The organism is Catenulispora sp. MAP12-49 (assembly GCF_041262705.1).
Lineage (GTDB): Bacteria > Actinomycetota > Actinomycetes > Streptomycetales > Catenulisporaceae > Catenulispora.
Window position 1 is genome coordinate 1 of record NZ_JBGCCP010000003.1, and the last position, 111,427, is coordinate 111,427.

General features: G+C 71.3%; 108 protein-coding genes and 1 pseudogene (1 of these 109 cut by a window edge). 53 read left to right on the forward strand and 56 right to left on the reverse strand.

All coding sequences use genetic code 11. The annotated features are described in order from the left end of the window. The first annotated feature begins 175 nt into the window (after positions 1–175). Complete coding sequence (locus tag ABIA35_RS07165; RefSeq protein WP_370357416.1) at positions 176–970, forward strand: ABC transporter ATP-binding protein; 795 nt, start codon at positions 176–178, stop codon at positions 968–970. 14 nt (positions 971–984) lie between these two features. Continuing rightward, positions 985–3,543: an FtsX-like permease family protein gene (locus ABIA35_RS07170; protein ID WP_370335661.1), complete on the forward strand. Its 2,559-nt coding sequence runs from the start codon at positions 985–987 to the stop codon at positions 3,541–3,543. 129 nt (positions 3,544–3,672) lie between these two features. Here the strand turns inward: ABIA35_RS07170 and ABIA35_RS07175 are convergent, their stop codons facing one another. From ABIA35_RS07175 to ABIA35_RS07185, 3 genes are all read right to left on the reverse strand, one after another. Next, positions 3,673–5,556: a cell wall-binding repeat-containing protein gene (locus tag ABIA35_RS07175; RefSeq protein ID WP_370335659.1), complete on the reverse strand. Its 1,884-nt coding sequence runs from the start codon at positions 5,554–5,556 to the stop codon at positions 3,673–3,675. A gap of 141 nt (positions 5,557–5,697) precedes the next feature. Next, complete coding sequence (locus ABIA35_RS07180; RefSeq protein ID WP_370335657.1) at positions 5,698–6,858, reverse strand: sensor histidine kinase; 1,161 nt, start codon at positions 6,856–6,858, stop codon at positions 5,698–5,700. Continuing rightward, the gene (locus tag ABIA35_RS07185; RefSeq protein ID WP_370335655.1) at positions 6,851–7,642 is read right to left on the reverse strand and encodes a response regulator; all 792 of its coding nucleotides are present in this window, start codon (positions 7,640–7,642) and stop codon (positions 6,851–6,853) included. Before ABIA35_RS07185 ends, ABIA35_RS07180 begins: the two co-directional genes overlap by 8 nt. A 127-nt stretch (positions 7,643–7,769) precedes the next feature. On the opposite strand from ABIA35_RS07185, the gene ABIA35_RS07190 reads away from it, so the two are divergent. From ABIA35_RS07190 to ABIA35_RS07200, 3 genes are all read left to right on the forward strand, one after another. Continuing rightward, positions 7,770–8,198, forward strand: a complete 429-nt coding sequence (locus ABIA35_RS07190) for a DUF3052 domain-containing protein (protein WP_370335653.1) — start codon at positions 7,770–7,772, stop codon at positions 8,196–8,198. Positions 8,199–8,334: 136 nt separating this feature from the next. Beyond that, a complete protein-coding gene (locus tag ABIA35_RS07195; protein WP_370357417.1) occupies positions 8,335–10,479 on the forward strand; it encodes a hypothetical protein in 2,145 nt (714 codons plus the stop codon). A 24-nt stretch (positions 10,480–10,503) separates the two neighbouring features. Continuing rightward, complete coding sequence (locus tag ABIA35_RS07200; RefSeq protein WP_370335649.1) at positions 10,504–11,349, forward strand: LLM class F420-dependent oxidoreductase; 846 nt, start codon at positions 10,504–10,506, stop codon at positions 11,347–11,349. A 58-nt stretch (positions 11,350–11,407) separates the two neighbouring features. Here the strand turns inward: ABIA35_RS07200 and ABIA35_RS07205 are convergent, their stop codons facing one another. The 4 genes from ABIA35_RS07205 to ABIA35_RS07220 form a co-directional block, all read right to left on the reverse strand. Continuing rightward, a complete protein-coding gene (locus tag ABIA35_RS07205; RefSeq protein WP_370357418.1) occupies positions 11,408–11,821 on the reverse strand; it encodes a PIN domain nuclease in 414 nt (137 codons plus the stop codon). Beyond that, on the reverse strand, positions 11,812–12,033 hold the full coding sequence (locus ABIA35_RS07210; protein ID WP_370335645.1) for a ribbon-helix-helix protein, CopG family: 222 nt from the start codon (positions 12,031–12,033) through the stop codon (positions 11,812–11,814). The genes ABIA35_RS07205 and ABIA35_RS07210 overlap by 10 nt, the downstream gene beginning before the upstream one ends. Before the next feature lie 97 nt (positions 12,034–12,130). Continuing rightward, a complete protein-coding gene (locus tag ABIA35_RS07215) occupies positions 12,131–14,191 on the reverse strand; it encodes an MFS transporter (protein WP_370357419.1) in 2,061 nt (686 codons plus the stop codon). Between the two features lie 105 nt (positions 14,192–14,296). Further along, positions 14,297–14,887 carry a DUF4245 domain-containing protein gene (locus ABIA35_RS07220; protein ID WP_370335642.1) on the reverse strand — a complete coding sequence of 197 codons (591 nt, stop codon included), beginning with the start codon at positions 14,885–14,887 and terminating at the stop codon, positions 14,297–14,299. Between the two features lie 172 nt (positions 14,888–15,059). On the opposite strand from ABIA35_RS07220, the gene glpX reads away from it, so the two are divergent. Further along, positions 15,060–16,091: a class II fructose-bisphosphatase gene (gene glpX / locus ABIA35_RS07225; protein WP_370357420.1), complete on the forward strand. Its 1,032-nt coding sequence runs from the start codon at positions 15,060–15,062 to the stop codon at positions 16,089–16,091. A 145-nt stretch (positions 16,092–16,236) separates the two neighbouring features. Here the strand turns inward: glpX and ABIA35_RS07230 are convergent, their stop codons facing one another. Beyond that, a complete protein-coding gene (locus ABIA35_RS07230; RefSeq protein WP_370335638.1) occupies positions 16,237–16,488 on the reverse strand; it encodes an exodeoxyribonuclease VII small subunit in 252 nt (83 codons plus the stop codon). A 22-nt stretch (positions 16,489–16,510) separates the two neighbouring features. Here ABIA35_RS07230 and ABIA35_RS07235 point away from each other — a divergent pair, with 22 nt between their 5' ends. Then, the gene (locus ABIA35_RS07235) at positions 16,511–17,014 is read left to right on the forward strand and encodes a GNAT family N-acetyltransferase (RefSeq protein ID WP_370335636.1); all 504 of its coding nucleotides are present in this window, start codon (positions 16,511–16,513) and stop codon (positions 17,012–17,014) included. Here ABIA35_RS07235 and xseA read toward each other — a convergent pair. Further along, positions 16,989–18,251 carry an exodeoxyribonuclease VII large subunit gene (xseA, locus tag ABIA35_RS07240; protein ID WP_370357421.1) on the reverse strand — a complete coding sequence of 421 codons (1,263 nt, stop codon included), beginning with the start codon at positions 18,249–18,251 and terminating at the stop codon, positions 16,989–16,991. The two genes, ABIA35_RS07235 and xseA, sit on opposite strands and share 26 nt — an antisense overlap. Before the next feature lie 97 nt (positions 18,252–18,348). On the opposite strand from xseA, the gene ABIA35_RS07245 reads away from it, so the two are divergent. Then, positions 18,349–19,332 (forward strand): 4-hydroxy-3-methylbut-2-enyl diphosphate reductase, encoded by a 984-nt coding sequence (locus ABIA35_RS07245; protein WP_370335632.1) that lies wholly within the window; start codon positions 18,349–18,351, stop codon positions 19,330–19,332. 33 nt (positions 19,333–19,365) lie between these two features. On the opposite strand, the gene ABIA35_RS07250 is transcribed toward ABIA35_RS07245, so the two are convergent. The 3 genes from ABIA35_RS07250 to ABIA35_RS07260 all read right to left on the reverse strand — a co-directional run bounded on the left by ABIA35_RS07250 (position 19,366) and on the right by ABIA35_RS07260 (position 21,759). Next, entirely contained in the window at positions 19,366–19,935 is a 570-nt protein-coding gene (locus ABIA35_RS07250; RefSeq protein ID WP_370357422.1) for a hypothetical protein, read from the reverse strand. Positions 19,936–19,984: 49 nt separating this feature from the next. Beyond that, positions 19,985–20,563, reverse strand: coding sequence for a DUF6542 domain-containing protein (locus ABIA35_RS07255; protein ID WP_370357423.1), 579 nt, complete (start codon positions 20,561–20,563; stop codon positions 19,985–19,987). A gap of 101 nt (positions 20,564–20,664) precedes the next feature. Next, positions 20,665–21,759 carry a DNA recombination protein RmuC gene (locus ABIA35_RS07260; RefSeq protein ID WP_370335626.1) on the reverse strand — a complete coding sequence of 365 codons (1,095 nt, stop codon included), beginning with the start codon at positions 21,757–21,759 and terminating at the stop codon, positions 20,665–20,667. Positions 21,760–21,912: 153 nt separating this feature from the next. Between ABIA35_RS07260 and ychF the strand changes: the two genes are divergently transcribed. Then, positions 21,913–22,986, forward strand: a complete 1,074-nt coding sequence (gene ychF / locus ABIA35_RS07265; RefSeq protein ID WP_370335624.1) for a redox-regulated ATPase YchF — start codon at positions 21,913–21,915, stop codon at positions 22,984–22,986. A gap of 105 nt (positions 22,987–23,091) precedes the next feature. On the opposite strand, the gene ABIA35_RS07270 is transcribed toward ychF, so the two are convergent. The 4 genes from ABIA35_RS07270 to ABIA35_RS07285 all read right to left on the reverse strand — a co-directional run bounded on the left by ABIA35_RS07270 (position 23,092) and on the right by ABIA35_RS07285 (position 27,196). After that, positions 23,092–23,355 (reverse strand): type II toxin-antitoxin system RelE/ParE family toxin, encoded by a 264-nt coding sequence (locus ABIA35_RS07270; protein WP_370357424.1) that lies wholly within the window; start codon positions 23,353–23,355, stop codon positions 23,092–23,094. After that, complete coding sequence (locus tag ABIA35_RS07275; RefSeq protein WP_370335620.1) at positions 23,348–23,617, reverse strand: type II toxin-antitoxin system Phd/YefM family antitoxin; 270 nt, start codon at positions 23,615–23,617, stop codon at positions 23,348–23,350. The genes ABIA35_RS07270 and ABIA35_RS07275 overlap by 8 nt, the downstream gene beginning before the upstream one ends. A gap of 110 nt (positions 23,618–23,727) precedes the next feature. Continuing rightward, complete coding sequence (locus ABIA35_RS07280; protein WP_370357425.1) at positions 23,728–25,713, reverse strand: cell wall-binding repeat-containing protein; 1,986 nt, start codon at positions 25,711–25,713, stop codon at positions 23,728–23,730. A gap of 127 nt (positions 25,714–25,840) precedes the next feature. Beyond that, positions 25,841–27,196 carry an MFS transporter gene (locus ABIA35_RS07285; RefSeq protein WP_370357426.1) on the reverse strand — a complete coding sequence of 452 codons (1,356 nt, stop codon included), beginning with the start codon at positions 27,194–27,196 and terminating at the stop codon, positions 25,841–25,843. Between the two features lie 10 nt (positions 27,197–27,206). Between ABIA35_RS07285 and ABIA35_RS07290 the strand changes: the two genes are divergently transcribed. Continuing rightward, positions 27,207–28,286, forward strand: coding sequence for an ArsR/SmtB family transcription factor (locus tag ABIA35_RS07290; protein ID WP_370357427.1), 1,080 nt, complete (start codon positions 27,207–27,209; stop codon positions 28,284–28,286). Positions 28,287–28,432: 146 nt separating this feature from the next. Further along, entirely contained in the window at positions 28,433–29,248 is an 816-nt protein-coding gene (locus ABIA35_RS07295; protein ID WP_370335612.1) for a hypothetical protein, read from the forward strand. A gap of 387 nt (positions 29,249–29,635) precedes the next feature. Here ABIA35_RS07295 and pstB read toward each other — a convergent pair whose 3' ends face one another. The 7 genes and pseudogenes from pstB to ABIA35_RS07330 all read right to left on the reverse strand — a co-directional run bounded on the left by pstB (position 29,636) and on the right by ABIA35_RS07330 (position 38,652). Then, positions 29,636–30,412, reverse strand: a complete 777-nt coding sequence (gene pstB / locus ABIA35_RS07300) for a phosphate ABC transporter ATP-binding protein PstB (RefSeq protein ID WP_370357428.1) — start codon at positions 30,410–30,412, stop codon at positions 29,636–29,638. A 12-nt stretch (positions 30,413–30,424) separates the two neighbouring features. Then, on the reverse strand, positions 30,425–31,276 hold the full coding sequence (gene pstA, locus ABIA35_RS07305; protein WP_370336460.1) for a phosphate ABC transporter permease PstA: 852 nt from the start codon (positions 31,274–31,276) through the stop codon (positions 30,425–30,427). A 297-nt stretch (positions 31,277–31,573) separates the two neighbouring features. After that, positions 31,574–32,482: pseudogene (gene pstC / locus ABIA35_RS07310) on the reverse strand (phosphate ABC transporter permease subunit PstC); the annotation flags it as partial. Positions 32,483–32,684: 202 nt separating this feature from the next. Then, positions 32,685–33,875 carry a phosphate ABC transporter substrate-binding protein PstS gene (gene pstS / locus ABIA35_RS07315; protein WP_370335608.1) on the reverse strand — a complete coding sequence of 397 codons (1,191 nt, stop codon included), beginning with the start codon at positions 33,873–33,875 and terminating at the stop codon, positions 32,685–32,687. 271 nt (positions 33,876–34,146) lie between these two features. After that, on the reverse strand, positions 34,147–35,058 hold the full coding sequence (locus ABIA35_RS07320; protein WP_370335606.1) for an NUDIX domain-containing protein: 912 nt from the start codon (positions 35,056–35,058) through the stop codon (positions 34,147–34,149). Next, positions 35,058–35,999: a CHAD domain-containing protein gene (locus tag ABIA35_RS07325; RefSeq protein ID WP_370335604.1), complete on the reverse strand. Its 942-nt coding sequence runs from the start codon at positions 35,997–35,999 to the stop codon at positions 35,058–35,060. Before ABIA35_RS07325 ends, ABIA35_RS07320 begins: the two co-directional genes overlap by 1 nt. A 175-nt stretch (positions 36,000–36,174) precedes the next feature. Further along, complete coding sequence (locus ABIA35_RS07330) at positions 36,175–38,652, reverse strand: RNA degradosome polyphosphate kinase (protein WP_370336458.1); 2,478 nt, start codon at positions 38,650–38,652, stop codon at positions 36,175–36,177. Positions 38,653–39,220: 568 nt separating this feature from the next. On the opposite strand from ABIA35_RS07330, the gene ABIA35_RS07335 reads away from it, so the two are divergent. Then, complete coding sequence (locus ABIA35_RS07335; RefSeq protein WP_370335602.1) at positions 39,221–39,937, forward strand: class F sortase; 717 nt, start codon at positions 39,221–39,223, stop codon at positions 39,935–39,937. A gap of 33 nt (positions 39,938–39,970) precedes the next feature. Here the strand turns inward: ABIA35_RS07335 and ABIA35_RS07340 are convergent, their stop codons facing one another. The 3 genes from ABIA35_RS07340 to ABIA35_RS07350 are packed head-to-tail and all read right to left on the reverse strand — an operon-like array spanning position 39,971 to position 42,101. Further along, a complete protein-coding gene (locus tag ABIA35_RS07340; RefSeq protein ID WP_370335600.1) occupies positions 39,971–40,363 on the reverse strand; it encodes a hypothetical protein in 393 nt (130 codons plus the stop codon). Positions 40,364–40,371: 8 nt separating this feature from the next. Further along, the gene (gene mshD, locus ABIA35_RS07345) at positions 40,372–41,310 is read right to left on the reverse strand and encodes a mycothiol synthase (protein ID WP_370335599.1); all 939 of its coding nucleotides are present in this window, start codon (positions 41,308–41,310) and stop codon (positions 40,372–40,374) included. Beyond that, positions 41,307–42,101: a response regulator transcription factor gene (locus ABIA35_RS07350; RefSeq protein ID WP_370335597.1), complete on the reverse strand. Its 795-nt coding sequence runs from the start codon at positions 42,099–42,101 to the stop codon at positions 41,307–41,309. Before ABIA35_RS07350 ends, mshD begins: the two co-directional genes overlap by 4 nt. A 240-nt stretch (positions 42,102–42,341) precedes the next feature. On the opposite strand from ABIA35_RS07350, the gene ABIA35_RS07355 reads away from it, so the two are divergent. From ABIA35_RS07355 to ABIA35_RS07405, 11 genes are all read left to right on the forward strand, one after another. Then, positions 42,342–43,208 (forward strand): alpha/beta hydrolase, encoded by an 867-nt coding sequence (locus ABIA35_RS07355; protein ID WP_370357429.1) that lies wholly within the window; start codon positions 42,342–42,344, stop codon positions 43,206–43,208. Then, a complete protein-coding gene (locus tag ABIA35_RS07360) occupies positions 43,205–43,456 on the forward strand; it encodes a MoaD/ThiS family protein (protein WP_370335593.1) in 252 nt (83 codons plus the stop codon). Before ABIA35_RS07355 ends, ABIA35_RS07360 begins: the two co-directional genes overlap by 4 nt. Before the next feature lie 55 nt (positions 43,457–43,511). After that, on the forward strand, positions 43,512–44,792 hold the full coding sequence (locus ABIA35_RS07365; protein WP_370357430.1) for a hypothetical protein: 1,281 nt from the start codon (positions 43,512–43,514) through the stop codon (positions 44,790–44,792). Next, a complete protein-coding gene (locus ABIA35_RS07370; protein ID WP_370357431.1) occupies positions 44,789–45,547 on the forward strand; it encodes a DUF2993 domain-containing protein in 759 nt (252 codons plus the stop codon). The genes ABIA35_RS07365 and ABIA35_RS07370 overlap by 4 nt, the downstream gene beginning before the upstream one ends. 199 nt (positions 45,548–45,746) lie before the next feature. Next, a complete protein-coding gene (locus ABIA35_RS07375; protein WP_370336456.1) occupies positions 45,747–46,331 on the forward strand; it encodes a sigma-70 family RNA polymerase sigma factor in 585 nt (194 codons plus the stop codon). Next, positions 46,328–47,038 carry a zf-HC2 domain-containing protein gene (locus ABIA35_RS07380; RefSeq protein ID WP_370357432.1) on the forward strand — a complete coding sequence of 237 codons (711 nt, stop codon included), beginning with the start codon at positions 46,328–46,330 and terminating at the stop codon, positions 47,036–47,038. Before ABIA35_RS07375 ends, ABIA35_RS07380 begins: the two co-directional genes overlap by 4 nt. Before the next feature lie 99 nt (positions 47,039–47,137). Continuing rightward, entirely contained in the window at positions 47,138–47,218 is an 81-nt protein-coding gene (locus tag ABIA35_RS07385) for an Ms5788A family Cys-rich leader peptide (RefSeq protein ID WP_344661945.1), read from the forward strand. 201 nt (positions 47,219–47,419) lie between these two features. After that, on the forward strand, positions 47,420–48,283 hold the full coding sequence (locus ABIA35_RS07390; protein ID WP_370335586.1) for a sulfurtransferase: 864 nt from the start codon (positions 47,420–47,422) through the stop codon (positions 48,281–48,283). After that, positions 48,280–48,579: a DUF1416 domain-containing protein gene (locus ABIA35_RS07395; protein WP_370335584.1), complete on the forward strand. Its 300-nt coding sequence runs from the start codon at positions 48,280–48,282 to the stop codon at positions 48,577–48,579. Before ABIA35_RS07390 ends, ABIA35_RS07395 begins: the two co-directional genes overlap by 4 nt. A 293-nt stretch (positions 48,580–48,872) precedes the next feature. Beyond that, positions 48,873–49,406, forward strand: a complete 534-nt coding sequence (locus tag ABIA35_RS07400) for an FABP family protein (RefSeq protein WP_370335582.1) — start codon at positions 48,873–48,875, stop codon at positions 49,404–49,406. A gap of 68 nt (positions 49,407–49,474) precedes the next feature. Then, positions 49,475–49,918, forward strand: coding sequence for a Fur family transcriptional regulator (locus ABIA35_RS07405; RefSeq protein ID WP_370335580.1), 444 nt, complete (start codon positions 49,475–49,477; stop codon positions 49,916–49,918). A gap of 25 nt (positions 49,919–49,943) precedes the next feature. Here the strand turns inward: ABIA35_RS07405 and ABIA35_RS07410 are convergent, their stop codons facing one another. Further along, complete coding sequence (locus tag ABIA35_RS07410) at positions 49,944–51,326, reverse strand: hypothetical protein (protein ID WP_370357433.1); 1,383 nt, start codon at positions 51,324–51,326, stop codon at positions 49,944–49,946. Positions 51,327–51,406: 80 nt separating this feature from the next. Between ABIA35_RS07410 and ABIA35_RS07415 the strand changes: the two genes are divergently transcribed. The 4 genes from ABIA35_RS07415 to ABIA35_RS07430 all read left to right on the forward strand — a co-directional run bounded on the left by ABIA35_RS07415 (position 51,407) and on the right by ABIA35_RS07430 (position 55,140). Further along, positions 51,407–52,414 (forward strand): folate-binding protein YgfZ, encoded by a 1,008-nt coding sequence (locus ABIA35_RS07415; protein ID WP_370357434.1) that lies wholly within the window; start codon positions 51,407–51,409, stop codon positions 52,412–52,414. A 155-nt stretch (positions 52,415–52,569) separates the two neighbouring features. After that, positions 52,570–53,130 (forward strand): aerial mycelium formation protein, encoded by a 561-nt coding sequence (locus tag ABIA35_RS07420; protein ID WP_370335575.1) that lies wholly within the window; start codon positions 52,570–52,572, stop codon positions 53,128–53,130. 8 nt (positions 53,131–53,138) lie between these two features. Next, entirely contained in the window at positions 53,139–54,095 is a 957-nt protein-coding gene (locus tag ABIA35_RS07425) for an asparaginase (protein ID WP_370357435.1), read from the forward strand. A gap of 64 nt (positions 54,096–54,159) precedes the next feature. Next, complete coding sequence (locus tag ABIA35_RS07430; RefSeq protein ID WP_370357436.1) at positions 54,160–55,140, forward strand: DUF5996 family protein; 981 nt, start codon at positions 54,160–54,162, stop codon at positions 55,138–55,140. Between the two features lie 49 nt (positions 55,141–55,189). Here the strand turns inward: ABIA35_RS07430 and ABIA35_RS07435 are convergent, their stop codons facing one another. Beyond that, entirely contained in the window at positions 55,190–56,551 is a 1,362-nt protein-coding gene (locus ABIA35_RS07435) for an RNA polymerase sigma factor (protein WP_370357437.1), read from the reverse strand. Between the two features lie 58 nt (positions 56,552–56,609). Beyond that, positions 56,610–57,029: a YciI family protein gene (locus ABIA35_RS07440; RefSeq protein ID WP_370335568.1), complete on the reverse strand. Its 420-nt coding sequence runs from the start codon at positions 57,027–57,029 to the stop codon at positions 56,610–56,612. A gap of 155 nt (positions 57,030–57,184) precedes the next feature. Here ABIA35_RS07440 and ABIA35_RS07445 point away from each other — a divergent pair, with 155 nt between their 5' ends. Together ABIA35_RS07445 and ABIA35_RS07450 are read left to right on the forward strand one after the other, a co-directional pair. Beyond that, on the forward strand, positions 57,185–57,541 hold the full coding sequence (locus tag ABIA35_RS07445) for a PadR family transcriptional regulator (protein ID WP_370335566.1): 357 nt from the start codon (positions 57,185–57,187) through the stop codon (positions 57,539–57,541). Beyond that, positions 57,538–58,557: a permease prefix domain 1-containing protein gene (locus ABIA35_RS07450; protein WP_370357438.1), complete on the forward strand. Its 1,020-nt coding sequence runs from the start codon at positions 57,538–57,540 to the stop codon at positions 58,555–58,557. Before ABIA35_RS07445 ends, ABIA35_RS07450 begins: the two co-directional genes overlap by 4 nt. Here ABIA35_RS07450 and ABIA35_RS07455 read toward each other — a convergent pair. Then, complete coding sequence (locus tag ABIA35_RS07455) at positions 58,513–60,060, reverse strand: MFS transporter (protein WP_370357439.1); 1,548 nt, start codon at positions 60,058–60,060, stop codon at positions 58,513–58,515. The genes ABIA35_RS07450 and ABIA35_RS07455 overlap by 45 nt on opposite strands. A gap of 88 nt (positions 60,061–60,148) precedes the next feature. Here ABIA35_RS07455 and ABIA35_RS07460 point away from each other — a divergent pair, with 88 nt between their 5' ends. Continuing rightward, the gene (locus ABIA35_RS07460) at positions 60,149–60,649 is read left to right on the forward strand and encodes a MarR family winged helix-turn-helix transcriptional regulator (protein ID WP_370335560.1); all 501 of its coding nucleotides are present in this window, start codon (positions 60,149–60,151) and stop codon (positions 60,647–60,649) included. A 616-nt stretch (positions 60,650–61,265) separates the two neighbouring features. Here the strand turns inward: ABIA35_RS07460 and ABIA35_RS07465 are convergent. The 4 genes from ABIA35_RS07465 to ABIA35_RS07480 form a co-directional block, all read right to left on the reverse strand. Beyond that, positions 61,266–62,090: an alpha/beta fold hydrolase gene (locus ABIA35_RS07465; RefSeq protein WP_370357440.1), complete on the reverse strand. Its 825-nt coding sequence runs from the start codon at positions 62,088–62,090 to the stop codon at positions 61,266–61,268. Further along, entirely contained in the window at positions 62,087–62,413 is a 327-nt protein-coding gene (locus tag ABIA35_RS07470; RefSeq protein ID WP_370335556.1) for a DUF2516 family protein, read from the reverse strand. The genes ABIA35_RS07465 and ABIA35_RS07470 overlap by 4 nt, the downstream gene beginning before the upstream one ends. Positions 62,414–62,578: 165 nt before the next feature. Next, complete coding sequence (locus tag ABIA35_RS07475; RefSeq protein ID WP_370335554.1) at positions 62,579–63,262, reverse strand: hypothetical protein; 684 nt, start codon at positions 63,260–63,262, stop codon at positions 62,579–62,581. A 17-nt stretch (positions 63,263–63,279) separates the two neighbouring features. Further along, a complete protein-coding gene (locus ABIA35_RS07480; RefSeq protein ID WP_370335552.1) occupies positions 63,280–63,750 on the reverse strand; it encodes a helix-turn-helix domain-containing protein in 471 nt (156 codons plus the stop codon). 197 nt (positions 63,751–63,947) lie between these two features. Between ABIA35_RS07480 and ABIA35_RS07485 the strand changes: the two genes are divergently transcribed. The 10 genes from ABIA35_RS07485 (at position 63,948) to ABIA35_RS07530 (ending at position 75,292) form a co-directional block, all read left to right on the forward strand. Beyond that, positions 63,948–64,775, forward strand: coding sequence for a MarR family winged helix-turn-helix transcriptional regulator (locus ABIA35_RS07485; protein WP_370335550.1), 828 nt, complete (start codon positions 63,948–63,950; stop codon positions 64,773–64,775). Positions 64,776–64,807: 32 nt separating this feature from the next. Continuing rightward, positions 64,808–65,149, forward strand: a complete 342-nt coding sequence (locus ABIA35_RS07490; RefSeq protein WP_370335549.1) for a hypothetical protein — start codon at positions 64,808–64,810, stop codon at positions 65,147–65,149. A 144-nt stretch (positions 65,150–65,293) separates the two neighbouring features. After that, positions 65,294–67,135, forward strand: a complete 1,842-nt coding sequence (locus ABIA35_RS07495) for a protease pro-enzyme activation domain-containing protein (RefSeq protein WP_370335548.1) — start codon at positions 65,294–65,296, stop codon at positions 67,133–67,135. Positions 67,136–67,183: 48 nt separating this feature from the next. Further along, entirely contained in the window at positions 67,184–67,882 is a 699-nt protein-coding gene (locus tag ABIA35_RS07500; RefSeq protein ID WP_370335547.1) for a helix-turn-helix domain-containing protein, read from the forward strand. Positions 67,883–68,582: 700 nt separating this feature from the next. Next, positions 68,583–69,866, forward strand: coding sequence for a D-inositol-3-phosphate glycosyltransferase (gene mshA / locus ABIA35_RS07505; RefSeq protein WP_370335545.1), 1,284 nt, complete (start codon positions 68,583–68,585; stop codon positions 69,864–69,866). A gap of 34 nt (positions 69,867–69,900) precedes the next feature. Beyond that, positions 69,901–70,449 carry a YbjN domain-containing protein gene (locus ABIA35_RS07510; protein ID WP_370335544.1) on the forward strand — a complete coding sequence of 183 codons (549 nt, stop codon included), beginning with the start codon at positions 69,901–69,903 and terminating at the stop codon, positions 70,447–70,449. A 60-nt stretch (positions 70,450–70,509) separates the two neighbouring features. Beyond that, entirely contained in the window at positions 70,510–71,265 is a 756-nt protein-coding gene (locus tag ABIA35_RS07515) for a phosphoglyceromutase (protein WP_370335542.1), read from the forward strand. A gap of 162 nt (positions 71,266–71,427) precedes the next feature. Further along, the gene (locus ABIA35_RS07520; protein ID WP_370335540.1) at positions 71,428–73,380 is read left to right on the forward strand and encodes a GTP-binding protein; all 1,953 of its coding nucleotides are present in this window, start codon (positions 71,428–71,430) and stop codon (positions 73,378–73,380) included. Positions 73,381–73,413: 33 nt separating this feature from the next. Continuing rightward, positions 73,414–73,947: a SigE family RNA polymerase sigma factor gene (locus tag ABIA35_RS07525; RefSeq protein ID WP_370335539.1), complete on the forward strand. Its 534-nt coding sequence runs from the start codon at positions 73,414–73,416 to the stop codon at positions 73,945–73,947. 7 nt (positions 73,948–73,954) lie between these two features. After that, complete coding sequence (locus ABIA35_RS07530) at positions 73,955–75,292, forward strand: hypothetical protein (protein ID WP_370357441.1); 1,338 nt, start codon at positions 73,955–73,957, stop codon at positions 75,290–75,292. A 90-nt stretch (positions 75,293–75,382) separates the two neighbouring features. Here the strand turns inward: ABIA35_RS07530 and phoU are convergent, their stop codons facing one another. Continuing rightward, on the reverse strand, positions 75,383–76,039 hold the full coding sequence (phoU, locus tag ABIA35_RS07535; RefSeq protein ID WP_370335537.1) for a phosphate signaling complex protein PhoU: 657 nt from the start codon (positions 76,037–76,039) through the stop codon (positions 75,383–75,385). Between the two features lie 202 nt (positions 76,040–76,241). Between phoU and ABIA35_RS07540 the strand changes: the two genes are divergently transcribed. From ABIA35_RS07540 to ABIA35_RS07550, 3 genes are all read left to right on the forward strand, one after another. Next, the gene (locus tag ABIA35_RS07540; protein WP_370335535.1) at positions 76,242–77,393 is read left to right on the forward strand and encodes a sensor histidine kinase; all 1,152 of its coding nucleotides are present in this window, start codon (positions 76,242–76,244) and stop codon (positions 77,391–77,393) included. 44 nt (positions 77,394–77,437) lie between these two features. Then, positions 77,438–78,118, forward strand: a complete 681-nt coding sequence (locus tag ABIA35_RS07545) for a response regulator transcription factor (RefSeq protein ID WP_194899711.1) — start codon at positions 77,438–77,440, stop codon at positions 78,116–78,118. 229 nt (positions 78,119–78,347) lie between these two features. Next, on the forward strand, positions 78,348–78,872 hold the full coding sequence (locus ABIA35_RS07550; RefSeq protein ID WP_370357442.1) for a hypothetical protein: 525 nt from the start codon (positions 78,348–78,350) through the stop codon (positions 78,870–78,872). 175 nt (positions 78,873–79,047) lie between these two features. On the opposite strand, the gene ABIA35_RS07555 is transcribed toward ABIA35_RS07550, so the two are convergent. The 16 genes from ABIA35_RS07555 to ABIA35_RS07630 form a co-directional block, all read right to left on the reverse strand. Then, positions 79,048–80,061 carry a hypothetical protein gene (locus ABIA35_RS07555; protein WP_370335531.1) on the reverse strand — a complete coding sequence of 338 codons (1,014 nt, stop codon included), beginning with the start codon at positions 80,059–80,061 and terminating at the stop codon, positions 79,048–79,050. A gap of 189 nt (positions 80,062–80,250) precedes the next feature. Continuing rightward, positions 80,251–81,240 carry a hypothetical protein gene (locus ABIA35_RS07560; protein ID WP_370357443.1) on the reverse strand — a complete coding sequence of 330 codons (990 nt, stop codon included), beginning with the start codon at positions 81,238–81,240 and terminating at the stop codon, positions 80,251–80,253. Next, a complete protein-coding gene (locus ABIA35_RS07565; protein ID WP_370357444.1) occupies positions 81,198–81,899 on the reverse strand; it encodes a hypothetical protein in 702 nt (233 codons plus the stop codon). The genes ABIA35_RS07560 and ABIA35_RS07565 overlap by 43 nt, the downstream gene beginning before the upstream one ends. Positions 81,900–82,003: 104 nt before the next feature. Next, complete coding sequence (locus tag ABIA35_RS07570) at positions 82,004–85,402, reverse strand: BTAD domain-containing putative transcriptional regulator (protein WP_370357445.1); 3,399 nt, start codon at positions 85,400–85,402, stop codon at positions 82,004–82,006. A 27-nt stretch (positions 85,403–85,429) separates the two neighbouring features. Continuing rightward, entirely contained in the window at positions 85,430–85,942 is a 513-nt protein-coding gene (locus ABIA35_RS07575) for a TadE/TadG family type IV pilus assembly protein (protein WP_370335524.1), read from the reverse strand. Then, positions 85,942–86,709, reverse strand: a complete 768-nt coding sequence (locus ABIA35_RS07580) for a TadE family protein (protein ID WP_370357446.1) — start codon at positions 86,707–86,709, stop codon at positions 85,942–85,944. Before ABIA35_RS07580 ends, ABIA35_RS07575 begins: the two co-directional genes overlap by 1 nt. Continuing rightward, complete coding sequence (locus ABIA35_RS07585; RefSeq protein WP_370335522.1) at positions 86,706–87,200, reverse strand: TadE/TadG family type IV pilus assembly protein; 495 nt, start codon at positions 87,198–87,200, stop codon at positions 86,706–86,708. The genes ABIA35_RS07580 and ABIA35_RS07585 overlap by 4 nt, the downstream gene beginning before the upstream one ends. A 9-nt stretch (positions 87,201–87,209) precedes the next feature. After that, positions 87,210–87,587: a hypothetical protein gene (locus ABIA35_RS07590; protein WP_370357447.1), complete on the reverse strand. Its 378-nt coding sequence runs from the start codon at positions 87,585–87,587 to the stop codon at positions 87,210–87,212. Between the two features lie 13 nt (positions 87,588–87,600). Further along, the gene (locus ABIA35_RS07595; RefSeq protein ID WP_370335518.1) at positions 87,601–88,515 is read right to left on the reverse strand and encodes a type II secretion system F family protein; all 915 of its coding nucleotides are present in this window, start codon (positions 88,513–88,515) and stop codon (positions 87,601–87,603) included. Then, positions 88,512–89,420 (reverse strand): type II secretion system F family protein, encoded by a 909-nt coding sequence (locus ABIA35_RS07600; protein WP_370357448.1) that lies wholly within the window; start codon positions 89,418–89,420, stop codon positions 88,512–88,514. Before ABIA35_RS07600 ends, ABIA35_RS07595 begins: the two co-directional genes overlap by 4 nt. 8 nt (positions 89,421–89,428) lie before the next feature. Next, the gene (locus ABIA35_RS07605; RefSeq protein WP_370357449.1) at positions 89,429–90,754 is read right to left on the reverse strand and encodes a CpaF family protein; all 1,326 of its coding nucleotides are present in this window, start codon (positions 90,752–90,754) and stop codon (positions 89,429–89,431) included. Further along, a complete protein-coding gene (locus tag ABIA35_RS07610; RefSeq protein ID WP_370357450.1) occupies positions 90,754–92,361 on the reverse strand; it encodes a hypothetical protein in 1,608 nt (535 codons plus the stop codon). The genes ABIA35_RS07605 and ABIA35_RS07610 overlap by 1 nt, the downstream gene beginning before the upstream one ends. A gap of 13 nt (positions 92,362–92,374) precedes the next feature. Next, a complete protein-coding gene (locus ABIA35_RS07615; RefSeq protein WP_370335511.1) occupies positions 92,375–93,064 on the reverse strand; it encodes a hypothetical protein in 690 nt (229 codons plus the stop codon). 295 nt (positions 93,065–93,359) lie between these two features. After that, positions 93,360–94,109 (reverse strand): response regulator transcription factor, encoded by a 750-nt coding sequence (locus ABIA35_RS07620; RefSeq protein ID WP_370335509.1) that lies wholly within the window; start codon positions 94,107–94,109, stop codon positions 93,360–93,362. 146 nt (positions 94,110–94,255) lie between these two features. Next, entirely contained in the window at positions 94,256–94,936 is a 681-nt protein-coding gene (locus tag ABIA35_RS07625) for a response regulator (RefSeq protein ID WP_370336454.1), read from the reverse strand. Positions 94,937–94,944: 8 nt separating this feature from the next. Beyond that, a complete protein-coding gene (locus ABIA35_RS07630) occupies positions 94,945–96,570 on the reverse strand; it encodes an ATP-binding protein (protein WP_370335507.1) in 1,626 nt (541 codons plus the stop codon). Positions 96,571–96,760: 190 nt separating this feature from the next. Between ABIA35_RS07630 and dctA the strand changes: the two genes are divergently transcribed. Both dctA and ABIA35_RS07640 read left to right on the forward strand, forming a co-directional pair. After that, a complete protein-coding gene (gene dctA, locus ABIA35_RS07635; RefSeq protein WP_370357451.1) occupies positions 96,761–98,095 on the forward strand; it encodes a C4-dicarboxylate transporter DctA in 1,335 nt (444 codons plus the stop codon). A gap of 172 nt (positions 98,096–98,267) precedes the next feature. Continuing rightward, entirely contained in the window at positions 98,268–98,564 is a 297-nt protein-coding gene (locus tag ABIA35_RS07640) for a WXG100 family type VII secretion target (protein ID WP_370357452.1), read from the forward strand. 106 nt (positions 98,565–98,670) lie between these two features. Here ABIA35_RS07640 and rfbC read toward each other — a convergent pair whose 3' ends face one another. Beyond that, positions 98,671–99,273: a dTDP-4-dehydrorhamnose 3,5-epimerase gene (rfbC, locus tag ABIA35_RS07645; RefSeq protein ID WP_370357453.1), complete on the reverse strand. Its 603-nt coding sequence runs from the start codon at positions 99,271–99,273 to the stop codon at positions 98,671–98,673. Between the two features lie 71 nt (positions 99,274–99,344). After that, positions 99,345–100,214: a glucose-1-phosphate thymidylyltransferase RfbA gene (rfbA, locus tag ABIA35_RS07650; protein ID WP_370357454.1), complete on the reverse strand. Its 870-nt coding sequence runs from the start codon at positions 100,212–100,214 to the stop codon at positions 99,345–99,347. 78 nt (positions 100,215–100,292) lie between these two features. On the opposite strand from rfbA, the gene rfbB reads away from it, so the two are divergent. The 3 genes from rfbB (at position 100,293) to ABIA35_RS07665 (ending at position 102,974) form a co-directional block, all read left to right on the forward strand. Continuing rightward, a complete protein-coding gene (rfbB, locus tag ABIA35_RS07655) occupies positions 100,293–101,318 on the forward strand; it encodes a dTDP-glucose 4,6-dehydratase (RefSeq protein ID WP_370335497.1) in 1,026 nt (341 codons plus the stop codon). Continuing rightward, positions 101,315–102,220, forward strand: coding sequence for a dTDP-4-dehydrorhamnose reductase (rfbD, locus tag ABIA35_RS07660; RefSeq protein WP_370357455.1), 906 nt, complete (start codon positions 101,315–101,317; stop codon positions 102,218–102,220). Before rfbB ends, rfbD begins: the two co-directional genes overlap by 4 nt. 76 nt (positions 102,221–102,296) lie before the next feature. Continuing rightward, positions 102,297–102,974, forward strand: coding sequence for an HdeD family acid-resistance protein (locus ABIA35_RS07665; protein ID WP_370335493.1), 678 nt, complete (start codon positions 102,297–102,299; stop codon positions 102,972–102,974). Here ABIA35_RS07665 and ABIA35_RS07670 read toward each other — a convergent pair. Continuing rightward, a complete protein-coding gene (locus ABIA35_RS07670) occupies positions 102,971–103,867 on the reverse strand; it encodes a glycosyltransferase (protein ID WP_370357456.1) in 897 nt (298 codons plus the stop codon). The genes ABIA35_RS07665 and ABIA35_RS07670 overlap by 4 nt on opposite strands. Before the next feature lie 77 nt (positions 103,868–103,944). Here ABIA35_RS07670 and ABIA35_RS07675 point away from each other — a divergent pair, with 77 nt between their 5' ends. The 5 genes from ABIA35_RS07675 to ABIA35_RS07695 all read left to right on the forward strand — a co-directional run bounded on the left by ABIA35_RS07675 (position 103,945) and on the right by ABIA35_RS07695 (position 108,768). Further along, complete coding sequence (locus tag ABIA35_RS07675; RefSeq protein WP_370357457.1) at positions 103,945–105,462, forward strand: hypothetical protein; 1,518 nt, start codon at positions 103,945–103,947, stop codon at positions 105,460–105,462. Between the two features lie 172 nt (positions 105,463–105,634). After that, complete coding sequence (locus ABIA35_RS07680; protein WP_370335487.1) at positions 105,635–106,096, forward strand: DUF2304 domain-containing protein; 462 nt, start codon at positions 105,635–105,637, stop codon at positions 106,094–106,096. A gap of 67 nt (positions 106,097–106,163) precedes the next feature. Then, complete coding sequence (locus tag ABIA35_RS07685) at positions 106,164–106,865, forward strand: glycosyltransferase family 2 protein (RefSeq protein ID WP_370335485.1); 702 nt, start codon at positions 106,164–106,166, stop codon at positions 106,863–106,865. A gap of 47 nt (positions 106,866–106,912) precedes the next feature. Beyond that, positions 106,913–107,839 (forward strand): glycosyltransferase family 2 protein, encoded by a 927-nt coding sequence (locus ABIA35_RS07690; protein ID WP_370357458.1) that lies wholly within the window; start codon positions 106,913–106,915, stop codon positions 107,837–107,839. 23 nt (positions 107,840–107,862) lie between these two features. Continuing rightward, positions 107,863–108,768, forward strand: a complete 906-nt coding sequence (locus tag ABIA35_RS07695) for a glycosyltransferase (RefSeq protein WP_370335482.1) — start codon at positions 107,863–107,865, stop codon at positions 108,766–108,768. On the opposite strand, the gene ABIA35_RS07700 is transcribed toward ABIA35_RS07695, so the two are convergent. Continuing rightward, on the reverse strand, positions 108,753–109,964 hold the full coding sequence (locus ABIA35_RS07700; protein WP_370357459.1) for a hypothetical protein: 1,212 nt from the start codon (positions 109,962–109,964) through the stop codon (positions 108,753–108,755). The two genes, ABIA35_RS07695 and ABIA35_RS07700, sit on opposite strands and share 16 nt — an antisense overlap. Before the next feature lie 119 nt (positions 109,965–110,083). Beyond that, on the reverse strand, positions 110,084–111,427 hold the 3' portion of the coding sequence (locus tag ABIA35_RS07705; RefSeq protein ID WP_370357460.1) for a hypothetical protein. It continues 372 nt past the right edge of the window; the window shows 1,344 of its 1,716 coding nt (coding positions 373–1,716); the start codon falls outside the window, past its right edge; it ends in the stop codon at positions 110,084–110,086.

Genomic DNA, 111,427 nt, shown 5'->3' on the forward strand with positions numbered 1-111,427 from the left:
CAGAAGTTGAGATCAGCCTGACGAACCGCCGGATGCGTGGCCCGCATGTCCGGTGGTGTGGGAGGCGGGTCGGGTGACCGACCCGCCTACCCGATCGCTGTCTCCCGGCGAAGTAGCCCAGGTGACTCCCGTCGTACGACTACACCGCAGACTCTCCGAAGGTGGAATCGACGGTATGACCACCACGAGCACCACCCCCAGCACCCTCACGGCGCCCGCCGCCCGCGCGGTGGCCGCGGTGAAGCACTACGGCGGCGGCGACGCGGCCGTCCGCGCCCTCGACGGCGTCACGGTCGCGCTGCCCGCCGGCCGCTTCACCGCCGTCATGGGCCCCTCCGGATCGGGCAAGTCGACCCTCATGCACTGCCTGGCCGGCCTGGACCGCCTGACCTCCGGCCAGGTGTACATCGGCGACGTCGAACTCGGCGCCGCGTCCGACAAGCAGCTGACCCTGCTGCGGCGGGAGAAGCTCGGCTTCGTCTTCCAGTCCTTCAACCTGCTGCCGACGCTCTCGGCGGCGGAGAACATCACGCTCCCGCTGGACCTCGCCGGCCGCGCCCCGGACCGGGACTGGCTCGACACCGTCGTCCGCACCGTCGGCCTCGGCGACCGCCTGAAGCACCGCCCGGCCGAGCTCTCCGGCGGCCAGCAGCAGCGCGTCGCGGTCGCGCGCGCCCTGGCCTCGCGCCCGGAGGTGGTGTTCGCCGACGAGCCCACCGGCAACCTCGATTCCCGGTCCGCGGCCGAGGTTCTGGGGCTGCTGCGGATCATGGTGACCGACCTCGGCCAGACCCTGGTGATGGTCACCCACGACCCTTCGGCGGCGGCCTACGCCGACGAGGTCCTGTTCCTGGCCGACGGCCGCCTCGTGGACCGGCTGGAGCTGCCCACGCGCGATGCCGTCCTGGCCCGCATGCAGCGCTTCGGCGAGGCCGGCACATCCGGCACATCCGGCACATCCGGCGAATAGGGAGGCCCACAGCCATGCTCACCATCGCCCTGCGCAACCTCACCGCCCGCCGACGCCGTCTGATCGGCACGTTCCTGGCGGTGTTCCTCGGCGTCGCCTTCCTGGCCGGCACCCTCACCCTGAACGCGACGCTGTCCCGCAACTTCGACAACCTCTTCGCGACCGCCGACAGCGGCGTGGCGGCGGTCGTCCAGTCGGACACCCTGATCTCCCAGCACGGCAGTTCCGGTTTCGGCGGCCTGCGCGCCCCGGTCCCTGCGCAGATTGCTGATTCGCTGCGCACGGTTCCCGGTGTCGCCGACGCCCAGCCCGAGATCGTGGGCTACGGCCAACTGCTCGGCGCCGACGGCAAGGCGGTCGGCGGCAACGGACCGCCGCGCACCGCCGGCAACTGGATCCCGTCCACGGCGCTGAACTCGTACCACCTGGTCTCCGGACGCGCACCGCGCGACGTGGCGGCCGGACAGCCGGTGGAAGCGGTCATCAACAAAGGCGCGGCGGATTCAGGGCATCTGAAGATCGGGGACACCACGGTCGTGCAGACGCCGCTGCCGGTGCGGGTCACGATCGTCGGGATCGCCGGATTCGGAACGCAGGGCGGGATCGGGCAGGTGACGTACGCCGGATTCACGCAGACGGTCGCGGAGAAGTACATCTCGCGCCCCGGCCAGGCATCGCAGATCCTGATCACCGGCAAGTCGGGCGTTTCGCAGGACTCTGTGGTCGCGGCGGTGTCCAAGGCGTTGCCGCCGGGCGTTACAGCGATGAGCGGCGCGGCGTACACGAAGGCGAACACCGACGCGATCGGGACGGCGTTCCTGACCTTCTTCAAGGGCTTCCTGCTGGTCTTCGCCGCCGTGGCGCTGCTGGTGGCGGCGTTCTCGATCCACAACACCTACACGATCCTCATCGCCCAGCGCACGCGCGAGAACGCCCTGCTGCGGGCCCTCGGGGCGTCGCGGGGCCAGGTTCTGCGCTCGTCGCTCGGCGAGGCGGCGGCGCTCGGGCTGGTGGCCTCGGCGGCCGGCGTCGTCGGGGGACTGGGCATCGCGCAGGCGCTGAAGGCGCTGTTCGACGCGGCCGGATTCGCTTTGCCCGCCGGGGGATTGGCGGTGACGAAGACGACGATCGCGCTGGCGCTGCTGGTCGGGGTCGGCGTGACGGCCCTGGCCGCGCTGTCGCCGGCCGTGCGTGCCTCGCGCGTCGCCCCGCTCGCGGCGCTGCGGGAGGCGTCGGTGGGGGAGACGCAGTCCGGGTTCGGACGTGTCCGGACGCCGGTCGGCGCGCTGCTGCTGGCCGGCGGGATCGGCCTGGCCGTCGCGGGCGGATCGCTGGCGCTGGTCGGAGCCGGGGCCGCGGCCACCACGGTCGGCGTGGTGATGCTCGGTCCGGTCGCGGCGCGCGCGGCGGTCCGGGTGCTCGGGCCGCTGGTCACCGGCGGCGGACGGATGGCGGGGACGACCGGTGTTCTGGCCCGGCGCAACGCCGCACGGGATCCGCGCCGGACGTCCGCGACCGCGACGGCGCTGATGGTGGGCGTCGCGGTGGTGACGCTGCTGACGGTCTTCGCCACGTCGGTGAAGACGTCGCTGAAGTCTGATGTGGACCGGTCGTTCGTCGGAGACCTCGCGGTCTCCTCGCCGTCCTTCGGCGGCGGCGGACTGAGCCCGCAGCTGGCCTCCGATCTGCAGAAGGTGCCGGGCGTCGCGGCCGCCGTGGGCATCGGGCAGGGGACGGCTTCGGTCGGCGGTGCCGCGACGAACGTGTCGTTCGCCGACACGGCGAAGCTGAGCCAGGCGGTGTCGCTGGACGTCCGGGGCGGCTCGGCGGCGGCGCTGGCCGGCGGCCGTGAGATCGGGGTCTCGGCCTCGGAGGCGAAGAAGCATCCGCTGGGCAGTTCGGTCACGGTCGTCTTCCCGGACGGCACCGCGGGCACGGTCCCGGTCGGCTTCGTCTACGGCCCGCGCGGCTCCCTGGACAGCTACCTGATCGACGCCACGGCCTGGTCCGCGCACGCGAATCAGGTCACGGACACCTCGGTGATCGTGAAGCTGGCGCCGGGGACGACGGTCGCGGCGGCGCGTCCGGCGATCACGGCCGCCGTGGTGCCCTACGGCAGCCCGGACGTGCAGGACCGGCAGCAGTACGCGGACGCGCAGGCCTCCGGGGTGGATGTGGTCCTGACCGTCTCGTACGTGCTGCTGGTGCTGGCGATCGTGATCGCGCTGGCGGGGATCGCGAACACGCTGGCGCTGTCGGTCCACGAGCGCACGCGCGAGCTCGGACTGCTGCGCGCGGTCGGCCTGACGCGGCGCCAGACCAGGGCCCTGGTCCGCTGGGAGTCGCTGCTGGTGGCACTGTTCGGCACGCTCGGCGGCGTCGGCCTCGGCACCTTCCTGGCCTGGGCCCTGGTCCGCGCGGCCGGCGGCTCCACGGCCATCGGCTTCGCGGCCTCGCCGGCGGCGCTGGCCCTGATCCTGGCCGCCGGCGCGGTGGCCGGAGTGATCGCGGCGGCCCGGCCGGCCCGGCGCGCGGCCCGCCTGGACCTGCTGGCGGCCATCGCGCAGGAGTGATCGCATCAGTGCCGGGCTGAAGCTTCGCCGGTCGGCGGGCGCGGAGGGGGCATCCGCGGACCGGCGGAAAAGCGAGTCGGCGGCACCGGAATCCGGTGCCGCCGACTATGCGCCGAAGCGCCGAAGCGCCTACAAGCTGTTCAGCACCGCGTTCGAAACCGCCGCCGGCCCGCCGAGCACCACGCCGACCTCGATCGAGCCGCCGGCCTTCTCGTCGTTGAGGAAGCCGCGGGTGGCCGGGGCCAGGGTGGTGGGCGGCGTCAGCAGCAGCGGGCCGTCCAGGGTGCCCATCGCGGCGCCGCCGGACAGGGCGTCCGCCCAGTTCTGGCCGGTGGCGACCGCGTACATGTGCGGGGTGCCGGTGGCGCCGAAGAACTGGTGCGCCACCAGGGCCGCGGTGGCGTAGCGGTCGGCGCCGACCAGGCCGTTCAGCTTCAGGTTGCCGGCCGGGACCGCGCTGCCGAGGGTCTTGGCCGCGGTGTTCGCCGCGCCGCCGACCGGGTAGACGTTCGCGCCCGCCGGGGTGCCGGCCCACTGGTGCAGGAAGGAGGCGGTGGCCGCGGGCATCTGCGTGCCGTTGGTCAGGACAAGCACGGTGTCCGGGGTCGCGCCCGCCGCGGTGCCGGCCGCGAGGGCGTCCGGGAACAGCGAGGCGGTCGCCAGCAGGACGCGCTGCACGGCCGGGTGGCCGCCGGAGTCCTTCATGTCGCCGGCCATCTGCTGGGCGATCTTCACCGAGGTGGTGTATCGGTCGTCGCCGGCCAGGCGGACCGGGTTGAAGCCCAGCTTCTGCACCGCCGTGAGCACCGCCGGGGACAGGGCCTTCTCGCCGCCCAGGAGGTAGACGGTGGAGCCGGGAGCCAGCGTCCGCTTCAGTTCGGCGGAGGTCGCCGGGTTCAGGCTCGCGGTCTCGGTCAGCAGCAGCGGTCCGCTGTCGTGGGCGGCCAGGGCCGAGCCGCCGAGGGCGTCGGCGAAGTCGTCCGAGCGGCTCAGGACGGCGCTCTTGGCCAGCGGGCGCTTGTCGGCCGGGGCGTAGAAGTCGGCCAGGCTGTTGTTCGTGGCCGGCCACAGCTTCTGGGACACCGCGATCGCCGTGCCGATGCGGTCGTTGCCGGCCCAGCGGACCGCGTGCACCTGCGACGGGTCGAGGGTCACGTGCGAGGTCGGCGACAGGTCGACCTCGTCCTCGTCGACCTGGATCGCCGGCGAGCTGCCGTACTGCCGGGTCACGTCCAGGAAGTACTGGTGGACGCGCTGGTGCTTGGCCCAGTCGGTCGACGGGACGTACGGGTCGTTCGTCGTGGCGTTGAAGTTCGGCTGGTCCGAGGTGCTGCCGGAGATGTCCACGGCGGAGATCTGGGCCTGGAGCCCCGGGTCCGCGGCGGCGTCGCCGATCGCGCTGTGGCCGCTGGCCGGGTTGCCGGACGTGCCGTACAGACCGAGCTTGAAGCCGGTCCCGTTCAACGAGTTCCCGAAGCTCTTCAGGTACGCCACCACCGCCTGCGCGGTCGCGTCCTCGTGGTAGGGCTCCATGTCGACGAAGATCGTCGTGCCCGCGCCGAAGCCGAGGGCGGTGGCCTTCTTGACCGCGTCGGCGGCGTCCGTGGCGCCCAGGGCCGTCGGGTTCGCGCCCGCGGCGGTCAGCGTCGGACCCTGCTGGCCGGCGTAGATGGCCCACATGCCCCAGCCGGTCGCGGCCTGGTGCGCGACCCAGTCGGCGCTGTAGCCGCCGTCCGCGGGCGGGTTCGGGTTCGCCGAGGACTTGCAGTCCTGGTCCGGGTGGTAGGACGCGCCCCCGATGTAGACCCCGACGCCCCGGTACGGCGAGTGGGCGTACCAGTCGTCCATCTGCGGCGAGCTCGGCGCGACGCAGGTGTCGAATCCCTTGCCGCTGAAAGCCGTGTTCGGGGTGGTGGACGCGGCGTGGGCGCTGGTCGCCCCGATGCCCACCAGGCCCAGAGACCCCAAGGATGAGGCGGCCACAGCGGACGCGGTCAGACGAATGCGGTTCATAACGATCCCCTCCGTAAGTCCCGACCACCCTAGGGGGCCCGTCGGAGGCATCGCAGGCCTACCTCAACATAAACGCCTAGATCTTCATGTCGGGAACAGATCTTCATGTCGGGAACAGATCTTCATGTCGGAAACAGAACTTCACGCCGGGACGGGCAAAAGCATCTCAAAGCGACAGCCGCCGTCGACATTGCCCACCGTGACAGCACCCGAATGCGCCTCGGCGATGCCCCGCACGATCGCCAGCCCCAGGCCCGCCCCGGCCCCGACCGGGCTCTCCGTCTCCGGCGTGCGCGCGGCCGTCCCGCGCCACGCCACGTCGAAGACCCGGTCCAGGTCCTCCTCCGGGATCCCGCCGCAGGCGTCGGTCACCGACAGCAGCACCCGCGGCTCGCCGTCCACGCCGGCCGGGGCCAGCGCGGTGGCCTCGATCCGCACCGTGCCGTCCTCCGGGGTGTGCCGGATCGCGTTCACCACCAGGTTCGACAGCGCGCGTGACAGTTCCCTGACATCGCCGCGCACCGTGGCCGGGGCCGTGACCGAGCCGGACAGCTCGATCCCGCGGGCCCGGGCCAGCGGCTGCCCCTCGGCCAGCGCGCCGTCCACCAGATCGGCCAGCGCCACCGACTCCAGGGTCAGCCGCAGCGCGCCGGCGTGGATCCGGGAGAGCTCGAACAGGTCGTCCACCATGCCGGCCAATCGGTCCGCGGCCTGCCGCATCTGCATGTGGTAGCGGGCCGGGTCGGTGGCGACGCCGTCCTCCAGGGCCTCGGCCATCGCGCGCAGGCCGGCCAGCGGGGTGCGCAGGTCGTGCGAGACCCAGGCGACCAGTTCGCGGCGGGAGCGCTCCAGCGCGCGCTCGCGTTCCCGCGACTCGGCCAGTTTCGCTTGTGTGGCGCGCAGTTCGCGGTCCAGGGCGGCCAGCTCGCCGGTCATCAGGGCCCTGCCGTGCGGGGCCGGGCCCGGCACCGGCTCCTCCTGGCCGAGGGCCTGCAAGGCGTTGCGCAGCGTGCGGCTGTCGTCGGCGACACTGCGGCCCAGCAGGGTGGCCAGCGCCAGCGTCACCGCCGCGCCGGACAGCGAGACGATCACCGAGACCCCGGCGTCGTGCGAGGACAGGAACATCGCGCGGGAGGCGATCACGATGCCGGCGACCACCGCCAGGACCCCGGTCGCGGCCGAGGCGAACAGCGAGGCCCGCAGCGACCGCCCGCGCAGGGCCCGCAGCGCCAGCCAGCCGATGAGCGAGGCGCCGACCGCGGAGCCGGCGCCCATGGCGAAGATCAGCAGCAGGTCACGCATCGGGGCCCTCCGGCGCCTCGAGCCGGTAGCCGACGCCCCAGACCGTGACGATCAGCGACGGCGCGGCCGGATCGGTCTCGATCTTCTCCCGCAGCCGCCGCACGTGCACCGTGACGGTCGACTGGTCGCCGAACGACCAGCCCCAGACCTGCCGCATCAGCTCGGCCCGGCTGAAAGCCTGGCCGGGGTTGGCCATCAGGAACGCCAGCAGGTCGAACTCGCGGCCGGTCAGGGCCAGCGGCTCCCCGGCCAGCCGGGCCTGGTGTGCGGTGAGGTCCACCTCCAGGCGGCCCAGGGCGAGGGTCTCAGGGGCCTGCGGTTCGGCCTCGCCCGCGTGGCCCCGGCCGTGTCCGCGCGAGCGGCGCAACACGCTGCCCGCGCGCAGCACCAGTTCGCGCGGGCTGAACGGCTTGGTGACGTAGTCGTCGGCGCCGACCTGCAGGCCCAGGATCCGGTCGCCCTCCTCGCCGCGCGCCGTGAGCATGATGACCGGGACCTCGCCCAGGGCCCGCACCCGCTTGTGCACCTCGTAGCCGTCGAAGCCGGGGAGCATCAGGTCCAGCACCATCAGGTCCGGCAGGTGCTCGGCCGCCGCGGCCACGGCCGAGGGGCCGTCGGCGGCGCGGCGGACGCGGTAGCCGGCGCGGGTGAGGTAGGCGGCGACGACCTCGGCGACGGTGGCGTCGTCGTCCACGACCAGGACGTCCAGGGGCGGCTCGCCGTCCTGGCGCTCAGCGGCTATGGCGATACCGGGTGCGGCATCGGTGGTGTCCGGCGTGGTCATCGGGTCGGCGTCCTCCTGGTGATCACATTGTGCCAGTCCGTCTTGTCCCGTTCCAAGGAAACACCGCGCGTGGTCCTGAGCGGGGCTTTCCAGTGCTTACGGAACTGTGACGACTAGGGTTGCGGACGTGAACTCCCCGCAGTCCTCCGGTTACTCCGGCACGCCATTGCCCAAGAAACTCGGCATCAAGGCCGGGCACTACGTGCTCTTCCACGATGCCCCCGAGGGCTTCGACCCCGAGCCGCTGCCCTATGACGTGACGCTGGAGACGGCCGAGGACGGCGGTGCCGGCCCCTACGACGTGATCGTGGCGTTCGCCAAGGATCACGCGACGCTCACGGACGGCTACGAAAAGCTCCCGTCTCTGCTCTCCAAAAGCGGGGCGCTGTGGATGTGCTGGCCGAAGAAGGCCTCGAACATCGTCACCGACGTCTCGGAGAGCGTGGTCCGCGCGGACGCGCTCGCGCTGCCGATCGGGCTGGTCGACGTGAAGATCGCGGCGATCGACGCCACGTGGTCCGGGTTGAAGCTGGTGTACCGGCTCGACCGGCGCTAGCGGCGGCCATGGCGGGGGCTGGCGGACGCGCCGGAGGCACCCGACTCACCGCTCACACCTGTCTCGCAGGTCTCAACCGGAGCACGGTTGACCGGATCCGACATATCGCGAGCGTTCCACCAGTAGGCTGATACGCATGCGGCAGCCCGTGCAGACCCTCCTTGAGCATGTGCGGCGTGGCCTGGGCGGCGCCGTCCTGCTCGGCGGGGCGGCTCCGGCGGACCTCGCGGTGATCGCGGGCCCCGTCGTCGAAGGATTGTCCCTGCTGCGGGCCGGCGGTGACGTCTCGGCCGGGCAGATCCCCAGCGAGCAGACCGCCGAGCGCGGGCTCTTGGCGTTCTCCGGCCTGGCCGATCTGATCCGGCCGCTGCTCGACGGCGAGGCGGGACTCGACCTGGAACGCGGCGCCGGCCACGTCGGGCGCGCCGCCGGCGAACTGCTCGTGCAGGCCGCGGCGGTCCAGCCGGTCATCGCGGTCATCGCCGACGCGCACCTGCTCGACAAGCCCTCGGCGACGGCCGTCGCGGTCGCGGTCCGGGCCACCCGGCGCGCGCCGGTGGCCTGGCTGATCGGGGTCGACGACGTGCGCCGGGCCCCGTTCGGCGCGCTCGGCGCGGTGGCGGTGCAGGTGCAGCGCCCGGCCGGGTCCGGCGACCTGCCGAAGGCGACCACGCGGGCGCTCCTCGTCCTGGCCGCCAGTGCGACCGGTCACATCGACGAGGTCGGCGGGGCGCTGGAGCATCTCGGCCTGCGGGTCGGCGATCTGGCCCCGGCCGTCGCCGACGGCGTCGTCGAGGCCACGACCTCCGGCTGGCGGTTCCGCGACCTCGGTGTCGCCACCTCCATATACGCCACCGCCACTCCGACCGAGCGGCAGGAGACGCACACGGCGTTCGTCGACGCGATCTCCGAGCTGCGGGAGGCCGAGAAGGGCGAGATCCTGGCCCGGCACCTCGCCGGCGCGGCGGTCGGCACCGACGGCCCGGCGGCCGAGGCGCTGGGCCGCTCCGCGGACGGCGCGCGGGCGCGCGGAGCGCTGGAGGCCGCGCGGTCCTCATACGGACGCGCGGCGAGTCTGTCCCCTGATCAGGGCGCGCGGGCCCGCTGGCTCAGCGGCGCCGCCGACACCGCGCGGCTGCTCGGCGATCTGGGAGGGGTGGGACGGGCGATCCGTGAGGCGCGCGTCCTCACCGACGACGCGACGCTGCACCACCGCCTGGACGGCATCGCGACCCGCACCTCGGTGCTGCGCACGCCGCAGACGCGGATCAAGGCCCTGCTGGAGTCCGGCAGCCACACCACCGCGATCGGCCTGATCCTGGCCGGGCGCGCCATCGACGCCGAGGCGATGCTGGCGCCGGTGGTGTCCTCCGCGCTGCTGTCCGATCCCCTGGACATGGGGCCGCTGACGGTGCCGGCGATCGCGGCCGGGGCCATGTGGACGTGTGATGGCAGAGGAGCGGCTGCGGTACTGGACCGCTCAATCGCCCTATTGCGTGCGTATGGGGCGGCCGAGCATCTCCCCGCCATGTTGGTGGCGCGGGCCGAGGTCGGTTTCCGTTCGGGACGCTGGCCGGCGGCGCGGGACGACGCGATGGAGGCGGCGGCGCTGGCGTCCCGGCTCGGGCAGGGGCCGGTCCGGGCGGTGGCGCGCGGGATGGCGCTGCGTGTCAGTTCTTTGATGGGCGCGCCCCTGGAAGACGCCACGGTGATCGAGGCCGAGTCCTCGGGGTCCGAGGCTTATGCGCTGTGGCCGCAGCACGCCGTCGGCGTCGCGCTGCTGGCCGACGGCAAGTGGGACGCGGCGGCGACGGTGCTGGGTGGGGTCGCCGAGGCGCTGGAACGGCTCGGCGTGCGGGATCCCTCGGTGCTGCCGGTGGCCGGGGATCTGGTCGAGGCACTGGTGCGGGCCGGACAGGCCGGACAGGCCGCGCGGGCGCGGGAAGTCGCGGAGCAGGCGAGGGAGGCGTCCTCGGCCTCGATGTCCATCGTGGTCCGCGCCGTCGCCGAACGCTGCCTCGGACAGGTCGGCCAGGCCAAGGGCGGCAAGGCCAAGCTGCACTTCGAGAAGGCCCTGCGGCTGCACGCCGAGACCGACGACCGTTACGAGGAGGCGCGCACGCTGCTCGCCTTCGGACGTCAGGACGGCGACCGGGCGCGGCTGGAGGCCGCGGCGGACCGTTTCGCGGCGTTGGGCGCGTGGCCTTGGCTGACGCGCGTGGAGGAGGAGCTCGCGGGAAAGCGGTCGCGCAAGAAGCTCGGGGCGCTGACGGCGAAGTAGGCGCCGATGCGATAGGACTGGCGTATGGCGAACCTCCGTTATGGGATCAAACTCAGCCAGGACGCGACGATCGACGAGTACAAGGCCGTCTGGCGCATCGCCGACGAAGCCGGCTTCGACCACTGCTGGAACATGGACCACTTCGCCAGCCTCGGGGGCGATGAGACCAAGGACATCTTCGAGGCCTGGACGGCCCTGGCCGGCATGGCGGCGCTGACGTCGCACGTGCGCATCGGCGTCTCGGTCACGGGCAACACCTACCGCCACCCCGCCGAGCTGGCGAAGATGGCGGTCACGGTCGATCACCTGTCCGGCGGCCGCCTGGAGTTCGGGATCGGCGCGGCCTGGGCCGAGAACGAGCACACGATGCTCGGCCTTCCCTTCGGCACGGCCGGGGACCGTGCGGACCGGCTGGAGGAGGCGCTGCGGATCATCACCTCCCTGTGGACCGAGACCCGCACCACCTTCGACGGCAAGCACTACCAGATCAAGGACGCGATCGCGGAGCCCAAGCCGGTCCAGAGCCCGCACCCGCCGATCTGGATCGGCGGCAGCGGCCGCAAGCGCACCCTGCGCATGGCCGCCGAGTACGCGGCGGTGTGGAACGCCGCCGGCGGCACCCCGGAAGAGGTCGCTGAGGCCTCGGCGGTCCTGGACCGGCACTGCGCCGATGTCGGCCGCGACCCGGCGAGCATCCGCCGCTCGGTGCAGATCCGGGTCGGCGACGACTTCGACGCGCTGCGGCGCACGATCGAGGGGTTCACGGCGATCGGCATCAGCGACCCGCTGCTGATCCTGCAGACCGACGATCCGGTGGCGCGCGCCGAGCAGCTCGCGGCGGAGCTGCCGCGGTTGCGGGAGATCGGGTAGCGGCGGCGGTGCCGGGCGGGGCCCACCGGCTGAGGCGGGCCCTCCATCCACGTTCGCATTAGGCGATGTGGAGCTGCTCCACAGGCTGACCGGTGATTCCAGCGATCAGATCGAAGTCCTTGTCGCAGTGCAGCACGGCGAGTCCTGCCAACTCCGCGGTAGCGGCGATCAGCAGATCCGGGATGGACGGCGCGCGATGCTTCCCATGATCGGCCAACAGAGTCAGCACCTCCAGCGCTCGGTCCTCTATGGCCGGCGTCAGGTACTCGACTGGCATCGCCGACAGGGGAGGTGTGCGCAGTCCGGTCCGCAGATCCATGCCTGACCGTGCCGAGTAGCCGACCTCCAGCCGGGTCACCGTGCTGATTCGGACCAGGCCGCGCTCGATCTTCGACGCCCACTCGTCGACGTCCGGACTTGAGCCGAGCCGCACCAGCGCGGACTTGTCGATGAGCCAGGACGTCACCGCCACGCCTGTCCCATGACGTCCGGGTCGCCGAGGTCGGCGAACAGATCCGAGAACCGGACCAGATCGGCGCTGCGGACCGGGGCCTCGGACAGCGCGGCGTCGGCAGCCAGCCGGCGGCGCACGTACTCGCTGCGCGATATCCCCAGACGTCCGGCGTGTGCGTCCAAAGCGCTCATGACCTCTTCGGGGACGTCACGGACAAGTAGGTCAGCCATGTCGAACCTCCTTGGATATCCCATGATATCCCCAGCTGGCGGCTCATCAAGCAAGGCGCTCGCGCATCACCGGAACGAGTGGACGCCCGCCGCTGCCTCACATCCCCGCCGCGGTCGCCGTCCCGGTCGTCTCGCCCGCGAGCAGCCGCCTGTCCTCCTGGTCCAGCGTGGAATCCGCGAGCTGCCGGAGCATCGTCAGCAACTCCGCGTGCTGTTCCGGCGACCAGCCGTCCAGCTGGTCCACCAGAATCGCGCGCCGGGCCGCGCACAGTGCGTCCACCGCGGCCTCCCCGCCCTCGGTCATCACGACCGTCTGGTGCGGTGGTGCGCCATCGAGCGTGACGCGGCCGGTCGCGACCAGCGCGTCCAGGTGCGGGCGGATCTCGGCCATCGAGAGGTTCAGCCGGGTCGGGACGTCCTCGACGCGTGTCGGGCCGTACTGCTTCAGGCGGAACAGGCCGTAGGCCTCCGGCACCGTGATGTCGATGCCCGACTTGGTGATCGTCTGCGCGTAGCGGTCCTTCACGTTCTGGCGGCTGGACAGCATCGTCAGCGCGCGCTCCAGCTCGTCGATCGACGTGCGCTGCGTCGGGCCGGTGGAGGCCTCGGCGGCGCCGGTGCCGCGGGTCGTGGTGCGCAGCGGGACTTCGCGCAGGAACAGTGACAGCACGAAGGCCACCATGCACAGGGGGACCGCGTAGAGGAACACGTAGTGCAGCGCGTGGGCGTAGGTGTGCAGGAAGGGCTGCGCCTCCGGCTTCGGGAACTGCTTGATGAGCTTCGGGTCCTCGATCGCCTTCTGGAACGGGAAGGCCGGATTGATCTTGCCGGCCGCCACCGCGGCCTTGATCTCGGCCGTCAGCTTGTTGGTGAAGACGGTGCCGAACAGCGAGGCCCCGAACGCGCCGCCGATGGAGCGGAAGAAGGTCACCGCGCTGGTGGCCGTGCCGAGTTCCTCGTAGTCGACGTTGTTCTGCACCGCGATGATCAGGACCTGCATCACCAGGCCCAGGCCGAGGCCGAAGACCAGCATCGCGACCGCGTTGGAGGCGGTGGAGGTGGTGTCGCTCATCCGGGACAGCAGCCAGGCGCCGACCGTCATCACCGCGGTGCCGACGACCGGGAAGATCTTGTAGCGGCCGGTCCGGCTGATCAGCTGTCCGGAGCCGATCGAGGCGACCAGGACGCCGGCCATCAGCGGCAGCAGCTGCAGACCCGAGGCGGTCGGCGTCGCGCCGTGCACGACCTGTTGGTACAGCGGCAGGAAGGTGAGGCTGCCGAACATGCACAGGCCGACCACGAACCCGATGGTGCTGCACATCGAGAACACCGAGTTCTTGAACAGGTGCAGCGGCAGCACCGGTTCCCTGGCGTGTTTCTCCGCGTAGAACCAGCCGATCAGGCACACCACGGCCAGCGCCCCGCACCCGAACACCTGCCACGAGCTCCAGGCCCAGGTGCTGCCGCCGAAGCTGGTGATCAGGATCAGTGAGCTGGCCGCCGCGGCGATGAGGAAGGTGCCCAGGTAGTCGATGACCGGCTTGCGGTGCGCGGTGTGGGTGTGCATGCCGATGGCGACCACGACCAGCGCGACCGCGCCGATCGGCAGGTTGACGTAGAACACCCAGCGCCAGCTGAGGTTGTCCACGAAGAAGCCGCCGATCAGCGGGCCGATCACGCTGGCCACGCCGAACACCGCGCCGATCATGCCCTGGTACTTGCCGCGGTCCCGGGGCGGCACGACGTCGGCGATCAGCGCCATCGCCAGCACCATCAGGCCTCCGCCGCCGACGCCCTGCAGCGCCCGGGAGGCGATCAGCTCGCCCATGTTCTGCGACAGCCCGCACAGCGCCGAGCCGATCAGGAAGACGACGATCGCGGTCTGGAAGACCCGCTTGCGCCCGAACTGGTCGCCGAGCTTGCCCCACAGCGGCGTCAGCGCGGTGGAGGCCAACAAGTAGGAGGTCACCACCCAGGAGATGTGGTTGGCGCCGCCGAGGTCGGAGACGATGGTCGGCAGCGCCGTGGAGACGATCGTCTGGTCCAGCGCGGCCAGCAGCATGCCCAGCATGACGCCGGCGAAGACCAGCGGGACCTCGTTCTTCTCGCCGGCCGCGGCCGCCGCGTGCCGGCCGACGCCGGTCGACTCTGAGCTCACCTCACCAGGGCACCACGGAACGTGGAGGCGTGCGGTGCAAGCGAGCCGAATGGGTGAGACGTCCCTGTGTTCGAACTTCGAGCTCTGAGGCCTACTGCTGGCGGCCTACTGTTGGAGCGATCCCGCGAACGTTTCCAACTCCGACATCGCCCCGCTGCCGGACACCACGACCGAGACCTTGCCCAGGGTCGTGGCCGCCGCGCTGCCCTCCGGCGCCACGGTGCGCACCAGCGCGTGCCGGCTGCCGTCCGGGGTCGCGTAGACCTGCCACTGGTAGCCGCCGGCGCTGACGGTGCCGCCGGCGCCGGAGACCGGCGTGGCGTCCGGGGCTTGAAGGGTCAGGAGCTGGTCCAGGCCCTTGCCGCCGGCGATCTGGTCCAGCGCGACGTACTGGTCGTCGGAGGTCAGGAAGCCCAGTTCCCAGCGCAGCTGCGCGCCGGGGTCGAAGTCGGCGTGCACCGACGTGGCGCGCCAGCCCGGCGGCAGGCTCGTCGGGGCCATGGCCTGGAACGGCAGGTCCGCGTCGCGGCGGGCCTGGGCCAGCGGGATCGTGTAGTCGACCGTCTGGACCGCGTCCTCCGGCTTCTTGGAGTCGTGCGGGAACCACTCGACGATCGCGACGAGCGGCAGGGAGATCACCGCCATCGACAGCAGCATGTCCCTCAGGGACTTCTTGAGCGGGGAAACGCGGGCCATAGGGATATGGTCCCATCCGTCCCCTGGGGTTTTACGCCGGGTCCGGCCATCGGGCGGCATGAGACCCGCCACTTCGCGGTTCCGGGGTGGCGCGAGCCTCGATACGATCTCCCTCGACATCCCTCGTGAACCGCGACGATGCGGATCCCCCTCCTCGAGGAGCTCTAAATACATGAACGCCGCAGACCCGCAGGCGAACGACAACCAGGCCTCCGACGGCTCCGAGGCCCCCGACCGCAACCTGGCGCTGGAGCTGGCCCGGGTCACCGAGGCGGCGGCGATGGCGGCCGGCCGCTGGGTCGGCAAGGGCGACAAGATCGCCGCCGACGGCGCCGCCGTGAACGCGATGCGCAAACTGATCAACACCGTCTCGATGCGCGGCGTGGTCGTCATCGGCGAGGGCGAGAAGGACGACGCGCCGATGCTGTTCAACGGCGAGGAGGTCGGCGACGGCTCCGGGCCGGAGTGCGACGTGGCCGTGGACCCGATCGACGGCACCACCCTGGCCGGCAAGGGCATGCCCAACGCGCTGGCCGTGATCGCGGTCGCTGACCGGCACAGCATGTACGACCCCTCGGCTGTGTTCTACATGGACAAGCTGGTCGCCGGTCCCGAGGCCGCGGACGTGGTCGACATCACCGCGCCGGTGGCCGAGAACATCCGCGCCGTGGCCCGCGCCAAGCGCCGCGAGCCCGGCGACATCACCGTGGTGGTCCTGGACCGCCCGCGCCACGAGGGCCTGGTCGCCGAGATCCGCGAGGCCGGCGCCCGCATCAAGTTCATCTCCGACGGCGACGTGGCCGGCGCCATCATGGCCACCCGCCCCGGTACCGGCGTGGACCTCCTGCTCGGGGTCGGCGGCACCCCCGAGGGCATCATCGCGGCCTGCGCGATCAAGTGCCTGGGCGGCGTGATCCAGGGCCGGCTGTGGCCCAAGGACGACGCCGAGCGGCAGCGCGCGCTGGACGCCGGGCACGACCTGGACCGCGTCCTGCTCACCGACGACCTGGTCTCCGGCGAGAACTGCTTCGTCGCGATCACCGGCATCACCGACGGCGAACTGGTCCGCGGCGTGCACTACACCGGCGGCGGCGCGACGACGCAGTCGCTGGTGATGCGGTCGAAGTCGGGGACGGTGCGCCGCATCGACTCCGAGCACCGGCTGGACAAGCTGCGGCAGTACAGCGCGGTGGCTTTCCACTAGGTCCTGATCGATCCCCGGGGGCTCTCATCGGCTCCCGGGGCCGGAAGCCGGCGACCGCGCGCAGCGTTCGCCGGCTTCAGTGTTCCTGCGGCTTCTGACTTGCTGGTGCTCCAGTCTTGCCGCGGCTTCAGTTCTTGCCGCTGCTTCAGTCTTCTTCGCCGTTCCCGTTCCCAGTACTGATCGCGGCGTCCAGCCGGGCCCGCGCGCCGTCCAGCTTCGCCTGGCAGTGCTTGGCCAGCGCCTCGCCGCGCTCCCACGCGGCCAGCGACTCCTCCAGCGTCAGCCCGCCGGTCTCCAGGCGCCGGACGACGTCCATCAGCTCGTCGCGGGCCTGCTCGTAGCCGAGGTGGGACAGGTCCGGGGTCTCACCGTCGGTCATCGTCGTCTCGTTCGCCATGGCTTCAGGATAGTTTCCGGCTGTGACTGGTACCGAGGAAGTACGCGTGCGGCGGGCCGTGCCCGGCGACGAGGAAGAGATCCAGCGGCTGCGGCACAAGATGGCCTTCGACGTGTTCGGAGCCGAGCCGCCCCCTTTGGACGAGCCGAATCATGTGGCGGCTGTGAAGAAGCTCCGCGCGTGGCTGGAGGCCGGCGACGAGGCGGGGACCGTGTGCTTCGTCATCGACGCGCTCGACGGGAACGGTCTCGCGGCCAGCGCCATAGGTGCCATCGATGACCGCTTGCCGAGCGCACGGAACGCGGCAGGGCGGTCCGGCTATATATATGGAGTCTGTACCGAGGAACGCTTTAGGCGGCGCGGATACTCGCGTCTGGTCCTCCAGGCACTCCTCGACTGGTACGGCGACCAAGGGATACCGCGGATCGAGCTCCACGCCAGCGAGTTCGGCGAGGCGCTCTACCGCGAGCTCGGCTTCGACGACCCCAAGGGTTCCGCCCTTACTCGCTGGGCTCCGCAACCGTAGGACCGTCCGCGGCGGCCGCGTCGGAGAACACCTCGGAGACCGCCGCGTTCAAGCGCCCGGAGGCGAGGCGGACGTCGAGCACGTCCCCCTCGCCGACCTCCTCGGCGGACCGCACGGCGTGTCCGGACGGCGCCAGGACGATCGAGTAGCCGCGCTCCAGTGTCGCCATCGGGGACAGTGCGCGGACCCGCGCCAGGGTGTGCCCGAGGTCGTCGGAGGCGCGGTCCAGGCGGTGTCCGATGCTGGACCGGGCCCGCCGGGTGAGTTCGTCGAGATCGTTGCGGCGGCCGTCGATCATCGAGTACGGGGAGGCCAGCACCGGGCGCTGCCGGAACGACGCCAGTCCCATGGCCTCGCGTTCGATTATCCGCGCCACGGACCGCCAGGCATTGCGCCGCAACTCCGCGACCCGGTCCATCTCCTCGGCGACGTCCGGGACGACCCGCTTGGCCGCGTCGGTGGGCGTCGAGGCCCGGAAGTCGGCGACCAGGTCCAGGATCGGGGAGTCCGGCTCGTGGCCGATCGCGGAGACCACCGGGGTCTGGCACTCGCCGACGGCCCTGATGAGCGCTTCGTCGGAGAAGGGGAGGAGGTCCTCCACGGAGCCTCCGCCGCGGGCGATGATGATGACGTCCACCTCGGGGTCGGCGTCGAGCTGGGCCAGCGCCGGGAGGATCTGCGGGACCGCCTTCGGTCCCTGTACGTCGGTGTTCACCACCCGGAACTGGACTCCGGGCCAGCGGCGCTTAGCGTTCTCCAGTACGTCCCGCTCCGCCGCTGAGGCGCGCCCAGTGATAAGGCCGACACAGTGGGGGAGGAACGGGAGCGGCTTCTTCCGGCGCGGGTCGAACAGCCCCTCCGCCTTGAACTTCGCCTTCAGCATCTCCAGGCGCGCGAGCAGCTCGCCGAGGCCGACCTGCCGGATCTCTTCGCCGCGGATGGAGAACGAGGAGCGGGGGACGTAGAAGTCAGGCTTCCCGTAGACGATGACCCGTGCGCCCTCCGTGAGCGGGGGCACCACCGCTTCGAACACCCGGCGGAACGTGGTGATCTGTACGGAAACGTCCGCAGAGGGGTCCCGCAGCACCAGGTACACCATCTGCGAGCCGGGCCGCTTGTTGATCTGCGCCAGCTGTCCCTCGACCCAGATCGCCCCCAGCCGGGAGATCCACCCGGCCACCGCTTCGGAGACCGCGCGGACGGGGATGGGCTGTTCGGCCGAGGATTGCATCGCCATAGACAGGAGCGTAGTCATCGGGGGCGACGCTGCGCGGACGTGGCGAAGTTGTGGAGAGAGCCGATCATGGGACGCGGAGTCCGGAGCGCCGCCTACCATGGAAGCCATGAACGTCTCTGCGTCTGAAGACCGCCGCGTCCTCCTCGCCGCGCCCCGCGGCTACTGCGCCGGCGTGGACCGCGCGGTCGTGACCGTGGAGAAGGCGCTGGACCTCTATGGAGCGCCGGTGTACGTCCGCAAGGAGATCGTGCACAACAAGCACGTCGTGCAGACGCTCCAGGACCGCGGCGCGATCTTCGTGGAGGAGACCGACGAGGTGCCCGAGGGCGCGACCGTCGTGTTCTCCGCGCACGGCGTGGCGCCGATCGTGCACGAGGAGGCGTCCCGGCGCAATCTGAAGACCATCGACGCCACCTGCCCGCTGGTCACCAAGGTGCACAAGGAGGCCGTGCGCTTCGCCGAGCAGGACTTCGACATCCTGCTCATCGGCCACGACGGCCACGAGGAGGTCGTCGGCACCACCGGTGAGGCGCCGGAGCACATCATCCTGGTCGACGGCCCGGACTCGGTGGCCGACGTGGAGGTGCGCGACCCGGCGAAGGTGGCCTGGCTGTCGCAGACCACGCTGTCGGTGGACGAGACCACCGCGACCGTGGACCGGCTGCGCAAGAAGTTCCCGCTGCTGCTGGACCCGCCGTCCGACGACATCTGCTACGCCACCCAGAACCGGCAGATCGCGGTCAAGCGCATCGCGGCCGACTCGGACCTGGTGATCGTGGTCGGCTCCAAGAACTCCTCGAACTCGGTGCGCCTGGTCGAGGTCGCGCTGGAGGCCGGCGCGGGTGCCGCGCACCTGGTCGACTTCGCCTCCGAGATCAGCGAGGAGTGGCTGGAGGGCGTCCGCACGGTCGGCCTGACCTCCGGCGCCTCGGTCCCGGAGGACCTGGTCGACGGAGTGCTGTCGTGGCTCGCCGAGCGCGGGTACGGGACGGTCGAGGTCGTCCGCTCGGCGGAGGAGAAGCTGCTGTTCGCGCTCCCGCCGGAGCTGCGCAAGGACATGCGAGAGGGCGGCGAGGCGTAGTCCGGGAACGCTTAAGCGTTTCCCACTCCGGGATCACCAGGCGGAGCTGGGGGCCACATCCCGCATCTGCGCGACCAGGGTCTGGCCCCGGCGCGGTTCGTCGCCCGGGAACGGCGGCTTGTGGCAGGTGCGGCAGCAGGGCAGGCGTTCTCCGGTGTCGGCGAACACCCAGGTCCTGCGCCGCAGACCTAAAGCGGAGCTGCGGTGTTCCTCTAAGAGGAGTGGCCTGGAGAGCTGAGTCGTGATCCAGTCCGCCGCGCGATCCGCCATTTCCTCGGGGGACGCTTCCGGGTCCTGCACGTTGATGTAGCCCGGCGCACCAGGAGCGTAGTTCTCCCAGATCGAGCAGTCGTCTCCCCAATAGCCGCCGAACTCCCTGTGCGCCATCCGCAGCTGGAGCCCGAACGGATCCGCTTCCGGAACGGTGAGCACCGCCAGCACCGACGGCCCGGCCAGCGCCAGGGCCCAGGAGTCGAAGGCGATCATCCCGAGCGGACCCCAGCCCAGCGCGGCGCGCCGGAGCTCGGCCAGGAAGCGGCGGCTGTAGCCGTCGAGGGGGAAACGGCCGCCGGGGTCGATCTCGAACCAGATCTCGCCGTTCATCTCTCGCGGTCCTTGCTTGCTCGCCGTGCGGGGTGGGCCGGGGGCCGGGCTACCGTTTGCCGGCGCTCCGCATCCCGGCCCACCGGGCCGCGATCAGCGCCGCGGCCAGGGCGGTCCCTACGAACAGCGGCCGCGGCTTGACGGCCAGCAGCGCGCCGACCGAGGCCGCCTGGCCGACCAGGCCGCCGCCGGCCCGCATGACCCCGAACTGGACCGCGGTGAGCAGCCCGCAGCAGTACGCCAGCGGCGGCACGATGACGCCGGCCAGCAGGTCCCGGCGCCGCACCAGCGTCGCGGCGTGGAAGGACGCGGCGATGAAGACCAGGTCGAAGAACCAGTGCGCGTCCCCGGTCACCAGCGCCTCGAGCGCGGCGGCGGTCATCGTGGGACCGGCGACCATGAGCAGCACGCCCCAGGCGGTCAGTACCTGGCGGGGCTTCGCGGCGCGGACGGCGCTCCGGCCTGCCGCGCCCGCCGGACGAGGCCGGGGCCGGGGCCGCGCGGGACCGGCCGAGCGGAAGTCCAGCGGCGCGGCCATGCGCTCCCGGCGCAGCGCGTCGCGATCGCGGCGGGACTGCGGGACCCGGGCGGCGGGGCGGGGCGCGAGACGGCTGGCTCCTTCGTTCACAGATCCGAACCTACGACGCGATTGCGCACATTTCGGGTAGCGAAACGCCGAGCGTGGTCCGCCTCGTCTCCAGCCCGCCTCGTCTCCAGTCCGCCCCGTCCCTAGTCCGACAGAGCCCGCGTCTGGATCTCCACCTGCCCCGGCGCCGCCAGCTCCTCGTCGACCAGCCCGAGCTCGTTCAGCCGCCGTGCCGTGACCAGCACCCGGGTCTCCAGCGAGCCCACCGACTGGTTGTAGGCCGCGACCGCCGAGTTCAGCCCCTTGCCGACGCGGTCCAGGTGCCCGCTCATCGTGTTCAGCCGCGCGTAGAGCTCGCGGCCGAGTTCGAACACCTGCCGGGCGTTCGCCGCGAGCGAGTCCTGGGTCCAGGCGTAGGCGACCGTGCGGAGCAGGGCGATCAGGGTGGTCGGGGTGGCGATCACCACGCGGCGCGCGGCGGCGTACTCCAGCAGCTCCGGATCGATGTCCACGGCCTGGGAAAGGAAGGCTTCGCCGGGGACGAACAGGACCACGAACTCCGGCGTCGGCCGGCCGCTGGCGCCGAGCGCGCGCCAGTAGGCCTTCGAGGCCAGCTGGTCGACGTGCGCGCGCAGGTGCTTGGCGTGGGAGGCCAGGTACTGCATGCGCTCGGTCTCGTCCGTGGTCTCCGCGGCGTCCAGGTACGCGGCCAGCGGGGTCTTGGCGTCCACGACCACGTACTTGTCCCCGGCCAGGCGCACCACCAGGTCCGGCCGCAGCATGCCCTCGGCGCCGGTGGAGCCGTAGGAGCCGGGGAGCACGGTCTGGGTCTCGAAGTCGCAGCGGTCGACCATGCCGGCCAGCTCCACCGCGCGGCGCAGGTGCATCTCGCCCCACTGGCCGCGGACCTCGGGTCGGCGCAGCGCCGTGACCAGGGCCGCGGTCTGCGTCCCGAGCGCCCCGGCGGCGGTGCGGACGTCGTCGATCTGCTGGGCCATCGCGGCCTGGGAGGCGGCGCGGCCCCGTTCGATCTCGCGGAGCCGGTCGTCCAGGCGCGACAGCGACTCGTTGATCGGCCGGCCCGCGGCGTCGAACTGCGAACCGGCCAGCGCCAGCAGCCGGTCCGCGGACTGGTCCAGGGCCTGCGAGTTCAGCGTCAGGCGGCGGGACCGCTCCCACAGCACGCCGAGCAGCGCGCCGAACGCGATCCCGATCACCAGCAGCAGCACAGGCATCATGGGTCCATATTGTCCCTCGGGGCACGCCTGTGCGGCGGCTCCCCGGTCATGCCTTGCGCGTCCTGCGGTCCCGGCGGGCTGCGATACTGGAGGACGGGCCGATTCCGGCTCCGCACTGCATCCCGTACGCGACGTCGATAGGACTGTTGGACAATGGCGCTCACCATCGGAATCGTCGGACTCCCGAACGTGGGCAAGTCGACCTTGTTCAACGCGCTCACCAAGAACGACGTGCTCGCCGCGAACTACCCCTTCGCGACCATCGACCCCAACGAGGGCGTGGTCGGCGTCCCGGACCCGCGGCTGGCCAAGCTCGCCGAGCTCTACACCTCGCAGAAGGTGGTCCCGGCCACCGTCACCTTCGTCGACATCGCCGGCATCGTCCGCGGCGCCAGCGAGGGCCAGGGCCTGGGCAACAAGTTCCTGGCCAACATCCGCGAGGCCGACGCGATCTGCCAGGTGATCCGGGTCTTCACCGACCCCAACGTGATCCACGTCGACGGCAAGGTCTCCCCGGCCGACGACATCGAGACCATCAACACCGAGCTGATCCTGGCCGACCTGCAGACCATCGAGAAGGCCCTCCCGCGCCTGCAGAAGGAAGCGCGGATGAAGAAGGAGGTCCAGGCCACGGTCGCCGCGGTGGAGGAGGCCAAGAAGATCCTGGACTCCGGCAAGACCGTCTTCGCCGCCCGCCTGGACCGCGAACCGCTCCGCGAACTCCACCTGCTGACCGCCAAGCCGTTCCTGTACGTCTTCAACGTCGACGAGGACGAACTCACCAACGAAGCGCTGAAGGACGAGATGCGCGCCCTGGTCGCCCCGGCCGAGGCGATCTTCCTGGACGCGAAGATCGAGCACGAACTGATGGAACTCCCCGACGACGAGGCCCTGGAACTCCTGCAGGGCATGGGCCAGGACGAATCCGGCCTGAACCAGCTCGCGCGCGTCGGCTTCGAGACCCTGGGCCTGCAGACCTACCTGACGGCCGGCCCGAAGGAGTCCCGCGCATGGACCATCCGCAAGGGCGCGACCGCCCCCGAGGCCGCAGGCGTGATCCACACCGACTTCCAGCGCGGCTTCATCAAGGCGGAGATCGTGTCCTTCGCCGACCTGGTCGAACTCGGCTCGGTCGCGGAGGCCCGCGCCAAGGGCAAGGCCCGGATGGAGGGCAAGGACTACGTCATGGCTGACGGGGACGTGGTGGACTTCCGGTTCAACGTGTAGCCGCTTCGCCGGTGCGCGCTAAGGCTTTTGTCGAGCGCGCAGCTGAGAAGAGCCGAGCCTGTCAGGGCTCGGCTCTTCCTTCGTTCGGTGCAGGATCAGACCGAATCAGGCATCGTAGACGGTTGAGCGATGTGCGATATGCACTACCCAAACGACCAGTGCTCCGTTGTCGATCGTGTAGATGATCCGGTAGTCGCCGACCCGCAGTCGACGCCGGTCAGGTTGAGACACCAGGGCGGTGGTGCCGAAGCCGAGGGGATCGGTTTCCAACTCGGTGAGTTTGGCCAGGATGCGGAGCGCGATACCTCGTGGAACCTTACGCAATTCGGCCTGTGCTTCAGGCCGGAAAACGGTGTGGTACTTACTCACTGCGCGCCAGGGTCTCCCTCATGACGTCCTCGATCGGAATGCCGGGCGCGGAACTGGCCATGCGCTTTTCGATGATCTGGTTGATCTCGCGCTCTTCCAACGCCAGGTACTTGCGCAGCATGTCGATCGAGACAACGGCGGCGACCTCGTTGCCTCGCCGGGTGATGACGGTGGGTATGTCATCCCGATCGGCGCGCTCCACTACTTCCGCCAGGTGGGCGCGCACATCGCGGATCGACTCGGTGGGGAGGCGCTGCGTCATATGCCCAAGAGTACCAAGTGTCGCAGGTGTACACAACGGCACTCGACAGGGTGGCCGCCGCGGTTCGCGGCGGCCACCCGGCCTTTCCGGCGCTGATCAGGCGCCGACCCCTACTCCGGAATGCTCCCCGGATCCGTCGCGGCGACGTAGCCGGCCGGGCCGGACAGGGTCGCGCCGAGCTCGGTTCCGATGCTGTCCGGGAGGGCGGCTGGGCCGCCGAAGATCAGGGCGCTGTCGATGCTGCCGGAGTTGGCGGAGACCCACTGTTGTTCCTCGGGGGTGAGGCTCTTGTGGGGGTCCACCAGGAGGAGGGGGCCGGAGAGGTTCGACATGGCCGCGCCGCCGGCGAGGGAGTCGGGCCAGTTGTAGGCGGTGGCCACGCCGAGGTAGAGGCGGCCGGGGAGGGCGTTGGGGGCGGCGCCGAAGAATTCGCGGGCGACCATGAAGGAGGTCTCGAAGCGGTCGGTGCCGGCCAGGGCGACGGTTCTGGCTTTGCCGGTGGCTCCGGAGGTCTCGGTCGCGGTCTTGGCCTGGCCGCCCACTGCGTAGAAGGTCGCCGGGCCCGTGCTGGTGGGGGCGGCCACCGACTTCAGGAAGGCGGCGGTGGCGGGGGGCATCGCCTTGCCGTCGGTCAGCACGATGGGGTCGCCGGTCGCGCTGGCTGACAGGGCGTCGGCGAAGTTCTCGCCGGTGGCCACCACGAAGGTGCGGGTGCCCGGGTTGTTCGTGACGGCGGTCCGGGCGATGTCGACGGCTGTCGCGAAGCGGTCCGCGCCGCCGAGGCGCCGTACGCCGTAGCCGAGGTCGGTGATCGCCTTCTGGACGGCTGGCGAGAGGGCCTGGGCGCCGCCGAGCAGGGTGACGACCGGCGCTCCGCTGTGGGCCGGTCCCAGGACCCGCACGATCTCGTCCCGGACCGCCGGGTCGAGGGCGTTCGAGGGAGTGAGCAGGAGCGGCCCGTTCTTGGCGAGCACGCTGCCGGCCAGGGCGTCGGCGTACTGGTCGGAGCGGGCCAGGACCAGGCTGGTCGGCCTGGCGGTGCTCAGGGTGGCGTCGGGGTAGGCGGCCTTCGAGACCGCGATCGCGGTGCCGATGCGGTCGGCGCCGGCCAGGCGGGTCACGTGCGTGACGGCCGTCGGGCGGTAGGCCGGGACGCCAGGGTGCTGCGAGGCCACGGCGGGGGTGCCGCCGGTCGCCGGGATCGCCTCGACGTCGTTCGGTACCGGGGTGCCGCCGTTCTTGACGATCGACGTCTCGAAGGCGATCTTGCTTCCGTCCGGGGAGAACGTCGGGTGGGACAGCGCGAGGCCGTCCAGGTGGGTGAGCACCTTCGACGGCGACGGCTGGAACGGGTCGCTGATGTCGACGACCGCGAGCTGCCAGGAACCGGTGATGAAGGCGACGGTCTTGCCGTCCGGGCTGACCGTGGGCTGCGTCCCGTCGGCGATCTTGTAGGGCTGCGCCTGGCGCGCGTAGTTCCGGACCGACCAGATCTGCGGCGCGGAGCTGCCGGCGGGCGTCTTCTGGAAGACGTAGTTCGGGACGATGTTCATCGACGGGCTGGTCCCGTCCGGCGTGTAGACCGCGTCGGGCGAGGCGTAGGCCGCGCCGTCGTTCATGTTCGGGACGTCGGCGATTACCGAGCCGTCGCCACCGCCGGAGGCGTTGGTGCCGTAGCCGTCGGCCTTGGCGACCTTGATGGGGCCGGTGACGCCCCGGACCGTCTCGGCGAACGCGACGCCGGTGCCGTCGCTGCTCCAGGTCGGGCTGGAGATGGCGATCCCCGGCCCGCCGTGCGCCAGGACCCGCATCTGGCTGCCGTCCGGGAGCGCGGATACCAGGTCCCCGTTTCCGTCCACGAAGGCGACCCGGCTGCCGTTGGGGGACCACGTGGCGTCGGTGACCGTGGTCGGGAAGGTCAGCGGCTGGCCGTCGACCAGCATCCGCTGGGTCCCGTCGCTGATCGTCAGGGCGCTGTCGGCGGGGCCGGAGTTGACGGCGTGGGCGGCGGGCGCGACGAACCCCAGGGCCGGAATGAGCGAGGTCGAGAGGATCGCGGACAGTGCGAGAGACCGCCGACCGGAGGACTTTGGCATGAACTCTCCCCAAGAGTCATGAATAGTCACGGATATCGTGACTCAAATCGTGGGACCAACGAGATCCGGGAAAGGTTGCCCTCGTCGAGGAAGAGTCTTCTCAGGCTTCTCAGGCTTCTCAGGCTTCTCAGGCCTCTTCGGCGGCGCGCCGGTCGATCGCCGGACCCAGGACCACGAATCCGACCGTGGCCGCGGCGCCGGCGGCGAGCGTGCCCCACCACAGGAACGCCGGGCCGACGAGGGTGTAGGCGGTGGTGCCGGCGGCCAGGGCCAGGAAACGGGCCGCGCCCCAGGTCCAGCTGAAGGCGCCCTGGTAGCGGCCGCGCGCGTGGGCCGGGGCGAGGTTGGCGATCAGACCCGCGGGGGCGCCGCCGACCACGACCTCGCCGACCGACCAGACGGCGACCGTCGCCGCGTAGGCCGCGGGGCTGTGGGCGATGCCGGTGAGCGCGACGCCCACCACCACCAGGATGCTGCCGGCGACGTAGACCGGGGTGCGGGCGTAGCGGGCCAGGACGGTGGTGGCCAGCGGCTGCAACAGGACGACCAGGCCGGCGTTCACCGCGGCGGCCAGGCCCATGACCGCGGGGGACAGGCCGTCGGTGCGGATGGCCAGCGGCAGGGCGCTCTCGGTGAGGGAGTAGATGAACAGCTGGACGGCGAACAGCAGGAGGAGCCTGCGGGTCAGGCGGTCGCGGAAGACGACGCCGTAGCCGGAGTCGGTCGTGGTCGGCGCTTCAGGGTTCTGTGGCGCGGGCTGCTCCGTACGGTCCGCCGGCAGCAGCATCGCCACGATCACCGCGTATCCCACCGACGTCCCGGCGTCGATCGCGAACAGCATCCAGTAGCCGTGCGCGGCGAGGTATCCGCCGAGCACCCCGGCGACCGCGGTGCCGATGTTCACGGCCCAGCCGATCAGGGCGAAGGCCTCGCGCCGGCGGGCCGGTCCGACGTTGTCGGCCAGCGTGGCCGAGGCGGCCGGCGGCACCATGGTCGCGGTGGCGCTCAGCGCGATCGCGGCCACCGCCATGGTCGCCGCGTTCGGCGAGGCGAACAGCGCGCCCTGCGCGGCCGCCGTCCCGAGCAGGCCGGCCAGCATGGTCAGCTTCCGGCTGCTCCGGTCGGCCAGCCAGCCGCCGACCGCCGGGCCGACCAGGTTGCCGGCCCCCAGGGCGCCGAGAACGTAAGGGGTCTGTGACGCGGCGATCCCGCGCGAGCCGAGGAAGAAGACGAGGAACGGCCCGACCAGGAAGCCGACCCGGTTGACGACGGTGCCGGCGAAGATGACCCAGACGGCCTGGGGGAATCCGGCGAAGGCCGCCGGCGGGCGCAGGGCGGGGCGCCGGCGGGGCCGGGCGTCGAGAGCCCGCAGCGGGGCTTGCTGCGAGGCCTGAGATGGAGCCTGAGCCTGAGACGGGGCCTGAGACGCAGCCTGAGGCATGGCCGGTGCGCCGGCCTCGGGGCGGATGCTCGTGGTGGTCATGGCGCTCAGAGTGGCGCCGGACGGCGATCATGCGACAATGATTCGGGCCCGCCCGAATCGAAGGGCGGGGGGTGGTGGGACGGGGAGGGGAAACACTGTGTCGGCGACGCTGTCGTTCACCGCGGAGGAGTTGGCGCAGGTCCGCTTCTCGGTCTCCCCGATGTGGGAGGTCCTGACCAGTTTCCGAGTTCTGACCAGGCCCGGACTGTACCCGGTCCACGGCCCCTGGTTCGACCAGGTCCGTCCGCGGCTGGCGGCCGCGGGGCTGTTGACCGGAAGTCTTTCCGCGCTATTCCATGCACAATCCTACGTTCCTGACTTCCTCACGCCGGCTCCGGCGAAGTCCGCGCCGACTCTGGAAGAAGAGCTCGCAGCCATTCAGGCGACGCCCGACGACCACCTTTCGGCGGATCTCGATCTGTACGACCAGAAGGTGCCGAGCGGGGCGATACCGCCGTTCGCCGCGCGTTTGCGAAGCAATCGCGAGCAAGCGCTCTGCGAACTGTCCAAGGACATCGAGCACTATTTCCAGATCGCGCTGGCTCCGTACTGGTCGCGTATCAAGACCCTGCTGGAAGCGGACATCTACCACCGGGCGCGGCAGGTCGCCGAGTACGGTTCGGCCCGGTTGTTCAACGACCTGCACCCGGACGTCAGCTGGAACAGCGGGACGCTGCGGATGCTGCACCGGCAGCGGGTGCTGTGCCGCGACGACAACGCCCCGGGTCTGATCCTGGTTCCCTCGGCCTTCTCCTGGAACAAGATTCTCACCAGGGCCGCCACCGGTGACGTGCCGCAACTGTGCTTCGGGGCGCGCGGGGTCGGCACCCTGTTCGCGCGGCGCGCGGCCGACCCGTCGGACGCCGTGGCCGCGGTGATCGGCCGCTCGCGGGCCCTGCTGCTGGCCGAGTTGGAAGCCCCGGCGTCCACCACCGAACTCGCCTCGCGCACCGGGATGTCGGCCGGCGGGGTCTCCGAGCACCTGACCGCGTTGCGCGGCGCGGGCATGGTTTCGGCGCATCGCGCGGGGCGTTCGGTTCTTTACGCGCGTACCTCTGTGGCCGACTCGCTATTGGCCGCAGCGGCTTGACAGTCTGTCGTGCAAAGCGTCCGAGATCGGGGTAATTCGCAGAAAGGTTTGACGCGCCCCTGGCGCGCCGGTGGCGTCAGGTGCTTCAGTATTTGGCGGGGAGAGAACGGAGCGCTGTCAGCCTATAGCTGAACGGAGTCATGGCGATGCCGCGATCACGCCGAAAGTTCGACATCGACGAGTTCGTCCGCGAGTGCCTGCAGGCCTGGGAGGCCGACGGGGCCGACGCGGTGAAGGACGTGCTGGACCGGACACTCGGGCGCGGATGCGCGCCGGTGCGCGAGTGCTTCGGGGACCCGCGCGAGGCCCACCTGCAGGTCCTGTACCCGGGCCCTGAGTTGGTCATCGAGAACATGGTGTGGGCGCCGGGGATGTCCTACCCGGCGCACAACCACAACACGCCGGTCATGACGGGCGTCTACGCGGGGTTGGAGGTCAACGACTTCTACCACTCGGCCGGTCCCCGTACGGGCGGACGTTTACAACGGACCGCGACCGTCGACATCAACGAGGGGGAGGCGGTGCTGATGGCGCACGATGCCATCCACCGGATAGCCAACCCCAACAGACGCACCTTCACCGGCGCGTTCCACATCTACATGGGCGACTACCTGCACTCCTCGCGGTCCATCTGGTACCCCGACGAGGCCTCGGAGACGCCGGCCTCCTTCGCGGTGACCAAGGACATCTTCGCCGCCGCGAACCGCGATCTGGCCGCCGCCCGCGCGGCGGAGGAGGGGCACAAGAAGAAGAGCGTGACCGGCGGCATGGGCGGCATGGGCGGGATCGGCGGCATCGGCGGCATCGGCGGCTCGACCGGCCCCGGCTCGGCCTCCGGACCCGCGTCCGGTCCGACCGGCCACCCGCACAACGCGACGCACTCGCCGCCGCACGCCCCGGGCCGCGGGCCCACGCGGCGGGGCGCCAGATCGCCGCTGCACTCGCCGGGAGACCAGGGATAGGCGCGGCTGACAGGCCGTGCAGGAGGCGCCCTTGCCCTGGGCTGATGCCCGGGGCGGGGGCGCGGTGGTGTTCGCAAGGCGGGAAAGGGCGCTGATTCGGTTCAGGGCGGCGGCATCAGCGGCGATCGGCCCCGGCTGGAGCAAGCCTTCTGGAGCCCTTCAGCGCCTGCCACAGCGCCCGCCGCACCGCCTGCTGCGCCGGGTGCCACAGCCCCTGCCACAGCCCTCACAGGCCCGCTCCGGCCCCCGGCTCTGTCGTCCAGAAAATCTGCCGTCCAGAAAATCGCCGTCCGGAAAACCCGAAGGCCCCCAGCACATCCCTCGAGTGCTGGGAGCCTTCGCTGCGGCGGCCGCGAGCTGTCCGCGGCCGCCGGTCCTGGCCGACCGTCAGCCGAACCGGCCGGTGATGTAGTCCTCCGTCGCCTTCTCCGTCGGGTTGGCGAAGATGCGGGAGGTCTCGTCGATCTCGATCAGGCGGCCGGGGGTGCCGGTGCCGCTGATGTTGAAGAACGCGGTGCGGTCCGAGACACGGGCCGCCTGCTGCATGTTGTGGGTCACGATCACGATCGTGTACTCCGACTTCAGCTGCGAGATCAGGTCCTCGATCGCCGTGGTGGAGATCGGGTCCAGGGCCGAGCAGGGCTCGTCCATCAGGAGCACGTCGGGGCTGACCGCGATGGCGCGGGCGATGCACAGGCGCTGCTGCTGGCCGCCGGACAGGCCGGCGCCCGGCTTCTTCAGCCGGTTCTCGACCTCCTTCCAGAGGTTCGCGCCCTTCAGCGACTTCTCGACGATGTCGTCCAGTTCGCCGCGCTTCTTCACGCCCGCCAGGCGCAGGCCCGCGGCGACGTTCTCGTAGATGCTCATCGTCGGGAACGGGTTCGGGCGCTGGAACACCATGCCGACGTGCCGGCGCACGGCCACCGGGTCGACCTGGGCCCCGTACAGGTCCACGTCGTCCAGGGTGACCTTGCCCTCGACCCGCGCGCCGGGGATGACCTCGTGCATGCGGTTCAGGGTGCGCAGGAAGGTGGACTTGCCGCAGCCGGAGGGCCCGATGAAGGCCGTCACGGTGCGCGGCTCGACGGTCATCGAGATGTCCTCGATGGCGCGGGTCGGGCCGTAGTAGGCCGACAGGCCCGCGACGTCAATGCGCTTCGCCATTTTCGATATCTCCTAGGCCCGACCGGGCGTCTTCCACCAGGCGATGAGCCTGGCGATGATGTTCAGCAGCATGATGATGATGATCAGCAGTAGCGCGGCGGACCACGTGCGGTCGTTGGAGGCGTGCTCCGACGAGGTGTAGGTGTTGAAGATGACCGTCGGCAGGGTCGCCTGCCCCAGGGTGCCGCTGAACGGGTTCGGATTGATGCTCTGGATGTAGCTGACCACCAGCAGGATCGGCGCCGTCTCGCCCATCACGCGGGCCACGCCCAGCATCACCCCGGTGATGATGCCCGGCAGCGCGGTCGGGATCACGATCTTGGTGATGGTGCGCCACTTGGGCACGCCCAGGGCGTAGGACGCCTCGCGCAGCGAGTCCGGCACCAGCTTGAGCATCTCCTCGGTGGAGCGGATCACGATCGGCAGCATCAGGATCATCAGTGCCAGCGCTCCGGCGAAGCCGTTCTGGTACTGGCCCAGTGTGATGATCCACAGCGACAGGATGAACAGGCCGGCCACGATCGAGGGCAGGCCCATCATCACGTCGACGAAGAACGTCACCGCCTTGGCCAGCATGCCCTTGCCGTACTCCACCAGGTACACCGCGACCAGGATGCCGATCGGGACGGCCATCAGCGCGGCCAGGCCCGCCATCTCCAGGGTGCCCAGGATCGCGTGGTACACGCCGCCGCCGACCTGGTCCTCGGAGATGTTGCGCAGCGAGTGGGTCAGGAACTCGACGTTCAGCGCGTGGACGCCGCGCGAGACCACCAGCCACATGATCGACATCAGCGGCAGCACCGCGAGCACGAACGCCAGGGTCGTGACCACGCCGGCGCCGCCGCTGCGGATCCGGCGCGACAGCGAGGGGGAGACCAGGACGCCGCCGCCGACGGTCCCGTGCGCCCCGCCGCGCGGGCGGGCCCTGCCCGCTCTGTCGTCCGCGGCGACGTCGCCGGGCACGTCCTTCGCCTCGAAGGCTCCCCGCCGGTCCGGCACGTCCGCGGCGGTGACGTCGTAGGCGGCGTCGTCGACGACCTTGGGGCGACGACCCTGGAATGCCGAGAACACACTCCAGCGCTCGTCCCTGGGCACGCCCGCGCGCGCCGTGATCCGCCTGGCCAGCAGGTTCACCAGGAAGGTCACCACGAACAGCACCAGACCGGAGGCGATCAGGGCGCCCTGGCCGGTCTGCAGCGCGTTGCCGAACTGCAGGGCGATGTTGGCGGCGATGGTGTTGCCGCCGGGCTGCAGCCACTTGGTGACGAAGTTGTAGCTGATGGACAGCACCATCGCGACCGCGATGGTCTCGCCGAGCGCGCGGCCGAAGCCCAGGACGATCGCCGAGCCCACGCCGCTGCGGCCGTAGGGCAGCACCGCCAGCTTGATCATCTCCCACTTGGTGGAGCCCAGCGCGTAGGAGGCCTCGACCTGCTCGCGCGGGGTCTGCAGGAAGATCTCGCGGGAGATGGCGGCGATGATCGGCAGGACCATGATGGCCAGGATCACGGCCGCGGTGAACACCGAGCGGCCGAAGACGCCGGAGGAGAACATCGGGATCCAGCCCAGGATGTTCGAGATGAACTGGGAGGGACCCTGCATGTGCGGCACCAGGAACAGGATGCCCCACAGGCCGTAGACGATCGAGGGGACCGCGGCGAGCAGGTCGACGATGTAGCCGAGCACCTGGGCCAGCTTGCGCGGGGCGTACTGGGTGATGAACAGCGCCACGCCGATGGCCACCGGGGCGGCCATGATGATCGCGAGCGTGGAGGTGACCAGGGTGCCCCAGGCCGCGGCGCCGATGCCGAACTTCGGCGGGCTGTCGTCCGGCGCCCACTGACCGGTGTAGGTCAGCACGTTGGCCGTGTTCGCGCGCAGCGCGCCGACCGCGCGGTAGACCAGGAAGGTGGCGATCGCCGCCATCAGGATCAGCAGGAAGAAGGCGGCGCCGCGGACCGCGCCGGAGAAGACCGCGTCGCCCCGGCGGGTGCCGGAGTCGAGGACTCCGGTGCCGGAGTCGCCGGGGCGCGGGGTGGGCCGGGTGGCGGTCGGCGTTATGCCGCTCATTCGGGTCCTGCCTCGTGGCTCGGGCGCCCAGTCGCTGGGCCCGTTGGGGATGCGTTCACTGCGGGTTTCGATTCCGTTAGACCAAAACGGACAAGCCGGGACGGCTCGGGAGGCCGGTTCCGGCACCGACACGTCGGAGCCGATCGGTGGTGACCGACGGCTCCGACGTATCGCATCGTTCAGCTCTGTTCTGCTGGGCTGCTTAGCTCAGACCAGCGTAGATCGCCTGGACCTTGGACTGCTGGTCCGAGGACAGCGCCACGTAGCCGAGGCCCTCCAGCTGCGACTGGGCGCCGCTGCTGGCGGTGTAGGACAGGAAGTTCTTCAGCAGCGGCAGCTTCGCCGAGTCGTTGCCCGAGGAGCAGACGATCTCGTAGGTCACCAGCACGGCCGGGTAGGCGTCGTCGGCCGAGTAGGTGTAGTCGAAGTTGAACAGGTAGTTCCCGCCGGTGGTGTCGATCTTCGCCTTGTCGATGAAGTTCGCGGCGTTCGGGATGGTCAGCGGCACGAACTTGCCGGCGGCGTTGCCGATCGAGGCGGTGCTCAGGCTGTTCGAGGTCGCGTAGGAGACCTCGGCGTAGCCGATCGCGCCGGAGGTGGTCTTCACGGCCTGGGCGACGCCCTTCGAACCCTGCGCGGACTGGCCGCCGGTGCCCGGCCACTGCTTGTTGGCCGCGGTCGGGAAGTCGCTCGGGGCGGTCTTGTTCAGGTAGTTCGAGAAGTTGTACGAGGTGCCCGAGGCGTCCGACCGGTGGAAGGTCTGGATCGCCAGGTCCGGCAGGGTCACGCCGGCGTTGTCGGCGGCGATCGCCGGGTCGTTCCACTTGGTGATCTTGCCGTTGTAGATCTTGCCCAGGTTCGAGGCCGACAGGTTGAGCTTGGTCACGCCCGGCACGTTGTACATGACGGCGATGGCGCCGGGGACGGTGCCCACGGACAGCGCCTTGCCGCCGCTGCAGCGGGCGTCGGCCTGCGGCTGCTGGGTGGAGTTCAGCGCGTAGTCCGAGCCGGCCCAGTCGGCCTGCTTCTGGATGAACGCGGTGACGCCCGGGCCGGAGCCGGTGCCGTTGTAGTTGATGTTGGTGCCGCTGCCGCACTGCGTCTGGAAGTCCTTGATGAACTTCACGATCGCGGTGTTCTGAGCGGTGGAGCCCTGGCCGGAGAGCGTGCCGTTGGCGCAGGTGATGCCGCCGGCGGCACCGGAGGCCGTCGAGGACGACGAACCGGACGCCGAGGTGGCGCCGCCCCCGGCCGCCGAGGTGGTGGACGAGGAACCGCCCGAGCTCGACGAGTTGTTGTCAGAACCACAGGCCGTCAGGCCGGCCATGGCCAGAGCCAGAACTCCGGCGCCGACCGCGGCACTGCGCCCATTGAAACCAGCGTGGATCTTCACCGGGAAGTCCCTTCGAATCATCGGAAGTCATTGCATGCGTTGTCTTCGTCGAAGCTAGGGAGGCCAGGTGAATCGATGGACGGGTGAAGGTGAACGGAGGGTGAACGGTCCCGGGCGGCCGAGCGCCGGAGCCCCTGATCAGAGCCGTAAACAGGCCGTCGCACAAGGTTCTGGCGGCCATCCCCCGAACGGCGGTTTACCCGCGGGTGTCGCGGGGGTGTCGATCCGGAGCAGAGGGTTGCCGGACCTTGACAAGGAGCAACCGCCGCGCTCACAGCTTCAGCCGATCGATCGCCACGACGTGGCCGTCGCGGGCGTGCAGCACCCAGGCCTCGGCCGGCGCCAGGGCCCGGCGGCCGGAGTGCACGGCCTGGCCGAGTGGGCTCTCGGCGAGCAGTTCGGGCAGGACCGGCCGGTGGGTGCAGGCGATGGTCGTGTGTCCGGACTTGAGTGCCTCGCGCAGCCAGGCGCGCCCGGCGTCCGGGTCGGCGCCCTCGGCGAGCGCGGGCTCCAGGGCCATGGCGGCGCCGGCGGACCGCGCGGACGGCTTCAGCGTGGCCACGCACCGGGCGAACGGCGAGGCCGTCAGCGCCGCCTGGCCGTACGCCGCCAGCATCGGGACCAGCGCCTCGGCGTCGTCGCGGCCCCGTCCGGTCAGCGGCCGCTCCAGCTCCTCGCCGTCCCAACGCTTGCGCGGCACCGCCTCGGCGTGCCGCAGCAGCAGGACCGGAACGGTGTCGACCGGCGCCGCCCTGAACGCCAGCAGCAGGTCGCGGTCGGTCTGGCGGGTCAGCCGGTCGCGCGCGGCGGCCAGCGGGAGCCACTCCAGCCGGTCCACCTCGGAGTTCGGCTGGAAGTCGGAGTCCACCGCGGCCTGCGCGGCCCAGTACTTGACCCGTTTCATCCGCGCCGCGCCGCCGAAGGAGACGTCGTAGACCTGGGTCGGCAGCCGCCGGCCCAGGACCACCGGATAGCCGGTCTCCTCGCGCACCTCGCGGACCGCCGCCTGCACGTAGCCCTCGCCGGGATCGAGCTTGCCCTTCGGGAAGGACCAGTCGTCGTAGCGGGGGCGGTGGATCAGCGCCACCTCGGGCCCGGCGGGACCGGGGCGCCACACGACACAGCCGGCCGCCCGGACCTGGATCGGCGCGGTCTGGCCGGCGGCTTCGTCGGCGGCGTTCATCAGTGCGCGGACCTCTCTGGTACCGCCAGCGGCGCGGTGCTCCGGGCCCGGATCACCGCCAGGCGTTGTTCCTCGTGCAGTCTTCCCAGTACATATCCGGTCGTGGCCGCGATGCGCGGTGTGTCGGCCGCCCGATGGACGCAGGCCGCGGCCAGGACCGCGTCGCGCTGCTCGGCCAGCGACTCGGCGGTGGCCGCGAGCCGGTCCAGCAGGTCCGCGGGATCCTCGCCGGCGATCAGCGTACCGGCGGGGCGGCACAGCTCGACGGTGTGCAGGGCGGCCTGGACGGCGTCCTCGGCGGCCAGCCAGGCGGCGTCGCCCGCGGCGTCCTCGGCGGCCAGCGGCTCGGGCAGCTCCCGGGCCCGGCTCGCGAACTCCTCGCAGGCGCCCTCGGCCATCTCCGGGAGCACCTGCCGGCACGGCCGGTCGGCGGCCGGGGTCAGCGGCACGTCCCGGGCCAGCGTGGCCATCCGGTCGGCCAGCGCGTGGAAGGCCGGGCCGACCAGCGCCGCGGTGGCCTGGCCGTGCGCCGCCGAGCGCTCCCGGTCGAGCATCCGGGTCAGCAGGGTGCGGGTGCGGGCCGCGCCGCCGTCGGGGTAGCGGCCCTCGGCGATCCACCGGTCCAGCGGGGTCAGCAGCCGGGGCCGCACCGCGTCGGAGTCCCGCTCGGCGCCCAGGATCTGCGCGGTGCCGCGCAGTTCCCGGCCGAGCTCGTCGGCCCAGGCCGCGTCCACCAACTCCCGGCACGCCGCCAGCGCCGTGCCCACCCGCAGGCAGGCCGCGCGCAGCCGGACCGCGGCCGGCTGCTGCACCGGCAGCGCGCTGTGCGTCAGGAAGGCGCGTGACTGCTCGGCGAGGTACCCCCGTACCGCCAGCCCCGCCGGTCCGTCGGGACTGGCCGCCCCGAATCCGGCCATCGCGCGCTGAGTCGCTGCATCCATGTGTCCGCCACTGCCCCCACGACGTGGTCAGGCCTGGAGCCTGACGGTTCGGTTCCGCCGTTGCCCGGTTGGCGGCACTGTGCACTCTTCTTCGGTCCAACCCCACAGCACGGACCGCCCGGCGTCGCCGGACGGTCCAGTCCCCACCACGACCCCGCTCCCGCCCCCACAGCGCTCATCCGGTCCGCCGGCTCCACCAGTCGGCGCGCTCGGCGATGAGCGTGTTCTGCAGATCGGCCAGGGGGGAGCCGTCCTCGGCGTACTCGCTCCGGGTCCAGGTGCCGTCGCCGCCCAGGTCCCAGGCCGCGGTCTTGGGGTCCATGGCCAGGTCGAACAGCGCCGAGATGGCCCGGCGCTGCACCGGCTCGACCAGCCGGACCAGGGCCTCCACCCGGCGGTCCAGGTTCCGGTGCATCAGGTCCGAGCTGCCGATCCAGACCTGCGCCTCCTCGTCCGTGCCGAACACGAAGGCCCGGGAGTGCTCCAGGAACCGGCCCAGGATGCTGCGCACCCTGATGTTCTCGCTCATCCCCTCGACCCCCGGCCGCAGGGCGCAGATGCCGCGGACCCAGACCTCGACCGGGACGCCGGCCTGCGAGGCCTCGTAGAGCGCGTCGATCAGGATCTCGTCGACGATCGAGTTCACCTTGATCCGGATCCGCGAGCTCTGGCCGGCCTCGGCCTTCTCGCGCTGGGCGTGGATCAGCTCCAGCAGCCCCGGCCGCAGCGCGTTGGGCGCGGTGAGCAGCCGGCCGAACTTGGTGGGGTGGGCGTACCCCGACAGCCGGTTGAACAAGTCCGACAGGTCCGCGCCTATCTCGTTGTCGCAGGTCAGCAGGCCCAAGTCCTCGTACAGCCGGGCGGTCTTGGGGTTGTAGTTGCCGGTGCCCACGTGCGAGTAGCGCCGCAGGAAGCCGCCCTCGCGGCGCACCACCAGGGACAGCTTGCAGTGCGTCTTCAGGCCGATCAGGCCGTAGACCACGTGGCAGCCGGCCTGCTCCAGCTTGCGGGCCCAGGAGATGTTGGCGTGCTCGTCGAACCGGGCCTTGATCTCCACCAGGACCAGCACCTGCTTGCCGGCCTCGGCGGCGTCGATGAGCGCGTCGATGATCGGCGAGTCGCCGCTGGTGCGGTACAGGGTCTGCTTGATCGCCAGGACGTGCGGGTCCTCGGCCGCCTGCTCCAGGAACGCCTGCACGCTGGTGGCGAAGGAGTCGTAGGGGTGGTGCAGCAGGATGTCGCGGCGCCGGATCGCGGCGAAGACGTCGGCGGGTTTGCCGGGCCCCTCGTCGGCCAGGTCCGGGTGGGTCTTGGTGACGAAGGACTTGAAGCGCAGCTCGCTGTACTCCCCGGACCTGCCGATGTCGGCGATCTGGTTCAGGCCGGTCAGGTCCAGCGGCGCGGAGAGCTTGAAGACCTCGTTCTCGTTGATGTCCAGCTCGCGGATCAGCAGGTCCAGCACCTGCGGCCGGATGTTCTCGTCGACCTCCAGGCGCACCGGCGGCCCGAAGCGGCGGCGCATGAGCTCGCGCTCCAGGGCCTGCAGCAGGTTCTCGTCGGTGTCGGCCTCGACTTCCAGGTCCTCGTTGCGGGTGACCCGGAAGGCGTGGTGGTCCAGGATCTCCATGCCCGGGAACAGCAGCTCCAGGTGCGCGGCGATGACGTCCTCGACGGGGACGTAGCGGCCGGAGTCGGCCTCGATGAACCGCGGCAGCAGCGGCGGCACCTTCACCCGGGCGAAGTGCTCCTGCCCGGTGTCCGGGTCGCGCAGCGAGACGGCCAGGTTCAGCGACAGGCCGGAGATGTACGGGAACGGGTGCGCCGGGTCCACGGCCAGCGGCGTCAGCACCGGGAACAGCTGGTAGCGGAACAGCTGGAAGAGCTTCTCCCGCTCCTCGGGGCCGAGGTCGCCCCAGCGGATGATGTCGATCCCGACCGCGGAGAGCTCGGGGCGCAGTTCCTGCTGGAAGACCGCGGCGTGCCGGTCCATCAGCTCCCGGGTCTCGGCCAGGATGCGGCGCAGCACCTCGACCGGCGGCAGGCCGGAGGCCGAGGTGGTGGCCACGCCGGTGGCCAGCCGCCGGCGCAGGCCCGCGACCCGGACCATGTAGAACTCGTCCAGGTTGGAGGCGAAGATCGCCAGGAACCGGGCGCGCTCCAGCAGCGGGACTTGGGCGGAGTCCTGGGCGAGTTCCAGGACACGTTCGTTGAACCGAAGCCAGGAGATCTCCCGGTCCAGGAAGCGCGTTTCGGGAGCCGGACCGGTCATGATTCTCAGCCTGACACGGGGGCGTGAACGAGAGGTATCCAGAGGGTGGAATCTCGGCGTCCGGGTGACCTCCTGCGCCATCCGGGCGAAAATGCGCTGCTCAACACGTGAAACCCCTTCCGCGACGGTATCGATGGATCTGGAAGGTGTACCCCGCCGGGGTCCAACGTTCCCAGCTTTTGCCGCTTCGAACCCTGACGGATCCGTGGACGACAGGAGGCCCCCGCGATGTTCGGGATGAAGACCCTGGTGGTGGGCGGTGGCGCGGTCGCGCTGTTGTGGATGATGAACTCGCACGCCAGCGCCGGAGACCTCGTGAACAGCGCCACGAACGGCGTGTCGACGGTGTCCAACGGCGTCCAGAGCCTGCAGAACGGCTATCAGAGTGTTTCCAGCGGCATCTCGGGCGTGCAGAGCGCGCTGAACAACGTCGCCAGCGTGGCCGGCGGCACCGGCACCAGCGTGGCCGGGAGCACCGCGACCAGCACCACCAGCGCCACCAGCGGCAGCGGCCTCAGCGGCCCGGCGGTGGAGCTGAACCCCAGCGCGGCCAAGCCCGGCCAGCAGGTCCTGATCACCGTCCCGACCTGCATCCAGCCGGACTCCGGGACCGCGACCTCCTCGGTGTTCACCAACAACGGCTCGGTCTCGCTGACCCGCAATCCCAAGGGCGCGGGCCTGGCCGGCACCGCGACCATCGTCTCCGACGCGCAGAACGGCCAGTGGTCGGTGAACGTCACCTGCGGCACCGGCTCCAACAGCCTGAACGGCGTCACCAGCATCACGATCTTCGGCGGCGTGAACCCCACCCCGACCAACCCGCCCAAGGCCGGCGGCGGCGGTTCGGTGATGAAGGGCGACCTGGGCATGACCGCCGGCGGCATCGCGCTGGTGGCCGGCGGCATCGGCTACGGCCTGTGGAGCATGCGCCGCCGCGGGGCCGACGGCACGCATGCCGGCTGACCCCTCGCGGGCGACGGGCCCGGGCGGCGCAGGCGCCGCTCCGGGCCCGCACACTGCGGCGGCGGTGCCGGACGGCGGCCGGCCCCGCGTCCGGCGCAAGGGACTGAAGATCGTCGTCGCGGCGGCCGTCGCGCTGGTCGGCGTGAAGCTGCTGGGCAGCGGCATCACCGCGCTGTCCGGGCCGCCGTCGCCGACCCGGGGCGCGCTGTTCGGCAGCTGGTCGGGTCCGGCTGCCGCGCCGCTGCCGCGCTCGGTGCCGCTGCGGGTCCGGGTCCCCTCGGTGGGCATCGACGCGCCGCTGATCCGGCTGGGCCTGGACCGGGACGGCGCCGTCGCGGTGCCGCCGATGTCGGTCCCGACCGAGGCGGGCTGGTTCACCGGCGACCCGACGCCGGGGGAGCGCGGCGCGGCGGTGATCGTCGGGCACGTCGACACCGACTACGGCCGCGCGGTGTTCTACCCGCTGGGGAACGTGCAGCCCGGCGCGACGGTGATCGTGGACCGCGCGGACAAGAAGCACGCGGAGTTCCGGGTGACGTCGGTCGAGGTGGTCGACAAGAACCGCTTCCCGGCGGGGCGGGTGTACGGCAGCGACGACAGCGGGACGCCGCAGCTGCGGATCATCACGTGCGGCGGGGCCTTCGACGGCCAGCACTATGCGGACAACCTGGTGGTGTACACGCAGCTGGTCGGGGTGACCGGCTGAGCGCGGGGTGACTGGGACCGGCTGTACCCGGGCTCAGGACACGTCGATCCAGCGGGCCGCGGCCTCGAAGGTGGTGTCCGGCCGGGAGTTGAACGCGATCGCCGCCTCCGGCGCGTGCCGCCGCACCAGGTTGACGACCTGCTCGAACAGGTCCCCCTCGGCCCGGCGCACCCCGCCTCCGACGACCACGCACTCCCACGTCCGCGCGGCCAGCGCGGCGGCGACCACCGCCGGGATGTCGTCGCTGCCGTCCATCCCGAACAGGCACGACTCCACGCCGACGCCGTGCTCGGCGAACTTGGCGATGCCCGCCTCGATGCCGTCGGCTGCCGGCTTGGGGTCCCAAGGCCCGGGAACCCGGTAGGGATCGAAGCCGATCACGAGGACCCGGGGCGTCCGCGGGGAGGCGGCCGTCGTTGAGTCCACCGTCTGTCTCAGGCCTGGTACATGACGTCGGCGCTGCGGCGGGTGAAGCCGAGCTTGGTGTAGACGGCGACCGCGGCCGCGTTGTCAGCCTCCACATACAGGATGACGTCGCTCAGCCCGCGGTCGCGCAGGTGGCGCAGCCCGACCTCGGTCAGGGTCCGGCCCAGGCCGCGGCCCTGTTCGGCCGGGTCCAGACCCAGGACGTAGACCTCGCCGACCGGGCCGTCGCCGTAGGCGCTGTGGTCGTGGACCTTGGTCCAGTGGTAGCCGGCCAGCTCCGGTCCGCGCCAGGCCAGGAAGAAGCCCTCCGGGTCGAACCAGGGCTCGGCCATGCGCTCGCGCAGGTCCTGGACCGTCATCGAGCCCTGTTCCGGGTGGTGCGCGAAGGCGCGGGCGTTGACCGCGACCCAGGCCTCGTCGTCGACACCGGGGCGGAAGGCCGCGATGCGGATGCCCTCGGCCGGCTCCGGCTGCGGCACCTCGGCCAGCGGCCGGGCCATCACCCACAGCTCGCGGACCTTCTTCAGACCGCGCTTCTCGGCGAGGGCCGCCGCCGCGGGCAGGCCGCCGTGCGCCCAGACGCGCACCGGCTTGCCGTCCCGGCGCACCTTCATGCGCAGCGCGTCCAGCAGGGCACCGCCGACGCCCTGCCGGCGGGCGTCCGGCGCGACCACGACCTCCGCCGTGGGGCCCTCGTCAGGGTTCGACTTGTCCAGGAAGGCGTAGCCGACCAGCTCCGAACCCTGGGCACCCGACAGGCGCCGGGCCACGAAGTGCCAGGCATCGGCGGCGGTAGCGGCCTCGCCGGAGTGCTTGAGGTGGAGCAGCACCTGCTCCGGGAGCGGTGCCACGCCGTCGGCCGCCTCGGCGGCCTCGGCGAGGGACCGGATGGTGGCGACGTCCGCCTCGTTCGGTCGGCGGACGACGCCGATGGAGAAACCTGTCACCCCACCACGGTACGGGGTGCGGTCATCGCGTCGGAGGCTCGAACCTCGTCGGCGCTCTCCTCTTCCGGCTCGGTGCCGGCGCTGGAGCCGGTGGGCGTGCTGGAGCCGTTGCGCTTGTCCGGCATGACGAAGCGGTAGCCGACGTTGCGGACCGTCCCGATGAGCGCCTCGTGCTCGACCCCGAGCTTGGCCCGCAGCCGCCGGACGTGGACGTCCACGGTGCGGGTGCCGCCGAAGTAGTCGTAGCCCCACACTTCCTGGAGCAGCTGCGCCCGCGTGAACACCCGGCCCGGGTGCTGCGCGAGGTACTTGATGAGCTCGAATTCCTTGAAGGTCAGGTCGAGCACCCGGTTCCGGACGCGGGCGGTGTACGTGCCCTCGTCGATGGACAGGTCGCCGCTCTTGATCTCCAGCGGGACGTCCTCGGCCACGGCGCCGGCCGCCAGCTTGCCGATCGCCAGCCGCAGCCGGGCCTCGACCTCGGCCGGACCCGCCGAGTCCAGCAGGACGTCGTCGATGCCCCAGTCGGCGGTCACGGCGGCCAGCGCGCCCTCGGTGGTGATCAGCAGAAGCGGGCAGTCAACCCCTGTGGTGCGCAGCAGGCGGCACAGGGAACGCATCTGCGGCAGGTCGCGGCGCGCGTCCACCATGATCGCGTCGGCCGGTGGGGTGTCCAGAAGCGCCGAGGCCTCTGCTGGAGCCACGCGAACGTTGTGCAACAGCAGACCGAGAGCCGGCAGGACCTCGGAGGAGGGGGTCAGGGAGTTGGTCAACAACAGCAAGCTGGACATCCGCGGATCGCTCCTCTTTTGTCCGGGGGCACCTCTTGTCGCACCCGCCAGAAAACACATAGAGGACCCGTGGGGCTTCGTCGCCCGGATCCTCTGTCAGGAAGGATAGCCGTCATGAAGCGTTTCCCCGAGGTTTCCGTGCCGGAGTTCACACGTATTTTACCTGGACAAAGGCGCAGCTCGGGGCACCCGGACCCCGGCCAGACGCTTTTGACGGCCGATGGCGTTCGCCTTAACGCCGTGCACAGAGCGGGTGTCGATCGACGATGGGTGTTCGTCCTGTGCCACGGATTCGGCGGCTCCTGGCGCACCGGCGACATGGCCCACATCGCGGCCGTGTTGCGTCCATATGGCGGAATCATCGCGTTCGACTTCCGCGGTCACGGACAGTCACACGGCCGATCGACGCTCGGTGATCTCGAGGTGCTCGACCTGCACGCCGCGGTCGAGTGGGCACGCGTCCTGGGTTACGAGAATGTGGCGACGGTCGGATTCTCGATGGGCGCCTCCGTGGTCGTGCGGCACGCCGGGTTGTGCGGCTCGGGCGTCGGCCCGGGCTCGGTGACCGACGCGGTGGTGTCCGTGAGCGGCCCCGCGTGGTGGTTCGAGCGCTCCACCCGCGCCATGAAGCTGGTGCACTTCCTGGTGCAGCACCCGGTGGGCCGCGCTGTTTCGGCGTGGCATCTGAAGACGCGCATCCTGCCCGACGGCTGGAACCCGGTCCCGGAGTCCCCGGTGGAGTTGGCGGGCCGGATCGCGCCGGTGCCGCTGCTGGTGGTGCACGGCGACGCCGACAAGTACTTCCCGCTGGGCCACGCCGAAGCGCTGTACGCCGCGGCCGGGGAGCCGCGCGAGCTGTGGATCGAGCCCGGCTTCGGGCACGCGGAGGCCGCGGCGGCCCGGGAGGCGTCCGGCCGGGAGCTGGTCGGCCGGATCGGCCGCTGGGTGCGGGCGCTGCCGGCGGCCGGCACGCCCGCCGGATCCGCCAGGGCATCCGGATCTGGATCTGGATCTGGATCTTCCTATGGCGCGGGGGAGGGCGAATATAGAAGACAGAAGGGGGAGTTCGGCGAAGCGGGAGAGGTCATGGAGGGCGAGGCGGGATGAGCGGGCTGATCCGTTATTGGGCGGCGGCGAAGGCGGCGGCCGGGATCGCCGAGGAGCCGTTCGAGGGCGAGGTCCTGGCCGACGTGCTGGCCGCGGCGGTCGCGCGGCACGGCGCCGGACTCGGCGAGGTGGTGCGGCGGGCGTCGTTCCTCGTGGACGGCACCCCGGTGGGCCGCCGCGACCCGGCCGACGTGCGCCTGGCACCCGGGGCCGTGGTCGAGGTGCTTCCGCCGTTCGCCGGGGGCTGAGCGACCCGGCTGGTATAGCGTGCAGCGGGTAGACCGTCGGCAGGAGGAACGCAGGGTGGGCGAGTACACGGGCCGACGGCGCGGGCGGGCGGCGTCCGAGCCGTCGGCGCAGCAGCCCGGGTATCCCCACGGCGGGCAGCCGGACCATCAGGATCCGTATGCGCAGTACGGCTATGAGCAGCCGGCTGAGGAGTACCAGGGGCACGAGTACGCGCAGGACCCGGCGTACGGCTACCAGGAGGCCCCGGGGTACGAGCAGCAGCCGGGCTATGAGCAACAGCAGGGGTACGAGCAGCCGGGGTACGAGCAGTACCCGAGCCACGAGCAGCAGCCGGGCTATGAGCAGCCGGGGTACTACGCGCAGGAGCACCAGCCCGAGTACGAAGAGGGCTACGGCTACCAAGAGCCTTATTACCAGGAGCCGCACCAACAAGAGGTCTACCAACAAGAGGCCTTTTACGAGCAGCCCTACTTCGAACAACCCTATGAGGAAGCGCCGCCGCAGCCCGGCCGCCGTCGTTCCGCACCGGCCGCCGAGGAGTCGTACTCCGATTCCTATGCCGAGCCTTACGCGGAGCCCTATGCCGAGCCGTATGCCCAGCCCTACGCAGACGGCTACCCCGATCAGTACACCGATCAGTACTCAGACCAATACACCGATCAGTACGCCGAGCCGTACACCGAGCCCTACGCCGACAGCCACGTCGACCAATACGCCGACCAATACACCGACGCCTACGGCTACGACTCCCCGGAGCCCCGCCGTCAGCCGCTTCCCCTGCTGTCGCACCTCCCCTTCATCGCGGCCTCGACCGTGGCCCTGGCGATCGCGTCCTTCGTCTCCGCCAAGGCGGTGGCCGCCGTCGCGCTGCCGCTCCAGCTCGTCGTCGCCTGGGCGGTTCTGGGCCTGGCCGGCCATGCCTCCCGCCGGACCGCCGTGGTGGCCGCGCTGCCGACGCTGGTCGGGACCGCCGCCGTCTTCAAGTTCCAGCCCGACGACGCGGTGCTGCCGCTCGCGGCGGGCCTCGGGGTGGGTTTCGTGCTCGTCGCGGCGGACGCCGTGTTCCGGGCGCGGCGGCGGGGTGTCGAGCCCGGTTCGGTGCGGGCCCTGGCCGCGGCCGCCTCGGCTCTGCTGTTCGCCGGGCTGACCGGGCTGTTCGTGCCGGCCGCGGTGCTGCACGGTCCGTCGGTGGCGGCCGGGGCGGTGGTCTGCGGGCTGGTCTCGCTGGTGGCCGCGCGCAATCCGGATCTGGGGGTGAGCCGGGCCGCGGTGGTCGCGATACCGGTCACGATCGCCGCCCTCGCTTCGTACGCCGCGGCTATCCTCGTCCCATGACTTCCGAGGAGGGGCTCGATCAGCTGCAGTGGGAGGCGCGTCAGCCGGTCCGACGCCGCAGGTGGCCGACCAGGCTGGCGATCACGCTGCTCGTGCTCGCGGGTCTGTTCGTGGCCGCCGACCGGATCACGGTGAGCATCGCGGAGAGCCAGATCGCCAAGCGGATCCAACAGTCCCAGAACCTCCAGAGCAAACCTTCGGTGAACATCGCCAACTTCCCGTTCCTGACCCAGCTCATCGGCATGAAGCTGGACAAGGTCTCGGTGGACGCGCGCGGCGTCGTCCACAACAACGTGCGGGTCACCGATCTGCACGTGGACCTCAACGGCGTTGCGCCCTCCGACGGTTTCAAGGAGGCCGACGTCGACCACCTGTCCGGCACCGCGCTGTTCAGCTGGACGGACATGGAGTCGGCGGCCGCCTCACAGGGCCTGGACGTGACGCTGGCCGAGGGGCCGGACAACACGGTCCGGGTCACCGGCAACGTCCCGGGCCTGGGCAAGGTCACGCTGCAGAGCAGGCTGTCGCTGAGCTCCGGCAACCGGCTGCAGCTGACCGCCAACAAGATCGAGTCCTCCTCGGGCGGCCTGGCCGGCCGGGTGCCGCGCGAGCTGGACTTCCCGATCAACGTCGGCACGCTGCCGATGCAGCTCACCCTGCAGATGGCCAACATGCAGACCTCGGCCGACGGGCTGCGCGTGTACGCCGAGGCGGACCACGTGCGGGTCACCGGCTCGGGGGTGTCCTCCGACTGAGGCCCCGCGCGGCCTGCCGGCCCTGCACGATCCCGGCCCTGCACGATCCCGGCCGGGCGGGGCTCCGGCCCGGCGGTGGTCCCCTTTCGCGGGCCGCCGCCTCTTTTACTTCCTCCGACGCAGGTCACAACCCTCGTCCCGGACCGTCCGGCGCGATCGGCTGTCGGAGGACGACCGGCGGTGCCATCATCGGCGTGTGATGTGGTGGCGGCGGGTTGAACCGGAACCGCCTCCTTTGCGTGTCCCCGATGTGGACGTCGCGAGCGCGGACGCGGAGCGTCTCAGATCCCTCTACGCGGACCACGCAGGTCCGTTGCTGGGTTACGTCCTCAAACTGACGGACGGCGACCGCGGACGGGCCGAGGACGTGGTGCAGGAGACGTTCCTGAGGGCCTGGCAGCACTCCGAGGCGTTCGCCCCGGAGCGCGGCTCGCCGCGCGCCTGGCTGTGCACGGTCGCCCGGAACATCGTGGTGGACCAGGCGCGGGCCCGCCGGTCGCGGCCGAAGGAGGTCGGCGACGAGGGGCTCGCGCTGGGGATCGCCCGCGAGGCGGTCGTCGAGGATGATCATGACCGGATACTGCTCGGATGGGAGGTGGCCGAGGCGATGGCGACACTGAGCCCCGACCACCGGGCGGTGCTTCGGGAGACGTACTTCAAGGGCTTGTCGGTGGCCGAGGCCGCCAAAGCCCTGGGCATCCCCCCGGGTACCGTCAAGTCGCGCACCTACTATGCGCTGCGCGCGCTGCGGACCGCTTTCGAGGAACGGGGGATCAAGCCGTGAACCGGGAGCCGGAGACCAGGCCGGGCGCCTGCGACGACGAGGACCTGCGGATGGCCGTCGGTGCCCTCGCGCTCGGCGCGCTGGACGCGGACGAGGCGCGCGAGGTGCGGCGGCACCTGGCCGACTGCCCCGAGTGCCAGCAGGAGTACGCCTCGTTCGTCGGGGTGAAGCGGGTCATGGACATCGGCCTGGTCGGGGCGCCGATGCCGGAGACCGTGCCCGCGGAGGCCGCCGGGCAGCCGGGGCACTCGCGGCGGCGGCTGTTCGGCACCCGCACCCCGGCTCCGTTCCGGGCGCCGCGCCGTCAGCGCATCATGGTCGCCGCGGGCGGCAGCGCCGCCGCCCTGGTGCTGGTCGTCGGCGGCTTCTGGGCCGGGCACGGCGGGACTTCCAGCGGCTCCACGAACGCCGAGATGCTGCCCGCAGTGACGCAGAGCGGCGTGACAGCGCAGATCTCCTACCAGGACCACAGCTGGGGCACCTCGGTCACCGCGAAGATGAGCGGGACGCCGGACGGACTGACCTGCACGCTGTACGTCTACGACAAGAACCACGACGTGATCCAGCTGTCGAACTGGAAGTCGGTCGCCGGCAAGGCGATCGACATCCCCGCCGCGACGGCGCTGCCGGCCGAGCAGATCGACCACTTCGAGGTGCGGGTCGTCGGCTACGGTGCGTATGACATCACCGTGCCGATGAGCTCGTGAGCGCGGGCATGACCTGCGAGGCGTACAAAACGTAAGACCGTCGTCTCACAGTGCGGTACGTGCGTGACACCGCCCCGAGGCGTCTCTAGAGTCGGTGACATGAAGCAGCAGGCGGACTTCACCAAGCGACGCGCAGTCGATCTGTGCCGCGTCGCCGCCTGCCTGTGTCGAATGCGCTGACCCCGGAGGGCCGGCTGCTTTCCGTGACCCCTGTTTTCCGGGGACGCGACGCCCGATCGATGTAAGACGGGCCACCCTCTGCCTCAGCGCGGACCCAAGCTGGACACGTACGTGCTTCCGCGTGCCCGCGGTACCGGAACAACCACTTCCGCGGCCGCACCCCCACTCCGATCCGAAACCCGAACCATCCGGAGGACTCCCATGAGTCGCAACGACGTCCTGGTCGACGCCGACTGGGTCCAGGCGCACCTGGACGACCCGAAGGTCGTCCTCGTCGAGGTCGACGAGGACACGGCCGCCTACGACAAGAACCACATCCGCAACGCCATCCGGATCGACTGGAAGCGCGACCTGCAGGATCCGGTCCGTCGCGACTTCGTGAACCAGGAGCAGTTCGAGGCGCTGCTGTCCGAGCGCGGTATCGCCAACGACGACACCGTGGTGCTCTACGGCGGCAACAACAACTGGTTCGCCTCCTACGCCTACTGGTACTTCAAGCTCTACGGCCACGGCGACGTGAAGCTCCTGGACGGCGGCCGCAAGAAGTGGGAGCTGGACTCCCGCGAGCTGGTCGTCGAGCAGCCGACCCGCGAGGCCACCAGCTACACCGCGCAGCCGCAGGACCAGGCGATCCGCGCCTACCGCGACGACGTCGTGGCCGCGATCGGCACCGACAACCTGGTCGACGTACGCAGCCCCGACGAGTACTCCGGCAAGCTGCTGGCCCCGGCCCACCTGCCGCAGGAGCAGTCGCAGCGCCCCGGCCACGTGCCGACCGCGCGCAACATCCCGTGGTCCAAGGCGGCCAACGACGACGGCACGTTCAAGCCCGACGACGACCTGACCGCGCTGTACGAGGCCGAGGGCGTGGACCTGTCCAAGGACACCATCGCCTACTGCCGCATCGGCGAGCGCTCGGCGCACACCTGGTTCGTGCTGCACGAGCTGCTGGGCCAGGCCAACGTGAAGAACTACGACGGCTCGTGGACCGAGTACGGCTCGCTGGTCGGCGTGCCGGTCTCGCTCGGCTCCAACCCCGGCTCGCCCGAGGGCGGCCAGCAGTGACGGCCTCGTGCGGCGCCCCCGCCGGCGGATTCAGCATCGAAGGAGTGGACGTGGCGAAGGAAACTGTCATCCAGGGCGCGGTCAGCAAGGACGGCGCGCCGGTGACCGGGTACGTGCGGCTGCTGGACAGCACCGGCGAGTTCACCGCCGAGGTGCCGACCAGCCCCGAGGGCGGGTTCCGGTTCTTCGCGGCGCCGGGCACCTGGACGGTGCGCGCGCTGGTGCCCGGCGGCACCGTGGACGCCTCGGTCGAGGCGACGCTGGGCGAGGTCGCCGAGGTCGCGCTCGCGGTCTGAACCGCTGAGCCGCTGAGCCGCCGAACCGCTGAGCCGCTGAGCCGCCGAACCGCTGAGCGGACGAGCGTATGAGGGGAGCGCCCGCTTCCGGTCCTTCGGGACCGGGGGCGAGCGCCGTCATGCGGCGCGTGACCCGAAGAGACCCAGCTCACCGAACAGCTCCCCACCGGCTCCGATAAACTCCCCACCATGAGCGTCCAGACCCTTTTCGACATCCTCCTGGTCCTGGTGGCCCTCGCCGTCGTGTGGTTCGCGTCCTTCACGGTGCTGCGGCTGTTCAAGGGCCAGAACTGATGCCGCTGGAGATCCCCTCCGACCTGCACCCGGACTGCGTGCCGCTGGCGTTCCTGCTGGGTACCTGGGCCGGTGCGGGGGTCGGGGGATACCCGACCATCGAGTCGTTCAACTTCGGGCAGGAGGCCGTGTTCTCCTACACGCCGGACAAGCCCTTCCTGAAGTACGAGTCGCGGTCCTGGCTGCTCGACGACGACGGCAACCAGGTCCGGCCGCTGGCCACCGAGACCGGGTTCTGGCGTCCGCAGGCGCGCACCGAGGAGAACGGGACCGCGGGCACCACCCGCACTCTGCTCGAAGTGGTCCTGTCGCACCCGACCGGCATCGCCGAGATCTGGGTCGGCGAGGCCGACGGCGCGAAGGTCGAACTGCGCACCGACCTGGTCGCGCGCACCGAGACCGCCAAGGAGTACACCGCCGGACACCGCCTTTACGGCCTGGTGAAGGGCGATCTGCTCTGGGCCTTCGACATGGCGGCCATGGGCCAGCCCATGCAGTCGCACCTCTCGGCGCAGCTCAAGCCGGTCAAGTGAGATCCGGGAAGACCCTCGGTATATGAACGATGGCGACCGCTGTACCCGGCCGGTGGGATAGTGGTGGTATGGAAACCGCGCCCACGGACCTGACGAAGGAGCTGCGCGCGAAGGGCTACCGCCTCACGCCGCAGCGCCAGTTCGTCCTGCAGGCCGTGGCCTCCCTGGACCATGCCACTCCGGACGCCATCTGCGAGGAGGTCCGCCGCACCGCCCGCGGCGTGAACCTGTCGACCGTGTACCGCACCCTGGAGCTCCTGGAGGAGCTCGGGCTGGTCACGCACACGCACCTCGGACACGGGGCGCAGATCTACCACACCGCCGACCAGCCGGCGCATGTGCACCTGGTGTGCCGCGGCTGCGGGCGGATCCTGGAGGCCGCCGACTCCGCGGCCGAGCCGCTCGTGCAGCGGCTGATGGAGGATTACGGGTTCCAGACGGACGTGCGGCACCTGGCGGTGTTCGGGACGTGCGCCGAGTGCCGCGATCGGGAGCAGGGCGAGGCTTCCTGAGCCCGCTGCCCCTAAGCCTGTTCCTTCACACGGAGTTGTGCAGCCACTTGGCGAAGCTCTGCGTGAACTGATCCGTGGTGGTGCCCAGCACGCTCTTCATCGCGTCGTCGACGCACGTCGATCCCGTCGCGTGCTGGTAGACGGCCAGAACGAACCGGTCGACCTTGTCCGCTCCGTACTCGTCGGCCATGTAGCGGATCGCCATGTGCGCGTAGAAGTAGCCCAGTGCGGACGTATCAGAGTTGGAACTGTAGACGTCGCTGTCTGTGGGCAGCGCATGGGGAACTCCGTGCTTGCCTAGATAGGCGTGCAGGGTGTCGCCGTCATAGAGGAGTTCCCCTGTGGAGTACATCCTTTGCGATTCCCACTCCGCGAACCCCTCTATGACCCACAGGTGATCCTGTCCGGAGCTCGCGCTCTGGTCGTCGAAGGGACCGATCATCGCGTGGGCCATCTCGTGCTTGAACACTATGTCGGCGTCAGCGGGGTCGACGTTCTTGTACTGCGAGGTGTCGACCGCTATGCGGGAGCTCGGGTAGAACCCGTCGTCCTTCCCCGCTGCGGGTATCGGCACCGTGACGCCGACGGACTCCACACGGTCCTGGTTGTAGATGCCCTCGTACCGGGAACGGTCCGCGGTGAGGAAGACCGTGAAACCGGGTGCTGTGCCGGAGCCACCGGACCAGTGGGCGAAGTCGTACTCCGCGTCCCGCTCCATGGCATCGGCGTGGGTCTTGGCGAAGGACACCGAGGTGTCGTCCGCCATGATCACGACTTTCGGGCGGGTGAGCACCGTGAGGCCGGCCACCGCGTCCCACGGGGCCGGGTAGTTGTGCTCGGAGGTGGCGCCCGCTATAGCGGTGACCTCCAGGGGCCCGTTCACGCCGGTGCGCTGCACGGTCCACTTGTAGCGCTCCTCGACCGGGACGCTGTCCACGCCGGCGATCTGGTGGTCGAACGCCACGGTGACCGTCGCGGTCGAGGTCGTGCCCTGGGCGGCGGTGCTCTCGTCGACCATGTTCACCGCGTACTTGGCGGTGGTGAAAGGGATCTTCTGGAGGTTGTCGAACAGCTGGCCCTGGCTCTTCACCAGGTCCGGGTTCTTCGGGTCGACGATCGAGACGAAGCCCGCGCGGCTCCTGCTCTTCAGCGCCGCGGAATGCCCGGCCACGAACGCGTCGAGGTCGTCGTAGCTGATGGAGCTGTCCGGCGTGCTGGTGGCGGTGGTGGGCGGTGTGGTGGCGGGATGGCTCGCCGTGCTCGAGCCGTACGCCTTGACCAGGGTCTTCGCCGCCGAAGCGGCATGGCTCGGGTGGTCCTTGGCCGAGGCGAGCCCGCTGACCGACAACGAGCCGACCACCGCCAGCGCGACACTCGCCGCCCAGACGGTTCGAGTCCGCCGTGCCATGGATTTCCCCGCCCTGCGTGTTGCACCGAAATGAGCCCCGGCAGCGTAACAGGCGCTTTGCGATAGGAGAGACTGAAACCATGACGAGCCCTCTGCTGACCCTCCCCACCGCCGTCCCGGCCGACCCGCCGGACGCGGGCGTCGCCGCGCACTACGGCGATCCGCACGGCGAGCAGCGCAGGCTGGCCGAGGAGCACCGCGGCTTCGTGGACCTGTCGCACCGCGGTGTGCTGCGGGTGTCCGGCCCGGACCGGCTGACGTGGCTGCACTCGTTCACCAGCCAGCACCTGGAGGCGCTGAAGCCGGGGACCGCGGTCGAGGCGCTGATCCTGTCCCCGCAGGGGCGCGTCGAGCACGCGCTGTACCTGGTCGACGACGGCGAGGCGACGTGGTTCCACGTGGAACCGGGCACCGCGCCGGAGGTGCTCGCGTTCCTGCAGAAGATGCGCTTCATGATGCGGGTCGAGCCGGAGGACGTGACGGACGCCTACGCGGTGGTCCTCACGACCGGCCCCGTGCCCGAGGGCGTCCTGGCCCGCGAGGTGGAGCTGGGCCACGAGCTCTTCCTGCCGCGCGAGCGCCTCGCCGGCTTCGCCCGGGACGGCGGCGCGGGCGAGCCCGCCGGCATGTGGGCCCACGAGGCGCTCCGGATCGCCGCGCACCGCCCGCGTGTGGGCCGGGAGACCGACGACCGCACCATCCCGCACGAGATCGACTGGATCGCCTCCGAGGGCCACCCGGGCGCGGTGCACCTGAACAAGGGCTGCTACCGGGGCCAGGAGACCGTCGCGCGCGTGGACAACCTCGGCCACCCGCCGCGCCGCCTGGTGTTCCTGCACCTGGACGGGACGCCCGAGCGCCTGCCCGGGCACGGGACCGACGTCACCACCGCCGACGGCCGCGTGGTGGGGCGCGTGACGTCCGCGGCGCGGCACTACGAGCTCGGGCCGGTGGCGCTGGCGGTGGTGAAGCGGACCACGCCGGTCGAGGACCAGCTGCTGGCGGACGGGATCCCGGCGGCGCAGGAGGTCGTGGTCGCGCCGGATGCCGGCGCGAACCGGCGGCCGGAGTTCCGCGCCGCGCGGTAGGGCCTCCAGGCCGTCTGACAAGTCCGAAGACCGCACCGCGATCGCACCCGATCCGGCACCCGATCCTCACCCCGACCCGCGACGCGCCGTCGCGATCGGGTGGCGATACGCCCAACCTCGATCCGCACTATTCCCCTGCATGGAACGATGCTGTTATGGGCACCCACGCCACCAGACTCGACCGCGTCCTGATCGCCGCTCGGCGGCCGGACGCGGATGTCGAGGCCCTCGAAGTCGCCGCCATCCGGCGTGAGCGCGGGGACGCGCTCCGCGAGGAGACCGAACTCTCCTATCTCCGCCGGGTTCTGCACGGCCGGATCGACATAATCGATGCCGAGTTACGGCGGCGCGCCGCGGGGTCGGCCGAGCCGCTGGTGCAGTCGCTGGCGGCGATCCTGGCCGACGACCCGCCGGCCAACGCGCGCTCTCCGCGCCATATGGACATCGTCATCGTCCCGGACCCCGATCCCGGCGAGTACCGCTCGCAGATGGAGGAGCGGATCGACGCGGCGGGGCCGGCGATCGTGCTGGACCTGTCCGACGCGCAGCTGGCCGAGGCGCGGCTGACGCTCAAGGCCTACGAGCGGGAGGTCTCCGAGTACCGGCGGATCGCGCAGGCGGTGATCGACCGGTTCGCGGCCGAGCTGGCCCGCCGCTACCGTGAGGGGCAGGCAACCGTCGACGATCTGCTCAATGAGGAGCAGAAGATGGAGTAACACCGCACATGACCGCTCAGGGAGTCGTCCCCCTCGCCGAGATAGTCCGTTCCGGGTTCACCGAGGGGTGGCACGACGGCCGCCTGGTGGCCCTGGCTGCCGACGGCAGTGTCGAGTTCGCCTACGGCGACGTGGACGCGGTGATGATGCCGCGCTCCAGCAACAAACCGATGCAGGCCGTGGCGATGCTGGAGAACGGTCTGGACCTGACCGGCGAACTCCTGGCGCTGGCCGCGGCCTCGCACGCCGGCGAGCCCTTCCACCTGGAGGGCGTGCGCAAGATCCTGGCCGGCGCGGGGCTGGACGAGCAGGCCCTGGCCTGCCCGCCGGACTGGCCGCTGGCCGAGCAGGCGAAGCTGGCCCTGGTCCGGGCCGGCGGCGGGAAGCAGCGCATCACGATGAACTGCTCCGGCAAGCACGCCGCGATGCTCGCCACCTGCGTCGCCAACCGCTGGCCGACCAAGGACTACCTGGCCCCGGACCACCCGATGCAGCGCGCGTCCCGCGCGGCGGTCGAGCGGCTGTCCGGCGAGCCGGTCCGCCACGACGCCATCGACGGCTGCGGCGCCCCGCTGTACGGCATCTCGCTGGTCGGCCTGGCCCGCGCCTTCCGCGCGGCCGTCCTGGCCGCGCCGGCCACCCCCGAGCGCCGGGTCGCCGACGCCATGCGCGCCCACCCCGAGTACGTCTCCGGCACCGACCGCATCGACACCGACTTGATGGCCGGCATCCCCGGCCTGCTGGCCAAGGGCGGCGCGGAGGGCGTCCAGGCGGTGGCGCTGCCCGACGGCCGCGCGATCGCCCTCAAGGTCGGCGACGGCGACCACGAGCGCCGCGCGGTGGGCCCGGTGCTGGTCGCGGCGCTGCGCCGGCTCGGCGTCGAGGCCGCGGTGCTCAGCCGCTACGCGGAGTCCCCGCTGCTGGGCGGCGGGCACCCGGTCGGCGCGGTGCGCTCGCTGATCTGAGGCCCGTCCCGGGTGGGGGAGGGCTGAGGGGCGCTCGGCCGGTTTCGCGCTTAGGCTCGCGGTCATGAGCGACTCCGAAGTCCTCCCCGCCATCCCGTATGAGGAGTGGCGTCCTACTCGGGAAACACTGCACCGCTACCTGCAGATCGTCGGCAAGCTCGCTCTCGCGCGGGGCATCCGGCGCAACCACTGGTGGCACATCACGCTGCGCAACCAGCCGCGCGGCTGGTCCACCGTCGAACTCGGCTCGGCGCGGTCGGGACCGTTGTTCACGTGCGAATTCGACTTCTTCGACCACGTCCTGCGCATCGACACCGACCACGGCGGCCAGGCGCTGGTCCCGCTGGCCGACCAGACCGTGGCGTCGTTCTACGCCCAGACCCAGGAGGCGCTGCGCGCGCTGGACGTCGATCCGCACATCGAGCATCCGTATCCCTACGACCTGCCCGACAAAGAGCGTCCGTTCGCGGAGGACACGGAGCATAAGACCTACGTGCCCGAACACGCGCACCGCGCCTTCAAGGTCTACAGCCAGGTCGGACGCATCCTGGAGGAGTTCAGCGCGACCTTCTCCGGCAAGGTCAGCCCGGTCCAGGTCTTCTGGCACACCTTCGACATCGCGACCCAGCGCTATTCGCCGCGCCAGATCCCGACCGCGGACGGCATGGACGACGCGACGCGCGAGTCCTACTCCCGGGAGCAGATCAGCTCCGGGTTCTGGTTCGGCGACCCCGACACTCCCGAGCCGACGTTCTACTCCTACACGTACCCCGAGCCCAAGGGCATCGAGGGGAAGCCGCTGCGCCCCGGCCCGGCCCGCTGGGTCGTGGCGCGGGGAAGCCATACCGCGTACTACTCCTATGACGAGGCACGCAGGTCGGACGATCCTGTGGGCTGCGCGCTGGCCTTCTACGAGTCCGCCTACGAAGCCGGCGCGGAACTGGCCCACTGGGATCACGCGGCCCTGGCGTGCTGGGACGGCATCACCGATCCGTTGCTGCGCAGCGAAGAGCCGCTCGGGCGGCATTGGCCGGAGCAGCTCTAAGAGTTCGGACTGCTTGTCGGACGTCGTGGACCGGAGCAAGTGAGCTGAGTCAGTCCGCACACGCGGCGGCGCGCGCCAGCAACAGCGCACGCTCCCGCGTGTTGGCGGTCAGATCGGCCGCGCGCTTGAACTCCGCCCGGGCCTCGGCGCGGCGGCCGAGGCGGAGCAGCAGGTCGCCGCGCACGCTCGGCAGCAGGTGGTAGCCCCGCATGGCGCGCAGACCCGTGAGCGTGTCCGTGATCGCCAGGCCGGCGGCCGGGCCCTGGGCCATGCCGACCGCGACGGCGCGGTTGAGCTCCACGACCGGGGAGCGGGTCTGCCGGACCAGGCGGTCGTAGAGGTCGGCGATCAGCTGCCAGTCGGTGTCCTCGGCGGAGCGGGCCCTGGCATGGCAGGCGGCGAGCGCGGCCTGGAGGTGGTAGGTGCCCGGTTCGGCGGCGGGGTTCCCGGAGACGTCCGCCGCGAACGCTTGATCTGCGCGGACCAACGCCGCCAATCCCCGCTCGATCTGCTGCCGGTCCCATTTCGCGCGGTCCTGGTCCAGCAGCAGCACCGGCTCCCCGTCCGGCCCGGTCCGGGCGCGCCGCCGCGAGTCCTGGATCTCCATCAGCGCCACCAGCGCGTGCACCTCCGGCTCGGCCGGCATCAGCCCGGCCAGCAGGCGTCCCAGGCGGAGTGCTTCCTGGCAGAGGTCGGCGCGCAGCCAGTCGTCGCCGGCGGTGGCCGAGTAGCCCTCGTTGAAGATCAGGTAGACGACTTCCAGCACCGAGGCCAGGCGCCGCCGCCGCTCGGGGCCGTCGGGGACTTCGAACGGCACGCCGGCGTCGGCCAGCGCGCGCTTGGCCCGCACGATCCGCTGGGCCGCCGTGGCTTCCGGTACCAGGAACGCGCGGGCGATCTCGGCGGTGCTCAGGCCGCCCAGGACGCGGAGCGTCAGCGCGACCCGGGCCTGGTCGGACAGCACCGGATGGCAGGCGGTGAAGACCAGGCGCAGCAGGTCGTCGTCGATGGCGGCGTCGGACGCCGCCGCGTCCACGGCCTCCAGGGCCGCGTCGGTGCCGGCGGTCTGGCCGCCGACACCGTCGATCTCCAGCTCGCGGCCGAGCTCGCCGACCTTGCGGCGCAGCGTCTCGGCGCGCCGGAAGTGGTCCACGGCGCGCCGCTTGCCGACCGCCGTCAGCCAGGCCCCGGGCTTGGCCGGCACCCCCTCGGCGGGCCATTGCTCCAGGGCCGCGACCAGCGCGTCCTGCGCCAGCTCCTCGGCCAGGCCGAGATCGCCGGTGTAGCGGGCCAGGGCGGCCACCACCCGGGCCGCCTCCAGCCGCCAGACCGCTTCCACGGTCGCGGCGGTCTGAGGCGACTCGGGCTCGGGCTTGGGCTCCGGCTCGGGCTTGGGCTCGGGCTCGGGCATGGCGCCAGTCTGGCAGCTCCCGGGGACGTGCTGGTCGAGCCGGCCCGCGGCCGACGCGCTACTGGTCGAGCTTGCCCCGCAGCTCCTGTTCGGCCTCGCGCAGCTGCGCCGTGAATTCCGGGCCGAGGTCGTCCATCGTGCCTACGGGCCGCACCTCCAGCGTCACACCGCCGCCGAACGGCGCGCGCTTCACCCACTCCAGCGCCTCCGGCAGCGAGGAGGCCTCCAACAGCCAGTAGCCGGCGATGATCTCCTTCGCCTCGGTGAACGGCCCGTCGATGACGGTGCGCCGCTCGGTGTCGTCGAACCGCACCTGCGCGGCGGCGGACGTCGGCTTCAGACCCTCGGCGGCCAGCAGCACGCCGGCCTTGGCGAGCTGCTCGTTGTAGGCGGCCATATCCGCGAACAACTCGGTCGAGGGCATGACACCGGCCTCGGAGTCGGCGTTGCCCGGGATCAGGACCAGGAACTTCGTCATGGTGATCGCTCCTCGCTTCGGGGCTGGTCGGTCCAGCCTCTCCGAGAGCGTCGGACGGCGCGCGGCGGGATCGACAATCGGGCGCCGGAGATCTTCACGGAACCCTGCTTGATACCGCTTGATACCGAGGCGATCTAAGCCTAGGCTTTCTAGGTATGAGCCAGGACATGATGCGCGGACACCTCGACGGCCTGGTGCTGGCGGTGCTCGCCACCGGGCCGTCGCACGGCTACGGACTCATCGAGGCGCTGCGCGACCGCAGCGGCGGGGTCTTCGACCTGCCGGAGGGCTCGGTCTACCCGGCGCTGCACCGGCTGGAGCGGGCCGGGCTGGTGGCCAGCGGCTGGTCCGAGGTCGGCGGCCGCCGGCGGCGGGTCTACAGCCTGACCGCCTCGGGACGGCGCGCCGCCGAGGAGCGGCGCAGCGAGTGGCGGTCGTTCTCGACGGCCGTGGAGCGGGTGTTCGGCGAAGCAGGCGGCCGTTCCGAGGCCGGTCCGGCGGTGGCGTCATGACCTACCGGTCGATCGAGGGCTACGTCGACGATCTCGCGTGGCGGCTGCGGGTCGGGAAGCGGGGTCGGCGGCGGATCGCCAGCGAGGTCGCGGCCCATCTGGCCGACCTGGTCGCCGAGGAGGAGGCGGCCGGGTACACGCCGCAGGCAGCGGCGCGCCGGGCGGCCGCGCGCTTCGGCGCGCCGGAGGAACTGGCTGCGGAGTTCAACCGGGACAGCGCGCTGCACAGTGCGCGGGTCGCGGCGTGGGCGCTCGTGGCATGTGTGGCCGCGGCGGTCGGCGCCGCCGGGCTGGCGAATCGGAGCGGGGCGCCGGCGCTGCCGTGGCCGAATCAGGGTGTCTACTACGGGGTCCCGGTGCTGCTCGGCCAGGTGGCGGCGATGTGCGCGGGGACGGCGTTCCTGCTCACGGTGATCGCGCCCTGGCTGCTCGGTCGGGGCCCGCGGACGCTGGGGACGGCGGTCCGGGCGCAGGCTGCCGCCGTCCTGGCGTTGGCACCGATCGCCGTGGTCGCGGCCGGGAACGTCGCGCATTCCGCGTGGACCGTGGGGGCGGCCTCGGCGCTGGTGGCGCTGGCGGTACCGGTCGCGCTGATCTTCAGTGTCCGGGCCCTGCTGCGTGTCGACACGGTCGCGGGGGGAGATCCGACGCTCGATGTGATCGCCGACTGCTGCGTGGCGCTGGCTTCGCGGTGGAGGTGGAGCGCCCGGATCCTTGAGCTGGTGACCCGGGTGTGGACGGCGGCCGCCGCACGGATGCCGCGCTTGATGAGCTGGCTGCAGATGCGGCGGCATCCGTGGCGGTCGGCGGTCACGATCTCGGTGGCGGCGGGAGTCGCGCTGAAGGCGCCGGATCTGCTGAAGGGGGACGTCGACGTGCCGGCCGCGGTGATCGAGGCGGTCGCGGCGTTCGCCGGGTACTGCCTGTTCAGCACTTTGCTGGGCTTGCGAGGTCTGCGAGGTCTGCGAGGCCTAGAGGCTCGGTACGAGGCGCTCCAAGTCGGGCTCGAGGGCTGAATCGTCCTTCCCGTCAGGACCGACGCCGCGCAGGACGACCACCGCGACCACCAGCGCCGTCACCAGCAGCCCGACGCCGATCGCGAAGGCCACGTGATAGCCGCCGCTCAGCGCCGCCGCCGGGTTGTGGCCGGTGCGCAGCAGTCCGGCGGTGCGGCCGGCGGCCAGCGTGGAGAGCACCGCCGCGCCGATGGCCGCCCCGACCTGCGCCGTGGTGTTGTAGAGCCCGGAGACCAGGCCGGCGTCCTGCTCGCGGGCGCCGGACATGCCCAGCCCGGCGGTCGCGGGCATGGCCAGGCCGCCGCCGGCGATCAGCAGCATCGTGGGGAGCAGGTCGCGGACGTAGTTCGCGTGTATCGGCATGCGGAGCAACAGGACCAGCGCGCCGGTGAGCATCAGCAGGCCGGTGATCAGGACGCTGCGGGCCCCGAACTTCGCGATCAGGCGGGCCGAGACCCCCAGCGCCACGGCGCCGATCGCCACGGCCGCCGGGAGCATGGCCAGGCCGGTCTTGGTGGCGTCGTAGCCCAGGACCTTCTGCATGTCCAGGGCCACGATGATCTGGAAGGCGAACATCGCCGCGATCATCAGCATCTGCACCACGTTCGCCCCGGCGACGCCCCGGGAGCGCAGGATCCGCAGCGGCATCAGGGGGTCGGCGGCGGTGGCCTGACGGACGAAGAACCCGGCGAGCAGCAGCGCGGACAGCGCGCCCAGGCCCAGTGTGCGGGCCGAGCCCCAGCCGTGGCCGGCGGTGCCGATCACGGTGTAGATGGCGAGCATCAGGCCGCCGGTGACGATCAGGGCGCCGATCAGGTCGACGCCGGCCCGCAGCCCCAGGCCCCGGTCGGCCGGGACCGCCTTGACCGCGGCGGCCAGCGTCAGCAGGCCGATCGGGATGTTGATCAGGAAGATCCAGTGCCAGCTCAGCGCGTCGGTCAGGACCCCGCCGAGCACCTGGCCGATCGAGGCCCCGGCGGCCCCGGTGAAGGCGAACACGCCGAGCGCCTTGGCCCGCTCGCGCGGCTCGGTGAACAGCGTCACCAGGATCCCCAGGCTCACCGCCGAGGACGCCGCACCCCCGACTCCCTGCGCGAACCGCGCGGCGACCAGCATCGCCGGCGTGGTCGCGGCGCCGGCCGCGGCCGAGGCCGCGAGGAAGAGCGCGATGCCGGCCAGGAACACGCGCTTGCGGCCCAGCAGGTCGCCGAGCCGGCCGGCGAGCAGGAGCAGGCCGCCGAAGGCGAGCTGGTAGCCGTTGACCACCCAGCTCAGGCCGGCGGGGGAGAAGCCGAGGCGGGACTGGATGGAGGGCATCGCGACGGTGACGATGCTGCCGTCCAGGACGGTCATCAGGGCGCTGGCGGCGATGACGAGGAGGGCCAGGCGCGGGGAGCCGGCCGGGCGGGCGATGCCGGACTGGCTTGCGATGGCGGCTTGGCGGGCGTTGTCGGCCGCGCGGCCGGCGGAGGGTGCTGAGGGCGCCGAGGATGCCGAGGACATACGAATGACCGTAGCGGATAGTTCTGAAGCGGACAATCTTTTTCGGGAAGATCTGCTCGCGGAGTTGTCCGGGAGTAGACTGCCCCTCATGACCTCCCTGGCCCCCGTGCGCACCGAAGCCATCGCGTGCACGTCCCCCGACCTGTCCTTCCTGCTGGACCACACCTCGCACGTCCTGCGCACCAAGATGGCGGCGGCCCTGGCCGAGGCCGGCATGACCGCCCGCATGCACTGCGTGCTGGTCAAGGCGCTGGAGGAGGAGCGGACCCAGATCCAGATCGCCGAGCTCGGCGACATGGACAAGACCACGATGGTGGTCACGGTCGACGCCCTGGAGAAGGCCGGCCTGGCCGAACGCCGCCCCTCGGCCACCGACCGCCGGGCCCGCGTCATCGCGGTCACCGACGCCGGCGCCGCGATGGCGAAGCGGACCCAGGAGATCGTGGACCGGGTGCACGCCGAGGCGATCGGGGCGCTGCCGGAGGAGATGCGTCCGGTGCTGCTGGAGGCGCTGAAGCTGCTGACCCAGGGGCATCTGGCGACGCCGGAGGAGAGTCCGGCCGGGGCGCGGCGGGCCCGGCAGGTCTGAGCGGGGTCGCTGATGGCGCTGACCTGCGCTCACAGACCGGCGCGCCGCGGCGGGGGCCGTCCCAGGCCCGCCCGCGCCGCGACGCGTGGTGACATCAGAGCAGGTGCTCGTTAAGCGCAATTTAAAGAAGCCCAGCAAGAAGCCCAGCAAGAGGCCCAGCAAGAAGCCCAGCAAGAGGCCCAGCAAGAAGCCCAGCAAGAGGCCCGGGAAAGCCAAACTGCCCGCCCGGTGTGGCCGCTGCTCAGGGAGGAGGGCTGAACGGCCTCACCGGACGGGCGGTCCGGGTCTTGCATCCCACACACACTGACTGTCAATCAAGCACAGTCCAGACGCCGCGCTGGCGGCGCCCCCACCGGCCCCAGAGGGCTGCATCGAACACAGCCCGTGGAACGCAGCTCAGGGTCCTGCGAGTTGACCCGACGCCCCGGTCCCAAAGGACCGGGGCCCAGCATGGCCGTCTCGTCAGCAGCCACACCGTCCGGGAGTCGGGCTCTCCCGGGTTTTTCGGGGGTGAGACCATCATGGCCCGCGTGGTTCGTGGATTCGCTGAGACCGCTGTGAGAAAACCCTGAGAAAAGAAATCGCAGGTCGAGGCCGGTGCGTTACCGAACGTATATCAGCGCGAAAGGTTCCCGATCGGGGTCAGGAATTCGGTGACGAGCGCCCTCAGTCCGGCCCGGTGACCCCAGAGCGCACCCGCCTGGTCGAAGACCGTCAGCCGGGCCGTCGGGAGCGCCTCGGCCACTCTGCGCGCCGCCGCGACCGGATGCGCCGGATCGCCCTCCTGCGCGACCACGAGGACCGGGACCCGCACCGCGCGCAGCCGTTCCAGACCCCGCGGATCCAGCGGCACGGCCTCGGCGAGCGGCAGCCAGCGTCGGGCGTCCCCGTCCTCGGCGACGAGTTCCTTGGCGCGGCGCTCGGCCCAGTCGCGGGCGATCGCCACGTCGCGGACCGCGAGCGGCTGGGTGCGGAGCAGAGCGTCGGCGACGCCGGGGACGTCCGCGACGGCCAGCCGGTCGGCGAGGTCGCGATGCGGGGCCACGGCTTCGGGCTTGCGCGGGACGTCCGCGACCGCCGGCAGGTAGAGCACCACCCGCTCGAAGCGGTCGGGCGTCCGGCTCAGGATCCGCAGCAGCGTCGCCGCGCCGAGCGAGACGCCGAGCGCGGCGGTGGCGTGCTCGTGGTCGGCGACGGCCAGCGCGGCCGCGGCGAGGGTGTCGTAGCCGAGCGGGGCCGGGCCGGTGGAGCCGCCGTGGCCGGGCAGGTGCGCGAAGACCTTGCGCCCGGGCACGCCGGAGGCCAGCGGCCGGGTGTCCTCGATGGAGCCGGCCAGGCCGTGCAGGAACAGGGTCGTGGGCGGCGCGGGGCTTCCGGCGAGCGCGTATTCGACGGCCCCGCCGCCGGCCGGGCCGGCGTAGGGCAGCGTCAGGGTCCTCACCAGCGGCCGGAGGGACCCTGGTTGCTCCCGCTCTTGCGCTTGGGGCCGGAGACCGCCTTCAGGGCCGGGCGGACGTCCACCCAGTAGACCATCGCGACGACCACGCCGACGATGGTGAACAGCAGGCCCAGGATGAGGTTCGCGGCGATCGCCACGGTGAGGATGATCAGCCATCCCGGCTTGGTGAGCTTGCCGGCGGCCCGGTAGGCGTCCTCGCGCTTCAGGGCGGCGTCGACCAGGACGACGATCTGGCCGACCAGCACGGCCAGGGAGATGATGGCGAGGAAGCTGGAAAGGCCGTCGCGCAGCGCGGAGCCGATCATGTCGCCGTCCTCCTTCTACGGTTGGGGCGGGAAGTGCCTGCCGGTCGTTACGTTCAACGTACGCGACCGACAGACTCGTTCCCAGTCTCCTCGCGATCTACCAACATCTGGCTTTCGCGTGGCTGCTTGCCCCCGATGCTTCTACTCGGCTCTGCTCGGCTCTGCTCAGCTCTCGGTGTTCTTCTTCGCGGCGGTGCCGTTGGCGGCCCGGCGCGGCGCGGCCTTCTTGGCGGCGGGGGCGGTGCCCTTGGCCTTGGGCTGCTCGGCGTCGGCCTTCGGGGCCTCCGTCTTCGGCGCGTCGGCCTGGGCCGTCTCCGGCTGGGCCGCTGCCGGCTTCGGCTCGTCCTCCTCGATCACGACGACCGACTCGACCCGCACCGTCCCGTCGTCGCTCCGGGTCTCCTGCACCGCGACCACCTCGACCTCGGTGACCCGGCCGGCCAGCACCCGCTCCACGACGGCCTTGCCGCGCTCGGAGTAGCCGTCGTAGGTCTCCACGGCCTTGCCCGCGACCTCCAGGGCCCGGCCGACCTGCATCAGCAGCAGGGTCTGGGCCTTCTCCCGGGCGGCCCGCAGGTCCGGCTCGGAGATGCGCTCGCGCAGCGCCTTGGCGTCGCCCTGGAGCTGGCCCAGCGCGATCTTCGACTGCACGGTCTCGGCCACCCCGGCCACCCGGCCGGCCACCGAGGTCGCGACCTCGCCGGCCTTGGACCCGGCGTCGGTCAGCCGCGCCGGGGCGTCCTTGAGCGCGGCCACGGCGGCGTCGCCGACACCGGCGGCGAAGTACAGGGGCTTGGGGTTGGTGACGGTGGTCGTCACGGCCTTGCGGGCACTGTCCACGGGGTTCATGAGGGGAGTTCTCCGATTCACTGCTCGGTGGGCCCGGAGTTCGCCGGGCCGTGGATGGTCTCGTCGTTGTCGTCGTCCTGGGAATCAGGCACGGCCTGCGCCGCATCCCGCGCGCTCTCGATCCGGAACGCCTCATAGATGTCCAGCAGCGCCCGCTTCTGCCGCGCGCTGAGCCAGGGATCGTCCGTTATCGCGGTCCGCACACCGGACCCGTCAGTCGCCGCGTCCTCATCGACGTCGGCGCCGCCGTCCAGCAACCCGGCCCGCACGTACAGCGTCTCGGCCGAGATCCGCAGCGCCTTGGCGAGCTGCTGAAGGATCTCCGCGCTGGGCTTGCGCAACCCTCGCTCGATCTGACTGAGGTAGGGATTCGACACCCCGGCCGCCTGCGCCAACTGCCGCACGGAGTACTGCGCGTTGCGGCGCTGCTCGCGGATGTACTCGCCGAGCGGTCCGATCGGGAGGGCTCCCAGGGGATTGTGGGGCATGTGTTCAGCGTGGCACGCGGGTGCTTGCAATTGCAAGCGGGTGCTAGCTGATGTGATGCGGGGCACTGTGGCGGTTGGCTTCGGCAGCCGGCTCGGTCATGACACCCGGCATGTGTCGGATCCTGGCTGTGCCGTTCGTGGCTTTGGTGACAGGCCGTCCGCGAGGGCGCCGCCGCGACTCCAGGAGATGACCACAGATGCCGCACCCGCAGACCAAGATCCACCGCATGTCCCAGCTCGTCGAGCCGATCGGCGCCATCACCTTCTCCGAGGTGCCGAACGAGGGTTTCCTGGCCCTGGGCATGCGCACCTACTGGGACGGATACTTCGCGGGCCGGGCCGGGCCGCTGGGACTGGCGCCGGCCGAGGTGGTGCACGCGGTGTTCTACAACTTCGCCGAGGGCGAGGTGGCGCGCCACATCCCCTGGGTCTGGGGGAAGACCACTCCGCAGGAGGCGATCGCCGTGCGCGAGCGGGGCAGCACCGCCGCGCTGCGGCAGCGGATCGGACAGCTCGCCGACTCCCCGGGCCTGTCGCCGCTCGCCGACCTCGCCACCCGGGCGGCCGTCAGCGCGCCGACCGAGGGCCGGGCGCTGTACGCCGGGCTCCGCGCGCTCGCGGTGCCCGAGGAGCCGGTGGCCAGGCTCTGGCACGCCGCGACGCTGCTGCGCGAGCACCGCGGAGACGGCCATAACGCAGCCCTGCTCGCCCACGGCATCGGCGGCAGCGAGGCCCATGTCCTGATGGCGCTTTCCCTCGGGATGCGGGCCGAGGAGTTCGGCCGGCTGCACCACCTGCCCAAGCAGCGGGTGGCCGCGGTCGTCGAGGGCTTGCGCGCACGCGGCCTGGTGGACGCCGCCGGCGGGTTCACCGACGCGGGCCGGGCGACCAGGGAGCGGATCGAGGCGCTCACCGACGAACTGGCGGCGCCCGCGTACGACGTGCTCAGCGCGGACGAGCTCGACGAACTGATCGCGGGGTTCGAGCCGATCGCCGCCGCGGTGGACGCCGGCGACGCTGAGTGAGAGCCGCGATATCGGATCAGTAAGCTTGCGGCGTGCGTACCTGGGGTGATGGCACGGGGCGGGTCATTCACGAGGTCGATGAGTCCGCCGCGTGGCAGCAGCCGCCGCGGCCGGCGGGCCGGGTCGAGCGGAGTCGGCTCGACAGGGCCGCGATGCGGCTCAGCGCGGTCAGTTTCGGCGTCTTGTTCATCGCCTACTTCGGATGGATCGCGGATGTCGTGCTGGGGCCGATCGCGATGGCCACCTCGGTCGCGGCGGTCGTCCAGGCTCTGCGGAGGCGCGGGAACCGCTACTGGGCATTCGGTGCGCTGCTGGCCGCGACGCCGGCTTTCGCTTGGGCGGTTTACGCGCTCATGGGAGGCTCGGCGACGTGACGACGGCCTGACCTCAACCCGCGTTGAGCTGTATGGGTGATTGTTCTCAACCTGCGCGGTGTGTACCGCGTCGTACGAACTGTGAGAGCACAAAACGTAGTCAAGGTTCTGGTCGGCTGTACGGCGTTGGTGATTGGTGGCGGCGTGCTGGAGACGTCCGGGAGCGCCCAAGCGGCCGGCACACCGGCGGACACTGTCACCGTGCAGGTGTGGCTGACCCCTGATCTGGCCGGTGCCGCAGGGTTCGCCGACGCGGCGTCCACGCCGGGTGGGGCCGGGTATCACCGCTATCTGAGTCCGAGCGCTTATACGGCGCGCTTCGGTCCGTCGGCCGCGCACATCAAGGCCGTCACGGACTGGCTGACGCACGCGGGCCTGAAGCAGGTCCACGTCAGCAGCGGCCACGACTTCGTCTCGGCGACCGGTGCGGTGACGAAGCTGGACGTGCCGGCCTCGCTCGCGGCCGACGTGCTCGGCGTGACGGGGCTGGGCGCCGGGGGTGCGGCGACTTCGGCGATGGCGAGGTCGGCACCTGTGGCGACGTCAAAGGCCGCTCCGACCTGCTCGCAGTACTGGGGCCAGCACACCCAGAACCTCCAACCGTCCTACAAAGGCCTGACCAAGGCCTCGCTCCCGATCTGCGGCTACTCCGCCGCCCAGATGCGCGCTGTCTACGGCGCCACCTCCGCGAACACCGGCAAGGGCGTGACCGTCGCGCTGACCGAGGACGCGTCGCCGACCGCGATGTTCGCGACGCTGACCGAGTACGCGAAGACCAACCACCTGCCCGCGCCGCGCAGCTCTCAGTTCCGGCAGATCGAGGGCGGGATCGGCTGCACGGCTTCCGCGAAGGGCGCCCCGGACCGCCACACTCCGGCGCACCACACCGCCTCCCGCCATTCCGCCGCTGCCGACGCAGCGCCCGGCCCCGCCGTCGACGACGAGGCCCAGATGGACTCCGAGGCCCTCTACGCCCTCGCCCCCGACGCGAACCAGCTCATGGTCGTTGCCGGCGGCTGCGGGGACCAGGACCAGTCCCTGTTCGACGCCACACTGTCCGTCCTGATCGGCGACGGCGCGCACCCCAGCGCGACGATCGTCTCCAACTCCTGGCAGATCCCCCTTGGCATCGAACCCGAGCAGGTCGCGCACGCGATCGACCTGCGCGCCGCGGCCGAGGGCGTCGGCATGTACTTCGCCTCCGGCGACACCCCAGGCCTCACCATGACCGGCTCCGACCCATACGTGACCGTCGTGGGCGGCACCACCATCGGCATCGGCGCGCACAATGAGCGGCTCGTCGAGACCGGCTGGTCCACCGACAGCGCGTCGCTGGACGGCGGCGCCTGGAACGACGAAGGCATCGGCGGGGGTGGCGGCGGCACCAGCCTTGTCTACGGCCAGCTCTTCTACCAGAAGGGCGTCGTCCCGCCGTCGATGGCGCAGGACCCGGTCAACAAGAAGGCCGACAAGAAGGTCAACAAGAAGGTCGACAAGAAGGCCGACGAGAAGGCCGACAAGAAGACCGTGGCCGGCCGCGCGGTGCCCGACCTCGCGGCCGACGGCGACCCGGACACCGGCATGATGGTCGGCTTCATCCAGACCGGCACCGACGCCAAGCCCGGCCCGTACCAGACCCTGCCGAACGCCGGCACCAGCCTGGCGACCCCGCTGGTCGCGGCCCTGGTCGCCGACGCGCAGCAGGGCCAGGCCGCGCCCTTCGGCTTCATCAATCCCCTGCTGTACCGGCTGGCCGGCACTTCGGCGCTGCGCGACGTGCTGCCGGTCGGCGCCTCCACGCCGCAGCAGGACAGCGCCGCCTACACCCCGGCCGCCGACGGTATGAGCCCCAGCCTGGACGTCTTCGGTGCCCAGGTACCTGGCCCCGGCCAGCAGGTCATCGCCAAGGGGTACGACACGGTCACCGGTGTGGGTACACCCAACGGTGCCGCTTTCATCGCCGGACTGCGCAAGGGGCATCCGTGACGGCGGCGCTTCGTTGACCGATCAAGTCAGTCACCATAGGTTCGAGCCATGCGAGGAAGGCTTCCGGCACGGCCGCTGGCCGAAGTGGCCGACGCGGCCGTGCGGGTCTTCACCGACAAGGGATACCGCCCGGCCGGCATCTCCGATGTCGCCCGCGAACTCGGCCTGAGCCACGGGGCCGTCTACACCTACGCCGGCAGCAAGCAGGCGCTGCTCTACCTGGCGCTGCTCCGGGTGCTCGATCCCGAGGCGGCCGCGGGGTTGGCGACGCCGGTGGTGGCGCCGCCGACCGAGCGCATCGTCGAGGCGGTGAAGGTGTGGACGGCCGCGCGCGGTGGTCTCGCGGGTTTCAGTGAGCGGCTTGCCGAGACGCCCGCGGAGTCGGCCGAGGAGGCGCGCGAGGAGCTGGCCCGGGTCGTCGACGGACTCTACGGCTTCATCGAGGACAACAGCACCGCCCTGAAACTGTTCGCGCGCTGCTCCGAGGACCTCCCCGAGATGACGCAGTGGTACTACGTCGAGACTCGCCGGGGCCTGCTGGAAGCGCTCGGCGGGTATCTCAGGGCCCGGATCGGGGCCGGGCTGCTGCGGCCGGTGCCGGACGTGCCGGTCGCGGCGCGTTTCATCGTCGAGACGATCGCCTGGTTCGCGATGCACCGGCACGGGGATCCGGACTCGGCGATGCTCAGCGACACCGAGTGCCGACGGAGCGTGAAGGATCTCGTGGCGGCCGCCTTCGCGCTGTAGCCGGGCGGCGACCGTCCGAGGGGGCAGGCCGTCCGCGACGGCAAAATCTCCCAGGTTCTGGCGGCATTTTTCCGGTGGCCACGCCTCGACACCGCCGTCTCGATGGCCTTTCTATGGGCCCCGCACCGCCCGCACATAAAGATCCTGACCTGCGCCACCGGTTCGCCATACGTCGGAGAAAAAGTCGCTGAGCTGCGGTGTCATGCTTCGCGTCGGCCATCTACTACGCGGCATAGAGGTTTTTCTTATGTGGTTTTGACATCGGACATGCCACTCTGAGAGCCCTCCGAGGGAGCCCGACCCTCGGCGGTGTGCGAGTGCAGACCCGCGCGCCTGCCCGGCCCCGTTCCGTTCGCGTCCCCGCGTGACCGGTCATACGGGGCCGGGTCCTTTTTCGCGCCGTGTTCCTCCTCACATCCGGTGGCCCGCTGAGGACTTCCCCGTACGGGTTTCCGCGCGTTGCACAAGGTCATGGCGTCCGTCTCACTGGTCAGTCGGCGGTGAGGCGAGGTCCGCGATGCCCCGTAGAGTCATCCGACGACCGCCCCTGATGCGTGGCGCCGGCCCGGGCGGGGAATGCGCTGCCGAGGTCCTGCCGTTGCATCGTTGTCGGCCACGACAGCCGCCCGCGCCCGCGCGGAGCCGGTTGGGCGGCCTGCGACGACACCCCCGGATTTTCCGATGTAGGAGGTAGAGCGCCGTGGATTCGCTGCCCAGGCGTGTGGCGCTCCTTTCCGTCCATACTTCTCCGCTGCACCAACCGGGGACCGGCGACGCCGGGGGGATGAACGTCTACATCGTCGAGCTGTCGCGGCGCCTGGCCGACCTGGGCATCGAGGTGGAGATCTTCACCCGGGCCACCACCGGGGCGCTGCCGCCGGCCGTCGACCTCGCGCCCGGTGTGCTGGTGCGGCACGTCACGGCCGGCCCCTACGAGGGACTTTCCAAAGAGGACCTGCCGGGGCAGCTGTGCGCCTTCACCTCCGGCGTGCTGCGCACCGAGGCCATGCACGAGCCCGGCTACTACGACTTGATCCACTCCCACTACTGGCTCTCCGGCCAGGTGGGATGGCTGGCCAAGGAGCGGTGGGGAGTGCCGCTCATCCACTCCATGCACACGCTGGGCAAGGTGAAGAACGCCGCGCTGGCCCTCGGCGACGACCCCGAGCCGACGGCCCGGCTGGTCGGCGAGGACCAGGTGGTGGACGCCGCCGACCGGCTGATCGCGAACACCGACCAGGAGGCCGCGGAGCTGGTGCGGCTCTACGGTGCCGACCCGGGCCGGGTGTCGACCGTGAACCCCGGCGTGGACCTGGACCGCTTCCGTCCGGGGGACAAGCTGGCGGCGCGGGAGTCGGTGGGACTGCCGGCCGATGCCGAGGTCCTGCTGTTCGTCGGCCGGATCCAGCCGCTGAAGGCACCGGACGTGCTCCTGAGGGCCGCCGCCGAGCTGATCGCCCGGGCGCCGGAGCGGCGCGACAAGCTGGTCGTCGCCGTGGTCGGCGGGCCCAGCGGGTCCGGGCTGGCCGAGCCCACGCACCTGCACCGGCTGGCGCGGCGGCTGGGGATCGCCGACGTGGTGCGGTTCGTGAAGCCGGTGGACCAGACCCGGCTGGCGGACTGGTACCGGGCGGCCGACGTCGCGGTCGTGCCCTCCTACAGCGAGTCCTTCGGGCTGGTCGCCATCGAGGCGCAGGCCTGCGGTACGCCGGTGGTGGCCGCGCGGGTCGGCGGCCTGGCCACGGCCGTGGCCGACGGCCGCTCCGGCGTCCTGGTCGCCGGGCACGACCCCGGGGACTACGCGACGGCGGCCGCGCGGCTGCTCGACGCTCCGCACCTGCTGGCCGACTACGGCGAGAACGCCGTCGGCCACGCGGCCCGCTTCGGCTGGTCCGCCACCGCCGCCGCGACGGCGGACGTCTACAGCCGTTCGATCGAGGATCTGCGGGCGCTCCGGTACCGGGAGTTGTGCGCCGGCCAGTAGGACGGCGGCGGCGGGACGGCAATAGGGTCGGTCCATGGCTGGTGATCGAGAGAGCTTGAAGGCCGCCGCGCGCGCGGCGGTGCTGGAGGCCGTGGCCGAAGCGGGTGTGGAGTACGAGCAGCCCGCGGAGGGCACGTTCGTGGTGAAACTCCCGGGCGAGCACAAGCTGTGGACCACGTGCTCGCTGGTGGTCGGCGACCACACGCTGTCGCTCAACGCCTTCGTGGCGCGCCGGCCGGACGAGAACCACGAGGGCGTCTACCGCTGGCTGCTGGAGCGCAACACCCGGCTCGGCTCGCTGGCCTTCGCGCTGGACCGGCTCGGCGACGTCTACCTGGTGGGCCGGCTGCCGCTGGGCCTGATCACCGCCGCGACCGTGGACCAGCTCCTCGGCGAGGCGGTCGCGGCCTCCGACTCCTCCTTCGACCAGCTCCTGGAGCTGGGCTTCGCCTCGGCGATCCGCCGGGAGTGGGAGTGGCGCACCTCGCGCGGGGAGTCGCTGGCGAACCTCGCCGCCTTCCGCCACCTCGTCGAGCGGACAACGGACACCCGGGACGAGAGCGGGACCGAACAGCCGAAGTAGGTCCAGACCACGACGTGGACGGGACCGAACAGCCGCTGAGCCGATTAGTAGGCTGGCGGCATGACCGCCGAATACCGCCTCATCCTGCTCCGCCACGGCGAGAGCGAGTGGAACGCCAAGAACCTGTTCACCGGCTGGGTGGACGTCAACCTCAACGCCAAGGGCGAGGCCGAGGCCGTGCGCGGCGGCGAACTGCTGCGCGAGCACGACCTGCTGCCGGACGTGGTCCACACCTCGGTGCTCCGGCGCGCGATCCGCACCGCGAACCTGTCCCTGGAGGCCGCCGACCGCCACTGGATCCCGGTCCGCCGCAGCTGGCGCCTGAACGAGCGCCACTACGGCGCCCTGCAGGGCAAGGACAAGGCCGCGACCCTGGCGGAGTTCGGCGAGGACCAGTTCATGCTGTGGCGCCGCTCCTACGACGTCCCGCCGCCCCCGCTGGCCGTGGACGACCAGTACTCGCAGTTCGACGACCCCCGCTACGCCGGCCTGCCCACGGAGCTCCGCCCGCAGACCGAGTGCCTGAAGGACGTCGTCGACCGCATGCTGCCGTACTGGTACGACGCGATCGTCCCGGACCTGCGCTCCGGCAACACGGTCCTGGTCGCCGCCCACGGCAACTCCCTGCGCGCCCTGGTGAAGCACCTGGACGGCATCTCCGACGCGGACATCGCCGGCCTGAACATCCCCACCGGCATCCCGCTGCTCTACACGCTGGACGGCGACCTGCGCCCGACGAAGACCGGCGGGCAGTACCTGGACCCGGAGGCCGCCGCGGCTTCGATCGAGGCGGTCAAGAACCAGGGGAAGAAGTAGCCCGGGAAGCCGGCAGTAGCCCGAAAATCGTTTGCCCCACCGGTGCCGCCGTGCGAATCTGCACGGCGGCACTGTCGTTCTACGGAAAGGGCACGGGCATGCGCCGTCGCTTCGAAATCTCCGTTTCCCTTTTGGATCGAGCTTTCGAGGACGCAACCAACCGTGCCCACTGTGAACATCGGGATTCTCGCGCATGTCGACGCGGGTAAGACCAGCCTGACCGAGCGTCTGCTCTTCGAGACCGGGACCATTGGCCGGCTCGGGAGTGTGGATGCCGGGACCACGCAGACCGACCGGGGTGAGATCGAGCGCCGGCGCGGGATCACCATCAAGTCCGCCGTCGCAGCCTTCGAGGTTGGCGATCTGCGGGTCGATCTCATCGACACTCCTGGGCACTCCGACTTCGTCGCCGAGGTGGAGCGGGCGTTGGGGGTGCTGGACGGTGCCGTGCTGGTGCTGTCGGCTGTCGAGGGAGTGCAGGCGCATACTCGGCGGTTGATGAAGACGCTGCGCCGGCTTCGGGTGCCGACGCTGTTGTTCGTGAACAAGATCGACCGGGTCGGGGCGCGGGATGAGGAGCTGCTCGCCGATGTGCGGCGGCTGCTGACGCCCGGCGCGGTCGCGGTGACCGGGGTCGAGGGGATCGGGACGAAGGCGGCGCGGGTTTCGCCCGTGGCGCTGAGCGCGTCCGATGCCGAGCGGCTGGCCGAATACGACGATGCCGTGCTGGCCGCGTTGGTCGAGGACCGGATGTCGGAGCCGGTGGAGCTGCGAGCGGCCTTGGCGCGGCAGACGGCACTGGCGAAGATCTACCCGGTCTACTTCGGTTCGGCCATCACCGGTGTCGGTGTCGCGGACCTGGTCGGCGGCGTGCGCGAGCTGCTGCCGCGCGCCGGGGGCGATCCGGACGGCGAGACCCGGGGGACCGTGTTCGCCATCGAGCGCGGACGCGCCGGCGAGAAGACCGCCTACGTGCGTATCCGCAACGGCATGCTGCGCACCCGGGACCGGACCGAGTTCGGGACGATCACCGGTCTGGAGGTCGTCGGCCTGCCGGGCGGGGGCGCGGGGGAGGCGCGGCCCGGCGACATCGCGAAGGTCAGGGGACTGCCGGGGATCCGGGTCGGCGACCGCTTCGGATCCGGTGGGAACGCAGACAAAACAGATGACGCCGACACAGCAGACGGCGACACAAACGCCGCCGCCGACTTCGCCACGCCGAGCCTGGAAACCGTGGTGCGCGCGGCGAACGGCGACCGCACCCGGCTGCACGCCGCCCTCGTCGAGATGGCCGATCAGGACCCGCTGATCCGCACTCGCGCGCTCCCCGGCGGCGAGAGTTCGGTCCTGCTGTACGGCGAGGTCCAGAAGGAGGTCGTCGCCGCGACCCTGGCTGAGGAGTATGGCGTCGAGGCGCTCTTCGAGCCGAGCCGGACCGTCTACACCGAACGGCCCAGCGGCGTCGGCGAGCACCGCGAGGACATGAACCACGATCCGAGCACCCGCCTGCGCGCCACCCTCGGATTCCGCGTCTCGCCGGGCGCGTCGGGCAGCGGCCGGGTGTTCCGGTACGAGACCGAGCTCGGTGCGCTGCCGCCGGTGTACCACCGTGCGACCGAGGAGACCGTGCTGCGGTCGCTGGAGCAGGGGCTCGACGGCTGGGAGGTGACCGACGTGGTGGTGACGATGGTGCACAGCGGCTTCTGTTCGGTGACCAGCGTCGCGGGCGACTTCCGCAAGCTCGCGCCGTTCGTGCTGATGCGTGCCCTGACCGCTGCCGGGACCGAGGTCTACGAGCCCTGCCACGCCTTCGAGCTGGACGTGCCGGCCGACACCGTGTCGGCGGTACTGTCGGCGCTGATCGCGGCGGAGGCCGAGATCGAGGTGTCGGAAGGCGGGACGGCGTCGTGGTCCCTGCGCGGGAACCTGCCGGCCCGGACCGTGCAGGACGTTGAGAAGACGCTGCCGGGGCTCACACGTGGCGAGGCCGTGTGGCTGTCGCAGGCTGCGGGGGACCGGCTGGTGCGTAGCCGGCCGGCGGCCCGGGAGCGGACCGACGGGAACCCAGCCGAGCTCGACCAGTACTTGCGCCATCTTTCATTGGAGAAGGGCTAGAACCCTGAGCCTGCCTACCCCGGTTGTATCTGCGTGAGATCTCTCAGGAAAGGCACCGGCCCGGAGCACCACGAGGAGTTCCGGGCCTTCGTCACGGGAAGCCAGGGCCACCTGAGGCGCTCGGCCTACGTGCTGTGCGGTGACTGGCACCTCGCCGAGGACCTCGTCCAGACCGCTTACCAGCGGATCTTCCGGGCGTGGCACCGCGTGCGGGTGATGGACCTGCCGGACGCCTACGCGCGGCGCGTCGTCTACCGCTGCTTTCTCGACAGCCGCAAGTGGCAGCGGGAGGCGGCGTCGCTGGAGGCGCTGCTCGACCGGCCCGCCCGGCAGGACGACGCCGCGGTGCGGCTGACGATCCTGGCCGCGCTTGCCGAGCTCGCCCCGCGTACGCGTGCCGTCGTGGCCCTGCGCTACTGGGAAGACCAGAGCGTCGAGCAGACGGCGGCCGCGCTCGGGATCAGCACCGGCACGGTCAAGAGCATGTCCGCGCGCGGGCTGGCGCAGCTGCGGGAGCGGCTCGGCGACTTCGCGACCTTGCTTCCCGACTCCGTAGAAACCAGGTGAGGCAGCAATGGACACACAGAACTTCGGAGACGCACAGAACTTCGGAGACGCACAGAATTCGGACCTGATGGTCCATGACGTGATCGGCCGGCTCTTCGAGGGGCCGGAGCCGACCCACCGCGCGGATCTGGCCGAAGGCGCGATCGCGCACGGGATGGCCGTGACCCGGCGCCGCGGCTTCGCCGTGGCCGGGGCGACGCTGAGCGTGCTGGCGGTGGTCGCCGGGGCGGCGGTGGTGGCCGGGGGAGGGTCGGGCGGCTCCGGCGACTGGTCGCTGGGCCCCGCGAGGATCTCGCCTCAGGCCTACGAGGACGCCGCTCCCACGTACGCGGACCGGCAGCGGGAGATCACCGAGCAGCTGCCGAAGGTGTTCGGCGCGCTGCTTCCGGCCGGGGTGACGGTGACCCCGGATCCGAAAAGGGCCGGCTCCGGCGGCGGAACCTATATGGCGACCGGTGACTACGAGCCGGAGACCATGCTGCGGTCAGGCGGCCGCTACTACCCGGTGGAGTTCGCCGGCCCCACCACGGCCGACGACCTCAGCGGTTATTCGGACGCCTTCGCCAAGGAGAAGGCGGCTCCGATCGCTGTGGCCGGCGGGTCGATCCGGATGGCGGTGGTCCCGGACGGGACCGGGCCGGGGAAGTCCGGGTTCTTCACCGCCTGGTACGAGTTCAAGCCCGCTGACGCGGCCAAGCCGGCGTTCCGCTTCATGCTCTACAGCGGCCAGGCCGGCGATACCGGAACCACACCGATCGACGCGGCGGCCTTCAAGAAGATGGTGGAGTCGCCGGGATTCGCCGGGCTCCAGCAGCTCTTCGACCCGTCGGTCCAGGCCTCGGCCGCGGCTGTCCGGGAGCGGTACAGCATCGAGGCGAAGATCAATGCGGAGGCCGAGAAGGTCCTGCCGCCGGGGTTCCGGCTCAAGCTCAATCCCGGGGCGCCCGGCCGGCTCGAACTCGTGGGTCCTGAGGGGGTAGACACCTTCAGCTGGGGTGCCACCCCCGCGTCGCAGGTGAAGGACTCCTGTGCGGTGGGCTCGCTGTGTTTTGCCGTTGCCGACCACTCGTCCCGGGAGGTGGGCCCGGATGGGAAACCGCGACTCGGCTACTACGAGGGATGGACGGGCAAGTCCGAGGGATCGATGGTCGGGCTCACGGTTCTCGGCAAGCCGATGACATGGAGCACGGGCATGGGGGCCGATCCGTTGCAGCTGGGCAAGCCCGTGGAGACGGCGCCGCAGGGCCCCGGTCTGACGCCGCAGCAGGCCATGGCGATCGTCAAGGCGCCGGGGGTGGCGAAGGTGATCGCGGACGTCCAGAAGCTGGCGGCCATGCCCTATTAGCGGTCGGCTGTCGCCAGAACGCTGAACGGCTCCGGCCGGCTGCCGAGAAGGGCAGCCGGCCGGAGCCGTTGAACGCGTGTGCCGGAGCGCTCAGCTCGCCGGCGTCGTCGGGTGCTCGCCGGTCACCAGGAACACCAGGCGCTTGGCCACCGACACCGCGTGGTCGGCGTACCGCTCGTAGTAGCGGCCGCACAGGGTGACGTCGACCGCGGTCTCGATGCCGTGCTTCCACTTGTCGTCCATCAGCGCCTTGAACAGGCCGCGGTGCAGGCGGTCCATCTCGTCGTCCTCGGACTCCAGGGCCAGGGCGGCCTCGACGTCCCGGGCGGCGATGATCGAGCCGACCTTGGCGACCAGCTCGGCGGCGATGTCGCCCATCTCCACGATGGTGCCGCGGATCTCCGGCGGGATGGCCGACTGCGGGTAGCGGCGGCGGGCCACCTTGGCCACGTGCCGGGCCAGGTCGCCCATGCGCTCCAGGTCGGCGCTCATGCGCAGGCTGGTGATGATGGTGCGCAGGTCGCCGGCCACCGGCTGCTGGCGGGCCAGCAGGTCGAAGCTGCTGTCGTCCAGGGAGTGCTGGAGCTCGTCGACCTTGTCGTCGGCGTCGATGACCGACTCGGCCAGGGTCAGGTCGGCGTCCAGGAGCGCGGTGGTGGCGCGGGTCATGGCCGAGCCGACCAGCCGCGTCATCTCGACCAGGGTGTCGCTGATCGAGTCGAGCTCCTCGTGGAAGGCGTCGCGCATGGGGTTACCGCTCCTGTCGTCGCGTGATCGCGTGTGCTCTCGTCTGCTGTGCGGACGCCGTCCACTCTCCCCTTTTCAGGCGTCGTCGGACAATGCCGCAGGTGAATCGACAGGGACGCGAAAGTGAACTCTTGGCCACGTCGGTACGGCGGAATGATCCGTGGGAGTGTTCGCGGTGCGAAGCGCCCTTACTGTTGGCTGTGTGAACGTCAATGCTGCGACCGCCGGGCTGGCCGCGCTGATCGGCCTGGGTACCGGGGTCAGCGGAGCTTTGGCCTTCCGGTTCAGTGAGAGGGAACGAGTGGGTCCACCCGAACCGCCCAGCGACGACCCGGTGCCCCCGGGCGTGGCCGGCGTCCTGCAGGTCCTGCGCAGCTCAGCCGTGGTGCTGGATGCCAGCGACGCCGTCGTGAAGGCCTCCCCGGCCGCCTACGCCATGGGACTGGTCAAGTCCCGCAGCCTGACCTCGCCGGAGCTGCTCGAGCTGGCCCGGCACGTGCGCCGGGACGGCGAGATACGCCAGGTCGAGATGGACCTGCCGCACGGCGCGACCGCGGTGCTGCACTCCACCGTCCGCATCGCCCCGCTGGGCGCCACCCTGGTGCTGGTGCTGGTCGAGGACCGCACCGAGGCCCGGCGGGTAGACGAGGTGCGCCGGGACTTCGTGGCCAACGTCTCGCACGAGCTCAAGACCCCGGTCGGGGCGCTGTCGCTGCTGGCCGAGGCCGTGCAGTCGGCCTCCGACGACCCCGAGGCGGTCCGCCGGTTCGCGGCCCGGATGCAGCAGGAGTCGCACCGGCTGACCTCGCTGATCCAGGACCTGATCGACCTGTCGCGGGTGCAGATCGACGCCCCGCTGGCCGCCTCGGCGGAGAAGGTGCACATCGCCGAGGTGGTGGCCGACGCGCTGGACCGCAGCTACGAGACCGCCGCGGTGCGCCGGATCGAACTGGTCGCCGACGCCGAGGACGACGTCGCGGTGCGCGGGGACCGGACCCAGCTGTCCGCGGCCCTGGGCAACCTGGTGGAGAACGCGGTGAACTACTCCCCGGACGACACCCGGGTGGCGGTGACCGTCAAGCACGTCGGCGATCTGGTCGAGATCTCCGTCACCGACCAGGGGATCGGGATACCCGAACGGGACCTGGAGCGGATCTTCGAGCGGTTCTACCGTGTCGACCCGGCGCGCTCGCGCGCCACCGGCGGCACGGGTCTGGGCCTGTCGATCGTCAAGCACATCGCGGCCACGCACGGCGGGGAGGTGACGGTGTGGTCCTCCGAGGGGAACGGCTCCACCTTCACCCTGAAGCTCCCCGTCTGTGTCGAGGAACGCGATCTGGCACGCGCCGTCTGAGCGACCGTGCACAACCGAGCCATACCAAGTGGGAGGACCCCGAAGTGACCCGTGTACTCGTGGTCGAGGACGAGGACTCGATCAGCGACCCCCTGTCCTACATGCTGCGCAACGAGGGCTTCGAGGTGGCGGTCGCCGACTCGGGACCCGCCGCGCTGGAGGAGTTCGACCGGCACGGCGCGGACCTGGTGCTGCTGGACCTGATGCTGCCGGGCCTGCCCGGCACCGAGGTCTGCCGGCAGATCCGGGCCAAGTCCAACGTCCCGGTGATCATGCTCACCGCCAAGGACAGCGAGATCGACAAGGTGGTCGGCCTGGAGCTGGGGGCCGACGACTACGTCACCAAGCCCTTCTCGGCCCGCGAGCTGGTGGCCCGCATCCGCGCCGTGCTGCGCCGCCAGGCGGCCAGCGACGAGCCGGACGGCGGCGCGCTGGAGGCCGGCCCGGTCCGGATGGACGTGGACCGGCACAAGGTGACCGTCGACGGCCGCCCGGTGGAGCTGCCGCTGAAGGAGTTCGAGCTGCTGGAGATGCTGCTGCGCAACTCCGGCCGGGTGCTGACCCGCATGCAGCTGATCGACCGGGTGTGGGGCGCGGACTACGTCGGCGACACCAAGACGCTGGACGTGCACGTCAAGCGGCTGCGCGCGAAGATCGAGCCCGACCCGGGGACGCCGGTGCACCTGGTGACGGTGCGCGGGCTCGGGTACAAGTTCGAGGGCTGAGCTTCCGGAGCTGAGCTTCAAGGGCTGAGTTTCCAGGGCTGAGCGCGGTCGGGAGCGGATCCTCCCGGCACGCCGCGGACGCCGGCCTCGGGGGTCGACGTGCGTCACGAGGGGCCCCGGTCGGTGACCGGGGCCCTTTCGGCGTTGGGGTGCGCGGGTGTGCGCGTGTGCCTGTGCCGGTGCGCGTCGCCGCGCTCAGCGCGTCGACATCGACGGCGGGGGCGGCGGCGTGGTGTTCGACCGCGACCCCATCACCGGGCCGCTGGGCGTGCTGCTGTGCGGCGGGGGCGGCGCGGAGGTGGTCGGCTTCGGCGCGGACGTGGGCTGCGGGTGGGTCGGCGCCGGGTTCCTCGACCGGGACGAGGTCGCCGAGGTGGCGGACGCGGAGGCCTGCGAGTCGTTGATGGACCCGCCGCTGGGCCGGTCCTGCGATGTCGTCCCGCCCGGATCCATCGCCGCCCCGCTGGGCCGGTCGGCGTCGCCGGAGGCGTCGGCCCCGGTGGTGGAGACCACCGCGCTCTTCGTCAGCGGAGCCGGCTGGTGGCCGGCGGCGCTGCCGCAGGCAACGCAAACGGCGCAGACCAGGGCCGCCGCGACTGCGGTGGCGGCGGCCCTGGCCGGTGCTACGGTCCCCCGGATCGGCATGGATGCCACTGTAGCCAAGCGAACAGCCATGCGGGAGGACTCGTATGCGTGCACGCGGTGTGCGGCGCGACTGCTCCACCGTATCCGGTCGGGGCGGCTTTTCGCTTGATAACAGGTGAAAATCAGGGGTTCTTCACTCGAAGGGGTTTGTGCCCTGATCTGGAGGCCGCGTCGATCCTATCGGGTGTCGCTGAGGAGTCGATGCCCAGGGCCGGGAGTGGGTTCGGCGCCACGCGGGCGGGGTTTCGACAGTCGGGGTTTCGACAGTCGGGGTTTCGACAGTCTCAGGGCTCTCGCCGGAAGAAGTCCCGCAGCGCCGCCCCGACGCAGCCCACGATGATCAGGATCCCGATGACGACCGTCGCGATCGCGGCGCCTCCGCGCATCGAGAACTCGCGCGGCACGGCCGTCACGAAGGCGCCGGTGAGCGCGCCGACCATGGCCAGCGTGAGGTTGAAGGGGGTGCGGCCGGTGATCGGGCCCTTGCCGGCGGCCGGATCGGTGCCCACGGCCGGATCGGTGCCGGAGGGCAGAGTGCGGGGCGCATGGGGAGAGCGGGGCGAGTAAGGCGAGCGGGGGTCGGTGCGGCGTCCGCGCGGCGTGCCGGTGCCGGGGGTCCCGGCGGGCCACGCGTACGGATCGGGGTCCGGTGCCGGGGACTCCACCAGACGCTGGCCGCTGAGCGTGCGGAACATCTGTCCCCGGCTGAGGGTGCCGGCGTCGACGATTCGCACGGTCTCCGGCGGCGCGAGTTCCCGGACGGCCCGGTAGACCGCGTCGAGGGCGGCCGGCGCGTCGGCCTTCCGCGCCGGCTTCACGATCAGCAGCAGCGCGGGCACGCTGTCGGGGAAGAGCGTCCACGTCGCCGTGATCCGCCCGGCCCCGGCCGGCTTGGCGGCCCGCCGGATCCCCGCGAGGTAGGCGTTCACGTGCGGCGGGGGTAAGTGGAAGGCGGCATCGGCCTCCGTCCCGAAGGGGATCGGCCGGGGCCGCAGCTGGTCGACCTCCGCCGCCGAGACCACCATCGGGTCCGCCGAGGCCATGTCCACCACCAGCCCGTGGTGCGCCGGCACCAGCGCCAGCACGGCGTCGGCCGCCCCCGGCGACACCGGCCGCGCGCCGCCGGGCGCGTCGGCCACGTCGATGCTGGCGAGCGTCGAGGCCACGACGTAGATCCCCGGCCCCAGGTCCGGAACCCGCACCACCGCGGGCGCGCCCCCGCGCGTGATCCACACGACCAGCCGGGCCAGCGGAACCGTCGGCTCGGGGCGCCACAGACGCTCGTCCGCTGCGGTCACGGCCCGCTCCCTCCGTCCTGCCGGCCGCGTGCGATCAACGGCGGCTGTAACAGTGATATCAGGGGTTCCAGTGACTGTGCGCGCGGGGCCGCGGGGCGGGTGACGGCGGCACCGTTCCAGCACATCGCCCGCGTGCCGTGGGGCGACGCGGGCGATGTCGTGCTGGAGCCGGGCTGGAGCCGGGACGGATCAGCCGTTGGTGCTCTGACCTTCGGTGATCTTGATGGTCGTGGTGTTCGGCGCGCTGGTGATGGTCTGGGGCGCGTCCGCGACGCCGTTCTGCGTGATGACCAGCGTCCAGGACGTCGTCACGCTGATCGTGTAGGTGTCCGGCGCGGTGAACTGGTACGCGCAGTTCGGGTCCTTCGACGCCGCCGAGCCGTCGGAGGTGCTGTATTCGTAGTCCGACGCACACGACAGGGTCGCGTCGGGCGCCGTGTGATTCGCCCGCGTGATGGTCCACTTCACGGCGACGAACGTCCGGGTGCCGATCACGTTGCCCGCGGAGCGGGTCTGCGTGGACGTGTCCAGGCCCTTGGTCCAGAACCAGATGTTCTGGTTCACGAAGCCGATCGCGCCGGGTCCGCCGGGCGGCGCCATCCCGAGGTCCGGTTTGGCGATCTGCAGCTCGTCGGTGATGAGCTGCACCGGGTTCGTCCCGGCGCAGTAGCCGACGCAGGGGCCGATGATCTCCTTGGCGCCCACCTGGGTCGGCGGGTTGCTGGCGCTTCTGCCGGGGGTGCAGTCCTCCCACTGGGCCCGGTTGGTGGAGGGATCGCTGCTGCCCCAGATCGGATCGTTCGTGGCGGGCTGGGGCACGACCGGCTGGATGTAGCAGCCGCCGCTGAACGACCATCCGTTGATCGCGCACTTGTAGGTCTGGCCGTCCCAGACGATGTTGCCGGCGGCGTCGCAGTTGATGCTGACGCCGTTGCCGTCGCCCCCGCCGCCTCCACCGCCCTGCTGGCCGTTGATCCAGCAGATGGTGGTGCCATCGCGGGTCACAGTGATGGACGTGCACCCGTCGGCGTGCGCGGCGGGGGCCTTGGCGGTCATGGCGACGACAGAGGCGGCGGCCAGGGCCAGGACCGCGACGGCCGCGGGCAGCCGGCGTCCGAGCCGGCGTCCGAGCGCGGTCAGCATGTCGTGCTCGACGGAGACACGGAGTAGACGCGCCACTTGCCACCGAAGCTCTGGTGGACCTTGTAGACGGACACCGCGGCGGGCTGCGCGGGGACGACGATCTTGCCCTTGTTCGGGCCGTATGTGCTGTACATCGGGAGCTTCGAGTCGTCGGTGCACACCGTGATCGACACGATCGGTGGATTGCCGGTGTCCTTGGATACGTTCATCACCCTGATGCCTTCCTGGCCGCGCGAGATGATGTTCTTCTGGCGTTCCTCTGTCACGAAGTTGTTCAGCAGGGACTCGACGTTGCCGTCCGCGTAGTTCACGAGGTTGTTGTCGTGCGACATGGTGATCGCCATCTGGTACGAGAGCGCCGCGTAGTTCTGGAACGCCGTCATCGCGTCGGCGATGGCGGTGTCGCCGGGTACGGCGGCGTTATAGGCCCATCCCCCGTTCGACGTGGCCACACTCGTCGGCGCTGGTGCCCCCGGGCTGCTGCCGGCCGCCGAGCCGGAGGAACTCGAAGAACCCGAAGATCCTGTGGCCGTTCCCGTGGACGTGGCCGAATCCGTAGGGGCGGCCGAAGTCCCGGTGGCGCTCCCGCCCACAGGCCCCAAAGCAGCCGGCTTCTGCGAGCTGGAGCATCCAGCCAGCAGCAGACAACCCCCGAGGACCCCGACGAGGCCCTTGTACACCGTGCCCTGCTTCATGAGCTCCATCCTCGCGTTTCCCCTTGTCATCCCCGTATCGCGTCTCGCGGCCCGGCCGCCACTCTAGAGAGTGCGCCTTGGACGGCCTAGCCCCTCGTAGTCGCCTAGACCCTCACCGCCAGCGCCTCGTGTCCTTCGCGCCAGCCGGGCAGCAGTTCGTCCACGAGGGCCTCGGTTTTCGGGTGCAGGCCGCGTTCGCCGTGGACCGCTCGCGTCTGCTCCTCGACGGTCGTAATCGCCTCGCGCAGCCTGGTCTGGTCGCCGGTGGCGTGGGTCGCGCGCAGGAGGGCGCGGGACAGCTCCTCATCGGAGGGCGCTCCGCGCATGCCGCTGCGGACGGCGTCGATCGCGCCCTCGGCGTCGCCGAGCGCGAGGCGCAGTTCGCAGAGCTCGACCGCGGTGTCCGCGATCACCGCCGGGACCTCGGCCTCCACCGATTCGTAGGCCAGCCAGCCGTAGCGGCTGGTCTCGCGGTGCGCCAGCAGGGGGCCGCGGACCAGGCCCAGGGCCTGTCCGAGGACCTGGTCGCGGTTCCTCGGGTCCTGATAGCGGGGGTCGGCGTCGGCCAGGGCGCGCATGTTCTTGAACATCTCCCAGTCGCTGCGCACGCTCTGCGAGACCGTCAGGCGGCCGTCGGGCAGCGTCACCAGGTTCGCGGAGCCGTCGGGGGCCACGCCGAGCCAGGTGCCCAGGCGGTGCAGGACCTGCTCGCCGACGTCGTTGGTGGCCCCGCGCGGGAACAGGGCCGAGGTCAGGACCCTGGGGTGGACGCCGTCGCGGTGCAGCATCAGGAAGGTCAGGGCCTCGGCGGCCTGGTCGACGCGGTCCTCGTCGAGGTCGCCGTAGGCGCCGGTGACCTCCAGGTTGCCCAGCAGGCGGACCGACACCGTCGGGGTCACGCGGAGCTGGGCCTCCAGGGCCGCCGCCTCGGCGGTCAGCGGGAGGATCGGCTCGCCGTTGAGGTCGCGGGTGGCCTCGAACAGCTCCAGGACCGACTGGTACTGGTCGTCGGGCAGGCGCTGGGCCGTCAGGTCCAGGTCCAGGGCCGGCAGGCGCAGGCGGCCGGCCCGGTCGACGGTGGCCTTCCAGGCCGCTCCCGGGATGTCGACGTCGCCGGCTATCAGGTAGCCGATGCCCAGCCGGGACGGATCGCCGATGATGCGGGCCAGCCGCGCCGCGGTCTGGCCGGACACCGGGACGGCGCTGATGATGAAGTGCGGGGGCCAGCCCGCGCCGCCGACCATGCCCAGGCGGCCGCCCAGCACCGAGTCCAGGCCGGCCTCGGCCAGCCCGCGGCGGCGCTCGGCCAGTTCCGTCTCAAGCCCCGGCAGCACCTCCTCCAGGGACGGGGTCTGGTGCACGCGCCCCGGCGCCAGCGTCGACAGGTCGCCGGCGAAGCCCACGAGGGTCACCGTCATCTTGTCCGACCACGTGTTGGTCAGCAGCTCCACGGCCATCGCGGCCAGGACCGCGCGCCGCATGGCGTCGTCGCCGCCGACCGAGATCACGCCGCCGGAGGCCTCCAGGTCCAGCAGCACGCGGGTGGCCGCGTCCGGTCCGAGGGCGCCGACCGTCACCAGCCCCGGGCACGGCGCCACGGCGGCCTCCACGACGCGCTTGGCGACCGCGCCGACGTCGGTGCGGGCCACCCACCAGGCGAGCCCGTCCGGGCGCGTGTGCCACGGCTGCGGGGCCGCCGGGGCGGGCTCGGACAGGCGCAGTTCGAGTCCTGATTCGGTCAGGTTGGCCAGCTGCACCGGCGGCAGCGGCCGGCCGGCGGTGGCCAGCGAGGCCGACAGCTCGCGCAGCGCCTGGTTCAGGAACCGCACGTCGGCCAGCCCCGCGCCGAGCCGGATCGCCTCCTCGGCGCCGGCTGCGGCCTCGCCGGGACCGGTCAGCCGGCGCCCGACGGTCCGGTTCCACAGCTGGCGCCGCCGGTTGCGGCCCAGCGCGCCGAGCAGGCCGGCGGCCAGCAGCGGGGCCGAGGCCAGCTCCAGCGGCAGCCGGTAGGGCGACTCCTGGCCGCCTTGAGCTTGGCCGGCCTGAGCTTGGCCGCCCCGGTCCTGGTCCTGGTGCGCGGCCGTGCCGGAGCCGTGGCCGCCGGCCTCGGTGTTCGTGTGTCCGGGTGCGGCCGGCGCGGCCGGGACCGCCGGGGTGTGGTGCGGCGACTGAGGATTCTGCGAAAGGGTGCCGGCGATGATCTGCACCGCGTCCGAGTACTGGCCGGAGCCGTCCCCGAGATGCTGTGCGGCCTGCGCGACGACCTGGCCGGCGGTGTCGGCGGCGTCGGAGATGGCGGCCAGGTTCATCGTCTGCTCGGTCGGCGAGACGCTGTCCAGGGCGCCGGCGGCGGCGCCGTGCCGGATGTCGTTCGAGATGTTTATGGTGCGCGGGCTGCCCGGCACGCCGCCCCCGCCGCCCATGAGGCCGGGAGTCCCCGGGACGCTGCGCGGCGCGCCGCCGTCCGGCTGCGTGCCGTCGCGGTGCTGCGTGCCGCCGCCCTGCTGGGTACCGCTTCCGGGCGCGCCACCCTGGTGGGTGCCTTGCTGGGTATTGCCACCCTGCTGTGTGCCGCCGCCCTGCGTGGTGAGCGCGGGCCCGCCGCCGTGCTGCGAGGGCGCGCCGCCGTGCGACGCCGCCGCCGGATCGCTCACCAGGTCCCCGCCGGTCGCGTCGGCAGGCATCTCCAGGATCCAGCCCGGCCGGATCAGCGACGCCTTGGTCAGCATCGAGCCGTCCGGCTGCACGCGGTCCTTGTTGAGGTCGTAGATCTCCTGGTACCGCCGGCCGTCGCCGAGGTGCCGCTGCGCGATCTCCCACAGCGAGTCGTGGTGCCGGCCGGCCGGGGGCTGCACGCGGTAGAACTTCGTCGAGCCCTTGGCCGCGGTGGACTTCAAGTCCGTCGCGGTCCGCGCGTCGATGTTCGTCGCGGTGCGCTGGGTCGGGCCCGAGGGCATCGCGGTGTCGGCGCGGGTGCCCTGCTGCAGGACCTGGGTGACGGCGACCGGCGCGCGGTGCGGGCCGTCGTCGTGGGTACGGCCGAGCGAGGACAGGCCGGGGGCGAAGGACGCGGCCGAGGCGGTGATCAGCAGCACCGCGGCGACGAGCTGGCGGGCCAGGATCTGGCTGCCGCCGGACAGCGGCACGTGCCCGGGCATCCCGATGCCGCGCGCCGCGGCCAGCGCCTCGACGAGCACGCACGCCGAGAACTGCGCCCAGGCCAGCCAGACCAGGACCGCCAGCACGTTGGTGAAGGTCTTGGTGTCGATCTTCGCGTTGAGCAGACCGCCCGAGGGCATCTTGTGCGGCAGGGGCCAGCCGACGAAGTACGCCAACGCCAAGGGCACGCCGATCACCAGCACCAGCAACGCCAGCAGAGCGCCCAGCCCGGTGATGACGTCCTTCGCGCTCCGCCGCCGTTTCAGAACGACCGGAGTCTGCTGCGCCATGCCCGGCGGCGGCCCCTGCGGCGCGAGGAACTGCCGGTCTGAATCGTGCGCCATGCGTCCGCGCCCCCTTTCCTGCTTCTGCTACTTCGGAATGACCGGTGTCGCGGTTCCCGTCCCGGTGACAGTAGTGTCCCCTTTGAGGGCGAAACCGACGAACAGCGGCTTGTATTGCATCTGTAGTGTGACCGTTATCTGGGGATTGACATAGAGCTCTTCAGGGGTCTTCTCGTTCCCGACAACTGTGCACGATGTGATCGTGGTGTCTGCTATCTGGTTGTCGAGCAGGTACTGCTCCGCGTCCGGCATGCAGTCCCCGGTTCTGGGGTCCACGTTGATCTTTATCCCGGGATACTCGCCGTTCGGCCCGAGCACGTTGTGCGTCTTGAGCCAGCCCTGGTCGATGTCCTGCGCGACCCGCCGCGCGGCCTGGTCGGCGTAGTCCGAGGCCTGGGTGCGGTCGGAGATCAGCAGGCCGACGTCGACCAGGAACGCCATCAACAGCACCACGACCGGCGCCCAGATGACCACGGCCATGGCCAGCGAACCCCGGTCGTCGCGCAGGGTCTCGCGCAGGCGGTCCAGACGGCGTCCCATCAGCGCCCCGTGGGGGTCGTCGTGGCCGGCTTGCTCGGCTTGGTCGGCTTGCCGGTCGAGCTCGTCGTCTTGTCGCTCGGGCTCGGCTTGCTGGGCGGGGTCGTGGCCGGCGGGGTGGGCAGGCTGTCGGTTCCGGTCGGCGTCGTGGGCGTCGTGGGTGTCGTCGGCGACGTCGGCGACGTCGAAGGTCCGCCGACCGTGGTCGTGCTGGCGTTGGTCGGCAGGACCGACGGGGTCAGCCAGCTCGGGACGGAGAACTGCGTCGGCTCCGGCGTGCTGGGCTCGCTCGGCGGCGGGGCGGTGGAGGTCGGCACGGGCCCGGGGTGGAAGTTCTGCAGCGGGTCGATCGGCGCCGCGAAGGTCTGGCTGAAGGTCTGGTGCGCGCCGAACATCCCGAACCCGGACATGTTCACCGTGCACGCCACCGTCACCTTCCAGTAGCCGCCGCCACCCGCCACCGGCGGTACGTACGTGCTGGTGACTGTAGCAGGATCCTGACAGCGCGAGCCCAGGTCCGCGTCGGCGGCGGCCAGCGCCTGGGCCGTCGCGTCGTCGCCGTTGCCCTGCAGCGATCCGGCGCGGGCCGCGTCGCGCGCCGCGCCCTCGACCTCGCTGCGGACGTTGACCATCACCCCGAGCGCGACGATGAACAGCAGCATCGTCACGATCAGCGGGGTCATCAGCACGACCTCGACCGAGGACACGCCGGCGTCGGCGGCACGGGTGCGGCGGCCCGCCGTAGGCACGCCCACGCTCTCCTCGTTCACGGGTGCCTCACCGGCTGCTCCACCGGTCCGCCGGCGTGCACGTCGACCGCCAGGCCGAAACCGGGGAAGACGGAGGGCACGTTCGAGTGCAGATCCACCCGCACCAGCGAGATCTTGCAGTCGGCGTTCAGATTCGGGTCCGCGGTGAAGCTGGTCGTGGCCGTCGGCTTGAGGAGCAGCTGTCCGCCGAGGATCCGCGACTGCTGGATGGCGGTGTTCACCGCGTCCTGCTGCCAGGGGGCGGTCGCGGCGTCGCAGTTCTGCGGCAGTGTGCCCGTGGCGGCCTCTTCACGGGCTGTGCGGGCGCCCTGCTCGACCGCCGCCGTCGCGGCCTGCTTGGCGAACAGGTACAGCGCGAACTGCACCGTCAGCATCAGCATCAGGAACAGCAGCGGGGTGAGGATGACGAACTCGACCGCGGTCATGCCTCGGTCGTCGCGCAGCGATCGTCCGCCGCGCGACGTGGTCCCGTCCTTCACCCCGTCCGTCATGTCCCCGACTCAGCCGCAGTTGCCGCCGCCGGTCGTGCCACCAGTGGTGCCGCCGGTGTTCCCGCCGCCGGTGGTCCCGGCGGTCGCGCCGCTGCCGGCGTTGTTGATCTGGGTGCAGGCGTCGTTGGCCTTGTTGGTGATGGCCTTGCTGATGATCACGCCCACGCCGGCCACGATCGCGACCACGATGCCGGTGATGATGACCCACTCGACGGCGGACGCGCCACGGTCGCGGGCCTTGCGTGCGGGCGCCGCGGTGGCCTGTGCGTCGGCGTCGGCGGGAGCCTCGGCGCCGATGGCAGGGTCCTGCGAGGCGGCGACCACGTGCTGCCACGCCTGGACCGGGTAGAGGCCGGTGTACTCGGTGGTGATGACCTGAGCCTTCATCTCTGCGTGTCTCCTAGATAGAGCCCATGACCCGTGCCATCGCCGGGTACAGGAGGAAAACCATGAAGCCCGCGCACAGGAGCATCTGCGCCACGAGCATGGACTGCGACTTCGCGCCGGCCGCGCCCTCGATCTCGGACAGCTCGCGGTGCCGCATCGTCTCGGCGCGCGCGGCCAGCGACTCGCGGACCTTGGCGCCGTCCTCGGCGACCAGGGCCAGCGCGGCGCCGAGGTCCTTGAGCTCGTCGACGTCCAGGGCGTCGCCGAGGTGCGACAGCGCGTTCCACTGCGAGATACCCGTGACCCGGGCGTCGGTCAGCGCGTCGCGGATCCGGCGCAGCGCCCAGCCGTCGGAGACCTCGGCCGCGGCCATCAGCGCCTCGGGCAGGCCGCGTCCGCCGGCCAGGTTCATCGCCACCAGGTCCAGGTAGGCGCCGAGCACCCGGCGGAAGTCGCGGCGCTTGTCGGCGGCCTGCCCCTTCACCTCCAGGTCCGGCAGCAGGAAGAAGACCCCGCCGAACAGCAGCGCCAGCCAGACCGGGATGGTCGGCGTCAGGTGCAGTCCGATGATGTAGAAGGCGGCGAAGACGAACGGGCCGAAGACCACGCCCAGGGCCGCCAGCAACAGCTTGGTGGCCAGGAACTGCTCCACCGAGCGGTCCAGGATCGCCAGGTCCGCGCGCAGTGAGCGGATCTGCCAGCCCTGGCGGATGTAGAACTCGTTCATCGACGCGCCCAGGTCCGCGCGCAGCTTGGCCAGGCCCTTGGGCGGGGCCTGCTCCGCCGACGGCGCCAGCGAGCTGTGCTGGCGCAGCGCGTCGATGCGGGCGATCGCGGCCATCGGGTCCGGCTTGCCCGGGATCAGGGCCCTGATGAGCAGGAACAGCCCCAGCCCCACCAGCGCGCCGGCCAGTACCTCGTACGTCATCGCGGATCACCGCCTCGCTGGTCGGGAACCTGCGGCTGCGAGGTCCGGGCGCGTTGCAGGAACCGGGCCGGGGTCTCGATCGAGGACAGCCGGCGCAGCCAGTAGAACCCGGCCGCGAACAGCGCGATCACCGCCAGCAGGACCATCTGGCCGGTGGCCGTGCTGTAGGGCTGCACGAAGGACTTGTTGAAGATCGCCAGCCCCAGCACCACCGCGACCGACACCCCGACCACGATCTGCACGCTGCGCCGGGTCGAGCTGCGCTGCGCCATGACGCGCTGGCGCATGTCGACCTCCTCGCGCGAGGACTGCGCGAGCGCGCCGAGCACCTCGCGAAGGCCGGGGCCGCGCAGCCGGGCGTTCAGGATCAGCGCGGCGATGACCAGGTCGGCCGAGGCGTCGTCCATGTCGTCGGCGAAGTACTCCAGCGCCTGCGGCATCGGCATGCGCGCGCGCAGCCGGTCCACCAGGGTGTGCAGGTTGTCGCGGATCGCCGGGGAGGCGGCGCGGGCGGTGGCCGGGATCGCCTGCTCCAGGCCGACCGCGCCGGCGATGGTGTCGCGCAGGCTCTCGGTCCAGCCGGCCAGCGCCTCCACCCGGGCCAGCGCGGCGCGCTCGGCGGCCAGCCCGCCGAACAGCTGGTTCCAGAAGAAGACCAGGACGCCGGAGGCGATCGCGGCGGTCGGCCAGCGGGTCGCGGCCAGCACCACCGCGCCGACCACGATCGCGACCGCGCCGCGCGTGGACAGGAACTTGATGACGTCGCCGGCGCTGCGCTTGCGCTCCTCCTCCGGCTTGGCCGGGAAGCCGCGGAGCGCGGCGATCAGCAGCGCCAGGGCGGCGCCGACGGCCGCGCCGACGCCGAGCGCGGCGAAGGTGGCGGGATTGAAGACCGCTGTGTCCATCGGCGGCCTCACCTCCATCCCGGAGCGTGGTGGGTCTGCATGGGGCCGGTGTAGCCGACCTGCGCGAGGTCCTCCATGCAGGCGATCGGGGCGTGCGCGACGGCGCGGCCGTCCGGGCCCTCGGCGAAGATCTCGGAGGACAGCACGCGGCCGTCGATGCCGTTCACCTCGCGGACCGAGGTCACCATGCGCTGCAGCGTGCCGCCCTGGTGGTAGGCGTTGCGGCGGGTGATGAAGACCACGAAGTTGATGGCGCCGGCGATCAGCATCTGGCTGGCCTCCACCGGCAGCCGCTCGCGCGATTGCAGGGCGTAGGTGGACACGCGGTTGAAGACCTCCAGCGAGGAGTTCGCGTGGATGGTGCTCAGCGAGCCGTCGTTGCCCTGGGACATGGCGTTGAGCATGGTGACGATCTCGTCGCCCAGCACCTCGCCGACGATCACCCGCGAGGGGTTCATGCGCAGGCTGCGGCGCACCAGCTCGGCCATCGACACCGCGCCGTGGCCCTCGGAGTTCGGCAGCCGCTCCTCGAAGGCCACGACGTTCGGATGCAGCTCGGGGAACTGGTCCAGGCCCAGCTCCAGCGCCCGCTCGACGGTGATCAGGCGCTCGTGGCCGGGGATCTCGTTGGCCAGCGCGCGCAGCAGCGTGGTCTTCCCGGCGTTGGTGGACCCGGCGATCATGATGTTCTTGCGCGCCGCGACCGCCGCCCGCAGGAACGCGCCGAGCTCGGGCAGCAAGGTCCCGTTGGCCTCCAGGTCCCGCAGGAACACCTTGCCCAGCCGCGCCCGCCGGATCGACAGCGCGGGGCGCCGGGTGACGTCCATGACCGCCGAGAGCCGCGACCCGTCCGGCAGCCGCAGGTCCAACTGCGGATTCGCGGTGTCGAACGGTCGCGAGGACAGACCGGAGTAGGCGCCGAGCACCTGGATGAGCTCGATGAGCTCCTCGTCGTTGTCGGCGACCGGCTCGCCCTCGGCCTCCCGCCCGTCGGCGTACCCGAGGAAGACCCGGTCGCACCCGTTGATGTCGATGTTCTCGATCTCGGGATCGTCCAGCAGCGGCTGCAACCGCCCGACGCCGTAGAGCGCGGCATGCACCGCGGCCGCCAGCGCCTCCTCCTCCATGGCGTTCGGCGGCGTACGGCCATAGGTGATCTCGGCCCGCGCATGATCCTCCAGGGCCTGCGCCACCAGAGCGCGCGCGTACTGCCGCTCATCCTCACCGGTCATCGGAGGCAGCCGCGAGGCCTGATCGGCCCGCCGCTGCTCGGCCAGCCGGTCCCCGACCTCCTGCCGCAGCCGCTTGACCAGCCCGTGGTCGATGGGAATCATCACTGGCCCCCCTGCGGCGGCCCGGCCCGGTGGCCGCCCCGCCCGGGCGCGATCTCATCGCGCGGCGGAAGCCGCTCCAACTCGACCGCCTCCTGGTACGGCAGATTGCCGCGCGGATCGGGGCCGCCGCCGAGGGTGACGGAGGTGAAGCCCTCGTGCGCCGAGGGCGGCGGGGCCGGGGGAGTCGGCGAAGTAGGCGAGGTCGGCGGAGCAGGCGGCTGCTCGCCGGGCCAGACGGTGGGCTGCGGCTGGGCGTTGCGGCGGAACATCGGCTTCTTCGCGGTGCCGGAGCCTCCGGGGTCCCGCGCGGGCGGCGGGTAGCCGTTGGCGGGAGGGGCCGAGGGCGCCGGTATGTGGTGCTGCGGCACGGGAGTCATGGCCGGCGGCGCGGGTTGCTGCGGGACGGGATCGGTCATCGCCGGAGGTGCCGGCATGTGCTGCTGCGGCACCGGCGCCATGCCAGGCGCGAGCTGCTGCGACATCGGGTCGGCTATTGCCGGAGGTGCCGATATGTGGTGCTGCGGAGCCATGCCGGGCGCAGGCTGCTGCGACATGGGATCGCCCATCGCCGGAGGTGCCGGCATGTGGTGCTGCGGCGGCGCTGGATTGCCCATCGCCTGCGACGCAGGCTGCTGCGAACCCGGATTGGCCATGGTCGGCTCCGCGGGCCTGCGCGCGCCCCGGTTCGCCATCGGATCCGCCATGCCGGGCGCAGTCTGCGGCGGTCGCGGCGGTGCGACCGGCTGCTGCATCGGCGGCGCGGCATATTGCTGCTGCTGACCCGGACCCGGCATCGGCCCGCCGCCGCCCGGCCCGGGCTCCTGCGAAGGTGTCCCGTAGATCCGCGACAAGTCCAGTGCCACTTCGCGGGTCGAGCGGATCAGCAGGGTGCGGTCCAGGCGGCCGCGGCCGCGGCCGTTGATCAGGTCCGCGCCGTCGGGGTCGTCGGCGATGGTGCCGATCACCTTCACCGGTAGGCCGCTGGTGCGCAGGAGTTCGTCGACCTGCGCGGTGACGCGGGTGCGCTGCTTCGGGTCGACGATCAGGACCACGCCGATCGGGACGCCCAGGCCGCCGCCGGCTGTGGCGGTGCCGCCGCCGACGCGCTGGAGGAGGGACAGTGCGCGGTCGCGGACGTGGGCGATCTGCTCTGCCGAGGTGCGGGCGATCAGGACCACCAGGGATGCTGCCGCCATCAGTTCCAGGGCCGGGCTGGTGGCGTCGACGCGGCCGCAGTCGGCGATCACGTCGGTGCCGGGCAGTCCGTCGAAGGCGCGGCCCAGGGCCGGCCACAGGCCTGTCAGGCCCGCCGACTGGTCGCCGGTGGCCAGGCCGACCACCAGTTCCAGGCCGCCGTGCATGCGCTGGATGTGCTGTTCCAGCTGGTGCGCGGACAGGCCGTGGCGGGCCGTGGTGGCCAGGGAGAGCATGCCGATGTTCGGGTTCAGCGGCGCGCCGCTCTCGGCCGGGGCGCGGTAGACCAGGTCGCCGCCGGCGGGGTCGCACTCGGCCAGGATGGCGCGGCGCGGCCAGACGCCGGCCAGCGCCACCGCGGTCGTGGTGACGCCGGGGGAACCCTTGTCGGAGGCCAGGACGATCAGGGACATGAGGTGCGCTGCCCTACCCGAATGTCTTGGTGATCATCAGGTCGCTGGCGTTCGCGACAGACAGCACCTTGTCGGTGGGCACGGCGATGGTCGCCGTCAGGGTGTCGGCGTCGTTACGGTTCACCAGGATCACCGTGCACAGCTGGACCCAGGTCGTGGTGGCGTTCTGGCCGTTGGCGCCGGGCGTGGTGGTCTCGGTGTACAGCGTGAACTTGTCGCCGATGTACATCTGCTGTGTCGGGTAGTGGCCCTGCTTGAACTGGACGCCCATCAGCGTGGTGCCCGGTGTGACGCCGGCCGGCACGCTCGACTGGTCGGTGAGCATCTCGCCGGTCAGCAGCGATCCCTTGACCAGGGTGTTGTAGGTGACCTGGCCCTGCAGCCTCCCGACCTGGCTCCAGAGCACATAGTTGATGCCGCTGTCCTGCGCGACACTGGTCTCCACGAACTCGCCGGTGCTCAGGGTGGACCCGGCGGCGATGGTGGTGTTGCCCACCCGCACCACCGAGACCCGGTGCCCGGACTGGGTCACCAACAGCATCGTCGCCAGCGCGCCGGCCAGGATGAGCAGCACCGCCAGGGCCGCCAGCGCGGGTTTGCGCTCGCGGGGCGCCGTGGGCAGCCGGGTGGGCGCGACCGCGCGACCACCTCCGAAAGCGGCACCCGCTGCCGGGGCGCCCGGAATCGTTCGGTCCTTGCTCACAGCTGTCTTCCCCGCCTACACACGTCAGGCCACATCGCAGAACGCAGAGACGGGGAGGATTGTGATCCCCCCGGAAGCGATGTGGCGATGGACGGTTCGCCATCCCCCTGCGAGCGGCTATCGTAACCGCCTTTCAGGGCCCCCGGGGAGGGGCGTTTTGCGATCTTTACCTGTTCACGCGCGGTCCGTTCCCAGTTCCCGCATTTACTTCGTCACTATACGTGGCAAAGGCCGCCGTGACATCGGGTCTCCCGAGTCGCGGCGGCCGTTCGGCCGGACATATCTCACACGGCTGTCACGCCGCGACCACCGTTCGCTCGCGGCCCGCAGCTTCCTCCCGCAGCTGCCGCACCGCCTCCGAACTCAGGCGCAGGAACGACTCCGGCGTGACCAGCCGGTAGCCCACGCCGCGCACCGTGGCGATCATGCCGGGCAGCGCGAGCTTCGAGCGCAGCGAGGCGATGTGCACCTCGAGCGAGCGCTCCGCGCCGTCCCAGCCGGCCGGCCACAGCCGGGCTATGAGCTGGTCGCGCGCCAGCACGGTGCCGGCCTGCCGGGCCAGGACCACCAGCAGCTGGTACTCCTTCGGGCGCAGGGCGACGCGCTGGCCGTGCACGGTGACCGTCCGCGAGTCCTCCGCGACCACCAGGGGTCCGGCGACGATGCGGCGCGGCGGCCCGGGGGTCAGCGGCGGCCGTGGTGGGGCCACGGCCAGCCGCAGACGCGCGGCCAACTCCTGAAGTCCGAACGGCTGGACCACGTAGTCGTCGATGCCGTTGTCGTGACCGCGCAGCCACGCGTTCATGTCCACGCGATGGGTGACGGCGATGATCGGGGCCTGCAGCTCGGTGCGCAGCCGGCGGCAGAACGCCAGCACTTCGCGATCGACGATGCCGCATTCCAGCAGCACCACGTCCGGCAGCCGCCGCAGCGGCCCGGCCCCGGTGACGTCGGCGGCGTCCAGCACATCGAACCCCAGCGCGGAAAGTCCGCCACTGAGGGTCCGGCTGCGCCGCCGACCCAGTCCGGTGATGAGAACTCGCATACCCACACTGTCCGCCGCCGGGCTCACCATTTGCTCAACGTCGGATAGACGGGCTTGTCAACGTGGGTGCACCGGCCTTTTGATGGATGCTGACGATTGCCCCGCGCAGTCGTCGCACACTGTCACGCGAAGCTCTCCGTGGGCGTTCACCCAGACCACTGGTAGACCGTTTCCGGCCGCCCGGGCCCGCCGTAGCGCGGCTGTCCGGAGACCAGCCGCCGCGCTGTCAGGTATTCGAGATAGCGCCGCGTGGTCGGCGCGCTCACCCCGGCCCGGCCCGCCAGTTCGGCCGCGGTCAGCGGCGAGTCCGTCTTCAGGATCCCGACGAGCGCGGCCAGCGTGCTGTCCGAGAGCCCCTTGGGCAGCTGCGCGGGCCGAGGGGAGCGCAGTCCGTCGAGCATCCGGTCCAGCTCGTCCTGCTGCAGCGCGTCGGAGCTGGCGTCGGCGGACTCGGCGGCGCGGCGGAAGTCGGCGTAGGTCTCCAGCCGGGCGCGGAACGTCGAGAACTGGAACGGCTTGATCAGGTACTGCACGATCCCCAGCGACACCGCGGCCCGCACCGTCGCCAGGTCCCGGGCCGAGGTCACCGCGATCACGTCGGTGCCGTCGCCGCGGGCCCGCAGCGTGCGGCACAGGTCGATGCCGGTCATGTCCGGCAGGTACACGTCCAGCAGCACCAGGTCCACGTCCCGCGCGGCCAGCACGCGCAGCGCGTCGGCGCCGGTGCGCGCGACGTCCGCGACCTCGAAGCCGGGGACCCGTTCGACGTAGACGCGATGCGCCTCGGCCAGCACCGGATCGTCTTCCACCACCAGGGTGCGGATCACTGTGCGCATCACTGCCCGCCCCTCCTGGGGATACGGACGGCGAACTCCGCGCCCCCGCCTTCGGCCTCCGAGACGGCCACCGTCCCGCCGTGCCGCTTCACGATCTGCGCCACCAGCGCCAGCCCCAGGCCGCGCCCGGCCTCGGCCTTGGTGGTGAATCCGCGCACGAACACCTCCTCGCGCAGCCCCGGCGCGATGCCCGGGCCGTTGTCGGCGACCCGGATGCCCAGCCCGGAATCGTCGTCGGAGAGCTCGATCCAGACCCGCTTGGCCGCGCCGCCCCCTGTCTCCGCGGAGGTCCCGGCACCGCCCGCGCCGCCCACGGCGTCCAGCGCGTTGTCGATCAGGTTCCCGACCAGCGTCACCGCGTCGGTCACCGGCAGCGGCAGGTCGCGCACCGCCGTCACCTCCCCGACGGCCAGCTCGATCCCGCGCTCCCGGGCCTGCGCGACCTTCCCCAGCACCAGCGCGGCCAGCACCGGCTCCTCGACCGCGGCCAGCAGCCGGTCGACCAGCTCCTGCTGGGCCGCCAGCTCCCCGGTCGCGAAGCGCACCGCCTCGCCGGGCTTGTCCAGCTCGATCAGCGTCACCACGGTGTGCAGCCGGTTCGCCGCCTCGTGGTTGGAGGCGCGCAGCGCTTCGGCGAAGCCGCGCACCGAGGCCAGCTCGTCGGTCAGCGCCTGCAGTTCGGTGCGGTCCCGCAGGGTCACCACGGTGCCCAGGTCGCGGCCGGCCCGCCGGGCCGTGGACTGGTTGACCGTCACCACCCGGTTGTCGGTGAGGTGGATCCCGTCGGCCACGTCGGCGCCGGCGGCCAGCACCGCGCCGAGCGAGCCGTCCACGCCGAGTTCGGCCGGGGTGCGCCCGGCCCGCGCCGCCGGCAGGTCCAGCAGCCGCACCGCCTCGTCGTTGGCCAGGATCAGCCTGCCCGCCGGGTCCAGCAGCAGCAGGCCCTCGCGCATCGCGTGCATCACCGCGTCGTGGTGCTCGTACAGCTCGGCCAGCGCGACCGGGCCCAGGCCCCGGGTCTGCCGGCGCACCCGGCGGCCGACGGCGTACGCCCCGAGGACGGCCAGCGCCAGCGCCGCGGCCGAGATCCCGATCACCAGCGGCAGCTGCTGCCCGAACAGGGAGCTGAGCCGGTGCTGGGTGATGCCGACCGAGACCAGGCCGATGATCGCGCCTGCCCGCTGCGGATCGCGGATCGGCACCACCGAGCGCACCGACGGGCCCAGCGAGCCCCGGTAGGTCTCGGTGAACGCCCTGCCGGCCACCGCCGGCGCGATGTGCCCGACGAAGGTCTTGCCGATCAGCGCCGGGTTCGGATGCGTGAAGCGGATCCCCTGGGTGGTCATCACCACCACGAAGTCGACGCCGGCCTGCTTCTCCAGCGCGGTGGTCTCCGGCTCCAGCGGGACGCTCGGATCGGCGGTGTGCAGCGCCGCGACCGTGGACGGCGCGCCGGCGATCGCCTCGGCCGTGGCGATCACCTGGCGGCGCGCGTCGGCGTGCTCGGTGGCCTGCGCCTGCAGGACGGCCGCCGCGGAGCCCACCGCGGTCAGCAGCAGCACCAGCACGCACTGCATGAGCAGTACCTGGGTGGCGATGCTGAACCGGCGGTGGAGACGACGCATGTCCGGCAGTGTCCCCGACGAATCGGTTTCGGCAAAGGTGAACGGCGTGGTGAGGTGAGCTTTCGTTAAGGAGGTGCCCCACGGCGCACGTTCACGTGCGCGTAATGCGCGTAACCGCGCTTGTGATCTGTGACCTGCCCCACAGTGAACGGCGACCGTCAGCCGTCCACGCAGTTCAAGGGGAGCGACCATGTCCGAAACCTCAGCGCCACCGAAGTCGCCGCCGACGCGCAGCCGCTGGTACCGCCAGCTCTACGTCTGGGTCCTCGTCGGCATCGCGGCCGGCATCGCCCTGGGCGCCGCCGCGCCCGGTGTGGCCACCCAGTTGCAGCCGCTCGGCGACAGCTTCGTGAACCTGATCCGGATGGTCATCACCCCGGTGGTGTTCGTGACCGTGGTGACCGGGATCGCCGGGGTCGGCAAGCTGCGCGAGGTGGGCCGGGTCGGGATCAGGTCCCTGATCTACTTCGAGGTGCTCTCCACGGTCGCGCTGGCGATCGGGCTGCTGGTGATGGACGTGCTGCGGCCCGGGGACGGGGTGCACGCCAAGGTGCCCAAGGCCACCGGCACGGCCGCGGACTACATCAAGACCGGCCAGACCCAGACCGCCTGGCACTACCTGACCGACATGGTGCCGAACAGCCTGGTCGGCGCGTTCAGCACCGGCAGCGTGCTGCAGGTGCTGGTGATCGCGGTGCTGGTGGCGGTGGCCATCAAGCTGGTCGGCGAGCCGGCGGTGCCGGTGGCGCGCGGCATCGAGGTGGTCGGCAAGGTGCTGTTCCAGGTGCTGCGGATCGTCATGTACGCGGCCCCCGTCGGCGCGTTCGGCGCGATGTCGTTCACCGTCGGCAAGTACGGCCTGCACACGCTGACCAGCCTGGGCAAACTGATGGCGGTGTTCTACGGGACCTCGGCGCTGTTCGTGCTCGTCGTGCTCGGCGCCGTGGCCGCCACCCAGCAGGTGAACATCCTCAAGCTGCTGCGGTACATCGCGCCGGAACTGCTCGTGGTGCTCGGCACCTCCTCCAGCGAGACCGTGCTGCCGCGGATCATGGACAAGATGGAGCAGGCCGGGGTGCGCCGCGACGTGGTCGGCCTGACCGTGCCGGCGGGGTACTCGTTCAACCTCGACGGCACCTGCATCTACCTGACGCTCGGCGCGCTGTACGTCGCGCAGGCCCTGGACGTGCACCTGTCGCTGGCCCAGCAGGTGACGATCCTGGGCGTCCTGCTGCTGACCTCCAAGGGCGCCGCCGGCGTCACCGGCAGCGGGTTCATCGTGCTGGCCGCGACGCTGTCCACGGTCGGCACCATCCCGGTCGCCGGGATCATGCTCATCTTCGGGATCGACAAGTTCATGAGCGAGTGCAGAGCCCTGACAAACCTGTGCGGAACGGCCGTCGGCACCATCGTCATCGCGGGCTGGGAGGGCGCTTTGGACCGCGAGAAGCTCTCTTCGCAGCTCAACGGGGGTGGGGACGGGTCCCCGGAACCGGTTACAAGCGCTGTCGCAATTCCGGCATAAGCGGACAGAATTTCTGGGAAACCGCTGGTGAGGGCCTTGGTAACGGTTGCCAACCGGTGGCCCGGACTGGCAGTCTCTGAGGTGTTCACACGGGGCTGGGAAGCGAGACCGCTGTCCGGCTGGTGCGGTGGGTGCTCCACTCGAGAGCGCCCAGACTTGGGGAGGGTTTCCAATGGCGAACATCACAGCCAATTACCACGACATCACCGACGCCGCGGGCAAGCTGTCGCACTTCGAGCAGCAGACCCAGGACATCCTGAAGCAGGCGCAGGCGCTGGTTCAGAACCTCGTCGCCTCCGGCTTCGTCACCGACCGCGCGTCGAAGGCCTTCGACGACTCGTACTCGAAGTTCACCCAGGGCGCGCAGCAGCTCATGCAGGGCATGGACGGACTGGGCAAGTTCCTGACCAACGCGGCCCAGACGCTGCAGCAGACGGACGAGCAGCTGGCCAAGGGCGTCAGCGGCTGATCAAGCCGCCGAGCCCGGCCCGCGTCGCGGGCTGAGAGCCGCCGAAGGGCCCCTTCCGTACGGAAGGGGCCCTTCGTGTTCTGCGATCAAAGGTGGAGCGGCGCGTTCAGCCCTGCTGCCGCAGGCTCTGCGTGTACCCGACGCAGGCCCCGTAGACCGGCAGCAGCCCGCTGTCCTTGGCCTCGGCCAGCGACGGCGACTTGACATCCCGCTGCGACAGCTGCGGCTCCTCGGCCGGCCAGTCGATGCCGAGTTCGGCGTCCAGGGGATAGATCCCGTGTTCGTGGCCCGGGTTGTAGGTGGCCGAGCACAGGTATGTCAGGGTCGCGTCGTCGGTGAGCGCGCAGAAGCCGTGGCCCAGGCCCTCGGCGATGTACACCGCCTTGCGGGTCTGGTCGTCGAGGCGGACGCCCTGCCACTGCCCGAAGGTCGGCGACCCGACGCGGATGTCGACGATGACGTCCAGGACCGCGCCGCGGGTGCAGGTGACGTACTTCGCCTGTCCCGGCGGGACGTCGGCGAAGTGGATGCCGCGCACCACCCCGGCCGCGGACACCGACAGGTTGCCCTGCCTCAGGTCCAGCGGGTGGCCGACGGCCTCGGCCAGGAGGTCGAAGCGGTACCACTCCGTGAACAGGCCGCGGGGGTCGCCGTGCAGTTTCGGGGTGATCTCCCAGGCTCCGTCGATCGACAGGGGCACGATGTCCATGCGGGAGGGGTCCTCGTTTCCGGTGAAGCGTTGCGGGGTCGGGTCGCGGGCTCACAGTGCCGGGACCGGGCTCAGATCGCCGGGTCCAGAAGGTGCTGCAGGTATTCGCCATAACCGCTCTTGCACAGCGGCTCGGCCAGCTCGGCCAGCTGCGCGTCGGTGATGAAGCCGGAGCGCCAGGCCACTTCCTCGACGCAGCCGACCTTGTATCCCTGCCGCTGCTCTATGACCCGGACGTATTCGGCGGCCTGGACGAGGGAGTCGAAGGTGCCGGTGTCCAGCCACGCGGTGCCGCGTTCCAGGACCTGCACCTGCAGCTGGCCGCGGTCCAGGTACTCGACGTTGACGCCGGTGATCTCCAGCTCGCCGCGCGCGCTGGGCTTGAGCTTCTTGGCGATCTCCACGACCTGGTTGTCGTAGAAGTACAGACCGGGGATCGCGAAGCGGGACTTGGGCTTGTCCGGCTTCTCCTCGATGGAGACCGCGCGGCCGGCGTCGTCGAACTCCACCACGCCGTACTCGCGGGGGTTGGCGACCTGGTAGGCGAAGACCACGCCGCCGGCTGGCTCGGTGAGCGTGCGCAGCTGACGGCCCAGGCCCACCCCGTGGAAGATGTTGTCGCCCAGGACCAGCGCCACGGACTCGCCGTCGATGAAGTCCTCACCGAGGATGAAGGCCTGCGCCAGGCCGTCGGGGCGTTCCTGGGCGACGTAGGAGAGCTCCAGGCCCCACTGCGAGCCGTCTCCGAGCAGGCGCTGGAACTGCACCTGGTCCTCGGGCGTGGTGATGACCAGGATCTCGTAGATGCCGGCCATCACCAGGGTGGAGAGCGGGTAGTAGATCATCGGCTTGTCGAAGACGGGCATGAGCTGTTTGGACACGCCTTTGGTGATCGGCCACAGGCGTGAGCCGGTCCCGCCGGCCAGGATGATGCCGCGCATGCAGGTCACTCTAGCCGGGTCGCTGGTTCGGCCACCTGCGGGAAGTGAGATGAGGCGGCGGCCGGTAGCATCGCGCAGGTGAGGATTCTAGTCACCGGCGGTGCCGGGTTCATCGGCTCTGAGTATGTACGCCAGCTCCTGTCGCGGCCGGGCACGCCCGATTCCGTGACGGTGCTCGACGCGCTGACCTATTCGGGGGTCGAGGCGAACCTGGAGCCGGTCCGCGACAATCCGGGCTTCGCCTTCCGGCGCGGCGACATCCGCGACGCCGAGGTCGTCGACGCGGTGATGCCCGGCCACGACGCCGTGGTGCACTTCGCCGCCGAGTCGCACGTGGACCGTTCGATCCTGGGCGCCGGGCCCTTCGTGACGACGAACGTCGTGGGCACGCAGGTGCTGCTGGACGCCGCGCGCAAGCACGGCGTGGGCCGCTTCGTGCACGTGTCGACCGACGAGGTCTACGGCTCCATCGACGAGGGCTCCTGGACCGAGGAGTGGCCGCTGGCGCCGAACTCCGCGTACTCGGCCTCCAAGGCCGGCTCGGACCTGCTGGTGCTGGCCTACCACCGCACGCACAAGATGGACGTGGTCGTCACCCGCTGCTCCAACAACTACGGGCACTACCAGTTCCCGGAGAAGATGATCCCGCTGTCGGTGACCAACCTCATCGACGGCGGCACGGTCGCGCTGTACGGCGACGGCGCCAACGTGCGCGACTGGCTGCACGTCTCGGACCACTGCCGCGGCATCGACCTGGCGCTGCGTCAGGGGCGGGCCGGCGAGGTCTACAACATCGGCGGCGGCACCGAGATGACCAACAAGGACCTGGTTCAGCTGATGCTGGACGGCACCGGCAAGGACTGGACCTCGGTGCGCATGGTCGAGGACCGCAAGGGCCACGACCGCCGCTACTCGCTGTCGATCGAGAAGATCCGGCGCGAGCTCGGTTACGAGCCGAAGGTGCGGTTCGAGGACGGCATCGGGCAGACCATCGACTGGTACAAGAACAACCGCGCTTGGTGGGAGCCGCTGAAGGCGAAGGCCGCTCTGGAGAACGCGTCCGGCGCCGAGGGCGCCGCCGGAACCGGGAGCGCGGCGCGGTGAGCCGCCCGATCGTGATCGTGCCGGGGCGCGAGGCCCCGCGCCGCTGGCTGGTGACCGGCGCCGGCGGGCAGCTCGGGGCGGATCTGGCGGCCCTGCTCAGGGCCGAGCCGGCCGCCCAGGTCACCGCGCTGACCCGGGCCGAGCTCGACGTCACCGACGCCGCCGCGGTGCGGGCCGCGGTCGACGGCCACGACATCGTGGTCAACGCCGCGGCCTGGACCGACGTCGACGGCGCCGAGACCCACGAGGCCCAGGCCACCGCGGTCAACGGCGGCGGCGTCAGCGCCCTGGCCTCGGCCTGCGCCGCGAGCGGAGCCCGGTTCATCACGGTCTCGACCGACTACGTCTTCGACGGCAAGGGCACCGCGCCCTACGGCGAGTACGCGGCCACCGACCCGATCAACGCCTACGGCCGCTCGAAGCTGGTCGGCGAGCAGGCCGTGCTCGCGGTGCTGCCGGAGACCGGCTACGTGGTCCGCACGGCCTGGCTCTACGGCGCGCACGGCTCGAACTTCGTCCGCACCATGCTGCGCCTGGCCGGCGGGCGGGAGACCCTGGACGTGGTCGACGACCAGGCCGGGCAGCCGACCTGGACCGGCGCGCTGGCCGGACAGCTGATCGCGCTGGGACAGGCCGAGCAGGCCCCGGCCGGGATCTACCACGGCACCGCCTCCGGGCAGACGACCTGGTTCGGCCTGGCCCGCGCGGTGTTCGAGGAAGCCGGGCTGGACCCGGAGCGGGTGCGCCCGACCACCTCGGACAAGTTCGTCCGGCCCGCCGAGCGCCCGAAGTACAGCGTGCTCGGGCACGAGCGCTGGGCCGAGGCCGGGATCCCGGAGCTGGGGGACTGGCGCGCGATGCTGGCGGCCAGCGGCGTGGCGGCCCCGAGCCAGGTGGGCTGAGGACCGTTCGACCATTTGGACTACCGCACGCGGTCTATTTGGCATTATCAGTCAGATAGTCGGACATAACGACCCCATGACCGACATGCATGAGGGTGACGCCCGCGGCCCCGGCCCCGAGGACTTCGGGAGCCCGCGGGGCCGCGGCGCCGACCCTGAGGAGTTCGGGAGCCCGCTGCGGATGCTCGGGCAGGCCGCCTGGCAGGCGCTGATGATCATGGGGCTGGCCGCGATCGCCATCGGCGTGTGCGCCGTGGTCTGGCCGGGCCGGACCCTGCTGGTGATCGGCGTGCTGTTCGGGATCTACCTGCTGATCAGCGGGGTCATGGAGATCATCGCGGCGTTCGGCGACCACATCAGCGCCGGCATGCGGGTGCTGAACGTGATCGTCGGCGCGCTGTCGATCCTGCTGGGCCTGTTCTGCTTCCGGAACTCGCTGCACAACTCCGTGCTGCTGCTCAGCCTCTGGATCGGCATCGGCTTCCTGATGTGGGGCATCGCCACCATCGCCACCGCCGCCTCGGCCCCGTCCGGGGTGGCGGGCCGGGGCTGGGCTTTCTTCGCCGGCTTCATGACCCTGCTCGGCGGGATCATCATCATCTCCTGGCCGATCGGGTCCATCGTCACCCTGGCGGTCTTCACCGGGATCTGGCTGATCGTGGTCGGGCTGATCGAGGTGATCCACGCCTTCAGCCTGCGGAGCAGGGTCAAGCACGCGGGGGCCGGCCCCGCGGGCCGGCACGCCACGGTCTAGCGCCGTACCGCCGGATGCTCGGCCCCCGCGGGCAGGTAGCGGGGGTCGACGCGTTCCCGCAGGCTGTCGCGGAACCCGCGCAGCAGGGCCGGGATGTGGGTCCGGCGCTTCGGCTCGAACAGCAGGGTGTTGGTGAAGCGCTCGCCCATGAAGATCAATGTTGAGGCCAGAGCACGGGGACGACTCGCGAAGTGGCCCCGGTGCAGGATCGAGACATTACGGCCGATCCAGTAGAGCCGCCACGCGGGGTAGTGGCTGTAGTGCACGGTCCGGCCGAACTTGGTGTGCACCTCGCAGGCGCCGATCTCGTGCGGCAGCCGCAGGCGCCAGTCGATGACGATGCCCCAGCCGGCCCGCCGCACGTCCAGACAGAACGCGACGTCGACCCAGTCCAGGAACATGTCCTCGTTGAAGGGCACTTTCTCCAGGACTTCGCGCCGCACCAGCATCCCCGAGGTGATGACCGCCTCTTCGTCGGACACGGATTCGTTCCGGCGGGCATCCGAGCAGTAGTAGCGCTGATGCTTGGGATCCCACGGGCTCGGCGCCGCGATGCCCACGGCCGGATCGCCGAGATCGGCGACCAGCCCCGGCACGATATCCGGCGGCAGCTCGGAGTCCTGGTCCAGGAAAAGGACGGCCTCGGTGTCCGCGGGCAGCTCCCGCACCGCGATGTTGAGCGCCACGCCCAGCCCCACGTTGCGGCCGTGGTCGACGACCGTGACCCGCGGCCCGGCCAGCGCCGGAGCGCTCGAGTCCGGGGCCGCGCCACCGGGCCCGGCCGGGGTGTTGTCGACGATGATCACCGAGGTGCAGCTGCGCAGCGCCGCCTCGACCGCCGCGGCCAGGCGCTCGTCGGGGTGGTAGGCGGTGAAGACAGCGGCCACGCGCATCGCGGGGAACCCACCTTTCAGTGACGGAATCTACAAGCGTATATTGTGCCGATTGGCATCGACTACCATCGAATCTCGTGTCCCCTCCCAGTGCCGAGCGCCCGCGCCCAGTGCGCTCCGTCCTGAGCCGCCTGGCCACCCCCGGTCCGCTGCTGGCGATCGGGCTGGGATCGACGACGGTGGCGGGCTCCCTGTGGATCGCGACCGCGAACCGCTCTCTGGACAACCCCTCGGTGACAGCTCTGCTGTCCTTCTACTTCCTGGTCGGGACGATCGGCACCGGGGTGCTCGCCGGTCTGGAACAGGAGATGACGCGCACCGTCGCGCGCACCCACGCCTCAGGCCGGGCGGTCGGGCTCGCGGTGCGGGGCCAACTGCGGCAGGCCCTCGGGCTCGCGGCGGTGACGGTCGTGGCTCTCATCGCGGCGTCGCCGCTGCTGCTCTCGCACTGGCTCCACCATAGTTGGCCGATGGAGCTGGCCCTGCTGGCCGGACTGGCCGCGACCTGGGTGTCCTTCCTGGTGCGCGGGGTGCTGGCGGGCTGCCAGGACTTCCGGTACTACAGCCTCACGCTGGTGGTGCAGGGTGTGGCCACGATCGTGCCGAGCCTGGTCCTGGCCCTGGCCGGCCACGGGCACCTGCTCGGATACGCTCTGATCTTCGCGCTCGCGCCGCTGGTCGCCGCGCTCAGCGGGCTGGCCTCGCCGGCCCTGCGGCACTCGTGGCGGGCGACCGGCGCCGCTTCTCCGGCCGGTGCGGCGGACCTTGCCGAGGAGGTCGTCGCCGCGGGCGACGGTGCCGAGAGCCTGCCGACCGCGGTTGTCCCGGACGCCGCCGAGGAACCCGGTGGCAGCCCGCGCGAGAAGCTGATCCTGCTGACCCTCGCCACCCTGGTCAGCCAGCTCCTGATCAACGCGGTCCCCCTGATCATCAGTCCGCGCCTGCACCCCGACGTCGCGAAGTCGCTCAACTCCGCGATGGGCATGTCGCGGCTCGCACTGCTCTGCCTTTTCCCGCTCCAGGCACCGTTGCTCCCCTTGCTGGCGGCCGCCGCTGTGCGGGGCGACTTCCGCGAGGTGCGCCGGAAGACCGGCTTCCTGGTCGGGGCTTGCCTCGGTGCCGGCGTGCTCGGCGTGGCCGCCGTGGCCGTGGCCGGACCCTGGCTGTTGAAGTCCTATTTCGGCACCTCCGCCCCGCTGTCCCGTCCTTTCCTCGCCGCCCTCGCGCTGAGCACCGCGTTCCTCATGACCGCCTTCGTCCTGCAGTCCGCGCAGGTCGCGTTGAACCGGCACCGGGTGGTCTTCGCCTCGTGGCTGGCCGGGCTGGCCGCGATGGCGGTGGTCTTCGCGCTGCCGCTGTCGCCGCTCGGGGCGGCGGCCTGGGCCGGGATCCTGGGGCCGCTCGCGGTCACGGTGATCGCGGCCGCCGATGTGATGTTCGTGACCAGATCGGCGCCGTCGGCGACCACCGGCGCGGCCGAGGCCGGCGCGGCCGAGGCCGGCGCGGCGGATCCGGCCCCGGTCGAGCAGGCGCCGCCGGTGCCGGCCCGGGGTTCCGGGCAGGCCGCGCCCGTCGCGGAAGGGGTGCGCCGATGAGCGCTATGCCCTGGCGGGGCGCCCCGCGACGCCCCGATCCCGGAATGGAACCCGGTAGACTGCCCGGGTTCACCCATCGGGATCAGCCGACTACCGACGCGCCGGGGCGCGGCGTTGCGCGCCATCACTCCGGACCGCGCCACCACCGCTATCAATCCGGGAGTGGATCCACATGAAGCTGGCCATAATGACCGGTGTCGTGGCGCTCCTGCTGCTGGCACTGATCTTCGAGTTGCTCCGCCGCCGCCAGCTGCGCGAGAAGTACGCCGTGCTGTGGCTGGTCGTCGGGCTCGTCACGCTGCCGCTGGGCTTCATCCCGTGGTCGCTGGACAACGTCTCCAGCTGGCTGGGCGTGGCCAGCGGCGCGAGCCTGGTGCTGTTCCTGGCCGTGGTGTTCCTGCTGATCGTGTGCATCCACCTGAGCTGGGAGGCCTCGCGACTGGAGGACGAGACCCGGTCGCTGGCCGAGGAGGTCGCGCTGATCCGGGCCGACCTGCGCGAGGTGAAGGAGAAGCACGCCGAGCTGGAGGCCGAGGTCGAGGACGCGCGGGCGCACCGGGCCGGCGGGGCGAACGGTCGCACCGTCGGGATCGTGACCCAGCGGGACGGGAAGGCGGTCGTCGGTGAACGCTGACATGGACGCTGGCACTGGCACTGGCACTGGCACTGACGCTGGCACTGGCATTGACACGGACACCGGCATGGACGTCGACAAGCGCGTCCTGATCATCATCCCGGCGTGGAACGAGGCCGGCTCGATAGCGGACGTCATCGCCGAGGCCCGCGACGTGCTCCCGGCCTACGACGTCCTGGTCGTCAACGACGGCTCCACCGACGACACCGAGCGCGTGGCCCTGGCCTGCGGCGCCCGCGTCGTCTCGCTGCCGTACAACCTGGGCGTCGGCGGCGCCATGCGCCTGGGCTACCGCTACGCCGACGAGAACGACTACGACATCGCGATCCAGCTCGACGCCGACGGCCAGCACGACCCGCGCTACGTTCCCAAGCTCATCGACGGGCTGGGCGAGGCCCGGCTGGTCCTGGGCGCCCGCTTCGCCGGCGAGGGCGACTACCAGGTGCGCGGACCGCGCCGCTGGGCCATGACGCTGCTGTCCCGGGTCCTGTCCCGGATGGCGAAGACCAAGCTGGACGACACCACCTCGGGCTTCCGCGCCTGCGACCGCGAGATCATCAAGCTGTTCGCGCAGTGGTACCCGGTCGAGTACTTGGGCGACACCGTCGAGACCCTGGTCCACGTCATCCGCCTGGGCCACCCGGTCAGCCAGGTGCCGGTGGCGATGCGGCAGCGTGCCGCCGGCACACCCAGCAACTCGCCGGTCAAGGCGGCGGTGTACCTGGGGCGCGCGCTGATCACGCTGCTGCTGGCGATCAACCGCCGATGACCGCCGCCCGCCGCCGAACCCCGATCCGTGAGGCCTGAAACGCATCCATGACGACCATCGACATCATGCTGCCGTACTACGGCGACGTGGCCCTGATGCAGACCGCGGTGCGCAGCGTCATCGCGCAGTCCGACCCGGACTGGCGCCTGACGGTCGTCGACGACGGCACCGAGCCCGGCGTCCCGGAATGGTTCGCGGCCCTGGACGACCCGCGCGTGCGCTACCAGCGCAACGAGCAGAACCTCGGCGTCACCGGCAACTTCAACAAGTGCCTGGACCTGGCCGAGGCCGAGTACATGGTGATGATGGGCACCGACGACGTCATGCTCCCCGGCTACGTCGCGCAGATCCGGCGCATCGTCAAGGAGTACCCGGGCGTGGGCATCATCCAGCCCGGCGTCGAGGTCATCGACAGCGCCGGGCAGGTCGTGAACACCATCGCCGACCAGGCCAAGGCCCGCATCTACCTGCCCCGCTTCACCGGCACGGTCCTGATGGGCGGCGAGGCCCTGGCGGCGAGCCTGCTGCGCGGCTGCTGGTTCTACTTCCCCTCGCTGTGCTGGCGCACCGAGGCGATCAAGAAGGCCGGCTTCCGCCCCGACCTGGACATCATCCAGGACCTGGCGATCGTCGTCGACATGATCGAGGCCGGCGCGACCATGGCCCTGTCCGACGACCTGGCCTTCCAGTACCGCCGCCACGACGCGAGCGTCAGCTCGGCCGAGGCCGTGGCCGGCAAGCGCTTCGCCGAGGCCCGCCGCTACTTCGCCGGCGCCGCCGTGCAGATGGACGCCCTGGGCTGGCCCAAGGCGGCGAGGGCGGCCCGCCGCTACACGGCCTCGCGCCTGCACGCGGTGACCCTGATGCCGTCGGCGTTGAAGGCGCGCTCGGTCCCCGGCGTGAAGAACCTGGCCCGCCACGCATTCCTGCCCGCACCGCGACCGGAGCAGCCCGGCCGGCCCGTGAAGCGCTGACGGGGTTCTTGAGGGGACACGACGTGAGAATCGCCGCCGTAGTAACGGCCTACCACCCGGACGAACGGCTGCTGGCCGTCGTCGACTCCGTGCAGGAGTCCTGCGCCGAGATCGTGGTCGTGGACAACACCCCGGAGGGGGCCGCCTCGGTCGCGGAGAAGATCGAGGACACCACCGTGGTCACGGTTCTGCGCTCCGGTGTGAACCGCGGACTGTCGCACGCGCTGAACCTCGGCGTCTCCCGCCTGTCGGCGTCCGTCGAGGCGGTCATCTTCCTGGACCAGGACTCGGTCCTGGCCCCGGACGTGGTCCCCCGCCTGGCAGAGCACTTCAAGGACCCGACCATCGGCGTCGCGACGCCGGCCCCCTGGGACCCGGTCCACGAGCGCTTCTACGAGACCTTCTCCGGCCGCCACGAGGACGTCGCGGACCGCGCCATCTCCATCACCTCCGGCATGCTGATCCGCCGCGACCTGCTGGCCCGCGTCGGCGAGTTCCGCGAGGACTTCTTCGTCGACTACGCGGACCTCGAGTACTCCCTGCGGGTCCGCCGGGCCGGCGCCCGCATCGTCCAGGACAAGCGCCTGAAGCTGCCGCACTCCATCGGCGAACGCCGCACCCACGCCTTCTTCGGGATGCGCGTCCCCGTCACCCATAAGGCCGCCTGGCGCGACTACTGGCAGCTGCGCAACGGCCTGATCACGGTCCGCGAACAGGGTCGCTTCTCCCCGGCGTGGGCCGTGACGGCGGTGCTGTACCTGGGGCGCGCGGCGGTCCAGGCGGTGCTGTTCGAGGACGACCGGCGCGCGCACGCCGGCGCGGTGGCGCGAGGGCTGCGCGACGGGGTGACGCAGAAGTACAGCTTGCGGTATCTGCCGAAGGGCGCGGAGCTGACGGTGGATCCAGAGCGGCGTCAGCGGAAGAACTGATCCCGGCCCCGCACCAGATCGCACGGCACCGTCATCGACCACGTGACGAACGCCGGCGCCACCCTGATCTGTGCGTCGTGCGCATCAGGGTCGCCGCACGTCTCCGACGCCTTGGTGATCTCCGCGTCGAACGAAGGTCCCCTCCCTCGCCACTGCATGTCCTGCGAGTAGCCGCCGAAGATGCATAGCGCCACCAGGCCCAGCGCTCCGTAGGCGGGCACCAGTCTCGGGGACGTCAGTGCGGTGGCCTCGCGGGGCGTCAGCAGCCCCGCCACCGCGACCAGGAACAGGCAGATCGCCGGCAGCTCATAGCGTGGTGCCGCGCTGCCGCCCTGCATGGCCAGACCGCAGAACAGCAGGAGGCTGTGCACCAGTGCGACGGCGACCAGCGGCCAGTTCGGCTCCGTCACCCGCAGGAGGGCCAGTACCAGCGCCAGGCCGGCCAGGGCCCACGCCACGTAATGCGCGTCGCCGCTGTGTACGACCATCCCCACGCGGGTGTCCGCGTGCTCCGTGAACAGCCCTTGCCCGACAACGGTCCGCAGGTACTCCCGCACCGCCCACGCCGGGTCGTAGTGCGGCGAGATGTTGCGGCTCGTCAAGGCGTTCCGGAACAGGATCCCCACCAACTGGAACACCATCCCGGTGCCCATCCCGATCGCCGGCAGGGCCCCGCGCACTCCGCGCAGCGTCCACCACCGCAGCAGGGCCAGCGGGAAGAACACCATCGCCACCGGATCGCTGCCCACCGTGCAGAACAGCACTACGGCCGCGAGTGTCTGGGCCGAGCGACGCGCCGGGTTCCAGATCACCATCCAGAACGCCGTATAGAGGAACAGGAAGTGTAGGCACGCGAAGTTGTTCGCCAACTCCAGCTGCCCTATATACGGAAGCGCTACAGGGGCTGCCACTGCTATCCGCAGTGCGGGGGAGTGCAGATGCCGTCTGGCGGCCCGGTAGATGAGCAGCGCACATGCGCTCGTGATGAGCGCCCCCATAGTGGCTATCACCTCAGCGGCCCAAGCCAGGGGGAAGATCCTGACGATCTCTATAAGCACCCTGGGCACGAAGTGCAGGTAGCCGTTGTACGGAGTGAACAACAGATCGACGAAGTTGTGCTGCACCGTCCCCTGATAGAAGACCCGCGCATCCTCAGCCCATATGGAGTCCGTCGCTCCGAACCCCTTGGTCCGCATCAGCGACAGCGTGACCCCCGCCGCCAGAGCCGCGACCCCGATGACAGGCTTCTTCGCCGAACCCCATACGCCGCCGCGCCGCCTTGGAGTCGTTATGGAAACCGCGGCAGCGCGATCGGCTACGAACACGTCTGAGACCCCCCTACACGGAACACGTAAAGCGCCGCGTCTCCGATGAACCCGTATGTCTTATAGTGCTGCACCGAGACTAGCGACCACCCGGCCGCGACGCGCGGTGACGGCGAAACCACATAGCAGGGGAAGTGGTTCGGCAGATAGCGCAGGGCGCCGAAGTAGTCGCGGTCGACCGAACGGTCCGCGTGGTCGGACATCGCCGTGGGGGAGTGGTAGCCGTCCCAGACCAGGCCCGCGTCGACGTGCTCCGCGCCGGCTTGGCCGGAGGCCACGATGCGGCTCGCGGTGTTCCACACCGCCATGTCGAACGTGAAGGCGTTGACCGTCAGCGTCGCGCCGGTGATCGTGACCATGCCGGCCGCGACCGCGATCGGTGCGATCCGCCGCGGGGCGCGCAGGGCCCGCGGCGAGGGCAGCGGTTCGGACAGCACCAGCGCCAGGACGGGGATCGCCATCGGGATCAGGTAGCGGTCGTAGATGTCGGCGCCGCCGCCGATCTCCATCAGGGTGCCGACGACGGTCGCGACCGCGAACAGCAGCAGTTCCGGCCGCAGGCGCAGGCCCCAGCCCTCGGTGCGCACCCGGTCCACCACCGAGCCCACCAGCAGCGCCGCCGAGGCGTAGGCCACGCACGCCAGCGCCATCCACCACCCGCTGCCGAGCAGGATCGGCCGGCCGGCGGCGCTGGCCGCCGAGTAGGCGCCGTCGTGGTTGACGTAGTTGCCCAGGAAGGCGCCCTTGTCCTCGGAGACCAGGAGCCCGGCGGCGACCGTCGCCACGGCCGCCGTCCAGGCGGGCCAGGACCAGCGGCGCGGGCGCACCATGGCGAACACCGCCGGGCTCACCGCGAGCGCCACGATCAGCAGGCCCTGCATCATCTCCACCGACACCAGCTCGGCGGTCACCTTGCGCACCGTGAGGTCCGGTGCGGCGCCGCCGGGCACCTTGCGGCGCCAGAGTTCGAACAGGCCCGTGGCGGCCAGCAGGAGCGCTCCCAGGCCCAGGATGTGCGGGATCCGGAACGTCGGGAACCGGTCGGCGCGGAAGCGGGCCCGGAACAGGGCGACCGCCAGGATCGCGGCCGGGGCGGCGAGGACCTGTTCGCGGACCGTCGCGCCCCACAGACCGGCCGCGCAGGCCGCGGCGAGCCACGGCAGCGACAGGCGGTCCAGCGCGCGGCGCCCGAAGGCCAGCGTCGCGGCGATGGCGGTGAAGGCCGGGATGTCGGTCATGAAGGACGTGGACAGCAGCGTGAAGCCCGGCCACAGGGCCACCAGCAGCGTGCCGAACGCGGCGCGCCGGCGGCCGGCCGGCCCGAGCGCGCCGGC

Excerpts from the sequence above, each read along its gene's own strand:
- ABIA35_RS07165 (WP_370357416.1), top strand. The coding sequence starts at position 176 with ATGACCACCACGAGCACCACCCCCAGCACCCTCACGGCGCCCGCCGCC.
- ABIA35_RS07170 (WP_370335661.1), top strand. The coding sequence starts at position 985 with ATGCTCACCATCGCCCTGCGCAACCTCACCGCCCGCCGACGCCGTCTG.
- ABIA35_RS07175 (WP_370335659.1), bottom strand. The coding sequence starts at position 5,556 with ATGAACCGCATTCGTCTGACCGCGTCCGCTGTGGCCGCCTCATCCTTG.
- ABIA35_RS07180 (WP_370335657.1), bottom strand. The coding sequence starts at position 6,858 with ATGCGTGACCTGCTGCTGATCTTCGCCATGGGCGCCGGCTCCGCGGTC.
- ABIA35_RS07185 (WP_370335655.1), bottom strand. The coding sequence starts at position 7,642 with ATGACCACGCCGGACACCACCGATGCCGCACCCGGTATCGCCATAGCC.
- ABIA35_RS07195 (WP_370357417.1), top strand. The coding sequence starts at position 8,335 with ATGCGGCAGCCCGTGCAGACCCTCCTTGAGCATGTGCGGCGTGGCCTG.
- ABIA35_RS07200 (WP_370335649.1), top strand. The coding sequence starts at position 10,504 with ATGGCGAACCTCCGTTATGGGATCAAACTCAGCCAGGACGCGACGATC.
- ABIA35_RS07210 (WP_370335645.1), bottom strand. The coding sequence starts at position 12,033 with ATGGCTGACCTACTTGTCCGTGACGTCCCCGAAGAGGTCATGAGCGCT.
- ABIA35_RS07220 (WP_370335642.1), bottom strand. The coding sequence starts at position 14,887 with ATGGCCCGCGTTTCCCCGCTCAAGAAGTCCCTGAGGGACATGCTGCTG.
- glpX (WP_370357420.1), top strand. The coding sequence starts at position 15,060 with ATGAACGCCGCAGACCCGCAGGCGAACGACAACCAGGCCTCCGACGGC.
- ABIA35_RS07230 (WP_370335638.1), bottom strand. The coding sequence starts at position 16,488 with ATGGCGAACGAGACGACGATGACCGACGGTGAGACCCCGGACCTGTCC.
- xseA (WP_370357421.1), bottom strand. The coding sequence starts at position 18,251 with ATGGCGATGCAATCCTCGGCCGAACAGCCCATCCCCGTCCGCGCGGTC.
- ABIA35_RS07245 (WP_370335632.1), top strand. The coding sequence starts at position 18,349 with ATGGAAGCCATGAACGTCTCTGCGTCTGAAGACCGCCGCGTCCTCCTC.
- ABIA35_RS07250 (WP_370357422.1), bottom strand. The coding sequence starts at position 19,935 with ATGAACGGCGAGATCTGGTTCGAGATCGACCCCGGCGGCCGTTTCCCC.
- ABIA35_RS07260 (WP_370335626.1), bottom strand. The coding sequence starts at position 21,759 with ATGATGCCTGTGCTGCTGCTGGTGATCGGGATCGCGTTCGGCGCGCTG.
- ychF (WP_370335624.1), top strand. The coding sequence starts at position 21,913 with ATGGCGCTCACCATCGGAATCGTCGGACTCCCGAACGTGGGCAAGTCG.
- ABIA35_RS07275 (WP_370335620.1), bottom strand. The coding sequence starts at position 23,617 with ATGACGCAGCGCCTCCCCACCGAGTCGATCCGCGATGTGCGCGCCCAC.
- ABIA35_RS07280 (WP_370357425.1), bottom strand. The coding sequence starts at position 25,713 with ATGCCAAAGTCCTCCGGTCGGCGGTCTCTCGCACTGTCCGCGATCCTC.
- ABIA35_RS07285 (WP_370357426.1), bottom strand. The coding sequence starts at position 27,196 with ATGACCACCACGAGCATCCGCCCCGAGGCCGGCGCACCGGCCATGCCT.
- ABIA35_RS07295 (WP_370335612.1), top strand. The coding sequence starts at position 28,433 with ATGCCGCGATCACGCCGAAAGTTCGACATCGACGAGTTCGTCCGCGAG.
- pstB (WP_370357428.1), bottom strand. The coding sequence starts at position 30,412 with ATGGCGAAGCGCATTGACGTCGCGGGCCTGTCGGCCTACTACGGCCCG.
- ABIA35_RS07320 (WP_370335606.1), bottom strand. The coding sequence starts at position 35,058 with ATGAACGCCGCCGACGAAGCCGCCGGCCAGACCGCGCCGATCCAGGTC.
- ABIA35_RS07325 (WP_370335604.1), bottom strand. The coding sequence starts at position 35,999 with ATGGATGCAGCGACTCAGCGCGCGATGGCCGGATTCGGGGCGGCCAGT.
- ABIA35_RS07335 (WP_370335602.1), top strand. The coding sequence starts at position 39,221 with ATGCCGGCTGACCCCTCGCGGGCGACGGGCCCGGGCGGCGCAGGCGCC.
- ABIA35_RS07350 (WP_370335597.1), bottom strand. The coding sequence starts at position 42,101 with ATGTCCAGCTTGCTGTTGTTGACCAACTCCCTGACCCCCTCCTCCGAG.
- ABIA35_RS07360 (WP_370335593.1), top strand. The coding sequence starts at position 43,205 with ATGAGCGGGCTGATCCGTTATTGGGCGGCGGCGAAGGCGGCGGCCGGG.
- ABIA35_RS07370 (WP_370357431.1), top strand. The coding sequence starts at position 44,789 with ATGACTTCCGAGGAGGGGCTCGATCAGCTGCAGTGGGAGGCGCGTCAG.
- ABIA35_RS07375 (WP_370336456.1), top strand. The coding sequence starts at position 45,747 with ATGTGGTGGCGGCGGGTTGAACCGGAACCGCCTCCTTTGCGTGTCCCC.
- ABIA35_RS07385 (WP_344661945.1), top strand. The coding sequence starts at position 47,138 with ATGAAGCAGCAGGCGGACTTCACCAAGCGACGCGCAGTCGATCTGTGC.
- ABIA35_RS07390 (WP_370335586.1), top strand. The coding sequence starts at position 47,420 with ATGAGTCGCAACGACGTCCTGGTCGACGCCGACTGGGTCCAGGCGCAC.
- ABIA35_RS07400 (WP_370335582.1), top strand. The coding sequence starts at position 48,873 with ATGCCGCTGGAGATCCCCTCCGACCTGCACCCGGACTGCGTGCCGCTG.
- ABIA35_RS07405 (WP_370335580.1), top strand. The coding sequence starts at position 49,475 with ATGGAAACCGCGCCCACGGACCTGACGAAGGAGCTGCGCGCGAAGGGC.
- ABIA35_RS07410 (WP_370357433.1), bottom strand. The coding sequence starts at position 51,326 with ATGGCACGGCGGACTCGAACCGTCTGGGCGGCGAGTGTCGCGCTGGCG.
- ABIA35_RS07415 (WP_370357434.1), top strand. The coding sequence starts at position 51,407 with ATGACGAGCCCTCTGCTGACCCTCCCCACCGCCGTCCCGGCCGACCCG.
- ABIA35_RS07420 (WP_370335575.1), top strand. The coding sequence starts at position 52,570 with ATGGGCACCCACGCCACCAGACTCGACCGCGTCCTGATCGCCGCTCGG.
- ABIA35_RS07425 (WP_370357435.1), top strand. The coding sequence starts at position 53,139 with ATGACCGCTCAGGGAGTCGTCCCCCTCGCCGAGATAGTCCGTTCCGGG.
- ABIA35_RS07430 (WP_370357436.1), top strand. The coding sequence starts at position 54,160 with ATGAGCGACTCCGAAGTCCTCCCCGCCATCCCGTATGAGGAGTGGCGT.
- ABIA35_RS07435 (WP_370357437.1), bottom strand. The coding sequence starts at position 56,551 with ATGCCCGAGCCCGAGCCCAAGCCCGAGCCGGAGCCCAAGCCCGAGCCC.
- ABIA35_RS07440 (WP_370335568.1), bottom strand. The coding sequence starts at position 57,029 with ATGACGAAGTTCCTGGTCCTGATCCCGGGCAACGCCGACTCCGAGGCC.
- ABIA35_RS07445 (WP_370335566.1), top strand. The coding sequence starts at position 57,185 with ATGAGCCAGGACATGATGCGCGGACACCTCGACGGCCTGGTGCTGGCG.
- ABIA35_RS07450 (WP_370357438.1), top strand. The coding sequence starts at position 57,538 with ATGACCTACCGGTCGATCGAGGGCTACGTCGACGATCTCGCGTGGCGG.
- ABIA35_RS07455 (WP_370357439.1), bottom strand. The coding sequence starts at position 60,060 with ATGTCCTCGGCATCCTCGGCGCCCTCAGCACCCTCCGCCGGCCGCGCG.
- ABIA35_RS07460 (WP_370335560.1), top strand. The coding sequence starts at position 60,149 with ATGACCTCCCTGGCCCCCGTGCGCACCGAAGCCATCGCGTGCACGTCC.
- ABIA35_RS07470 (WP_370335556.1), bottom strand. The coding sequence starts at position 62,413 with ATGATCGGCTCCGCGCTGCGCGACGGCCTTTCCAGCTTCCTCGCCATC.
- ABIA35_RS07475 (WP_370335554.1), bottom strand. The coding sequence starts at position 63,262 with ATGAACCCCGTGGACAGTGCCCGCAAGGCCGTGACGACCACCGTCACC.
- ABIA35_RS07480 (WP_370335552.1), bottom strand. The coding sequence starts at position 63,750 with ATGCCCCACAATCCCCTGGGAGCCCTCCCGATCGGACCGCTCGGCGAG.
- ABIA35_RS07485 (WP_370335550.1), top strand. The coding sequence starts at position 63,948 with ATGCCGCACCCGCAGACCAAGATCCACCGCATGTCCCAGCTCGTCGAG.
- ABIA35_RS07500 (WP_370335547.1), top strand. The coding sequence starts at position 67,184 with ATGCGAGGAAGGCTTCCGGCACGGCCGCTGGCCGAAGTGGCCGACGCG.
- ABIA35_RS07510 (WP_370335544.1), top strand. The coding sequence starts at position 69,901 with ATGGCTGGTGATCGAGAGAGCTTGAAGGCCGCCGCGCGCGCGGCGGTG.
- ABIA35_RS07515 (WP_370335542.1), top strand. The coding sequence starts at position 70,510 with ATGACCGCCGAATACCGCCTCATCCTGCTCCGCCACGGCGAGAGCGAG.
- ABIA35_RS07530 (WP_370357441.1), top strand. The coding sequence starts at position 73,955 with ATGGACACACAGAACTTCGGAGACGCACAGAACTTCGGAGACGCACAG.
- phoU (WP_370335537.1), bottom strand. The coding sequence starts at position 76,039 with ATGCGCGACGCCTTCCACGAGGAGCTCGACTCGATCAGCGACACCCTG.
- ABIA35_RS07565 (WP_370357444.1), bottom strand. The coding sequence starts at position 81,899 with ATGAAGCAGGGCACGGTGTACAAGGGCCTCGTCGGGGTCCTCGGGGGT.
- ABIA35_RS07570 (WP_370357445.1), bottom strand. The coding sequence starts at position 85,402 with ATGGCGCACGATTCAGACCGGCAGTTCCTCGCGCCGCAGGGGCCGCCG.
- ABIA35_RS07575 (WP_370335524.1), bottom strand. The coding sequence starts at position 85,942 with ATGGGACGCCGTCTGGACCGCCTGCGCGAGACCCTGCGCGACGACCGG.
- ABIA35_RS07585 (WP_370335522.1), bottom strand. The coding sequence starts at position 87,200 with ATGACGGACGGGGTGAAGGACGGGACCACGTCGCGCGGCGGACGATCG.
- ABIA35_RS07590 (WP_370357447.1), bottom strand. The coding sequence starts at position 87,587 with ATGAAGGCTCAGGTCATCACCACCGAGTACACCGGCCTCTACCCGGTC.
- ABIA35_RS07595 (WP_370335518.1), bottom strand. The coding sequence starts at position 88,515 with ATGACGTACGAGGTACTGGCCGGCGCGCTGGTGGGGCTGGGGCTGTTC.
- ABIA35_RS07600 (WP_370357448.1), bottom strand. The coding sequence starts at position 89,420 with ATGGACACAGCGGTCTTCAATCCCGCCACCTTCGCCGCGCTCGGCGTC.
- ABIA35_RS07605 (WP_370357449.1), bottom strand. The coding sequence starts at position 90,754 with ATGATTCCCATCGACCACGGGCTGGTCAAGCGGCTGCGGCAGGAGGTC.
- ABIA35_RS07610 (WP_370357450.1), bottom strand. The coding sequence starts at position 92,361 with ATGTCCCTGATCGTCCTGGCCTCCGACAAGGGTTCCCCCGGCGTCACC.
- ABIA35_RS07620 (WP_370335509.1), bottom strand. The coding sequence starts at position 94,109 with ATGCGAGTTCTCATCACCGGACTGGGTCGGCGGCGCAGCCGGACCCTC.
- ABIA35_RS07630 (WP_370335507.1), bottom strand. The coding sequence starts at position 96,570 with ATGCGTCGTCTCCACCGCCGGTTCAGCATCGCCACCCAGGTACTGCTC.
- dctA (WP_370357451.1), top strand. The coding sequence starts at position 96,761 with ATGTCCGAAACCTCAGCGCCACCGAAGTCGCCGCCGACGCGCAGCCGC.
- ABIA35_RS07640 (WP_370357452.1), top strand. The coding sequence starts at position 98,268 with ATGGCGAACATCACAGCCAATTACCACGACATCACCGACGCCGCGGGC.
- rfbC (WP_370357453.1), bottom strand. The coding sequence starts at position 99,273 with ATGGACATCGTGCCCCTGTCGATCGACGGAGCCTGGGAGATCACCCCG.
- rfbA (WP_370357454.1), bottom strand. The coding sequence starts at position 100,214 with ATGCGCGGCATCATCCTGGCCGGCGGGACCGGCTCACGCCTGTGGCCG.
- ABIA35_RS07665 (WP_370335493.1), top strand. The coding sequence starts at position 102,297 with ATGACCGACATGCATGAGGGTGACGCCCGCGGCCCCGGCCCCGAGGAC.
- ABIA35_RS07670 (WP_370357456.1), bottom strand. The coding sequence starts at position 103,867 with ATGCGCGTGGCCGCTGTCTTCACCGCCTACCACCCCGACGAGCGCCTG.
- ABIA35_RS07680 (WP_370335487.1), top strand. The coding sequence starts at position 105,635 with ATGAAGCTGGCCATAATGACCGGTGTCGTGGCGCTCCTGCTGCTGGCA.
- ABIA35_RS07685 (WP_370335485.1), top strand. The coding sequence starts at position 106,164 with ATGGACGTCGACAAGCGCGTCCTGATCATCATCCCGGCGTGGAACGAG.
- ABIA35_RS07690 (WP_370357458.1), top strand. The coding sequence starts at position 106,913 with ATGACGACCATCGACATCATGCTGCCGTACTACGGCGACGTGGCCCTG.
- ABIA35_RS07700 (WP_370357459.1), bottom strand. The coding sequence starts at position 109,964 with ATGCGGACCAAGGGGTTCGGAGCGACGGACTCCATATGGGCTGAGGAT.